Origin of the sequence: Clostridium porci (assembly GCF_009696375.1) — a bacterium.
In the GTDB taxonomy this organism is placed as follows: Bacteria; Bacillota; Clostridia; order Lachnospirales; family Lachnospiraceae; genus Enterocloster; species Enterocloster porci.
The window spans coordinates 1-115,343 of sequence record NZ_VUMD01000006.1; the positions used below are offsets into that span (position 1 = coordinate 1).

Sequence of the window (115,343 nt, forward strand, 5' to 3'; positions counted from 1 at the left end):
CGGAATCCAGTTTCCGGAGATCCACGTTGTAGGTGGTCTGCCAGTCTTCGCTGTGCTTGTAGCGGTGTACTTCCAGAGCGATGGAACCTTCGCCGCCTTCACCGCCGCCTCCGCCACCACCGCCGCCAGGTCCACCGCCAACGATAATGGTAGGTTCTTTCTGCATGGCACAGAACATGGTCTGGAAGCCACCGTGCTGTAAAGTTCCATCTGGACCGATGGTACAGAAGTCAAACTCGTAAAGAACGGGTTGTGAAAGATCAGTTAAAAATCCAGGGTTATCGAATTTGAATTTCAATCCATCTTTATTTAGATCGATCCCAGCTGAGCCCTTGAAAACAATGGTGCCATATCCGGTTGCTGGATCATACTGGGATGATTCCGTTGACCAGCCAGGTGATTCCGTAATGGATATTTTTGAATAGTAATTATCCCATACACTCTGCAGGTTATAACAGTTAATTTTTACGATATACTTACTTGGATCGTTCGGATCCACTTCTGCAGACATGTGGTTTGCCTGGATACCGGCTGCGTTATTTTGAATCGCATTATACATGACAAGTGCCGCATCCCATGCGTCATTAAAGAATTTTTCCCTGTTTGCTAAAACTTCAGATGCGATTTGGGGATGAAGCTGAGTTACCTTTCCTTCCCATTCGTATGGATCCAAATGGTATTCATACTGCATGGCGTTACAATATGCCTGATAAGCAGCAGCTCTATCCATAGTAGTGATTCTTGCACCAAGGCCCATTCGTCCTTCGATTGCTAGTAATACAGACTGAGCCATAATGTCTAAGTATGTAGTGGAATATTCACTTTTCAAGTCACTGGTTGACTGCTTTCCCGGAGCAATGGTTGCAGCTGCCGCCAGACAAAAGGTAAATTTTTTCATAGTTTCCATTTGACTTCCATAATCCATGCTTTCATTACCTTTGAATTCCATATATTTATCTAACGTCAGACGATTTCCAACCATGGCCTCCGCTCCCTGCCCTGGCTGACCAGTATGGTTTGCTACGCAGTACACATACATTCCATTCATGTCCTTCCATTCACCAGTTCCACCTGTAAAATATGTTTTTCTTGGCCATCCGAACGCAGTACCGTCTGATGTTGGGATATCGGTCCAGTAAAGATGGAGTCCGGTCCATTCGTGGGATTTGTCACAGGATTCCAAGGCATAGGCGGTTGCCATGTAATGAAGAACGGTTGGGATGCACAACGACATTGCCAGAAAAGCTGCTAGAATCCGCCTGGTCTTTCGCTTTAATTTCATAAATTTCCTCCTTTTCGCAAAAAATGTAATTAGCTATCAGGTTAATTATGGGAAATTTATAGAGAAAATTGGTTTTCATTAAATTTGGATGTGTATATAATTTCTTTACAAAAAAAAAGACGAAGTGCTAATGATCACACTTCGTCACGCAGTATCAATTTAGTTAATGAAGGTTGGACTATCTGGATAGATATACCAATTTCCATCAGATCCTGCAGTTAACAGGATCTCGAAATGATGTTTGTCAACATTTCCCCATGCCATACGGTAAGAACCACCAGGAAGACCAAAAATCTCGTCGCTTCTTCCAGTTGAAGCCATCACTTGACGTTTGGCGGAATAACTTTCATATCCGCAGTTATCATAAAAAGCATCTAACTCAATTCCTGTAGCCGGAATATTGTTAAAAATTGTACCAGCAGGTCCATAAAATGAACTTACCCAATTTTCTCTTGTATCTGTCTCTACTCGTAAGACTGCACTATTATAATCGACATTATAGGTAGGCCCCCAGGTTCCCTGTCCAATTTCTGTTTTGTTCGGCAGCCGGTCTACTCCTCCTGCTCCCATCATCCCCATAATTTCCGGATTTACCACAATCTGCTCAATACTCTTCCCATCCATGACCGGATTTCCTGTATTTGTCTGCGTAGTAGTCTGAGCGGCCAGCACCTCGTCCCCAAGGTCGAGTGCCGCCGGTCTGGTCTGCACCACTCCGTCCTGCACCCAAGCACCGTCCGCATTTACCGTGTAGCCGTCCACAGCGGTATTGGTTGCCAGATAGCCATTTTGATCAAAATAGTAGCTCTCTGCAGTTCCGTCACCGTTCCCGTCAATCCATTTCCACTCGTTTGTCGGATAGCTTCTGTCCGTTCTCTGCCACCACCAGCCGGTTTCATTCTGCTGCCAGGATCCCATTGCCGCGAATGTAGTCATGCTCATCATCATACTCATTGCTGCTGCCGCAGCCGCTACTAAAAATCTCTTTTTCATAATAAAAATCTCCTTTATCTAATTTTTGAATCTGACTACATTGTACCGCAGAAATCAAGTTCCTGCAAACCGAAAAGTTTGCGGATAAAGAAAAATGGGTTATTTTCATGAAGTTTTTCTTTACATTCCAATATGGAGAGATTCATACAGCGGCTTTATCGCTATTACATGCATAAAACATTTGAGACGATGTTGTTTGCATTATAATTATGCGTTTCCTTGGTTTCTGATTCCGATTCTGTCTTTTCCGTTGATTCCGCTACTTCTTCTCTTTCTTCTTCTTTTTCTTCTTCCGATTCCGTAACGGACTCTTTTGAAGTCAGAAGCTGGGAAGCTGGTGTTTTAGGGAGTAAAACTTCCAGTTCTTTTTTTGCCTCGGATTCGGTTGCCAGATCGCCGTTTAAATCCTCTCCTGTTGTAAGTTCTGTTTCACTTTGCTCTAAAACAGCAGCATTGGAGGACGCTCCGCTTTTTCAGAAAGATATTCGCTGGAATGAATCACGACACGTTCCACTGGAATATCGTCTGTGTGATTACCATGCAGAATATAACCGTCTCTCGCAGCGATTTCTTCTGCGCTGTAATCGTAAGTCAGGCTGATAAAGTCATCATAAAACTGGTCACGGTCTGCAATCAGCTCGTTTTTCGCTGCATCCGAAATACTTTCTTCGGCTGTATGGAAAAATCCACCTTCGGCTGCCAGCTGCTCGCAGTAATCAACCTGCTTCTGCCAGGCTTCTTCAGCAAGCCTGGCAAGCTCCGCGTTCAGTTCATCGCAGTCACAGTCCTCACCCCCCTCATGATTGCATTCATAATATTCGATAATCGGTTTTGGATGTCCGGTGCAATAGCCTTTCGTATAAGTATAATCATAAGTATCAGAATGCGCCTTCGTGGATGTCGGATTCCCGACCGTATTGGTTTCGTACAGATAACCATCTGCTCCCGTTACATTATCATCTCGGTTACAGGCATCCTCATCTTCCCAACGGGTGAACTGAGTGCCGCTATCATTGGCCCAGTTGTACTTGACGCCGATGGTGGAGGCTTCATCTTTTGGGTGATCCAGATAGGTACTTCCCAACTGTGTGCCGGCATCACCCCAGTCTCCTAATGTGTCGTACTCTAAAATGTCCCAGTGGGAACCCTTCAGGGGTTTGCCCGTTTCGGAATCCAGTTTCCGAAGATCTACGTTGTAGGTGGTCTGCCAGTCTTCACTGTGTTTGTAGCGGTGTACTTCCAGGGTGATAGAACCTTCGCCGCCTTCTCCACCACCACCGCCGCCTCCGCCGGGATTGCCTGGGGTAAGGGACATATCTTTCTGCATGGCGCAGAACATGGTCTGAAAACCCATTTTTTGGTCATTTGTTGTAAAGTCCATCTCGTACAGCACTGGCTGAGACAAGTCAGTAAGAAATCCTTGATTGTCAAACTGAATGGTAAAATCAGCTTTTGTAAAATCAGCACCTGCCGGTCCTTCAAAAATAATTTCTGCATTTCCCGTTGTCGCATTATATTCGTTTTTCACGATTCTCCAGCCACCCGGTCCTATGTCTTTTCCACCCAGTTTGATATTTTTATAATAGGATTCCCACACGCTTTGCAAGTTGTAGCATGGCAGTGTAGCGATATACTGATTTGGGTTTGCCGGATTCTGGGTTGCCGCAATACGATTTGCTGCTACACCTGCTTCGGTGTTCTGGATCGCATTGTACATGACAATGGCGGCGTCCCAGCAGTCATTGAAAAATTTTTCTCTTTTTGCTAACAACTTTTCTGTAATCGATGAATTAAGTTGGGTAGTTGTTCCTTCCCATGTTTCAGGTGTTAAATGATATTCATACTGCATAGCGTTACAGTATGCTTTATAAGCAGCGGCTCTATCCATAGTTAAAACCGTTGCTTCATGATCGGCAGTTCTCGACATACGCCCTTCGATTGCCAGTAGTACAGATTGCGCCATAATTTGTAGCTCTGTGGTGGAATACATACTGCGGCAGTCTGAAAGGGATTGTTGCCCTGGAGCTACTGCGGCAGCTGCGGCGAGGCAGAAGGCAAATTTATCCATAGTGTCTTTTTGGTTACCATCATAATTTACGTTTTCATTGCCACTAAAATTCATATAATCGGTAATTGTAAGTGCTTGGCTTACCCACGCCTCCGTTCCCTTTGGTGGCTGACCAGTGTGGTTTGCCACACAGAAGGTGTACCGCCCGTTCATGTCTTTAAACTCACCTGTACCGCCTTCAAAATAAGTCTTGCGTGGCCAGCCAAAACCTTGTCCGTCCGTTGTTGGAATTTCGCTCCACATCAACTTGAGTCCTGTTTTCTTCTCATTTGGATCGTAACGCACTGCGTACGAATCCACAACAAAACGACCGATCACCGGACTGGCAGCCAGTGTGACAACTAACAAAGCGGCCATGGCTCTTTTGTGTTTTCTCATTGACTTTCACTCCTCCGTTTCTTTTTCTTTTAATTATGAAAAAATTACGAAGAAAATTGGTAAAACATAAAAGAAAAAGAAGCTTTCCTGTACGTCGAAAACTTCTTCATTCTGATAATCTTTATTATAAAATATTAGTTCATAAATACCGGACTGTCAGGATAAATATACCACTGACCATCGTTTCCTGCTGTCAGTAAAATTTCAAAATGTCTTTTTCCAGCATTCCCCCATCCCATGCGGTAACTACCGGTAGGAAGCCCGAAAATAGAATCACTTCTTCCAGTTGATGCCATAACATTGCGTGCTGTTGAAACAGACTCATATCCAGTATTGTCGTAAAAAGCATTCAGTTCGATGCCAGTCTCTGGAATGTTATTAAGGAGCACTTTAGCTGGACCATATATTGAGTTCACCCAATTGTCTGTGCCGCTTTCAATTCGTAGAGTTGCGTTATTATACTGAACAGAATATGTTGGTCCCCATGTTCCTTGCTCAATAATCGTTTTATTTGAAAAATAATCCGTACCACCAGCAGCCATAGTATTGACAAGTTCCGGATTAACCACAATCTGCTCTACGCTCTTCCCGTCCATGACTGCACCATCAGTTGCCGTCTGCATCTGAGTCTGTGCAGCCATCACCTCATCACCTAAATCTAACGCAACCGGTCTAGTCTGTACTACACCGTCCACCGTCCAAGCACCGTCCGCATTTACGGAATATCCGTCCACGGCAGTGTTGGTCGCCAGATAGCCGTTGACATCGAAGTAGTAACTCTCTGCAGTGCCATCACCATTCCCATCAATCCATTTCCACTCATTAGCTGGATAGCTGCCGTTGTTACGCTGCCACCACCAACCAGTGTCATTGTTCTGCCAATTTCCAAACGGTGCCGCCAGTGCAGTCATGCTCATCATCATAGTCATTGCTGCCGCAGTAGCCACCATCAAAAATCTCTTTTTCATGCTATCATTCTCCTTTTTTTGATAAATTTTTTTGTCTCTTTTGGATCTGACTACATTGTACCGCAGAAACAGGGTTCTTGCAAACGTTAAATCCTGCGGATAAGGAAATTTGATGTATTTTCATGCTTTTTGTTTTGTATGTGATTATTTACTGTAAATAGAGTCATCTTCTTTACATTCCAACATAGAGAGATTCATACAGGTATTGAGGAGGTACATACTTTACATTCCAACATGGAGAATTTCTTGTTTTTATCCCAAAAAGACTGGTATCACTTTATTTTCTCCTATGTTTATCGGCAGCCTATCCAACAGTACCGTAGCACCTTCACAGATTTCCGTTCCGCGTCCGGCGAATTTAACAGTCACAATTTCGGTCCACTTTCTAATGTTTTTCTTTGTGACTTCGAATTGTTTTGTTAATTTATAGGAGGTGCCAATGGCTGCTGTATCCGATTCTTCCTGCCACTGCTTTTCAAGGGTTTCTGGTATCCATGCGGAAGCCTTTAGTTCGATGGGGTCTTCCAAGCAAGTTTCTGTCAGTTCCGTAATCTGTACTTCACGAATGACCGCTAAATCCTTCATATTCATTGATTGTTAACGTTTGTGCGACCCATGCTTCCGTTCCTTGAGGTGGCTGTCCGGTGTGGTTGGCTACACAGAAAGTATACCGTCCGTTCATGTCCTTGAACTCGCCTGTTCCACCTTCAAAGTAGGTTTTACGTGGCCAACCAAAGTCTTTACCGTTTGACGTGGGGATGTCCGTCCACTGCAACCTCAGCCCCGTGGCTTTCATTGGAGTGTGCAGCTGTGCCTGTGTGTAAACATAATTGTGCGACAGAATGCCTCCTGCCCCAATTGCGACGGCCAGCCCAAGGGCGAGCCATTGTTTCAGTTTTCTTTTTCGCATTGTGTTCCTCCGTTCTTGGTCATCTTTTTTCATAAACAGAATGTTTCGTGTTCTATCCTTACAATTATGAGAAATATTCCAGGAAAATTGGTACGCACGCCTATGTTCACATTGTCATAAATAGCAACTCTAAAACTTTGCATAAAAAAAAGAAACTTTGTTGTATCACAAAGTTTCTTCAAGTCGAATGATTAACCTAAGGTTGCTGCATTGTCAGGATAAATATACCATCGTCCATCAGTTCCAGCGGTTAAGAGAATCGTAACCACTCTTTTCCCTATATCCATACGTGTCATGCGGTATGACCCAGTGGGCAAGCCAAACTCCATATCACTTAAACCAGTGGACGCAACTGCTCGTCGTCCGCCATCACTATTTTTAAAACCAGTGTTTTCATAAAATGCATCCAATTCAATGCCCTGGGCAGGAATGGTCAAAAACTGTCCTGCGGTTCCAGAGTATCCAGTGACCATGGTTTTTCCTGCAATATTCAATGTTTTTCCTTTGTATTCCGTTACAGTTGGAGACAAAGGATGTGATCCCTGTGTGCGATTTGGAAAATATTCCATGCTTCCTTCTGTACGAATCAAGTCCGCGAGTTCTGTATTCAATACGATCGGGGCGATGCTCTTTCCGTCTATCACAGCTCCGTCAGTCACCACGGGACTGCCGGCTGTTTCAGCTGCAAGAATTTCATCCCCAAGATCTGCGGCAACAGTTCGTCTCTGTACCACTCCGTCCTGGACCCAAGCCCCGTCTACATTTACAGTGTAGCCGTCAGATGTGGTTGAATCAGCGACCATGTAGCCGACTGCATCGAAGTAGTAGCATTCGGCTGTGCCGTCCGCATTTCCATCGATCCATACCCAGGAATTTGCCGGGTAGCTTCCGTCCTCACGCTGCCACCACCATCCGTTTTCATTCTGCTGCCAACTTCCAAACGGTGCCGCCATAGCGGTCATCGCCATTGCTGCAGTCATGGCCGCAGCCGCCATCATCGTTACAATTTTCTTCATCTTCATGATTGTTGTTCTCCTTTATGAAAAATTTTCTGTTTTAGAATCTGTCAATATTGTACCGCAGAACCTGCGTTCTTGCAAACCCATTTTCTTGCGGATAACAAAAATTGACTTAATTTGTCTGTTTTTTGTGTCTGCCATGTTTTTGATAAAAAATCAGAGCCATCGTTGGCTTTATAAAACCTCGATGACTCTGCAGACAGGGTAATTATGAGTGGGGGTGTTGTGAGAAACCCACCGCGGGTGCGGGGAATACTGCTCCATAATAACTGGATCACTCGTACCCCAAGGAACACCCCCGCGGGTGCGGGGAAAACAATCACTTTCCTTTGCTAGAAGCCTTATTTTAAGCCATTTCCATTCTAGCGAAAGCGCATTTTCATTTAACTGCCACAGCGCTCATCTGCCACGCTGCACCAGTATTACGTTCCCATGTGGTTCATTGTCATGCACTCTAATTATGGGCGGAATATTTGGATTTTTGGTAAAAGCCAAGTCTAGCATATGCACGCACGCTAAAACCGCCCAGGATTTCTCCCAGGCGGTCTTTCTTTAGTTGTCGTAGTCGATGTCGTCCATCAGGTTCCCTGTGTATCGCACAGCAGACACCTTCTGGTACATGTCGCCATCCACGTAATACTGTGTCTTGTCCGAGTAGACCTCGTAGGCCACTGGCTTACTGCGTGCGTAGCCGTTCGGAGCCTTTAACTCCAAAAGCACGTACACGCCAGCTCCCACAGGCTGCGGAGTGACGATGTATCCGGTGTTCTGGTTTGCGTAAACCTTGTCGGCCGCATTCTCCTCGCCGGCTACCTTCACGTCGTTGTTTGTGGTGTAGACCGTCATCTGGCCGGTGCGGTTACCGAACTGGTCGCCCAGCATGATGCGTTCGCTCTCCACACATACCGGTGTTCCCTTCGGTACAATACCGGTACAGATCTCGCCGATGGCCACACCGGCTGCCGGAATGTCGCTGCTCTTCTGGATCGGGGTAATGTCCCTTGCTCCCATACCCATCAGGTACTCACGGGTTCCGCTGATCTGTGCGTCCTTGAGATAGAACTTCGCATCGCCCGGCTTGAACTGATTCAGGAACATCTCGCGCTCCGTTGCGTCTGCAATCAGCTTTGCGTCTTTTTCAATCTCATCAAAACTCTGGTAGCGGCTTCCTGCGTACAATCCGAAGATCGCATCGTCATGCAGGATGTACTCTCCTGTCTCAGAGTCGGTCTTGTTGATACGAAGGAACGTAGTGTAGAATCCGTCACGCTCATTGACGTCCGCATAGCCGGAGAAGTTCTCGGAGCTGTACTCATGCAGGTCAGCCGGCGCCGTTACCGTCCACGGTACCAGCATGGCGGCGTATTTGTCAGCGTACGCTGTCAGCTCGCCGGTCATGGAAATGACGTCGTCTTTCCACTGCATGCCGGATGGATTGTTGTCGTCCGTGGTGCCGCCCTTAAACATCACGTTGTCCGCCAGACCTCTGTCCTCGGAGATGCCTGCGTAGAAGTAGCGATTCTCAATGGCGGTGCCATTGTAGGTGGATCCGTTTGCTGTGCCGACGCCGTTGGTCTTGTCGGCTCCCATGTAGCCTGCCGCATCATTGCCGCCTTCCTCAGCCGGTGTTGTCTCGGCTCCGTCCTTGCCACGGTGTTCCGTGTTGTAGGTGTCTTTCAGAGGATCGAATTCTTCCTGGGCCTGTTTCCAGCCGGCGTAGGCAAATCCATCAGAGATGCCGTTGCTATAGCGGTTTTCTGTGCTGTTGATCAGGTCAACGTCCAGACCGTACTTGTAAACTTCGAAGTCTCCGTCGTAACCATGGGCACGAATGACGTACTGTCTTTCGTCCTGGCCGGCATTTGGAGCCTCGTCGGACCACTCCTCTCCGAAACGAATGAGGTAGTTCTCGGCCTTTGCCTGATCCTCCGTGGTCATCTTTGGATCGTAGTTGTAATGCGTATCGTAGTTGTCGGTGGTGTCGTTTGACTGGGTATCGTCATACACACTCGGAAGTACGACTTCCTTCGGTTTTTCGATGGTGTAGCTGCGGTTATCCCAATCATTCACAGCATCGTCACGACGCATCGGCTGCTGTTCCACAACCACGTACACGCCGTATGGCAGGTACGCAGATACGTTGTAGGTTTTCTCAGCGTCGTCCAAGTCCACAGAAAGTGTGGTGTAGTCCTGATCGGCGCCGCCGTTTGCTGCACTGTCCCACTCCACGCTGTAGATGGTGTCTAAGTCGTAGAAGTAGAACGGCTTTAAGTAGTTGTAGGTCTTGGCGATTGCGTTGAACAGGGCCTCGTCGTAGATGGCTTCGTCATAAACGATCTCACCATCGGCGTTCTTTGCAATGTCCTCGCCCACGCCATTGTTCTTCATGAGCTTGGCAGCCTCCTGCTCCAAGTACCACTTGGTAGCAAACTGTCTGACTGCGTCGGATGCCTCGGCGTTTGCTTTTGCAAACTCAGAGGTACTCATGGAAGTCTCCGTGTTCTCGCCGTTGTGTTCGGCCGGGTACTTCTCGTAATCACTGCGGTCACCGAAGACGTTCTCACGGATCCATCGGAACGGCTTAAAGGACGTGTCCCTGTCGCCGCCGGCCGTGTTGTCCTTGTCGGCTCCGTCGATGTTCTCCATGGTGTGGTCCGGATCTGCGTCATCACGCTGATACTTCTCATAGAAGGTCTCAAACCAGTACTGGCCCGGGTAGTTCTTCATGGAAGTTCCAGTGAAACTGGAGTGCATGTCGTCATCCCAGATGTCCAGGTTGGCCGCATGGATTGCATCGAAGAACTTCTCGTAGTTGTAAAGCTCCACCTCACGGGTAGCCCCAGCGCCGTCCTCCATGGTCTTCTGGGTGGTCTCCAGCAGACGCACGTATTCGGTGTTTGGCTGGTCGTTCAGCTTGTCTGACTGTGCCACATCCTCATTGGTGCCGGAATAGCTGTACAGTGCGTCACTGCTGCGGATCGCAAGTCCGGACGCATCGCCGTTGTTTCCGCTGCCGCCCACTCTCTCAGAGGTGGAATAACCGATCTTTTCGGCAACCTCGTTGGTCTGGTTAGTTCCAGGAGTCAGGTATGTGGACCATACGTTGTTGGCTCTCTGGGACGTAGTGTCGGAGTCAGTGTTATGTTCTACTTTGGTGTAGATCTTCTGGACGTTGGCAGACTGCAGTGTGCCGTCGTCGGCCACGCGGTCCTTTTCCGGCCAGTCCACGCTCTTACCCTCGTAGGCATCCTGGTACTTCCAGGTGAAGGTGTCGTAGTTGCCGTCGCCGTTGGTGTCGGAATACTGCGGCGTCATGACGTTGCCGTTTCGGTCAAGCCATACAATCTCGCCGTCCGGATTGCGGTACAGACGCTCCAGGTTGGACTTTAAGTATGCCTTAAATCTAAACTCCGGCACGTCCTTTGCGGACTGGTCTTTGACGCCACCATTCAGCAGCTGCGTCAGCCAGTCGAGAACGCCACCCTTGTCGCCGCTGGCCTCCTTGTTCTCAGCATGGACTGCGGAATAGGTGTCATGTGCGTAGCGGATCGTCTTTGTTTCTTCGGTGGTCCGTGCCGTCTGACAGTAACCACAGGCACTGCTGCCGTCTGTGTTCTCAAATCCACAGTTTAGGCAGTACCAGACTACCTTTGGTTCCGGAAGCGTCTGAATGTCCTTGGCTACCTTGATCTTCTGACGGATCGGACGCTCCTGCACCTTGGTCGGTGCATTGATTGTGCCGGCATCCTGAGTTGTGATGGCGGAACCTGGGTAAGCCAGCTGCACGTCTTCAATGTAACTTCCGGCTTTCTGCGGTGCAATGTAGTAACTGATGATTGCATTATTTTTCGCATAGACTGCGTTTGCAATGCCGTTTGTGCTTTCTTCTGTATAACGAATACGGAGCTCATGTTCTCCATTTTCAAAATGAATCGTATAAGTACCGGTAGATGCGTCATAGCGAACCAGTGATGAATCTACTGGTGTTTCTACTGCAAATTCTTCCAGGACAGTCACTATTTCGGTAAATTCCTGAATTTCTTCGTGGGTAGCCGGTGTACCATCATCGTTATACATCTGCTCTCCATCTGCATATGTCCAGTATGTTTTTCCTGGGTTGTCAGTAAAGGTAATCTGAGACAGATCTTCATATTTCGTCAATTCCGTTTTACTTGGAATCTGGTCATTGATGATAAATCTTCCATTTTGCATCGGCAGTGTTGCTGCATCATATTTTGCATACAGTACACTTGCTGCACCATCTACAGTTACATCTTTCTTCACCCAGACGATCTGGTTTGTCATGTCATACAGACATTCCGGTTTACTTGGGTGAGCATACTGCACAATGTATGCTGATGCAGTTTCTGCAGTAATGCGTACAGCTCTGAATGCGGCAAATTCGGTCAAACGATTCGTACAGTTGATAAAGTCAGTCTGTTCTGAACCAGTCTTTGGTACTAAGATCCATGGATCATTCGGGCCTGGAACGGTAAACCTTTTCTTTTCCAATGCGTGATTGTACTTTTCCATAAAGGAATTGCCAGTCGCTGCATTATAATCATCTGCGGACGGAAGGAAATATGCTGTGGTTTTTTGTGGTGCATAAAGTTTATCGCCAGATTCCCAAACAGTATTTCGAATTGGCAATCTTGTGCCATCCGGCAATGTGTATTCTGTCTGGCCTTTGGACACTTCCACATTTTTGCCATTTAAGATTACCATTTGGTCTTTTTGTGCAATCGTTGGTACGACTACAGGCCTTTTTACAGTAATCTCTTTTTCTACTTCTCGTGTTTCTTTTTTTACCGTAAAGAACTCTGCAATATCCTTAAATGACGTTAAGTTCTTCAAGGAAACATCAAAGCCATTTTGGGTATCGACGCCGGAAATCTTAATATCGTTATAGGAAGTGATCTGATCTCCACTTCCCTCCTGTACGATATTCATCTTTCCAATGGCTACGGAACCATCGACCGTCAAATCGCCGCCAGTTGCAAAAGCCTCTCTGTTGGTAAGAGTCATGTCTTTACCATATACAGAAAGTTCATAACCTTCTGAACGTGAAAGCTCTTTGATGTAGTAGTTAGCTGCGTGTTTTCCCGAAACGATAAGTGGTCTTCCGATCCAGCAATTTCCATTGTTATCTTCATTGTTGGAAATCGGATAGGTGATACCGTCATTCTGTCCGACGCCCTTATTAAGGCCCTGATTACTGGAATGCTTCTCGTAATGGTCGCCAACGTGTTTGTCATCGCCATTCTCCGAGTCGGTTAATGTCACTTTGGAAGAACCTGAAACATTCCAGCCAACAAATTTCTCGTTATCCTTTACTGCTACATCTGCTTTTACCTGTTCGGTGTGCAGGTTTCCAGGTCCGTCCCAGGCAGCATCTGTGCGTTTTATGATTTTGCCCTGCTCGTAATCATACGTCATACCAGGTGCTTCCGTAATGGTCATAAAGGACGCATCGCCATTTCGGTCTGTGGTTGTGACGGCAATCAGGTCACCGGCTTTATATACAATACCGGTGTCTTTCTCATTTTCTGCAGTTTGTTCTGAGTCTGGATGCATGATGTCTGTCATTGCAAATAGTCCGTACATTGCACCTTCCAGGGTACCGTCGCCGTTTTCTCTACTGTAGGTATCAAAGTCAGTTTTATTGTTGTTAAGATCCAGATCTCGCTTGTTAAAATGGATCTCTCCTTCGGTACGGTGATCGTAAACGATGAATGTCCAGCACTCAATATCGCTCTTACCCTGTGATTTTGCTGTGACATCAGAGTTTTCAAAGTTTATGGCGCCAATATACTCTACGCCCTCTGTCTTTGGAGGTTCGCTGTCAGTGCGTGCGTTGCCGCCCTCTTTTTCTTCTTTTGCAAGACCGAACAGAGACTTCACTTTCTGGATAAACCGGTCAAAAGCGGAAGGACGTTCGTTCACATCGTCATCTGTGATGGCATCGGATTTGGTTGCCAGATTATCTTCTGCATCAATCTCATAATCCATATCCGGATCATCGATGACATCATTTGCATTTGACTCTGTCGCTTTCTTAGATGATTCTGGTTTTGATGGAACAATGCTGTCTTCATCCTCGACTTTGCTACCACCCTCATCTTCTGCAAAGATGTCCACGTCAAGAACTTCCTTTTTTGTATTCTTTTTAGCAGTATTTGCTTTTTCTCTTCCGGAAGAGGAAACAGAAATGGTTGTCACTTCTTTCGGAACTACAGCTTTTTCAGCTTCAGACATCGTTGCTTCTACATCCTTTTCTTCCGCTTCTGCTTTTGAAGGAAGCTCGGTGTCACTTTCCGATACGACTGCTGTGCGGCTATTTCCTCCGGCAATTTCATCCAGATACTCGCTGGAATGAACGACTACGCGTTCTACCGGAATGTCATCGGTGTGTGTTCCATGCAGACTATAACCGTTTCTGGCAGCGATTTCCTTTGCGCTGTACTCGTATGTCAGACTGATAAAGTCATTGTAGAATTCATCACGATCAGATTCCATTTTCTGCTTTGCACTTTCGGAGATTGCCTCTTCTGCGGTATGGAAGAAGCCGCCTTCGGATGCCAGGGTTTCACAGTAATCTACCTGCTCCTGCCATGCCTCTTCGGCCAACGCATCCAATTCTGCGTTCAGTTCTTCACAGTCACAATCATCTTCCGGCTCATGTGTGCATTCATAATATTCCACGATCGGCTTCGGGTGACCGGTACAATAGCCTTTTGTATAGGTGTACTGATAACTATCGGAATGCGCCTTATCTCTTGTGATGGCGCCGACGGTATTTGTTTCATACAGGTATCCGTCTTCTCCAGTAATCTGATTGTCCTGAATACATGGATCTTGTTCTGCATCATCCCATCGCGTAAACTGTGTGCCATCATCATTGGCCCAGTTATATTTTGTTCCAATCGTACTTGCTTCGCTCTCCGGATGGTCCAAATAGGTATCGCCGAGCTGCGTTCCGACACGGTTGTACTCTCCTAAGGTGTCGTATTCCAATACATCCCATCTGGAATCCTTTAACGGTTTTCCGGTTTCAGAATCCAGTTTGATTAAATCAACGTTATAGGTTGTCCGCCAGTTTTCAGAGTGTTTGTAGCGATGAATCTCCAGAGTGACTTTTCCTTCTCCTGGGGGTACGGGGTTGTCTGAAGGGCCGGTTGAAACATGAATATCTGGCTCTTTCTGCATCGCACAGAACATGGTCTGATAACCACCTTTTTTGGCTTCCGTTATAAAGTCGAATTCATAAAGAAGCGGCTGTGAAAGATCTGTTAAGTACAATGGGTCGTTAAACTTAAAACTCAGCGTACTGAGATCTGTATCTGCAGCTCCCTGGAAGATAATCGTTGCAATACCTGTGGCTTCATCATAAGAGGAAGACTCCATTCTCCACCCAGGTCCGCCTGTGCAGTAGATTTTGGAGTAATACCGCTCATAGACGTCTTTGTTTCCGAAGCAGTCTGCGGTTACGATAATCTTCGTCGGGTCATTTGGATCTACCTGAGCTGACATTGACATGGTGTCGCCGCCGTTTTGCATGGCGTTATACAGAACTGTTGCAGCTGCCCAGACGTCATCGAAGAACTTGCTTCTGCGGTCAAGAACCTGCTGGCGGATTGTTGGCTCCAGCTGCAGGGTCTCACCTTCGTTTGGGTTTCCTGACGGCACAGTCCATGGTTCAATATAGAACTCTCGGTCCATGGCGGTAAAGTATGCCTTCTTTGACGCTTCTTTATTTCTGATGTCAAGGATCATTGCTTCTTTCTCCGGAAGCATCGACATACGTCCCTCAATCGCCAAATGTATGGACTGGGACAGGATATAGTCCACCGTTGTGGAGATTTTATCCCTCAGAGCTGAGTCAGTCTGCTTTCCCGGTGCGACGGTTGCGGCCGCAGCAAGGCAGAAGGTGAACTGTTTTAACGGGTCCTCATTTTCTTTCGGAAATCCCATTGGATACTGCGCATTTGCAGTTCCGCTAAAACTTTGCCATTCTGATAACCGCAGATCCTGTGTCAAATACGCTTCGCTTCCCATATCCGGCTGCCCAGAGTGGTTAGCTACGCAATACACGTACCAATTATCCATATCCTTGAATTCACTGTTCCCGCCATCAAAGTAGGTTTTACGTGGCCAACCAAAATCTTTACCGTTTGATGTTGGAATGTCCGTCCACTGCAGCCTCAATCCCGTGGCTTTCATAGGGGCGTACGGTTGGGCTTTCGTATCTATGTACGTGTGCGTCAATATGCCGCCTGTGCCGACCACAACAGCCATCGCAAGCGCCATCGCTCGTTTTTTCCAGTGTTTTTTCATCTTCTTTTCTGGCCTCCTTGTTTTTGAATTGCGAAAATCGTTTGTTTTTACAATTATGGACAGAAAAATCAAAGAATTGGTTAAGACACAAAAAAGCAAGGTCTAATGCAACCTTGCTTTCGTTTTCAATGTTACCTTAATGTAACCACACTTTGCTATTCGGGTAGATATACCACTGTCCATCATTACCCGCTGTTAAAAGAATATCGAAATTACAGTATTTGTCTACGCTTCCACAAGCTAGCCGATAACTTCCGGTCGGCAACTGGAACACCATATCTGTACTTCCGGAACTCGCAATAACACGTCGCTGCCATGCGTGGCTTTCATAACCACAGTTGTCATAAAATGCATTTAACTCAATGCCAGCTTTCGGAAAGTTGTTGAAAATCTGGTCAGCTGTACCGAGATAATCCTGCACCCAATACTGTCCATCCACCATTCCACCATGAATTAGGATAGGCTGATTTTTGTATTCATATTTGTACTGGAACGCAGCATGATTTTCCAGATTTGTTTTGTTTGGGAACAAATCAATGGCTCCTGCTTTGCCAAGCGTATTCACAAGATTCATGTTTATTGTCATCTGCTCCACGCTCTTTCCATCCATTACAACGCCTTCTGCAGCTGGTGCCGTCACACCACCAGCCATAGCAGTTTCATATCCGCCTAAGTCGGCATTCACAGCTTTCGCCTGAACTACACCGTTTGCTACCCAAGCTCCGTCTGTGTTTACAGTGTAGCCATCAGATGTGATTGAATCGGCGACCATGTAGCCGGATGCATCGAAGTAGTAGCACTCGGCCACGCCGTCTGCGTTTCCGTCGATCCACACCCAGGAATTTGCCGGGTAGCTTCCGTCCTCACGCTGCCACCACCATCCGTTTTCATTCTGCTGCCAACTTCCAAACGGTGCCGCCATAGCGGTCATCGCCATTGCTGCAGTCATGGCCGCAGCCGCCATCATCGTTACAATTTTCTTCATCTTCATGATTGTTGTTCTCCTTTATGAAAAATTTTCTGTTTTAGAATCTGTCAATATTGTACCGCAGAACCTGCGTTCTTGCAAACCCATTTTCTTGCGGATAACAAAAATTGACTTAATTTGTCTGTTTTTTGTGTCTGCCATGTTTTTGATAAAAAATCAGAGCCATCGTTGGCTTTATAAAACCTCGATGACTCTGCAGACAGGGTAATTATGAGTGGGGGTGTTGTGAGAAACCCACCGCGGGTGCGGGGAATACTGCTCCATGATAACTGGATCACTCGTACCCCAAGGAACACCCCCGCGGGTGCGGGGAATACAATCACTTTCCTTTGCTAGAAGCCTTATTTTAAGCCATTTCCATTCTGGAGAATACCCATTTTCATTTAACTGCTTCAACATACTTCTCGTACTATTTCTACCCAGAATTACCATCCCATGTAGACCACACTGTCTATTCTAATTATGGACTCAATTCTTAGATTTTTGGTAAGGCTTTTATCTAAATTCAAAAGAGCCATGAAGGATTTATCCATCACAGCTCAATCATTCTAAATTTTATTCAAATACAATCTTAAGTCCCTGTTCTTCTACATGATGTTGATAAAACTTCTCCAATTCCTCTTGCATCAACGCGTTTGCTCCGCCGCCAGCACTTGGGTGTCCGACAATTGTATGAATTTTTCGAACGTCTTTTGCGTAATATACTGCAATTTTGAGTAAGGCTGTGGCGTATCCCTTTTTTCTATATGCATCTTTTGTATGTAATCCTTTGATGCGTATTTTTTCTGCAATCCTTCCATTATACTCTGTTGTAATTTGGATACGAGACAACCACTCTACTTCATTATTGATGGAAATAAACAGAGTATCACATTGATCTTCCAGTCGAATATCGTACTGTGGAAAGTTCTCCTGAATATATTTTTGCAATTTATCAAAATAGCATTCGTGCTCCAATTTGTTACTCCTTATCTTTTCTATGTATTGTCCTATGATTGTATTTCTCTATAATCATTTCAAGCGCTCATCTTTCCCTTTCGTGCCAAATGATTCCTATTTCTTTTGTGCTTGCAGTTGTTCGGAATATTCCTTTTGCAATGTTGAATTCAGGCTGTCTAATAATTCTTCGTGTCCTTGAAAGACATTCAGTGCATCAGACATATATACAACTTCTCCAAAGTTTGGTTCGTAAGATTGTTTCGCAAATATTGCTAAAACCTTTTTTGTTGATGTTGCGTTGAGCGAATTACTCGCCTTTCTCATACTCCGAGCTTTATGAGCATCTGATGCGAAAGCAACACACATATTTAAAAGAGGATTTTTAATTGCAACGGGAAAAGTATAGGTATGTGTTTCTAATTCATTCAGTAACACTGTTTTCTCAGTATCAGAAGACAAAAGATCATACAATCTCTCTACATCCTGACCTTTACGTTTTAATGTTTGCCATTCATATTTTTGCATAGTCTCAATGTTCCCTTTATCTAAAGTACCATTGACACAATTATTATAAAATTCTTCATCGCCTAAATTACTATATAGCCCTGTCAGATGTTTGAAGTCTGCACTAAAGAAACGTACATCTTCCGTAGTATGATCTTCGCAAATAACTCGAAATACCTTGTTTGATAAGCGAGTTTTAAAATTTTGAGCCCCGCTAATCGCAAGCGTTCGTAATCTTTCTTTGTGATTATCTGATAATGTATATGGTGTAGCCATCATTGTCCTCTTTGACATTCATGTATTAGAAAAGCGGGAAACCTAACGTTTCCCGCTCCTGCAGTTTCCTGTTGGTTGTCAACCTCACACACCCTATAGGTGTGTAAATACGGATCTAGGTTTGAAGACTCCCAGCTGTCTACGACATTCCTGCTTGTCGCCAGCCTCGTACACTCTATAAGTGTACAATTTCGGACCTGGAGTTTTACCGGCTTCCAGTTGCCCACAACTTAAGATGCTGCAACATCACAAGCATTACTGTTTGTATAATTAGTATATGCGTTTTTATAAAAATTGTCAATGCTTCTATCGCATTTTTATATATGTATACAGGCGAAACATCCCGCAGGTGCGGGAATATAAGCAATCACCTGTGATGATAAGGTCAACAGAAGGAACCCCCCCGGATGCGGGGAAAACTACAATGGCGGTTTGGGAATTACAAAGAATCGTAGGATCACCCCGCGGATACGGGGAAACCGGTGCGTTTCTGCATCCACCTCGGAAAACAGAGGATCGCCCCCGCTTACGCAGGAAAAACCGGACCCATACTCGAATCGGTACATCGCCGCCAGGATCACCCCGCTCATGCGGGGAATACCTCTGCGAGGCTTGGCAGGCTTAAAGCCCCAGGGAACACCCCCGTGGGTGCGGGGAATACACTTAAAAAACTCTGATTTTAAGCCATTTCTAATTTGCAAAAAGCCCATTTTCATTTAACTGCAAATCTACTGTTTCCGATTGAAATGGGGATTGACAACAACGGTGTTCGACTTACGCCACAAACGTTCCCTTCTTCCTCATGGCTCTTTTCTGCTTGTCGTTGATCTGCTCGAATCGCAGTTTGTAGTAATACAGCTCGTCACGATCCGCCGGCGGCAGGGAGTAATGCAAAAAGTCAATCGGGAACTCATAGAGGTCTCTGGCTGCACTGTTTAACTTATAGTTGCTCAGTACCTTTCTGCCTTCCGTGCTGGCAAACAGATCATACACCTCATGAATGTTCTTAAACGGCCCGATCATCTGCAGCATTCTCTGGAAGCAGATGCCAGCTCGATATGCACCCTTCTCCTCTGTGAAAAAGCCCTTTTTGAATCGCTTGATCTCCTTGTCAAGCACACGATCATAGTAGGTCTCGATTGCCTGCTTTTCATTGTAGGAATATCGGTCCGGGAACAGGCGATGTACCAGGTACTGCATATTGTCCATGGGATCCAGCTCTACGGGGAAACGAATTCTCTGCTTTACGATACCGTCGAGCCTCATTCGCTTTAACTCGTGTGCATTTAAGTTGTAACGGAACTGCTCCGGCTCCCAGCCGCGGTAATAAGTAAACGCGTAACGCACCAATTTGAGTACGATCTCTTCATCAGCCGGATTGTACTCTTTCTTGCCGTTCACCGTTGACTCAAACAGTTCCTTGCCGCAAGTGGCCTTATTTCCCATCAAGACATCATCATACAGAGCGAAAACGCTATCCATTCTTCTTTCCTCCATTTTTCTTCTTTGCCGGCGGAAACGTTGGTTCTACCTTTTCAATCGTTACCTCGGTCCGTGGATTTTCTTTATCATAATAAACTCGGCTGCCATCCGTCGATACAATGACCCTGCAGTGATCCTCTGTCAACAGTCCATGGGTAACCAGGACGTCATGTAGGGCTTCATTGAGATTGGTCAGATCTACAATTCGTAAGGTATCGACGTAATACAGTGCTTTGACATTGACAGGATCATCAATCTGCAGAGGTTTGATAAAAATTCCACAGTCTTTTGCGTATTGTAAATATTGCGGTGAAGGAGATACGAATGGTACCTTTTTATTCGCCCCTGTTTCTGTCGCCTTGTTCCTGTAAAAAATTTGCTGGTGATTTTTCTTCGTGTAGGGTTTTATGGGGATCATCACATGGACGGCCCCATCTTTTTCAACGTGTGTTCCGACTTTCATCTCCAATGGACTCACCCCTTTCTCGACTCACCCCCGCTTATGCGGGGAATACAGGTGCCATCCGCACCGGTCACAAATTACCTGCCATCCGTAAATTTCAACTCTTCATTGACCTGCTGTTTTACCGTAATCAGGCGGGAAGCAGCATCATATGTAGCTTTCATGATACCGGCAAAATGCTGAAAGATTTCTTCTCTTGAAAGGGCATCTTCGCATTCCTTTTTATCCGCACCCTCTCGCTTTAACTGGCGTTTTCGCAGTTTTGCAATCATGGCCATGGTGGACAGATAGGAATATTCCGAAGCGCTCTGGCTTAACAGCTGTCCGATGACCTGCATATCCTCAACCGTTTCTACCGTTGGCGGGATTTTTAATTGACATCGTGCCTGAACAAGATAGATCAGTTCCTCTGGCGGTGTCACAAGAATCTGTGCAATCGTTAAATCTTCAATTTTCGGTTCCTGTTCCATATTTGTACTCCTTTTAGAAAAACGGAAGCAGCTCAAACAAAATGAGTCTGGATTCCGGATTTAACCATGTTGCAATGCCGACAAAGACCAGGAATGTAATGAGGCAGGACAAAAGTCCGCGCAGGATGGCGATCAAATAGTCTTTTGCTCCTTTTTCCTTGACGTAAAAATCATCATCGGCAATACCGGCCTGTTCCTTTAGGTCTTCCTGCTTTTGCTGTCTTTTCTCTTCTTCTTCGACCTTTTCCATCAGGCTTTTGTTAAACTTCCCCATTGCCTTCCCCTCCTTGAATGATACGGACTGCATTGTCCATCACAGTCATAAAACAGTCATGAGCCAGGTACACGGTATCTGCATCCTGCTTTCCGGTTGCAAGTGTGAACGGATCCGGAGAAAACGGCATAAAAGCGGTCATAGAAGCCTTATCCTGCATCAGTGCCAGAATGTCCTTTTCATCTTTTCCCGGAATGAAATTAAACACGTAAATGGCTTTCCTAAGCGCCTCGTCTTTTAACGCAAGCTCGGTGTGGAAAATCTCATTGGGCTTCATGCCGGAAACCAGGACATTGGCTCCGCAGTTTAAGAATTCCTTTTTATCAAATGCTTTTGCCGTGATACTGCCATAATCGCAGATCAGATAGTTATAATGTGTTCCGCCCTCCACCAGCTCCGGCAGTCTTGATTTTGAGTACATGTCGATGCCATTGTATGTGATCTTGCCTGGCAGTTTGTCCTTTACACAGTCTGCATAAAGTGACGTGCAGCCCCAGATGTAATCCTGAGCATTTGCTTCCACGTAGGCCGCTTCATAGCCCATCTGTTTTAACCAGTTGACCAGCGACAATGCTACGGTCGTGGTTCCGATACGCGGCATGACACCGGCAATATGTATAATTCCGTCCATGATGTTCTCCTTATCACATTTTTATTTGTTCGCGGGACTTTTGTCCTCGTATTCCATTAGCCAGTTTTCCATATACTTCTGGAATTCCGTTGTTGTAGTTGGCTTGATTCTTTGATAGAACTCTTTCACTTTATTCATGTCGCTGTCGCACACTGGAAGAGTATGTTCAATCAATGTGCGTACATCTTTTTCCGTTACCATCTCGTTTTCTGTGTTTGTGTATTCCGATGGAAAAAGCGGAAATTGATCCAATATAGTATCTGCTTGATGACGAACAAACCGTTTGCACGACATACCTAGCGGCATCTGTGGGAGACGCATCAATTTTGTTACATAAAAGAGTGCTACGCTTGGTTGCGAATTACACCCACAGGATCGTAATTCATTTACTGTGCGAGGCAAGATCTGGATATGTCTCACATCGTTTACCGTTTTATATACATCTTTTATCATGTCACATATAGTGATGCAGAGTATTACACCAAGAAGTTCGAGGAGGAGTCCAAGCGTGGAGTATATAACGATCTCTATGGTTGGCCACCGATCAAAACGTTTCAAAAAATAAAAATTGAGATACAGTAATATGATACCGCCGATGATTTCCATGATTGTATAGATTGTTTCTGAATACAGCTCATAGAACGTTTTAAGAAAACTGCGTTTTTTCATTTGAGATTTATTCCTTTCCTTTTGAATTGTATGTTTTAAGCCAATGATCCATATACTGCTGAAACGTTTCCGTTGTAGTCGGCTTAATGATTTGATAAAATTTTTCACATGGGCCTTCGTTTGGCATTTGAGATTTATCATCCCATGATTCTTCCATCCAGCTAAGAAAACGCCGAGAAACTCCACCGGTTTTAATTTCATCCCATAGCATTGCATTCGCTGGATACAGAAATGAAAATTCAAGACATAGAGCGTCAATTTGTGTGCGCATCCATTGACGGCATTTTCGGCTAACACATTTACGCTTAGAAATCATCGATTTTGTTGCATAAAAGAGTGCCACCGTCTGCCATGAATTGCAGCCCAAAGCTCGCAGTTCTTCTGCCGTTCTTGGCAATTTAGAAAGATATCGAATCACCATAATCGATTGACATATATGGATGCCCGTAGTCAAAAATTTACCGATAGTAAAAACCAAAGAAGTGTTAGTAACAAATTGGCTTGTTCAGAGAATGGATCAATATAATGAAACTCCTGCACTGTAACGCGCATAAAGATAATGGCTACTATCCAGTACAAAACAATAGGGAGAATAAATGTAGTGTTATCTGGATATATCTCATTCCATGTTTGTCGAAATCCATGCGTTGTCATCGCTATTCTCCTTTCATTTATCTGTGTTCGGTGCTACATTTTTCACAACCGTTCTTCTTCCCTCTTCAATAATAAAAGTTCTCATATCCGGCTGTGCAAATGCCTTTTCGAGGAATGTTGGATGGACAGTGTTTACATGCTTCGTAGAATTTAAGCGCCGGTTGTCTGGTGGTGCTTCGTCCCATACTATGCACTCCCTTCGTTTTTCTACTATTATATGGAAAGCGCTTTCTGGCATCAAAATTCAAATGTTGCGGATATGAAAAATGTGTCTTTTTTAGAAGCAATTTCAAATAAAAGAAAAAGAGCCTCTTGCACAGAAGCTCTTTTGTTGGGATGGGTGTGTTACTTCTCTTACATGAGTGACTGACGCTGCAGGTTTGCCGTCCACTCGGAGTATGCTGACTGGTTCAGAATATTGTCTCCTGCCCTCATCAAACATACCGGTGTGCCGTCTTTCCTGCGCAGCCCAGCAAAGTCCTGAGAAACAGGATCTTTTCTGAGGATTGTCATAAGTGCTTTTCGCATACAGCCTACGATTCCTGGTTTGTCATGTCCAAACTGCGAATAGTAGTGCCGTGCTGCTAAAATGTCATTGCTTGTGTAGTACATCATCATTTCCCTCCTGAATAAAACGTTTTTTCACATCTATATCATCAGGAGTACCCATAAGTGCCCCTGTTGTTTTCACAGGGACACGTCCCAAAATATGTTCTCAAATGCCTCTAAGGACATAGAAGAATTATGGGTTGTGATACCGCATATTTCGTATAAAAGCGTTCGTTATGAGATTCGGCCCAGCAGCCAATCCTTTAATCCGCAGTTTCTTCGGCTTCTGGTGGCCGCCGCCAAATATGCGTCCAGTACCTCCGGCACCGCAATCAGTCTGACTTTCTTTTTTGCTCTTGTGATTGCTGTGTAAAGCAGTTCTCTGGATGCCATCATGGCGCTTTCTGATGGCAGCAAAATTAACACCTCGTCCGCTTCTGCTCCCTGGGATTTATGGAAGGTGAGTGCATAGGCAAGCGTCATACCATCCGTGTTACCGACGGACAAATGCAGCGTTTTGTCCGAAAACACAATGGTAAAGCTGCCGTAATTGATCTGCGTGATCTGACCAACATCTCCATTCATATAGCCACACTCATAGTTGTTCCGGTTCATGATCGCCAGATCTCCCTCGTGGAACTTTCTGCCGTCGATGAAGAATCCCGGATCCTGGAATGCAAACTTTTCCTGCACGATGTTATTGACTGCCCATGTGCCAGCCTGTCCTTTTTTGATCGGAATGAGGATCTGCGGAAGTTTCTCCGTACTGAGTTTCTTAACCGCCTGCAAGATCGCATTATCATTCTCCACATACTGTACTTCAAAATCATCTCCGTTTTCCGGCCTCTGCCCGTTTAACACTCCCAGTGCATTTGTCACAATGCGGCTTCCTGCTTTCTGGCGAATGGTTTCCGTCAGGCGGTACACCGTGAAGCATTCGCTTTCCACCAGATCCCGCAATACCTGACCAGGACCGACGCTCGGAATCTGGTTGTAATCCCCGGCCAACAAAAGCGTTGTGCCACTGACCACTGCCTTTAAGAAAATAGATAACAGTTCCGTATCTGCCATGCTCAATTCATCTACGATAATGAGTTTGTATGGAAGCGCGTCTGCTTCAGTGCCATGGTTGTACCATTTCAGGTTCATGCTTTTGTGCATAGTCATGGCCTTATGGCGGCTGATCTCGCTCATACGAGAGGCCGCTCTTCCGGTCGGGGCACACAATAGCACCGCTTCTCCCGGATATTGGTCCAAATATGCCTGAATGATTCCGTTGATCGTTGTGGTTTTACCAGTTCCAGGATCACCGATTAAAAAGGCAACGCCGCCGTCCCTTAAAATACCAAAGGACTCTCTCTGTTCCTTGTTATAGGAGATGCCGTACCGTTTCTCCATTTTCCGGATTGCAGATTCAATGTCCGCAATGCTGGATTTGCCGGACTGTGCGATGCGTGTCATGTTCTTGGCAATGGTTCTTTCGTGCAGGTACATATCAAACGGCGCAACGTATGTCGTATTTTCGACACGGTACAACTTAATATGTTTGGAGTCATAAAGCAGCAACTCGATAAGGTCAATCGGCAGTGCCTGTGCATGACATCCCTTGGCATACGCATACCCGGAGACCGCCTTCAAAAACGCCGGCAGTTCCATGCGGGTATCCCCTCGGTTCTTCATTCGTTTCGTCACTGCATCAATCAGTGCATGGATTCTGCGAAAATCCCATGGATCCACACCGTATCTCGCGGCAATTTTATCGCAAGGCTCAAACGGGGCGTCATGACGTAAGAGAATATATGGATTCTCCTCGATTTTGCTCATCGTGCCGCCGTCTTCCATATAAGAGGCGATAGCCACATAGGGCACTTCATGAGCAGATAAAAAAAGGAAGAGTTCGTTTTCTTCTGCATCTTCCCTTAAAAAATTCCTGACCGCCTTGCCGCGCTCCTCTCCGACTCCGGGAATGGACAAAAGCTGCGTGAGCAAATCCTTCTCTCCTGCCTTTGCAAAAATGTCCGGACCAAGCAACTTCACAATCTCTGCAGCAATCGCTTCTGAAATACCGCTTACCTTTGCTGACAGGATCTTTACAGACTCTTCGGCACTTCCGGAGGTTCTTCGAATCTTTCCGAAGCGGAAAACGCCGACAGAGTCATAGTCTCCATCTAACAGATATTTTTTCTTTTCTGAGACAGTGGAGACGGCGCCCATAGCAGTAAACTTCTCCTGCGTTGCCAGATCAAGCAGCTGCAGCGTTACAATGCCGGTCTTTTTATCTCTGTTTTCAATACTTACACAAATTCCTGTAATCGTCATGGCAAACCTCCTGATTCATTACTTTCAGTGTAGAAGAATCTCCGTTTTGGAACAAATTTGATTCCTTACGGATATGAAAATTCCTGCTTTTTGACATAAAAAATTCCCCGCATACACGAGGGATTCCAATGTTTTACAGCTTCATGCCAGGCCCCTGATTGAACATGGCATCCTCATCCGCCTGCACGCCGTATTTGGATGCACCCTCCAGGGCTCCGTTTGCTTCCACCTTTCGGCCGTCCGGTGCCTTGCCGGTCGTCTGCAGTGTTCCATCGGCGCCAAAGTAATAATCCTTGCCGCCCCAGCTTGCATAGTTGTTTGTCACCATCCAACCGTCTGCGTCAAAGAAATACCAGTTCCCGTTCTCATTTAACCAGTTGGTCTGAATATAGGAAGCATCCTGGTTTCTGTACCAGTATTTGCCGTTTTCTGCCTGCTGCCAGCCAAGGTTTTTATATTCCAGATGGCTGTTTCCAGGCTCGCGCAGATCCCTTCATAGATTCGCTCATACTTCACTTCAAATGCTGCCTTGTTTGCGGCCGCCATTTCTTCGGAGACCTCAATGCTTCCGCCGCTTACCCACTCACCGGTCTTTCCGTCCTGGCCTACCGGGCGTACCTCGTAGCTATAAGATCCCGCCTTCTGCATAAACGGTCTGCAGTCATAGCGGATGCCGCCGGTCTCCACGCGCTTTAATTTGTCGTCGCTGTCCCGGAGTGCAATCTTATAGGAAGCTGCACCAATGGCCGGATCCCACTGGGCCATCCCGTTCTCTCCCCAACGTGCTTCCTGAATCTCTCCTAAAAATACATCGAGTCGCATCAGTTTCACGGTAACGATGAGGGTGGAGCCGTTGTCTTTTCTGGAAGCCTTCACAAATTCGGCTCCGGCGCCGTTTAAGTGGATCTTATTGGACTTGGTGATATTAAAGTAGTAATCGTCATCCGCAGAAAGCTCCACGACATAGGTCTGCATATCACCCTCATACAGACTTTCGTTCTTCTCGTCTCCGGAATAATACTCCGATGCCAGAGAAACACTGCCGGCGTCGTAGTTGTCACCCTTCACTTTAATCTCAATGTCCGGAATACCGTCCTCATCAAAGCTCTCGGCATCAAAGGAAACCGATACGCTGTTGATTGCCTTTGCCGCCTGTGCAGATAATGGCATTGCACACATCATTGCTGCAGTCATACACAGTAACCATTTCTTTTTCATCATTCGCTCCTCCAATTCTCCTGCTCATGCAGGACTTGATTAATTTTAATGTCACAGCAATTATGCACAGGTTCTTGACAATATCAGTTTCAATGAAAAAAGAGGCCTTCGCAGTGAAAGCCTCTTATCGTCAGGAATTATTTTTTTGTAATGCGGCGGCAGATAGACCATACAGTATTCTTTGGTTTCGTCACACCACTGCCAACCGAGTTTCTGATAAAATTTACCAATTTCATCAAAAAGCAAAGTTAAAAAGATTGGTAACTCCTCCTGCGGATCCTCCAATGTTCTTGCGATTGACACCAACATCGTTCCGAGCCCCTGGCCCTGATAGTCATCCTGGATAAACACATCGCCAAGAAGCAAAGATTTTCCGCTCCAATGCTCATGTTTTTCGATCATATCCGGGCAGTCATCCGCCCCTCCAATTGTACAGTACCCGATTAAGTGCTCCCCTAAAAAGACACCATAGGCGTAACTTGCTTCGTTCGGATTAATCACATCTGGATCCATCATGTCAGCTACACAAAATGTGGATTCTTCGTCCATCGCTGTGACCTGTTCCATGTCTGTACCAAGTAACACACGAACGGTCGGGATCTCCACCTTGGCTCCAAGGTATTTCTCCCTCACTGCCTCCACCTGCCTGTTATAGCACGGGATACACTCAAAGCACGTCTTTTCATCGAACGTAATGTCGGTGATGTGGCCATATTCATCTGTGTAAATGCCACCTCTGGTAGCACCCGGTACGCGAAATGCATAAACATGGCCAGGTTTTCCATCAGCTTCCATGCGATCACCGCAATCGTACAGGTAGGTTGGGTGTCGCTCTACAAAGTCTTCATCTTCCAGGCGATAGGCGTCCATGTCTTTGGTCAGTTCAGAACGCAATCGTTTGTCTGCGCCAACGAAATATCGCATGTCAGGAACAAAAATTACTCTTTCCACTTTTTCCATTCTTTTTCTCTCCTTATCCTTTGTACGGCTGCATCATTGCACCGTAGTTTTCTTCAGTCTTTTCTAAAAGCTCCTGCAGTGCCAGGTAACGCTCGCTTGTGGGCTCCAGTCCATTTTGCATTCCGATAATATGGGACAAAATGCTGTCTCTGGCATATGCCGCTCCTTGATTGAACTCACTTTGCATCTCTTCCCTCCTTTGTGCCTTTAAGAAAGGTGGGTAGAAACTGATACAAAATCATTGATTTCCTTCCTTTCTCATTGACTATGTTATTTCAGAGTAATTATGGATTTCGATAAAAGAAAAAGAGCTACCCTTTCGGATAACTCTTTCGTGGAAAGTCTGGTCCTTACATCTGATCCTTAACAGTCTTTCCGAACTTAAACTTCGGTACGCGGGACGCCTGGATTTCCATAGGCTCTCCGATCCTCGGGTTTTTGCCGGTGCGTGCTGGCTTGTCCTTCACCTCAAATGTTCCGAAGCCCAACCAGCTGGATCTTTTCACCCTGCTTTAAGGTTTCGGTAACTGTATCGGTCAGGGCATTCAGAACGGCCTCGGCGTCCTTCTTGCTGACATCAGCCTTGCTTGCTAACTGTTCGATCAACTCTTTCTTGTTCATTGGTTCTGTTTCCTTTCGATTTTTCGTCGTGTAGACTTTATTGTTTACGTGCCTATTATATGAAAAAGATTGTCTGAACACAAGCGTTAGAATGTTGCGGATATGAGAAAAAGCACTATTTTTAGTAAATACCTTGCATCATATGCAAATCTGATCATTTTCTGTCTTTCTTTAACCGCTCCTCTGTCTCAACGACCTGCCGGTAGAATTCCCCTAAGTCTGCCAGCATCCCGCAGTTTTCCATGCCTGTGTTGAACTGGGTCACGAACCTGCGGCACCGCATCCTTTCAAACCACCCACCGGTGCAGTAGGCAATTCCCCTTACGTTGTGCCCACAAAGCCAGCGGACCAGGTCACTCACTCGGAAACCGTCATTGTTTTGCAAAAATATCTTTAGCTGCTCCGGCATGCCTGGTACTTCATATAAAAACCCAAGGGACCAGCCCTTTGTTGGATGGTTAAACATCATGTACATACCTGCTCCTCCGTTTCTGCCAGTATACCATATTTGTCACGGAAAGAACACTGCCCAGTGTTCACCACTGCAACAAATCTATATAAATTTACTGGCTTTTACAATTTCCGCTCGTTTCACATCTAATTTCACTGCTTCATGTGTAATTTCGCCGCAGCTTTCCACTCACCCCCTATTTCATAAACGGTGTAATATCGCTTTTGGAGGCATATTTTAACCCTCGCCGTTTCGGATATGTAAAATTTTCTGACAGACTTTCAAACCGCCGTTAAGGTGTATCAGGACGAAAAATATTGACTGAAAATTCCCTCTGTTTTCGCAATACTGATTCACACATGAAACGAGAGGTCAGTTTCCCAAAAAGCCATTTATATTCACACATGAAACGGGGCTTTGACAAAATCTTGTCAATTAAATTCACACCGTTAACGAGACCGTCCCGTTTTTGCAGCCAGCGTTTGGCCCCCTAACCAAATGCAACCGCTGGGGTTCGTTGATTTTCTCAGAGTGTTCGCATACAATAAAAATATGGCAGACATAAGAAAATGTCAGTGCCACAGATGCTCGGAAGGGCATCGCGCCCACACCGGGGAGACACGGTGGGTCCGGTCGGGGACCATAAGCGCCGACACCTTAAAACAAAAGGGGCAGCGTTTGCTGTCCCTTTTCACTTGTGTTTGTGCCCTCGTTTCAGATGTAATTTAAACGAAAACGCCGTGTGCTCTCCGCTCCGTTAAGTGTGCAATCAGGATTGCAGATTGCAAAAACAGGTATTTTTGAACCGCTCGTTTCGGATCTAATCTGTCGTTAAGGATACGAATATAAATTAACAGATGTATTTAATTTGACAATCTGGGAACCAAAATTTCCTTAGTCGTTCGGGTTGGTGGTCATCAAATCGTATAATTTTGAGTTGCGTGGGAAGTGGTTGATAAACGGCACGATCGCCCGTCCCGTATAGATCAGGCCCTGTCCGGAATCCGCATTCTTAATATAATCCAGCTGTGCTTCTGAAATATGCAGCATTGCTCCAATTTCTCTTCGGTCATCCGAAGACTGATTGAGCATCAGGATAAAAGGAGAGTTGTTGATCAGGGCACGGGACTCACGGTTCGTCAAAAGGTCCTCTACGTTCTGGGTGATTCCTGTTGGGATTCCGCCGTACTTTCGGAACTGCTTCCACATATACATGAGCATTCTGGCCGATAACTCCGACTGTGTCAGCACGTACAACTCATCAATGTAAATCCAGGTACGTTTTCCTCTGGTTAAATTGGTGATGGTACGGTTCCAGATATCGTTTAGGCAAATCTGCATACCCATCTCCTGCATACCGGTCTTAATGTCACGAATATCATAGACAACAAAGCGATTATTGGTATCCACGTTTGTTTTGTATGAAAAGGTATCATAAGATCCGATACAATATTTCTCCAGTGCCACTCGCAAATACTCTGCCTCTGGTTCCGGCTGCCGGCTTAACAGGTTATAGAAATCCTTAAACGTCGGACAAGCTGCCCTGTCACAAGTAACAGAGCTTCCGCTCTGCTTTAAGGCATCCATATGCTCCAGATACGGCTCGTAAAGCATACGGACGCATCGGTCAATGACGGATGTTTGAATTGGGTTTAATCCCATGTGGCCTCCAATGGCACTGGCACAAATGGAGCAGATCTGGTCAGATTTTATCGTGACCGGATCATCGCCGCCCTTTTTGTCTGTTGTAATATCCAGGTCAAATGGATTGATATGGGTATCAGAGCCGGGCGCAATACGGATAACCTGTCCACCCAGCGATTCACATAAGGGACGATACTCGGTCTGCGGGTCTACAACCAGAATTTCATTTTCCTCATTCGACAAGAAGACCTGCGTCATCTCTTGCTTTGCGGAAAAGGATTTTCCGGAACCCGACATTCCAAGTATAAGTCCGTTTGAGTTCTGTCCCCGAAGTCTGTTGATCATGATCAGATTTCTACTTGTGGCGTTGACTCCGTAGTAGATGCCTCCCGGCTGCACAAGTTCTTGAGACTCAAACGGGATAAAAAGGGCGGCGGACTCCGTATTCATCAGACGATTCGCCCAAATTCTGTTGTTACCTAATGGCAGACAGGATGCAAACCCTCTCTCCTGCTGGGAGTTCAGCTTCAGAAGCGTACACAGGTGTTTCTCCGCATTGTTCTGAGCAATCTTTGTGTATTTGTCAAGGTCATCCATGTCATCTGCAAAGATGGTCATGATCACGGTCATCAGAATGGTTTTCTGATCTCGTACCGTAATGTCGTCATAAGCCTTGTCCGCATCTCTTTTTGCCTGAGTCAGATCCGGTGAAACCATATCCGGTGTCAAACCACTCTTCGCTGCTCTCTTTGCTGCCTCCGCCATATTTCGGTTGATCTCAAGCATCTGGTTACGCACCAGCTTAATACCTTCATCCTGCCTCATCGGTGCAAAATGTACGCTGGTAATTGCATTACACGGAATATCCGCAATGTCTGCCAATACCTCAGCGGAAAGCTGTGTCGGAAGATTTTTGATATACAGGGCTCTTGCGTATTTGTCACCCACGCGGAAGCTGTCGCTCTTCTGGAAGGATAAGGAACTTGGTCCGATAATATCCTTTGTGGTAAGGCCCAGATAATGCATCCACTCTAAGCTGAAGGTACGCGATTCCATGCCGTCAATGTTCATTTTCTTAAAGAACGGCATATCCGTATCCTGATTGTAGATGTTATATAAAAGCTCTAACCGCTCCTGCAGTGTCATTGGGATCGTGGAGACAGAGTTGATTTTCTTCAAATAGGCCGATACCTCTCTATCCACACGAGCAAAGGTTCCGTTTGCCAGCTCGATATTGTCCGCTTTTACTGTGACAACCAAATATTTCTCCTGTACAATGTTGTTCTGGCCTTCGCTGATCTTGGACATCAGCACTCCATTCATATCTTTACGAAGATGGTTGTAGTCATCCTCTCTTTCTACAAGCAATGTATCTTCTGCAAACTGTTCCCTGTCAATGCTGCGGTTGAAGATTACAAACTGCGGGCGTACATCGGGAGAAAAATAGTTTAACAGGTCTCCGTAAGCGAAGTACATCTCCTCCTGAGCCTCCTGAGTTGCCGTACGGAAATTGGCATCCGTCAGCTTATAACACTTAGTAAACAGGCCCGTCTCTGGTTCAATAATACCGTTTACATACACCGTCTTATAAGGAATAGACTGCTGCACGGTCTTTGGTACCTCAATCGCTTTGATTCTGGCCGCTTTGGATTTGGATTTCTTTGCCAACTTTCCGGATTTCTTCTGTGGTTCATGCTTTTTTTCCAATTTTATGGAGCCGACGTCACCGGAGAAATCCTGAATCTGTTTCTCAATATCCACGCCATGTTTTTTCGACACGGGTGTTTTTCCGATCTCTGTTACATCTGCATTGGACTGTAGGATCTTTTTTCTTCCAAACATAATAACAAGTTCTCCTTTCGAAATGATTTGCTACAATTATGAAAAAAAGTTGCATGAATGTCGCAAAAAAGCGGAGCATTTCGCTCCGCTTCTTGATTATTGGATCCCCTTCATATCTGGATTGGCTTCCAGATACTTTTTGAGTCTCTTTTGGTTTGCTTTCGTTTTCTGTTTCATCTGTTTGACGGAGTATTCCGTGTCGTCTCCATCGAAATACTCATATGTGATCCGGTTCTGCTGTGCCAGGTTTTGGAAGGTGTTCTCCGTGGCGTATGGCCGGTCGGCCGGCGCCAGAACCTTTGTTGTCACGACATCCTTAAAATACACCCATGCTGGCATACCATAGAAATCCACCAACCCACACATCAGGATTGGGGCATCAATGAGCGCAACGCATGCTACCACCGCATCATCGGTTAACCCGAGAGGTTTGATGAGTTTTGCCACCAGCAGGCCCAGTACGGCTGCCGGCACAATGGAAAAGAATTGCCGTTTGGTAAACGGTCCGATAAACTTTGCTTCGATATTTCGAATGTCTCTTGGTACTGGTTGGATAATCATTGTGTTCCTCCTTTAATGCACACCGATGATGTCGTTTGCGACTGATCTCGATTTTGCAAACATTCCGATCATGGTTAGATTGATCGCTGTATTGGTAATCGGGTCAAACGTATTCACGGATTTCTTTATGATGTTGATCACAAAAATAATCATAAAAATGACGGCGCCCTGCATGGAACATGCAAAGAGCTTCTTTAACCACATCCATCCATTACTTCTAAAGCGTTCGCTGTACAAATCCGCGATGGCGATCGGTGTAAAGATATAACGAATGCCGATTTCCGCTGCTACCGCATAAATCACTAACGAAGAAGCTAACTGAATGATGCCACTTCCAAAAAAGCCTACGAAAGAACCAAATACATTGGAAAAAGATGCAGCAATACCGGCTCCAACATTTCCTATTCCGGTTGTGATATTGGAAATCCAGGAGAGTCCCTCTGGATTTTCTTCTGCGACCTCAGCCAGGCTTTGCCAAAGCGCATTGGTTACCTGCTGCACACGGATACTTTCAATTCCTTCTGTTCCAATGCCTAATACCTGTTCTACCACAAGGGTACCAAGGCGGATGACTAAAAGTGCAAAGAACTTAAAGTTCATAATGAACCAGACACCAAGAAGCAGTTTCAAAAATTCTCTTTGTAAGGCCTCTGTACTCATTTGCCGATCTGAAATCATGGTAAGCATTGTAGCTCCTCCAAAAACGATTGTCAGTGCAATCGCAATGCCTTGAATCCAGGACGTAAACGATGTGGCATCGTCAAAACCTTTCAACATCTCCATGATGACACCCTGATCTTTTTCCTTCAAATCTTTGGTGTTATTCCAGGTCAAAATGTTGACTTTGACCGTGGCATCGTTTAGTTCATCCGTTTCCACATTTTCTGATTCGATTGGATTTCCAAGTGAGTCATATTTGGTCATGCTCCCCATTTCTACGCCGGATTGTTCAGCGATCTTTCGGAATCTGCTTTTCCATGCCGTTTTCATGACGTTGATATTGTTACTATACTCTGTAAACAACTTGGCGCCAATTTCATCTATGATTTCATAGCCTCCGCGGATCGTGGTTTTTTCCAAAATGTCGGCGTCCTCTAAAGCTGTTTTGATATCGAGATAAAATTTGGCATTGTCTTCATTACCAAGTTTGGTTTGGTCACCCGCTACCTGATCGATAATGCCCTTGTAATTTTCAATATTTTTTTCAAGTTTGTCGTCTGCTGCAAAGGCAATCGTAGGGATGCATAACGAAAGCAGCATACAAAAAAGACACAAATATGCCCCAAATTTCTTTTTGATTTTCATTGGTTCCTCCTTTATTTGATCCCAATCACGCCTATTTCTGACAAAAGCCATGGTAACCCTAAAAGGCAGCCGCCAAAAATCAACTTTACCATCGCCTGATTGATTTCATCTGCATTTCCATCTTTTTTGGCAATCAGATACCCATGAATGCCCCAAATCAACACCACGGCACCAACCAGTCTTAAGAGATAGAATATGATCCATAACAAGGTTCCCTCAACGGTGGTTCCGGTCATTCGGTTAAAATCATCCACGCTAATATTAGGTGTAATTTTCAAACCGGCAAATGCGGTCATACATGATGTGAATGCAGTGATGCTGCCAGCGGCCAACTGGATCCATGGTAAGTGTTTGATCTTCTGCATAATATCCTCCATTCTTGAAACCAAAGGCCGACGCCCGCTATAGGCACCGGCCCCTGGGCCTTTGTGGCAAAGATTTTTGAATGCTTGTCTCACATTTAGATAATGCCAAGTTCGGTCAGGATAAATGGCATTGCGATCAAAGCACCGCCGGAAACCAGCTTACCAATCGCACCATTCATGGATTCTGCCTCACCATCTTTTCTTGCGGTCAGATAACCGTAAATACCCCAGATCAGCATGGAAATTCCCATCAGACGGCTTGCCCAGAATGCCAGCGCCAAAATGATTCCCTCTGGGTTGAAGTCAGAGGTATCCTTGATCTGATACTTATTCGGATCCAATCCGCTGATAGCGAATGCATTCATCTGGTACATGGCATAGGTGCCAAAGACAGCTGCTGCATTCATGAGGTTCTTCACACTCTTCTTTGCCTTGCAAATCCTCTTCTTCGGAGAAATGCTTACTGCGTTGTTCTTGTACATTGGTTTTTCCTCCTTGCGTTTTTTCAAAACAGCATGCATTTCACAATCTGTTTCGTTGACACAATTATGGAATTGTTTTTCTTCAACAACGCGAAAATAGAACGTTGGCATATCAAAAAATGGAGTTTATCTTTCATTCTTCATTTATGTCAAAGCAAACATGAAGAATCATACCGCAACCTTCTGGTTCTGGCATGGCTTTCGCTTCTTTACTTTTTTTCTTTTTGGGATTTATTCGATGAACTTTTTTTGAAATGATTATCTTATAAGAAACTTAATGATCTGTAATCTGTGTACATTGAGTCAGTGTATTCTGCAGCAGCGCATAAACTGCTTCCTGTTCTTCTGTAAGTGTAAGGTTCGGGTTTGATTCCAGGATCCATATCATAAACTCATAGTTTTCGATTGGATTTGCAATGATAATCTTTGCATCTTCCATGGTTGGAAACCACCCGCTGATTGGATGTCCGTTGTCCATGATACGTTCTAACATGGCATCAAACTTCTCAGACGATATTCTTTTTACTGCGTCTTCCATAGCTGTTTTTTCCTATCAGGTACTCACCAAGGTCTACCTCCTTTCTCTGCTCTTTCGCAGGTTTTACACCTAAATTATGAGTGCATTCCGTGATTTATTGGTTTTCATAGATGTGATTGCCACTGCTGCGATTGTCCCGGTTTTTAGCCTCAAAGTCATGATTTTCTGCGGATATGAAAAAACGAACTTTTTTCAATCAGCAGCTTCTTTTCGGGATTTTACACCCCAAAACGCAAAAATACAGCAGGCTATGATGCCTGCTGTATGAGAATGTTGACGAGTTCGTCCACGTTTTCTGCGTGTCTGGCCAAAAATTTGTATGACGGAAGTGCGTGTTCGATCCGTTTTGCAAATCCAGCCACACCATAAGGGTTTTTGCGGATAAATTCATCCGGATCCTTGTGAGGCTTAAAATCCAGGACCTTGACAATCAATCCCGCCTTTTCCAAAACCGCAATCGACTTTTTTGCCGCATAAATGCCGGCGCCGTCGCTGTCCATGGAAAGATAGACCTCTTTGTAATCTGCGGCAATCAGTTTTGCGTGCTCCTCTGTCAGTGCTGTTCCAAGCACGGCCGCACAGTCTGTGAATCCCGCACTGTGTACGGCGATATAGTCCATATATCCTTCACAGATAATAAGCCCACGCTTACGGCTCGTTGCCTCGTATGGATACCCGTACAGACAGTTGCGTTTACTGAACAATGTGCTTTCTGCGGAGTTGATGTACTTTGGTTTGGAATCATCCATCACTCTTCCGCCAAAGGCAATCACATCACCCTCTCGGTCCATTATCGGAAACATCACACGATTCCGGAAGAAATCGTATGGAGATCCATTCTGACTGATCTTGAACAGTCCGGAGCGCATCAGATCTTCTTTCGGATATTGCCTGATCAGCATATTGTAGAGGTTCGCAAATGCATCCGGTGCGTATCCAAGGCCATATTCCGCCATGTCATTTTTGCTAATGCCTCGTTTCAGCAGATACTGCCTGCCGACATTGTCTGCACGTGTCAGCTGTTCATAATAGTAATAGGCAGCTTCTTCGTAAATCTGTGTCAGCACGGGATCCTTCTGTTTTGCTTCTATCGGCACGGATACCTCTTTCATCCGAATCATAAAATCCCTTCTCGTTCCACCGGTGCCACATCCGTAACAGAAAAAAGTGCCAATTTTGTTATCCGTAGAAAATGTTGCCGTCTCTCCATGGCAGAACGGGCATTTGCCAAGATGCTTTCCGGATACCGTATCATAATACAGCTTCGTGTATTTGGAAGCGATCTCCGACATTGGTTTGTATGACTGGTGCATACTCGACTTCTCCTTTCTCCATTTCTTCTTCACTTTTCAGCTTAATTATGGAAGTCGAACACAGACAATGAGAAACGCTGCCGGCACATTCCTTTTTTAGATACCAAAAACCCTCCCGGTTTCCCGGGAGGGCCAAAGGCTTAGCCTGTCAGTGGCTTTGGGGTTTCACTCACTGCATTACTGCTGAGGTCTCAGATCTTTTGTGATCACGTGTCCGTTTTCAACCCACTGTCCCTTTTCGTTGACAGCGAATCCGTCCGGAGTTGTGGTGCTCTTATAGAGGCGTCCACGGCGTCCGTCAGACAGTTCCTGGAAGTAATAGCACTCCGCAAATCCGTCGCCGTTGTCATCGATCCACTTCCAGCCAGTGTACATGTGGCCGTAAGTGTTGTCGTGTACGTTGTGCAGATAGAAGGTATCTCCGTTCTTATCTGTATACCAGCCAACGGTCATCGCAGAATCTGCTCCGAAATGGAACCAGTCAAACAGAGGCTGTCCCTTCTTCGGATCTGCGTACGGGTTCTGAACAGCTGCCCACTCATCGGTAAAGGTGCGTCCGTTGGTGTAGAACCACTGATCCATGGCATTCTTCGTCCAAGTACCGCCCTTAATGACGTAATTTGGCAGGTTCGTTACCATATGGGAAGTAGATCCGCCCGGAGTAAATCCGCTGGAAGAACTTCCACCGCCACCGCCGGAAGAAGAACCGCCGCCGCCACCTCCGCCGGAGCTGTAGGTGTTATCGACGAACTTGATGTTCAGCTTCACATTACACTGATCCGCCATGCGGCCGTCCTCAGATGCTGCGGTAATCACAATACCCTTGGAAGAGATGTAACGCTGACCGTCGCGGTCGATGAACTTGTGCTTCAGTGCTTCCTGGATGAATGCATGGGCATTCTTAGAGAATGTGCTTCCCTGTGCCTGAACAAGATTTCCCTTGGAATCCTTGACCATCGGCAGTACCAGAGACAGCTTACCGTTCTGGTCAACGCTCAGAAGACCATTGTCTCCGGAAGAATATACAACTTTCTTCTCGTCCGGATTTACGGAATTCAGTACCGCAGATACCTTACCAGTTGTTGCACCGGTAACTGCATAGGTCGGGTTGGATCTGTTTCCGCTTGCAGTGATGACTACGTCCAGAGTCTGGGCGTTTTTGTCCATCTCTACATTCTCGTACTGGAAGTTTACGGTTACGTTGGTGCTGTCCTTAATGGACTTGGTGTCGTTGGTTACATTGATTGCAACCTTTTTCTGGCCAGAGAATCGATGCTGTGCAATGATCTCTTTCTGCCAGTCTGCATCAATCACAGGCTGAATATTTCCGGCCTCATCGACCTTGACAATACCTGCATCATCAGATGCCCAGAACGGATTGTTGTTAAGGCCCGGCTCAACGAAGATTTTTGCATTCAGCTTACGCAGGTCGTTGCCGCTCCACTTTGCAGACGGGTTATTCGTGCGGGAAGTCTGAGTCAGTACAAGGTTATAAACCTCCTCAGTCTTGTCCACGATTGCCTTATCATAGCGGAAGTTGACAGTCACCAGACAGGTATCTGCGGTTGCACCGGTTGTCGGATGCTTTGCAGTAACGGTTACGGTCTTTGTACCGCTGTGAGTATTCTCGTCGAATGACTGTGCCTTGTCAATGATATCCTTCATCCAGGTCTCTTTGTTGACATAGACACGTCCGTCCTGGTCTACCGTTACGATAGACGGATCAGAGGACTCCCATACAGGTGTGACATTGTTACCGCTCTCGTCAGAGATCTGTGCCTTTAACTGAATATAAGCGTCTCCGCTCCAGTGGGACTTCTCACTGTTGGTTCTGGAGTCGTGTGTGTAAACCACATCAAAGGTCTCCTCGTGGGAATCCAGTACAGCCTTGTCGTAACGGAAATTGATGGTTACCTTGTAGCTGTCGGATGTGGTCTTTCCGTCCATTTCCTTCTTTGCAGTTACGATACCGCTTACGGCACCCTTGGTCTGTCCGGAAGAAATTAACGCCTCCCAGTTACCCTTGATCGGTACCAGGTATCCGTTCGCATCTACCTTACAGTAATCCTTGATGTCGCCGCTCAGCTCGTAAACAGCGTCATTCTCCTGAACACCCTGGCTGGAATAGGTTGTATTCTCCAGCTTCACAATACCGTAGGACCACTTTCTGGTACCCGGATTGTTTACGCTGTAGTTACCCTGGGTAGCCACAACATCCATGGTGATCTGACGATCTTTTACCTTCGCCTTGTCAACGTCGTAGGTGTCTTCCGGTGTCGCGGATACAATCACATCCGGGGATGCCTCGTAGCCTTCCGGAAGCTCTGTGATGGTATTTGCGGTCATATCTGTTCCATCATAACGGAAGTTGACTGCTACCGGGATCTCTATGGTTGCCGTACCGTTATTGGTCTGGGCTTTTACCACAACCTGCTCGCTGCCGGTATTGCCGCTCTTACGGTTCTTCACGATGTCCTTGATCCACTGAGCATCGGTATTGACGGTCACAAACTTATCGGTTGTAATGGATCTGCCGAGAGAATCGCGGAGTCTGATGACATCCTTGTTGCCCTCTACGGTAAAGATCGGAGCCTCAGAAGTACCCGTGCTGGTTGCGCTGATCTTCTGCGCATCGATACCGTCCCAGGTTTCCTTCGCCTGCACATCGGTATCTGCAAGGCTGCTTGCTACATCCTTCGTGAGAACGACATCGAACTTCACCGGCTCCTCAGTGCCCGGAGACATGGTCTCTGCCTTAAAGGTGATGCTGATATCCTCAAAGTCTTCCAGCTTACCGTTCTCTGTTCTTGCAATCGCACGCACCTTCACAGTCGTTCCGTCCAGCTTGTGCTCTGCAATCAAGCTCTGTACCCACGGAGAATATCCGAGGTTTTCAGACTCTGCACTGTTGTTGTATCCGCGGACGGTGATCTGACCAGTCTGGGAATCGATATAAAGAATGTCGTTTACATCGAGATCCGGGAAATCTGGGTGGTTTCCGAGAGACCAAACAACACCATTTTTGTACGGATAGTGTACAGAGTTATTATACACCGGACTTACCGTTGCACTTAACGTGTCACCGACACCGTTTTCCAGCTTCGTGGTCGCTGCATCGTCCATCGTAATGGTTCTTGCAGTGATCTCGGACTGATTGTCGCCGGCAAATTTGTATGCGATGTTGTAGTTGTGGATATTGCCCTTATCATTGATCTCAATCTTGGTAGGCTGGATCTCCGTCTGATCCTCGGTGTGGAAGTTGATGGTTACCTTACAGGTATCGGTAGCGCTGTTGTTAGTCTTATCCGCTGCAGTGACTTTCACATACTTGGTGTAGGTTTCAACATCAGCCGGAACCTGAAGCATCTGCTTCGTGTAGTCCCTATCCTGGTCTACTACCCAACCCTTGATGGTTGCGTTCGTGCATTCTGTATCGGTAACACCTTCCAGATTGATGATGGCATTACGATATGCCTTATCGCCAGTTCCACTTCTCTTTACAGAGATGGTGCCATCGGTATCGGTATTATGGTCTGCCGGTACATCGACTGGACGGTCATCCTGCAGATTTCCGCGATCTTCGGAAAGATACCAGTGTACCTGATCGTTTGAGAAGTAGTCCGGGTTAAAGGTCGCCGTCAGACTTGCGCCCATCGCTCCCTGGTCTCCACCCTTTACCGTATATTTTACGGTCGGATTGGTACGGTCTCCGGACAGGGTACGAACCACATCATAGGTGATCTCGTTTCTGTTAAGAGCGGCCTTCTTGACTGCTACTTCGGTCTTATCCTTGATGTGCAGACGCACCTTGATGTCAGCGTAGCCGATTGGCGGGTTGTCCTTATCGGTTGCATCCTCACGCGTTGCCTTTGCAGAAATCATGGAATGGAAGTATTTCGGAGTGACGGAAGTCAGGCTGTCTTTGTAGCCGCCCTGCTTCTGACGCTCTTCCTCTTCCTTTACATACTGCATCAGAGCGTTGTCACTGTCCTTAGACACGTCTAACATAAAGGAAGCACTCTGGCCGGCCTCTAAGTTGTCAGAGACAGTCAGATTCTTCAAGATATTGTTCCGCTCATCCTGGATCGCCCACTGTAAGTTGAATTTCTGGTTGTCAATTCCGTTGACCTTAGAGCCTAACAGGAAAGCATCCGCTTTTTCTGTCTCTTGGCCCTTATCATCCACAGTCATAATCAGGACATTTTCCCACTTCTTGCCGCTCTTGTCCGTCAGAATCTGAGCGTTAGCGTTCTGGGCCGGGTCACTGTCATATGCAGTTACCTTATAGGTTACGGTCGGATTCTCACGGTTTCCGGTACGCTCCTGCACCAAATCAAAGACGATCTGAGTCGGATCGATTTCAACGCCTTCAGACACAGCCTTGTATTTTGCTCCGAGAGTCACATCAGATGTCGGCATCTCAAAGGAGAAACCATTACCGATTTTCAGAGCTGCGGTTTCGATGTCCTCCGAGAACACGTTAAACAGATCTTTTTCATGGTACTTGTAGTACGGGTTCTGCGGCTGATCATTGTCCATCTGGAAGTACACGTTACCGTTCTTGCACGGCTTAAAGGTCACGTAAACCACATCGCCCGGGGCGAAAGCTCCGATATTATCTGCAGTCACGTGCGGCTTATGGGTGCCGTCGATAAAGGCAGTTACATCTGCCGCCTTAATACTATCCACCATCGGAGTCTCGATTGCCAACATATAGCCGCGAGTCGGACGACCGCTATGGTTTGCGGTAAAGTGGTTGATGGTCTCGACGTTCTTTGCGTCATCATCATTGCGAATGACCTTGATGCCGTCCTCTAACTCCTTGTAGAAATACTCGTCGGAATGATCGACATTATTTCCGGAAATCAGAGTGAAATACACATCATCAGCATGCCAATAGCCGATATGAGCATCGGTGTCAAACTGGCCATCATCCTCAATTCTGGATCCGCAAATGCCAGTATCCGCCTTCTCCTTGCTGTCCGTAAACAGGTAACCGATATTAGCATCTTCGCCATAGGAGAAACTTGCACCACGCACTCTGGTTCCGATAAATGCTGCGGAGTAATGATTGGTGGAATTTGGTGTCATGGCATCGCCATTAAATCTGGCTACCTTGACATTTCCTCCGCCAAATCCACCTAAGATACCGCCGACCGCAAAGTCATTGCTGGAACCAATCTCGCCCTGCTTTACTTCACTGTTGTAAATATCAGAATCAAGGATCACACCTGCAACACCGCCGACATAAGCGTTGTTTCCGTAGATATGGCCGCCACTTCCATCATAAGTTTTCACTGTGGTGTCAATGATGGATGTGTTTTCCGCAAGACCAACGATACCGCCGACACAAGCGTGTCCATCCAGAAAATCATTGCTGTCAACTGTTTCTACCGTATAGGCTGCTACGCCGTCAGCCACACAGTCTTCGATTACTGTGGTGCGGGCGTTGCTGTCACCTGTGCTGTCATCGTGGGCATAACCCACCAGACCACCGACGTATCCGGTGCCCTTTACATAACCCATTACGGTACATTTCTTAATGGTTGCGCCCTGAACCTCTCCGGCGAGAATACCAGCATAGTGATTGCCGTCAAGGGTATTCTGTTTGGTGTCGATGTTCAGTCCGGTTACGGTTGCGCCTTCGCCGATGATACCAAAGAATCCAACCGCTTCCTGCTCAGAAATCTTCTGTGCCAGACCTGCATCAATATTCAGGGTACTGTTTGCCTTGAATCCGAGATTGATGATATGTACACCTTCCTCGGCAGCCATGTGACCACGGAACGCGGAGGATACTCCGCCGTCATTGCACGGGAATCCAATCGGGATCCAAGAACCCTGCAGGTCATAAGTACCTTTCTTGATTAAGTAATAGGTGTCTTCATTCTTTGTGGACGTGGTTTTTGCAATTTCCGCAGCCACTGCACGCAGATCCTGTACGGAATCAATCACATACGGATGTTCTTTCGTACCAGTACCTGTGCTGAATACGTTGCCGTTCTGTCCGTAATTCGCCGGCCACAGATCGCCTAACGCAGACAGAGGCATTGCCTCGCTCTGTCTCATTTCGTTAAAGGCAAGCAGGAACTGCATCACATCTTCCACCGTTGCGTTTTTGATCCACTGCAGGATCACATCGTTTTTGTAACCGACAACATTGTCGTCCTCATCCATGGAAATCGCATGCTTGCGGAACCATTCCATGAAATCAGAATCAGTATCCATGCTAAATGCCGGATAACTGTCGTCAGCCACGTCTGCTGCGATTGTCTCATGCCACTCCTGCAGCTTTTCAAGCAGCATCTCCTGCTCCGCATCGGTCAGCTCAACGGTTGCGTCAGCGTCCTCGCCGCAAATCTCAGCCACAAGTCCATCAAACCACTTCCAGAACGCAGAGGTACCAAAGGTCGGGTACTTCTTTTTCTGTGGCTCGGATGCAGTAGCTTCCTCTTCCTCGTCGATGACGACGTCCTTGATTTCCTCATCGGTTACCGGCAGGTCCTGGTTATCATCCTCATTCTTATCCGGTACAGATGGTGTTGCTTTGTCTGCATCCTTCATATCACCGGAAGAGATCTCTGTGAGTTCCTCCGCAAAGACCGGAATTGCCGGTGCGATAGACGGTGCTACCATAGATGCACTCAATGCTGCAATCGTGGCACGGTTAAGTGTCTTTTTCTTCTTTCTCATTTTTTCAATGCTCCTTTCTGAAACTTAAAGCCTGACAGTCTAAGCACTTCTTTTGTGCTGTTTTAATTATGCAAAGATTTTTGAAAAATAGTTTTTTCAGTTGGGAACCAAAATCACCACTCTTTGCGACGAGTTAATTATGGAACGAATTTTGCAAAAACCAGAAAAATAGGAGCCAGCGTGAAAATGCCAGCTCCTATTGTGCGTTTATGAACCGCTCTGCTCTACGACATACATCGGACGGATACCAGTATTACTTACCTGATTTCCTTCTGTTGCCTTGACAGATTTTGGTTCAATCGCTCCCGTACGCAGGTTTACGGTGTAAACCATGTCGTCTGTTCCATGCACCGGTGTTCTTAACCAGTAGGAAGCACGGTAATTGTTGATGATTTCTGATGCATTGTTCTTGTCTGAACCATGAAACTTCCAAAGATAATCTTTCATGGCCAGTGCCTCTTCCAGTGACGGGATAAAGAAGTTACTGTACATCACCTGCGGTGTGCTTCGTGTGTACTTCGTAAAGTCTCTCACATCCACGGTCTGGTAAGCGCCGTTTTTGGACTTTCCGGTGTACTCATTTGCAATACCAATGTTGGTCATCACCAGATTTCCTGTTTTGGACTTATAATCATTCAACCACTGATTGATGGTAGAATCCTTGTAGTTATTGTTCTTTCCAAAGAATCGAGTGGACTGCGTCTCGTCCGCTTCATCAAAGCCCAGGCCCTCATTGGATGGGATCACGGTATCACAGACAAACAGCGCCATGCTCTTATCGGTATTAGATTTATCCTGGTAGTTCGCGTTTACGCAGCGGAACAGGTACAGCTTATCACCGACTTCTCGTACCTGCATATCGCCTACCTTCCAAACACCATCCTGGATTCCTTCTCCGATTTCTGAACGGTTTAACAGAATCGTTGGGTGAATGTTGTAATTGGAAGCATCTTCCTTGGAAACGGTACTGCCATCGGTTAAGATCACGTGATCCATTTCATTGGACTTTGTCAGATATGTGCCTGCTGGGAATCGGTACTGGTTTTCCGCCGCTGCCCTGTACTGATCATACTCTTCTTTGGTCAGCATGGAAACTGCATCTCCCTCAATCGGCTGCAGGCCGGAACTTACACTTAATCCATCTGCAAAACGATCATCAAGGAACATTCTGACGGAAGAAGACAGATAATCTGCTTCTGCGGAATCGGTGTAGGTACCATAAATCTCAGAGCCAATGCCATCCTTTGATACATATAACATCTTGCCGCTTCCCTGGTAATCGGTATCCACACAGACAAAGTCGTAGGTCTTTACGCCAATGGATACATCTTTCGGATTCCATGTAACGGAAATAGTGTCGCCCAGCGTCTGGGATAAACGCTCCTGGCATTCATCACAGAAGGAATCGTAGTTTTCATCGACATGGCCAACAGCCGGCTTGTAGACGATATGTTCCTTGCCGCACTTCTCGCAGCGTACGGTCACTTCGGCTGATACCAGGCAGTTTCCATAGACATCCTCCACAATTTCCCAGACGTGTGTGCAGCTTGCCTGATCCCACTTGCGGTAGTAGCTTACGCGGGATACCGTATAAGACACGCCGTTTAACTCAAAACGGTCCACCACTTCGTTACTGTAGCCCGCCAGGTTGTTTCGATACAGAGTGTCGCTGACCTCAGCTCTTGCGGTGTCATAATCTCTTCCGATCATATAAAGGTCATGTCTGTCCCTGTCATATGTATAGGAAGCGAACTCATTGAGAATTCGGTTAAAATCCGCATTGCTTTCGACAATGAACTGCTCTTTTTCGTTTTCATAAACCTGGTGATAGGCAATGTCTCTGCGATTGCCGTTTAAGGTCAGGTTGTCAAGCACCACATCTTTCGGGGATTCTTCATCTGCTTCCCAGCGATTTCCCTCTGCGTCATAGAAGACATTCGGGTAATACACTCTGAAATCAATGGAAGAGTTACCCTTCTTAAAGGCAACGCTGCCCTTATATGGTGCAAACAGATCGTTCCCTTCCTCATCTACTGCATGGATTTCATATCCCTGTTTCAGATATCCAGTAGAGGTACCTCCGTTTGGTCTTTCGTACTGCGTCACAACCACTTTGCCATTTTGGTCGAGTGTAAAATCTCCCAGGTTTTCTTCTGGGATATGCCAACCCGGCATATCTTTTGCCTCAATCTGAATGGTGCTGTCTTTGTGTGCCATACCCATGACCAATCCGATGTCATTCCAGGAGTTTTTCTCACGGTATGCTACATAATAGTTGTACGGAGTTGTGCCATAGAACCCGTCTTTCTTCTCCTGTGCCTTATTCTTCCAAGACTCCAGCTTTTCTTCCGACGGTTCTCCGGTCACATACTGAATGATGATCTGTTTGTAAACCGTACGGTTCATATCCTCAATATAAGGAGACTTCTCTACCGCTCGATAGGTCACTCCGTCTGCCTCAATGACATTCGGGTAATCGATATAAAGGCGATCGCCCTTGACGGAGAAGCCACTCACATTCGGTAACAGCGGTGTTCCGTTGCTGTCTACGAATACGGCCAGCCAAGCACAGCCGTCATACAGTCCGGTATGGTCATTTTTATCCGGCGGTGTTCCGCCCTTTCTCTCCAAAATCACGTCAACGATATTGTCGCCGTCTTTCTGAATGGCATAAGAGTTATCCGCCGGATTGGCAAATCCATACTGATAGAACGTGTTTCTGAACGGAATCTTCTCTCCTACTTTTCCAAAACCAGTCATGATTCCAAGAGTACCTTCGGTGTCCTTCGCAAGATAGCGGATGGAATACGGACAAGTCAGGTCCTCTGCTTCCGGCGCATCTTTTACCTTTTTGTAGTAAATGGTAAACTGATTTCGCTCCACGTCTTTGATTCGGAAGGTTCTCGGACTTTCATCAATCGCCTCATAGATATTTCCTTCCTGGTCCGTCAGTTCCTTATGAAAATAAATCGGAAGCAGTTCTCCCACCGTCCAGGTACCGACAAGGTCGCCGCTTAACACGTTGCTTTCATTCCCTTTTTCTCGGAATCGTACCGTGAAGTTTGCTTCCTTTTCTACATCCGGGATCTCACGGATCTCTCTAAAGTAGAGTTTGACATAGTTGTTGGCCGGCACATCGGAAATGATACCGTCTTCTGGAATGCCATCGACACGCTCAAATCCATCCGGACAAATGTCACTGAGATCCAGTGTGTCGCCCACATTTCCATAAAGCGTCATACGTTCAATCTCGTCTCCGCTTACGATGTCCATGCAAAGCACGGCAAAGGACATATCCTTGATGCGTTCATAGACAATCGTGAAGGCATTGTTTCCGGTTTTGGAAACGGTGAACGTATTATCACTGACACGCTCATAACCGTCCAATTCGATCTCCGGAGTAATGATCACATCTTCATCTCCGACGGACACGGTTCCTTCCATTACTTTTAAGACCGTGTCGTCTTCATCGACGCAGGTAACCGTGTATGGCACCGATACGATGTCTTCCTCTTCCTTGGTGCTTACCAGATAAACCGTGAATACTTCCTTGTCTTTCGTTAAGGTAAAGCTATAATCGCCTGCATATTCATAATCTTCAAAGACCATGTCCGGTACGATTTCATCGTCCTCTTTTCCGCTTCCCTTTTCGGTCGCAAGCGGTTCGTTGGTATCGCGGTCGATATAACGGATCGTATACTGCCAAAGCTCTTTCTCCGGTTCAGAATCTGTTGCCTCTTCATCGGTATCGTCTTTGGTATATAAGACCTCGACCACTTTTTTGTCGGTGTCAAGGACAAAGTCGTCTACGCCGATCTCATCTGCGGTGTAACCCTCAAATTCTTTCTGCGGAATGGCTACCACGCTGTCCTTTTTAGCAGTGCCGTTGATTTCTGCAAGAACGGTGTCATCATCTGCCACGTATCGGATCTTATAGGAATACTCCTGTACTTTTTCTGTAAAATACAGCGTTTTTTCCAGGTTGTCCTCGGTCAGGATAAAGGAATACTCATTTCCGGCCACTTCCTGATAACCAGAGAGCGGTTTTACCGTTACGGTTGTACCTTTTTCACCGGTGCCCGTAATGGTTTTTAAGATCTCGCCGGTCTCTTGATTGATGTACGTTACCGTATAAGAAAAGACTTCTTTCTCATCCGGTTTTTCCTCCGGCTTCTCTTCTGCTTCCTTTTGATACCTTACCACAAAGGTCATGTTGTTTTTGGTCAGTTTTTGTGAACCGTCCTGCCCGCTTACATACTGGAACCCTGCGAATTCTTTTCTGGCGATTGTTACAAACGAATTCTTTCGCGCTTCTCCGGACGTGGAAGCCAGGACATTTCCTGCCTCATCGACATACTGTACTGTATACGCGTAATAGACCTTCTGGGAAGAGCTGCTGCCGCCGCCACCGCCGCCTGAACTACCGCCACCGCCGGAGTTTCCGCCGCTTCCACCACCCGGAGAGCTGTTTTTGTGGCCTGCAAATGGACCACTCGGGCCAACTGCCGTATTGGTTTTCGTCTGAATACCCTTTCCCTGTACAAAGACAGGTACGCCATTTTCCAGCCACTGTCCATCTGCGTTGACCGTAAAGCCGTCCGGGGTTACGGTGTTTGCATACATTTTTCCATCCGGTCCGAACAGGTAGCAATATCCGTCGATCCACTGCCAGCCATTGGCTGCCATGCTGCCAAAGGTTCCGTCATGCACGGGGTTAAAAAAGTACCATACATTGTCAATGTACTTCCAGCCGTAGGTCATGACGCCCTGCTCATCTAAGTAGTACCACTTACCGTCTGCCGGATCCAAAAACCAACCGTTCTGCAAAAAGGTCCCGTCGTCATTCTGATAACGCCACACTTCTGCAGAAGAATTAACCCAGCTTCCGCCAAACGCTGTCACGCACTGACTGGCTACCAAAACAGCAATCAGCGGTTTTGCTAACTTCTTCTTTATACGCATGTTGTATTTCCTCCTCTCGTTGATATGCCAATTATGGAATGATTTCTCTAAAAAAACAGTTTTGTGTTATACGTGTACCCAGATTTCCATCAAAAATGTTTTGACCAGAATGACAAACGCATGCTGAAGATCCGGGTGAATCAGGGTAATGGCGCCGGTCAATGCCAGAAATGCACAAAGAATGTTCTTTGCCCATTCCAGGATCATCAAGAACACCTGTACCGGCCGTCTTTCCACTTTGACTTCTGTTTTTCTTTCCTCTTCAAATTGCTCTCTGAGGCTCATGCCGGTTTTTTCCAGTTCTTCGTTTGCTTCCTGCCGCATTAACCTCGGTGTGAATTTTGTTCCTGCCATCTTATGACTCCTTTCGAATAATCGTATCTTTTAATTTACCAATGACAAACAGGCGCCCGTCTTTCCTGGTGTATTCGCAGGTTGCCAACGTTAACAGACGATCTCCCCATGCAAATTCATCCATGAAAACGCCTTGATGGTTCGCAATATAATTCTGCAGGTTTTCCATCTCCTCTTTGGTGTACGGGATAAGATTTTTGATCAGGTCCTGATCTGCCGCAGAGGCTAAAAATACCGCACACACGTCATAACATTCGATGCGGTCATCCGTAATGTAGCGGATCTCTTTGTGTTCCTCTCTGTATGCCGCATCCATATAATGCCTGAGGGTACCAAACATTTTCCCAGATTTCATGTTATGTCCGTAAAGCACAGTGTTTGCTCCGTTTTCATAGCAGGCATTATCCATATAGATACTGCCATAAATCGAACGCTTTTTATCAAAGCCTCGCCGGATATAATAATCTGCCTCTTCGGATTTCATGACCGGATAAGAAACAATGGTGCCTGGAATTTCAACGAATCCGACGACGTCTGCATTTTCGGTTTTTAAGCCATTGATATCCATAAAACTTTCCATTTCAAGTTCTGTTTGGCTGTTCAGGGAAACCGCCGGTTCATGAACTGTGTATTCCGCAGCGATTTCTGCCACTTGTTTGAGTTTTGTATTTTCTGAGTGGTACTGAAAGATCCGGCCTCCGATGCACAAAACCGGAATGAGCACCATGGCCGCAAATATTGCGGATATGAAATTTTTCATTATTTTCATCTTTTACTCCCTAATCACCATATAGGTGGTCTTACTATTGACTCTGACATCTTAATTATGTTTGTCTTTTTACCAAAATAGGATTTTTTGCAATGCAAAAGAGGGAGCTGTTTGCTCCCTCCATGGATTAGTCATTATCGTCCAAAAATTCTGATGCAAAGTCTGACATCATGTCTTCATTGGAAATCGTACGATCCATCGGAACCGTCGCTTTCATTACCCTGCCGGTTGCACTGGCCTGTCTGTCTTTTGGCTTTGCACTGGATACCGATACGATGCCGCCGCGGACACTCTTAATTGTTGCACCGTTTTTAAGCTCTGCTTCGCGGTCAAAGGACATATCCGTAACTCGGTCTGCCAGCTGCTTCGCAATCTCCTTCTCTTCCTCTGGCGTCATCTTTTTGGTCGAAGGAATGAGCGATCCGGCTACATATGGCTTTGCCTCCGGACGCATGGAAGCCGCTCCACGTTTAATTGCATTGTCCTGCTGCACTCTTCTTTTCTTTTCCAGTTTTTGCAGATCCTCTGACTTTGCGTTGCAGTAATCAAAGACATAAAGCCCGAGGCCTTCACCGAGGTCACCCAGGAATTTGGCATTCGGATGCTCTGGAGTGATGTATTTCTCATCATAAAACGGCTGTTCACCCTTGATGACAATAATACAGTAGCCCTTTTTCAAACGTCTGATTTCGTCAACCGTCAGAAGTTCACGCTTCGTCCACTTAAATGACCTGGAGTCAGATCCGCCCTTACCGCTTCTGGAGTGAGAACTATCTCTGACACGAATGGTTTGACTACCCAGCTTCTTTGAAAGGTCTTCCATGGACGACAACTCGTTACCGCCAAGATACACCATGGTATCACAGGCGCCCATCAATGTTTCCCAGTCATCTTTATAAAGGGTTTTGATCTGACCAACTGCCTGGATAAAGATCATACAGGCAAGTCCATATTTTCTCATGGTTGTCAGTTTTACCTGGAAGTCAGGAATCACACCGATGTTCGCGAACTCATCCAGGATGAAATGCACGTCATGCTTCAGTCTCAATCCTTCGCAGTCTGTGGCCGCATGGTAATACAAGGTATCAAACATCTGAGAATACAGCATATTGACCAAGAACGCATACGGGTTATTACCCTGTGGCACGATAATATACGTGATGATTTTCTTATCACCAATGGTTCGTAAATCCATGTCGTCAGAGGACGTCAGGTTTTCAACAGTGTTGATATTGAACGGTGCCAGTCGCACGGCCGCAGTAATAAGAATGGACTGTGCTGTTTTTTCAGAAGCCTGCTTAAAAATGTCGTACTGTTTGATACAGATATCATTTTCATCATACCGACGTACCTCATCGAAAATCTCATCCAACTGAGATTTTGCTTTCTGGGGATCGGCTTTTGCCTGTCGTAACAGTTTGGAAACCATTGCGAAGTTCTGCATTTCCTTTTTCTGATACCGGATCAGATAGAAAATGATTGCCTCCAATAAGGCTGTCTCCGCCTTTTCCCAGAACGGGTCTCCGCCGCCCTTATTTTGCCCTTCCGTATTTTTGATCAAACAGGTGATCAGCGTCAGTACGTCTTCCTCCCCTCGCAGATAGCAAAATGGATTGTAACAATGGGAATGTGCCATGTCTGTTAGGTTAAACACACGAATGTCATATCCCTGATCTTCAAAGAACTTTCCCGTTGTTGCAAGCAGCTCGCCAGAAGGATCGGTCACCACGTACGAACAATATGCGTTGAGCAGGTTCGGTCGTACAATGTTGTAGGATTTACCGGAACCAGGACCACCAATGATCATCGCATTGTTATTTAAGTTCGTACGTCTGGTATTCATGGTCAGCTGACAGTGTTTGGAATAGATGATGTTTTCATCTCCATCCGCATACGGCTTTCCATAGGGGGCGTTAAACTTTCGGTTGAACATCTGGATCGTTTTCGGCGTTTGCCACGCTGCGGTACCACTCTGTTCGCCGTCTTTGTAGTGACGGTTCATAATTCTTTTGTCAAAAGCTACCCAGACTGCTAACGCTGCCAAAATACCCATCGTACCAAAGGTTTCCCAAAACTCTTGACCAAAATACAGTGCAAAAGGCTCCTCTCCAATACGACTTAAGACCAGAAAAAATGCCTCAAACATCAGCATTTCTGGATTGTCTACCTGGTACCTCGCACTTCTGGCACAAAGGTACATAAGGAGCAAGATACCTGCGATGCCCATGATGATTTGCAATCGTTTCTCTTTGGCATTTCGTTTTGTGTCGATAAAACCATTTGCCATACTTTCATGCTCTCCTTTCATTTTTTCTGAGCGAATTATGGGAAGAATGAGTGGAAAAGACGCAAAAAGAAAACTCATCCCAGGACGGAATGAGTTTGCTTCTTACAATCCTTTCATCTGTGTGAATGGCCAATAGCGGAACAACGCCTTTCCGGCAATATTGTCCTCATACACAATTTTATGTTCCCAGTACCGGGCGTCATAGGAATCGTTTCGGTTATCTCCCATAACGAAGTAGCCTTCCTCCGGCAGTGTGATGGAAAAATCCTCTTCTGGAATCATCGGTTCTTTTAAGTAGGCTTCTGTCAGCTGCATACCGTTGACGGATACCACACCATTTTCAATGGTTACCGTTTCTCCTGGTAATCCGATCACTCTTTTTATGAGGTAAAAATCTCCGCCATCTGGGTCCTTAAAAATCACAATATCTCCGCGATCAAACTCACGAAGAAACCGTACGCCAAATACTCTGTCTCCGGTCATGATGGTGTTTTCCATGGAGCCTGACGGAATATATGCGTTAATAAAAACGAAATTCATTAAAAATATCATTACCAAAATGGTGATGATAACATCCTTACATGATTTTAGTGCTTTTACCATGATATTTGAAAAGCCCCGACGGTACCATATCGTCAGGGCTTATACTCCTTTCTCTGGTATCAATTTATCTCTCTTGATCCATATCATCTGACTTATCGTATTCCTGATCGCTCAGTTCCATCTGGATACGATTGTCTTTTTCAATGTCCTGAATAAGTTCCTGAGGACTTACTTCCTGCAGCGTATAGTCAATCATCTTTGCTTCTCTTACGCTGTCTTCGATCTCATTGATGACCGCCATTTTGACGGTCTGGTCTTCCGCCGCCAAATCCTGGAATGTCGGTGTGTTAAATGCCTGTTCAATCATAGACATTCTGGCAATCTGATCTTCCATCACGCGGTAACCTAAGGTTTGCAGGCAGAACTCTTTGATAAAATCAGCGCCGTTTAAATCCGACAAATCAATGCTGCGTTCTCCGATGTAACCACTGATTGCTCTGCGGTTTGCTGACTGATCTCCATAGAGATCGTTAAGCAGTTCTCCTTCCCCTTCACGCAATGCCTTATTGATTGCGTTTCCGAAGCGGTGTTCATCATCTTTCATGCGGCTGATAGCTCCCATGTCTTTTAAGGATTCATCGTTCGCATAACGGAAATTGATCTGTTCTACCATTTCCCGTTTATAACGCTCCACTTTATCCTGTAAGCCAAGTTCTTTTTCATAAGGCTTGCTGTGCTGGATATCCTGGGCAATCTTTTCTTTGATGACTTCCGGTTTTCTTTCGGAGTCGATTTCCACGGTACCATATCCCTTTAAGATGTTATACACACGACTCTCCCAGCCTTGACTCATACGGCTGATCTGCTCCTCGTGTTTACCGATACCATAGTAGATACCATTGGAGTCCGTGCGAATGTAATGACTTGGCTCATCTTTGTCATAGATACGGCAAACTGTATGCGTATCCCCTACCATGGAAAGTGCTTTTTCCATGATGCTTTCCCGTTCTTTGCTGATGCCCATCATATATCTTCTGGTCTCTGCGGAACAGATCAGGGTTGCCTTCTTTACTGCCTCATGTGCCAGTTCGCTGTCGGTTTTTGCGACATACATTCTTAAATTTCCATAACCATCCGGTACTATGCAGTATCGGAAATTGATGTCTCCCATGCGTTCCAGATATGCGACCTTTTCTTCCTCAACGCTCAGACAGGCAATCGGAATATTTCTGCTTTGGCAGTCCGCTGCAAACTCTTTCGCATCTGTCTGTCGAATGGTTTCCAGCGAGTTCAAACGGTCAATGATATTCTGGGCCTTCTCTTTGTCAATGCGTTCCACTGCAAAGTAGCAGACATTCATCAGTTTTCCATCGCTTCTCTTTATCGTATCTTCGTACTGCACACGATTGATCTTCGCATTTCTGAATTCCGTAATGAGCTTGTCTTTCATAAATGCCCCGCAATACGCAATCAGGCCGCAGTTACGGATCAGGGCTTGTTCATCCACTCTGCCACTGGCGTCTTTGGAACGCTCTACAAAATCGCTGCCTCCCACTCTTTCGAGCTGGTCGTCATAGGAAATATTGGAATAGTTGATGGATTCCCGATCGATCGCATTGTTTACAATGTCCAAAAGCACTTTCAGCGTGCCGGCCATATATGTACTGACGTGATTCATTTCAGCCATTTCTTTTTACCTCCTCTTATTTTTTCGTTCCAATTATGGATTGCGGATACCAATTATTAGAAAAAAGCAGGATACACCCATTTTGCAAAATATTTTTATCCGCAAATCTTTTCATACTCTTGAAATTTTTGAAAAAACAGCATTTTTCCATATCCGCAAGGTTTTCCTTGCGAAAAAAGCAACCCATAATTATAATAGAAGAAAAAGCATATCCGCAACATTTTGACATAGACAAATAAAGGAGAACATTATGACAATGCATGAATATTTCGCAGAACGTGGTTTTGAAAACGTTTCTAAATTAAAACAGTATGATGCTTACGATAAACCGATCCCGATTGGATATACCAAGGGCTGCACCAGACATCTGGTAAAGGCCCTCAGCAAGCCAGAGGTAAAAATGCAGCCGGAGTTTGGGCACATCTATGCCCTTCCCCAGTACGAAGCGTTAGTCAGAGGCTGCGTGGAAACTTACCAGGCCATCTTAGCACATGACCTTTTATACAGTGTGTTTGAAAATGATGCACCGGCACTGTTAGAGGGAGCGGATCTGGATCATATTTCGCCTGAGTTGGCACATGAGATCTTAACCCGTTTTTATCCATCGGATTACCACTGGCTTCATGACCGGGAGGGTGCAATTCCGGCAGAATCCGGTTATGTCACTCCCGTGCAGCATTCATCTTACATGGATGGGTTACTACACGATGCAGAGTATAGAAAAGAAGCCTTTGGTATCAATTGTGCCGAATCTATGACCGATGATTCGGCGGAATATACGACCGAAGCTACCACTGAAGATGCTGAGCGTGTCGATGAGTATGCTTCACCTATTGATGCAGATGACGATGAAGCGTGGATGTAAATAAGTGCAATAAAAAAGTCGGGGCGACAATGCGTCCCGGCTTTTTTCATGTGTTGGGATTACTGAAGCACAGATACGTTTCTGGCTACAGTACGGCCGGCCTCATCCTGGCCTACCTCAAACTCTACCTGCTCGTCCTGGCGGAGCTTCTTGAAGCCCTCCTCCTGCAGGATGCTGGAAAAATGAACAAAATAGTCATTGCCATCCTCTCCGGTAATAAAACCGAATCCCTTACGGGCATCAAACCACTTTACTATTCCTTTCATTGTTGTGTTACTCCTTTCAAATGTAAAAATGTTACGGTCTCTTCCGTACAAAATAATTATGGAATGAATTTTGAAAAAATTGGTTTTTTACGCTGCTTTATTCGATAATATTCTCATTTACGATTTCCCGGTAAAGGTCCGGATATTCGGATAACAGCTTTTTTACGTCCTTCTCTTCCATAACCATCAGTTCATCGGCCCGTCCCATCATGACTGTCATGGAAAAATATTTTTTGCCTGGTGTCACATAGTAATATATCTTTCTTCTGCCTTTATCCATTGTCTTATCCAACGCCAGATACATTTTGGCTGTCTTAGTATCATACAGAATATCATTACGGATTGCCTGATAAACAGGGATATGACTGCTCAAATAGTGTTCCTCTTTGTGTTCCTTCTTCCGCTTCTTTGGTACGAAACAGCAATACCACAGTGGATACCATACACTGTGTTCTAACATCCAGTCCATCCATTCATTTGTCACCCTGCGTTTACCATTCTTCGTTTCAAACATGACAGGTTTCTGCACACACTCTGCCGCATCTGGATTTTCAGCTGGCGTGCTTGTTTCCTTTACAGGCTCCGGTGCAGCCTCTGGTTCCTTCTCGTCCTTTTCTTTTCCCTTTTCTGTAGACTCCGATGGCTGATCCGTTTTTGAATCTTCTTTCGATTTCTCCGCTTCTTTTACTTCTGCTGTCTTTGTCTCAGACTTAGGTTCTGTCGTTACTTCTGGACCTTCGATTTCTTTGGGTTCTTCGGAGTGTTCCTCTGCCTCTGGTTGTTCTGCTGTATCATCGACGATGACGATCTCTGCAGAATCTTCGATTTCCCGCGGCCTACTCTTAAAATACTCACATACCTTCGTCCAGAAAGAACGTTTCCCTCTGATTGGGTCTTCGTGCTCCGGATCGGAATCGTTTTTTGGCTCGATGTCTTCTTCTCCAATGATTGCGATTCCCACTTGGTCCTCCGTCACTTCCTCCGGAGGCGTGTCGTTCTCCCAGAATTGCACCATACAGGTACCGAGTTTTTCATATCCGCAGCAGCCGCAGTGGTACATCAGTGCTTTTGCATGGTAATCAAATGGCCCGCAGGTAAACACCCGCATTTCTTCGTCAGCGGTCATCGGATGGCCACAAATTTCGCAAACCATATCCTCCCGTTTTTCTGTCAATGTTATTCCCTCCTTTATGCTCTACTCACAAAAAAGGCAGCGGGCATTGCCCGCCGCCCCAGTGAATACGCGGTTAGTCGATTTTCACAAGCTCGTAACCTGTGCCGTCTGACTTTTTCTGCACTCTCCATCTGACATCATTGTCATCACGAATCGTACCGGAAGTCTTGATCTTACCGTACTCATTTACGACATAAGACTTACCACCGACAACGACAACTTCCCAATCACCGCTGGCAGATTCCACCAGTTCGCCGTCTCGGTACAGGTAGTTATTCTTGACACCGGTGAAGTCAGATCCCTTTGTACCGATTGCACCGCTGGTGTTAAAGTACATGGTCTGTCCTTCGTAATCATACAGGTCATCATACTCTACCGTTACACGACCGGTCTTCATGGCGCCGTCTTCCGGAGCACCGAAGTAATAGAGTGTACCGTCGGAACCCTTTACGATTCCGTACTGCATGGTACCAACCTCGTCAAAACAATAATATTTATTGTTGATCTTGGCGATTCCAAGAGTATCGGAAATCTTCGTGGTTCTGTAATCTGCCGTATACGGGCGGCCAGACTTTAAGAAATACCAGCCTTCCGGGTGCTCCACGCTTGCCTCAAAGGAATCCTCGCCATCGTGGTAGATCCAGCCGTCCATACGGTCTCCGTTTCCGAGACGGTAGTATTTGCAGATGGTCTCATCATCCACAAACTCTACCCAGCCGTCACACATCAGGCCGTTGTCATTGAACACGTAGTATTCATTGCCGATCTTCTTTTCCTGACTTTTTAAGATTTTACCCTTTGTGTCGGTGTAGTACCAACCCGGCTCGTAATCATTGTCGCCACCGTCCAGAATGTAATGCCAGCCCGGCTTGTAAAGTTCGTTGCCTTCACCGAAGTAATAGGTATTGCCGTCATCTCCGTCGTTCCAGCCGGTGTCCATGTGATAGTCGGTAAAGTGATACTTTACGCCATCAATGGTCAGGTAACCACTTTCCTTTGCTTTACCATTGGAAGTAAAGTAATACCAGTATGTCTCATCGTCGTACTCGTCCTGCAGCTCTTTCCAGCAGTCCTTCACGCGTTTTCCGGTGCTGTCTACATAATAAAGGCCGCTTCCGGTATCGATGAGTGCATTGGTTACCATGACGCCGTCGTCACCCAGATAGAACATATCGTTCCCGGATGATCTCCATGCGTCAGTCACATATTCCCCGTTACTATCTGTGTAGTACCAGGTATTGCCGTTCTTTACCCAGCCGGCTGCAAATGCAGGCACCGCCATAGACAAAGACATAGCTGCTACTGTCATCATCAATATCTTTTGTTTCATAAAAATAATCTCCTCTCGTTTCATTTGCGGACCTTTTGATCCGCTTTATCGTGATTACATGTTAATTATGGGATGATATTTACTCTGTTTTTGCAAAAACGGATCCTAAGCGGTATTATTGGGTATACTCCCGCAGCTTCCTGCTCCGCTTCGGATTCCTAAGTTTTCGCAATGCTTTCACCTCAATCTGTCGGATGCGCTCTCTGGTGACGCCGTAGATCGCCCCCACTTCTTCCAGTGTTTTTGGCCGGTCGCCTCCAAGACCAAAACGATGGGAAATAACCTCGCTCTCTCGCTGGTTTAAGCAATCCGCCATCGTATCGCGCAAATCTTCTGCCAGGGCGTTCTGCATGGCTCTGTCTTCCGGTGTTTCGCTGTCCGCGGCAATGACATCACCCAATACGGTGTCCTGATCTTCACCGATTGGCGTATCCAGCGATACCATAGACTGTGTCAAAGCACGTAAATGCAAGATCTTTGCCATGGTAAAGCCGGTTTCTTTCATGATCACTTCCATTTCGTCTGTGTCTGGCATTTGTGCGGCTGCACGCTCGGCCTTTTTGACACTCTGCATATCTTCCAGCAAATGAACCGGAATACGAATGGTACGGCCCTGATCCATGATTGCTCTCTGAATCGACTGCTTAATCCACCATGTTGCATATGTAGTAAAACGCCAGCCAAGATCCGGATCGTATTTGTCCGCGGCTTTCATCAGACCAATAAATCCTTCCTGTACAATGTCGTCATACAGAAGTCCTTTGCCCTGGAAACGATTTGCAATCGACAGAACGTATCTCATGTTGTGTTCGATTAACTTGTTTTTGGCTTCCTTAGCTTCCTCTTCGGAGCCATATTTTGCTGCCATACCGTATTCAAGTTCTTTCTCTTTGCTTAAAAGCGGGATGTGCGTAATATACCCTTGATAGAAGTCGGTTGGTACAACGCCTTCCATGACCGTCTCCTGGTCATCCGTTTCTTCTGTGTTATCCTCTATATCCTGATCAAAAAAAGAGTCCATGACCTCGTCATTCAGCTCTGGCTCTCTTAAGAAATCGTCTCGTTTCTTCTTTTTATCCATATTCTCTAATCCTCAACTTTCTATGCTGCCTTAATTATGGATTCCTCGATACTCTCTTTGGTTCTTTCCCTCTTATTGTATTGATTTTTACGTCTTTTTACAAAATTTGAATGTTGCGGATATGAAAAAATATCTTATTACACCCCAAAACAAGGGAGGATCTGTATTTGACAACATGCATTTTTCTGTTTCACATTTTGTATGGAGGGTATCGTGTTTTTGTCTGATACAATTATGAGGAGTTCATACGCAAAAAATGCAAAAAGAGAGTTCTGCAATAGAACTCTCTTAAAGGATGATTGTTTTCCTGTTCACTTTGGGCTTATTCTGGATACGTGAGCCATACTTCGACGCCGGCAAAGAAGTATCTGCCGTTCTCCTGCTCCAACTCCTGATCTCCCAAAATCTTTGCAAAATGCTCTTTGAACCTTTCCAGTTCACCGCTTTCTTCCCACTCCGCGTACAGATCGCTTTCGATTAAGAATGTGGCGGAAGACTGTCCATTCGGCTCATCGATCCGCACGACATCCATATAGAATCCCGCAAATCTCTGAAGCAGGCTCTCCATATCTTCCTTCGTAATACCCTCTTCTCCAGGATACTGGATTCCGCAGACTCTTGCTGTTTCTTTTTCGTTTTTTTCTGTGTTCATCTTTTATCTCCTTTACAGTACCAATGCCAACAACTTTGGAATGAAGTCTTCCAAGGTCTCTTCTGAAAGCAGCTCCGGCCGCTTCACAACGTCAACGGTCTCATAGTTGTCACTGCAACAATCTTCGTCTTGCTTCTGTCCGATTATGTCCGTGACGGTTCCGTCTTCGACCAGAATCGTATGACACTGTCTTCCATCGCTGATATAGGCCAGAACACGACCGTATTCCAGATTTTTATAGTCCTGTCTTAACGCTTCGTATTCCTGGTCATCCTGCAGATGTAGTGTAATGTTAATCATACTCTCCCTCCTTATAGAGTTTCCCCTTATGTTTTGGATCTTTGTACCTCTGATCCGTATGCACTCGGGTTCCGGTATTCATTCCGGCAATCGGACCGCGTTTCTTCTGATTGTACTCTTTTAACGCTTTCTTTCCGCCCTTTTTCAGCAAACTGATTTTTAAGTTTTTATCCATCAAACTTCCTCCTCATCTTAGACAGCGCAACTGGCTTCCATGGCGTTCTGGACACAACTTTTCAACAGACCTCGAATGGCAGGGTTTCGGAATTCCAGCCAATGAACAATTTCCAAACTGTTTTTCGATGGCTTTCCTGTGTCTGCGAAATATTCGTTTCTGTATGTGTCTACCGGTACTCCATAGACGTTACGCATCCGAGTATATGCATGATGCAGCACGCTATTGTGCAAGGCATTCGGGATACCTTCCAATACATCTTCGCGGAACGCCTGAACGCTGCGTGGATTTACTCGATAAACCGGATCTTTTTCTCCGCGTTTTAACTTCAGAGACATCCCCAGATTCTTCTCTTCTATTTTTTCCGTCTTTTCCGGCAGGTGAACCACCTGTTTTCCTGTTAAGACATCTTTGCGTTTCTGATTCTCCGCCATCATTTTCTGGATTGCGGACATGGAATCAGCAATTCGACTTAATGCGGCTGCCTGTTCCTTCATGATTTCCATCTGATACAGCATGATCTTTCCCATTTGAGTCAGTGCGTCCTCGTTGACCGTACTCTTTGTGCTGGACGGTGTCTCCTTCTTTTCTGGCTCTGCCGTTTTTCCTGGATACAGGGCTTCCTTCACTTCTTCCTTGTGAAAAACACATTTGACAATCAGGAAGTAGTGTTTCTGTGCGCTTTCCGGTAAACGCATTCCGATTTGCTCGCATCCTTTTTCGGTATACATTCGAATTCCCAGGTTTGGATTCCCAAAAATCTTCACTCCCATTGCCTGAGCCTCTTCCTCGCTGAGTTTGACTGTTTCAGAAGCCGGAATCAGTCGGCTGAAATTTTTGAAGTACGGAGCACAGGAAGGACATAATGTTTTAAGCTGTGAAACTGAAATCACTTTTCCAGCTGTTGTATGCTGGCAAGGCTCCGTTTCTTTGCACAGTTCAAAAATCTCCTTTGTTACATCCTGGACCGTTATGTTTCTGACTTTTTCTTTCTTGTTCCCCTTTTGCATGCTTTTGTCTCCTTCACTCTATGACTTTTTATGTTTCATGTCAATTATGGATATCGAAAGAAAAAGAAGCCGCAAAATGCAGCTCCTTTTTGAAATGAAAACGATACTTCAATTACATGCAGACGCTTTCGCAAAATCGCTCTGCGTCACTTCCCAGCATGCATACGCCAAAATAAAGTTCTCTCGGTGTGGTTGTTTCGACGATCTGATAGGAACGTGGCTTTTTGAGAACGCACCAGCTATGCTGTCTCCAGACGCCGTCATCCGACATGGCATACCCGGTTGCAACGCCGAAGATGCCAGCATTGTAATAACGATTTGCCTGCCACAGATATGCAGAATTTTGGTGGCAACGACTTGCCTCGCCCCGCTTCATCCGCACCTTTTTCTGGACTACCCAGATCTGTCCATATTCCATGAGATGATCAAGGTCCGGATCCTGTATCGGCAGACAAGCCTCTTCTCCGCCGATGGCCAACAGGGTGTCACGCAGCTTTAACATAGGCACTGCACGCGGCTCCAGTTCCCCTGTATAACCGGTGCCCCACCAGACTCCGTTCATCCACCGCTTCCAGTCTTCCTTGATTAGTCGGCAGTTTTCATGATACTGGACACCCTTTGACTTTTTTAAGAATGCCACCAGATCCTTTTTTGAGCGCACAGGCGTTTTCCCCATGCCCATCTGCATCATGGCCTCTCTCAGGGTATCATGCATGGTTCTGCTCCTTTATCTCATCATACTCACAGACACAGATCTCAATGTCGGTCTCTCCGAAGACCTTTTTCAGAATCAGTTCCACATCTTCCCACTCACATCGGTCTCGGCCGCAGCCGATCTTGGAGATGGCCAGTTTCTGTTCGCCATGTTTCATCATCTCCTGACAAACCACTTCCAGGGACTGCTGCATATTCTCTAAGTATCTCTGCGTAGTAATGCCGCGGCCTGCGTGCATCCATACCATTTTCTTGGTGAACATGTTGTAAATGACCTTTCCATTATGTACAACACGATACGGCCGCAGGCTGCCATTGCGGGTCTGATACTGCAATCGCTCTTCCTGTGAACCTGCATGGGCTGTCATCGCCTTCTGCACGCCGGATACATAGGCTTTACACATTTCCTTTAATCCTGGGAACAGCTTTCGGTAGGCAATCACCACGCCGCTTCCCATCACGCAGTCCTCAGAAATACACTGAGCCTGCACATACTCCGAGTACTTTTTTGTCACGTCCCCATATTCAAAGAATAACTTCATTCTTTTTCCTCCTACCGTTGATTAAATTTGTTCAGACTAAGATTCATTGATGTCATGCTATCTATTTCTTCCCAACGATTCTGAAAGGCATGCGGGAATTGTTCCGGCGCCTTCCCTTTTAACTGCTCGATGATCGAAAGCATGGCTGGTACTGTCATCTCTTGCGTGTAGTTTAATTCCGGATGATCTGGAAACAACAGATTTCTTGCAAAGAATCTGCCATCCTCCTCCATACGAATCTGCAGTGTGGTCACGTCATTGTCTACCTTGACGCAATGGTCCGGATCCATATACAGATACTGCAAAAGCGTTTGAATATTTTCGAACGCAAACAAGGTCTCTTTGGTACGCATCTCGTTTCCTCCCTGCATTTACATGACGATGTTATTGTAGTCTGCGCGGTACACTCTTGCGTCCAGACCAAACACTCTTTCTGACATCGTGCCGGGCTCTAACTTGGTTTCCTCGTTTTCAAACTGCCACATTCTTGCATCGATCAAATCGATCTCATGCAGAAGCATTGCTTCCTTCATCGCCGGTACTACCGGAGAACTATACTCCAGCTTTCCGTGGTGAGCCAAAATACAATGCTTGAGCATGCGAATGTTTTCCATGGTATCCGGATCGAAACCACATGAGACTGCTGCCTTATTGATCATCTCAATTCCCATGACCAGGTGGCCATACAGAGCGCAGTCCGGAGTTACGGAAATGGCGCCAACTTCGCTCATTTCATACTCCTTGATTTTTGCCAGATCATGAAGGATCACGGCCGCAAACAAAATGTCGTTATTGACCGGATATACCTTCGCCAATGCCTGGGCAGACTGAAGCATACGGTAGGTGTGATACAAAAGGCCCTTAAAGTAGTTATGGTGCATGCCGGAAGCAGCTGTCCAAGTTAGGAACTTTTCCAGATTATCATCGATGAGCTTTTTGGTCAGCTTTTTGATAACCGGATCCTTCATTGCTGCAATGGTCTGGAAGATCAGTTCCTCCGCCTCTTTCGTCTCAATCGGAGCGTGCGGCAGCAAATCTGCAATGGCAGCGTTGCTCGGTGTCCACTGCTTGAGTAAATAAGACTCCTGTTCGTTATAGATGCTTTTTTCAATTACGGCATCTAAAACTTCACCTGCCTGAAACGGCAGATTGTCCGGATTTTCCCACATTCTGGCTTCGATGGTCTGTGTGCCATCGCCAAGCGTTAAGAGGGCATACACCTTTTTATTTTTCGCTTCCTTTGCTTCCACTTTCATCACTGCAACTAACACATTGTTGTTACCTAAAATCATTTCGTTAAACTTCATATGTTTTTCCTTTCTTCACTCTATTTTTTACGAATTCTTCATTGATTACGCCTATTGTGCTTGTTCAACCGACGGTCGGGCCGGTATCAGACGCGGAAGCATACACTTCATACGTTTCATAAACCATTTCAGCCCTGCCTGTGGGTATTTGCAATACTCGCGCGTCAATACGTGTTTGAAGAAATCGCATCCTCTGTCGGAATACATATACATCCATTCCTCCGGCCGCTGCATCCCCAGAAGGATTGCGTTTTCAAACGCATCCTGAGGATGTTCGCGGATTTTTAAGGCTCCAAAAACCGAATTGTGGTTTGGTGCCTGGTATTTGATTGTTTTCATCCAATTTCCTCCGTTTTCTTATTATATTTCATAAAAATTATGGATATGGATTGCCACGCATTACGCGTATCATGAAAGGAGCAGTCTACGCTTCTCACCAAAAAAAGAAGTGCCACAATATGCAGCACCTCTTTGGATTCTATAAGCATGTATTTTTATTATTCAATTTCGAAAAAATCCGACACTTTTCTGTGACCAATCTCTTCCGTGATGGTTGGGAAATGTACCGTGAATCCCTGTTTGGCCAGAATTTCCGCTGCCATATCTGCAATTGGTCCAAGATATGCCATATCCCATGGAAGGTCTGTGTCTTTTGTCAGAGCCCGGCAATATTCCAGTGTCTTCTCATACACTTCATCGACTCTTTCTACCTGCGTCTGAGACAACTCTGCGTCAGCTTCCACGTACAATACGCTGTCAGGATCACACTGGTTTTCCTTACAGAATGCTTCCCAGCACTCCTTAAGTTCTGCAGCTGGGTTGTTCTTCACATCGAACTGTGTCTCATCTTCGTTACCTTCTGCATTCAGAAAGCCAATATTGTAGCAGGAATGCGGTGTTAAATTTTTTGTCATAGTTTCTAATCTCATATCGTTCTCCTTAAATCTCTCCAAGTTCCATGGCTTCTACCGGGAAGCCAAAACCCTCATGCGCTTTCTTTAAGATTTCAGCATCATCCACACCGTCCATTACACCTAAAAACAATTTTGGCCAGCCATTGATTGCCAATTCGATGTCGCTTATCTGCCACCACAGTTCACCTGGCTCGTATTTATCATAATCCACATCTCCGTTTTCATCCAAGGGAATTGGATTATCATCCGAATCATGGAAGCGCATGATCTCCAAATTTTTGACATACTTCCATTTTAAAAATACGATTTTCTTGATCTGCTTTTGCATATTCTTTACTCCTTCTTTGCCACAACAGAACGCAGTATCCTGCCGTCAAACATATATACATTGTCGGAAAGACGATCCTCCGGGCTCACCACCTCGCGATTAGCCTCCTGTACAATGTTCAGCCATGCTTCAGCATTAAGCCCATATGTTTGCACGTTCAATGGCGCAACCAATACTTCGTGTACCGAAGACGGCAGCACATAAAAACCATCATGAAACTGTTCATACACTGTTTTTAAGGCTTCTGGACACCCGATCAGTGCGGTGCCACTTACGCCAGATTTTGTTGTTAATACAGAAAATATCGTATCGACCAGTGATGGGCAAGGCATCATTTCTTCCAGCTTCATGAAGACCATTTCCTTCATCATGTTCTGCTCTGCAATCTGAAATGCTTCTGTGACATCCAAATTCATTGTTTTACAAATGTCTTCCGTCACATGCAAATGCACCACTGTGTCATCCGTTTGCTGCTCCCGGCAGGTCATAAACAAAGCCAAATCTTCCATACGTTTGTGCGGAATCCGGTCTAGCCATTCTTTCTGAGATTCATACTCGACTACCCGTAGGGACAAATTCTGTGGTTTCATCATTTCATGAAATAGTATCATATGTTTATCCTTTCTCAAATTGTGATGTACCCGTTGCTTTTCCATTAAAGCTCAATGTTTAATACCTCTTTGAGTGCGTCCCCGTAGGAGAAGTCCTCGTCACAGTCGTACTCTTCCACGTTCTTCTGATAGAACGTCCACAGCCTGTCCATTAAGCCTTCATCGGTAAGAAGCGCTTCCTTTTTGATTCCAGCAGCTTCAAACACTGCGTCATCCGTTTCCCTGATGCGGTCCTTTAATTCATCCAAGTAATACCTCTTTAAAAGCATTTACTCCTCCTTTGGCGCTTTCACTGGTGCATACTTCTGTACGACTTGATCCTTGAAAAACAAGCCGCCGTATGCAAAGCCACCTTTTACTCTTTTTGCAACGATTGGTTCCGAAAGTTGTTCGGTTAAGATCCAGTAAAACTGATCCCCTGTACATGGTTTTCCATCTTTCATCGGAATCCATCTAGGACCAATGTCATATCGCGTCACAATGTCAAGAAGTGCATGCCTGCAATCCTCACTCATCTGGTCAGACGCTTCCATTACAGTGTCAAAGACCAGTTGCTTAAAGGTCTCTGGGAACACACGCATGGTCTCGCTCTTCCTTGTCTTACTCATTTGTCCTCCTTTTCACCTGCATCTGCAGTTTTCGTATTACGCGACTGCCCAAACACCCTCTGCCACATGTCTAAAGCATGTGTTCTTCTGCAAAGTCTGGCGGATCTTTTCTCTCCAGTGCTGGTTTGATGCACATTTCTTATGCCCGTCTACTCTTTGATAGATTTCTTTTAAGGCAAGCGGCTTGTGTGCTTCTTCCAGAATCGCCGCAACCAGGTCTCTCCAGGTGCCGGACACACAGTCTCTGACATCCATCTCTGTCTTCCGCGTCATTGCCACCGGAATAATCATTGCGGCGTCCTTTCTGACTACCATGACATATTCGTGGCTGATTGGGACAAAGTTCATGTTGGAATAGCTGCGGGAATCAGACACACAGTTGTGTTCCATCTTAATGATGATCTGCTCCAAAGTTCCCGGCTTTGCAATATCACAAAGCATGGAATAGAGTTTGCCTTTCTGTTTCCAATCACCCATCAAAACAAACATGCGGCCGCCCTTTTCCAAAGCAGAAAACTGCTTTAACATACAGTAGTTCATCTTTTTGACAAAATCATCCCAATCCTTTGCTCTCGATAAGTCATTGACTCTCGGATCAAAACCGTACTGGTTAATGATGTCCTGCGCCTTATACATCTTGTCGCTGTAAATAATCATGCCACCGTAAGGTGGATGCCAGAAGATGTTTTCTGCTCTTTCCGGAATATCCATGGTCATCATGTCAAACCCACGGTTCAAATCCAGAAATGTACCAGGAATCTGCTTGGCCCTGCAAACATCTTCTGTCGTTCCTCCTCCGACCATGTAATCGGATAAAAAGACTGGATTTTATACTGGGCAATCAGATCCTAGATCAGTCTGCCTGAACAGTTGCCACGGTAACGGTTGTTGCCGTATTGGCCGCGTTCTGGGTAACTTACTACACTTTTCATTTATGCTCTCTCCTCTCATATACCTTTTATTTACTTCATGTCAATTATGCTTTTGGATCCTTCACGAAAAAAAGCCCGTTCATTTCTGAACGAGCTTTTGAGGAGCCTTTCTATCTGGTGTTTTCGTACGATGGACGATCAAGCAGCTCATAGCCGGCTGCAGCTAATTCTTCGCCGGACAATGAAATTTCCGGGTTATTCGGGTCTGCCCAAGCCAATGTTTTTTCTTCGCATACCGGGCATACATCTGTGTTGATGTCCACAAGCATCAGGCGGCCGCAATTCATATACTGCACAAAATCGCCTACTTCCAGAGACTGATTTTGTGATGTAGTGGCATCTAAGACCGGAGTCTTCTGCTCTTCTGTCTCGCTGTTTACCTCCTGATTGTGATTTAATTTTGTCTCCAGTAAGTTCACAAATGCCTGGATGCCATTCTCACTCAGCATGGTCTCAACATCGTCACTGGAGCAATTCTCCACTGTGAACATGTACACAGCAAGAATGCAGTTCTTTTTTGACAGCCAGTATGCTGTTTTGTGGTTAAAGGCATTTTTAATTGGTGTTGCCACATAGTCCCCGTGAATGACCTGTTTACATTCTCTCATTTTTGGTTTCCTCCTACTCAACTATGTCTATGTATTCCGCTATAATTATGCTTTTCCATCGTCTGTTTTAATGGAGGCAGTATAGTGTGTATTTGTAGAAAAATGACTATTTCTTCTATCCGCAATTTTTTATCCACTAAAAAAAGAGCCCGAAGGCTCTTTTTCTTGAGGGTATTTGGTTATCCAATCCATGTTTTTCTTGCCAATCTTTTGTGTCTTGCTTCCGCCTTTTCCCATGCTTTCTTTAACCGAATATCTGTCCAAAGATCTTCCGGAGATTTGCCAAGATACCGCAAAACCTCCTCTTTGTCGCCAGTGTAAAAATATTCAACATCGCACATGGTCTTATACACAAGGTCTGCAAGTTTTCTGTCATTTTTCATGAACAGGGAGCGTTCTTTATTATGCCGGTCCAACATACCTAAGAACTTTTCGCTGTCGGATTTTTTAATCACGCCGCCTCCATAAACAGATACGCATTCGTGAAGGCTTTCCGCACCGATTGGCTTTAGACATTCTTTGATTTCCTCATCTGTTTTCTGACCAAAATACCGAATTAACGGAATATTCAAGGATGGCTCCCCTCCACTGAAAGTCACGGCGCCGATGCTGTCGCAGTGTTCCAGAATCTGGTCTACTACTTCCGTAGACATATCCATATTCTGTGCATCACCACGCAGGCAATGTTCGCACGCCATATTACAACGTCTGGTTACTTCTAAGATTAAATCCTGAACATACATGGTTCTTTTCCTCCATTAAGCGGTTATCGCCAGTTCTTTTGTGTGCTGTCCCTTGCCGAATGCTTCGTCGGCCAGTTCCATGAGCGGATCATTGGTGGCAGGATAATAGCCATAACAAGAATCACTTTCCTCCCATTCTCCATTTTCATCCAATGTCTCCACAATATAACCATACACCTCGCCGGTCAGATACTGATCATACATGTGTACCTCGGCCTTCAGAGTATCTTTTGCAAAGCTCTCCAGAGTTTCTTCTCCAGTAGGCATGATACCGGTTTCTTTCACTTTCTCAAGCGTCGTCCAAATCATACCGACATAACTGGTATCCCATGGATCCGAATTTCTTACGGTACTGATCGTGACTCCGCTGTGGTCATAGATATACAGCGGTGACGCAATGATCTTTCCCTGAGACAGCATGACGATCTCTTTTAAGGAGATTTCCTCCAAAATATCGTCATCCAGGATCTCTTTGTCCTGGTCCTCCAAAAGAAGTTCCTCTGTATTGTCATTCAGCTTTCGATAAAGCTGCCACAGACATTCTTCTCGCTGGTAGATCAACCGGATATGCTTTGCGTCCTTCTGGGCATACTGATGCAGTGTTTCCATCGTAATGCCGGCGCTCTGCATCATATCTTTTTTAAGTCCTCTAAGGTACGATACCCAGGTTCATCGCTGTAACCAGCATAACGTCCAAAACAGGACATGGTGCCAATATACCCATCAAGGTCAGCGCGTGGGTTACATGGATAGGTATCCATCTCTACATGCAAGCGTCTTACACAATTATTGCTTACGCAATATCTGTATTCATTCATGGTGTTTCCCTCTCTTTCCTCGTATGTCTTTATTTTTCAAGGAAATTATGGGATTGGATTTCCTTACACAAAAAGCTGCCGGGATTTCCGACAGCTCTTCGCTTTGATAGGCTTAAAAGATATGGTCCAAAACTTACATCTCATCTACAACATCCATGGCTACCGAAACGGCCGTGTCTGCGTTATCGGTTCCTTCCGGAATACCGGAAACGGTGACATTCTTCGTTACCTTGGCGTCATAGGTGTTGGCTCTCATGACCTCCGTCAGATCCAGTCCAGTGGTTTCTTTCATGGATTCAATGGTTTTCGCTAACACAGCCGGTACATATCCGCCCATGGATGCGACACCACCATTTCCGTTACCGGAGTCGATGATGGTTACCTTACCGATGGCGGAAAGCGGCTCTGCGATTGCCTTTGCCATTTCAGGCAGTTTCTCTACAATCATCTCCATCATAGCAGCCTGGCCATACTTCTTCATAGCCTCAGCCTTTTTCTCCATTGCTTCCGCCTCTGCAATACCGGTTGCCTGGATCGCTTCTGCCTGTGCCTTACCTTCTGCGGCAATACCGGCAGCCTTCTGCTCCATCGCATAACGCTCTGCCTCTGCAAGTGCTCTCGTCGCCTTTGCTTCCTGCTCCTGCTCATAGCGTTTTGCTTCCGCTTCCTTCTGACGCTTGGTTAATTCCGCCTCGGCGGCCTGTGCGATTGCATAGCGCTCGGCATCGGCTTTCTTATTGATCTCTGCTTCCAGTCTCTGCTGCTCAACAGCTACCTGCTGACGGTTCAGTTCTGCGTCACGCTCTGCCTTTGCAATCTGTGCATTTACAGTACGGATCTGAATTTCCTTTTCCTGCTCCTGCGCCTGAATATGGTACGCAGCATCTGCCTCTGCCTTCTTGGTATCAGAAACAATCTTTAACTCTGCTTTCTGAATTTCCAGCTCATTGTTCTTTCGAGCCATCTCGGTTTCAGCCAGCACTCTGGCATCATTGGCTTCCTTCTCAGCCTGAGCAACTGCAATCGCTACGTCACGATCCGCCTGCGCTTTCGCAATGGAAGCACTCTTCTGAATCTGGGACATGTTATCCTGACCAAGCGCGACAATAAGTCCCTTCTCGTCATCGATTTTCTGGATATTACAGGAAATGATTTCAATTCCAAGGTTGTTCATATCAACCTGGGCCTTTTCCTGCACCTGATCACCAAACTGTTTCCGGTCTGTACACAGTTCCTGCAATTTCTGGGTGCCGATAATCTCTCGCATATTACCCTGTAAAGAATCGGTCAATGCCTGACAAATCTCAGGCTCTGTCATATTCAGGAAGTTTCGCATAGCCAGTTTGATGCCCTCTTCGTCTGTACGAACACGCACCTTTGCAATCGCATCAATATCAACGCCGATGAAATCCTGTGTGGGAATGTAACCGTTGGTTTTAATGTCGATTGAGATCTGTTTTAACAAAAGTTCATCTTTTCGTTCCAAATACGGAATTTTGATGCCCGCTTGTCCAATAAGGATCTTTGGATTTTTTGTGAGGCCGGAAATGATGAAAGCCATGTCGGTAGGTGCTTTGACGTAGCCGCTGGCTAAAATCGCCACCACTGCGATTACCACTAAAGCAATCAGGATTTTGGGAAGTAACTGCATGATCATAATGATCCTCCTTTTCTTCTGCGTCAGCAGAAATGCGTTTTTATTGTTGAGTTAATTATGAAAAGGTTTTTCAAATTATTGGTTTTTCGTTAAGCATCAGTGTCCCATTCATCATTTTCTGATGCGTCCCCATACAGTTCCCGTACACCCACTCGTTTTTGCTGCCTTTGTTCCTCTACTTTGTCAGATAGCAGTTTCCACACTTCTTCCGGTTTTCGAACATTTTGGTTCAGAAAGTTCCCCATGGACATATCGCTACTGGATACCAAAATGGTTCCAATCCCAAAGACACGCTGCAGGAATGTGCATTTCACACTCACATCTTTGATGCGATACAAACGGATCTCATCATTGGTTACCGTCAAGAATCCTCTTTTTACAAAAAGTTTTTCATTCTCCAGACGATAATGCGTAAATGTCCATGGAAGACCACACCACAGTCTTTTTCTGTCTTGCCAGAGAATCTCTTTTTCTTCTGTATTCATTTTTTCTCTCCTTTCTTATTGAACCATCGCCAGATTTGGGCGTCCTACCATGACAACCGAGCTTAATGACACAGGCCTTGTAGCCACCTTCTGTTTGCTGTACGAAGCCTCGATCTGTCTTCCATCGCCGACATACATGGACACATGGGAGATATTGCGGTATCGTCCATTCTTTTTATAGGAATAAAAAATCAGGTCTCCAGGTTCCCATGCACTAACGCTGATTTCACTGCCGTCTGCCGCCAGCCCTCTTGCCATTTCCGCTGCCGTTGTAGCTCCTCCATGGGACAGATCAAGGCCGGCATCTTTGTAGCTGTAGTAAATTAAAGAGGAGCAATCATATGCTTTTCCACTGTCCCTGCGTTCCATGGAATATGGATAACCCAGCTTTGACATTGCAAAATCGATTGCCTCCTCCGAGGTGTCATTCGCTGCTGTACCGTCAGCATTTAAGAGCACTGTTTCTGTGGTCCATTCTGCTGTTTCATATTCCTGCGCAAATGCCGTGCCGGCCGACAGGGTGGCAAACAGTGCTGCAATGATTAACATTTTTCGTTTCATCGTTGGTTCTCCTTTTCATGTTTTCTTGGTCTAATTATGACAAAATTGTTACAAATATTGGTTTTTGCCTCTGTCAGTAAAAAGAAAGATCCTTGCATCTGTAGCTTTTGCACAAAAAAAAGACGCCGCTTTCGACGGCATCTTTTTGTATTAAACCTTATTTCTTTGTCTGTAATGAACACAGGATTTACAGGTTTCTGCGGTGTGCTTTTTGTATGGACACTTAATCTCCTTATTGTACACACAGCGGTTCTTGATCTTCTTGGTCATTAGAAAGGCCAGGATTCCAGCCAGAAGCACCATGAATAAAGCAGACGCAACCGGGTGTTCCTGCACCGCTTCTACGATTGCCTCGTAGGTTGCCGTGATGAATCCCACGATTTTTTCCAGAAAACTCTGTTCCTCTACAACGGCGGCGCCGCTTTCCTTTTCATAGGTGGCAGTCACCGCCATCGTGTAGATGACACTCTCCTCTGCCGGGATGTCTTCCTGGTAAACGTAGCTCCAGCTTTTACCAACGATTGCTGGCATGCTGACTTCTCCGCTATAGGTTGCTTCAATATCACGTACGCGTTTGCTGCCTGTACCACGGGCATTTCGCATCACGGTACCATCTGCGCCGGTATAGGCCTCTCCATCCCAGTTAATGCTGCTGACCTTATAAGACTCCGGATCCAATTTTAGATACGCCAGAAAATCATCTGCGTACGGCGTCAGATCTTCGGTTTTCGGAATTTCCTTTCCATTCAACACAAATACATCCGCATCATAGCCGCTGATCGTGATCGGGAAGGAAAACTCATCCTTCCACTGCTCACTTAAAGTTTTAGTGTCTTTCAAATCCAGGACCGCTTTTACAGTTTGCTTGGTATCAACGTCTTCAAATTCGGTTTCTTTTTTGTCCGGAATCTGCACGCCAGCCTCAACGCCCTTATAGGTCATCTTGACTTCCTTATATTCCGTGCGTTCTTCCGCTTCCTTTTCGTTTAACGTCTTCGACACCAACACATAGGATCGTCCATCTTCACCGATCATGGAATCTGCCGGCTCATACTCCGACTCATCCCCGGTAAATACCTCGCTGTTATAAGAAAGTGTGGATGGTACCACATCCTCTTTGTTGACCAGAGAGACATTTTTGGTTGCAGACAGCACATACGTTTCACCATGGACTGTGATCGTTTCCGGCAGATACTCTTTGGCATCACCGTTCTGATCATAGGTTTCATAAGTCAGCTTTTTATCAAAGCTGCCCGCTCCCGGTTCCACATCGTCGGTTTTGACTGTGACTTCCTTAAGGCCTCTTTGGGTTTCTGCAGCTGTTTCTGTCACTTCAGTCTGGCTGCTTTCTGTTTCTTCCTGTGCCACTGATGTTTCCTGGGATACGTCAGGCAGATTCGCTGACGCAAAGGCCGGACCGGCCTGGCACCCTAAAATAAGGGCGCCAGCCAGGAGAATGGCTACGGTTTTTCTCTTACGCATTTTCTTCTCCTTTCTTTTTCCGGCGTACGACTGCCAATCCCACAAGTCCGCAAGTCATAAGACCTGCAAGCATCAGGAACGGGAAGAAGTCTCCGGTCTTTGACGGGTTTGCAAATGGATGCCAGTTACCGTCGCGGTCAAACCAGCCCTTGCCGTAAGCATCAGATCCATTGTCGTACTTAGCATCAATGAAGCCTTTCTTGCCAGGATCCGGATCTCTCGGCTTATCCGGCGGGGTTTCTTTCTTGTGGTTATAGAAGGTTGTTTCACCCTCTACGCCACCCTTCTTCACGGTAAAGGTGATATATCCATCAGACAGCTCATATACGTTCGGCACCTTGGTCTCCCGTACAGCGTAATGTCCGTACTGGTCAGGCTTAAAGGTAATGAGCCCATAGGAATCTGTCGTACCGGTATACACAACCTTGCCCTCTTCGTTTGCAATCTCAAAACGCACACCCTCAACCGGCTCTCCGGTATCGTAATCTGCCTTTTTGATGATAACCTCTGGCGGGGTCTCGTAGTTTGCCACATTCTCAGACAGATGTGAGGTCTTATTGATCACAAACTCATACAGGGTTTCGTCAAGCTCATAACCATCCGGCGCCTTGGTCTCCCGATAAGAATACTTACCAGGTGTTGTGAATGTTACATAAGCCTTACCATTCTGATCTGTGACAACTTTCTTGTACACATTGCCCTTTTCGTCATAAATCGTGAATTCAGCACCCGGCAGTCCCTTCATAGTCATACCGTCATACTTGTTGAATTCAATGGACGGCGGCTCTGGTGTACTTCCGCCACCACCTCCACCCGGCTTTTTGTCTTCCATCACAACAACGAGCAAGGTGTCTGGCTTTGTCATTGACATGGTAAATTCCACATCCGCGGCCTTAAGGTAGCCAGCCGGCGGTGTGATCTCGTGGAAGAGGTAGGTTTCGCCCGCTTCCAGTTTTCCGGTTAAGATAATCTCGCCATTCAGCTCAAATTCTGGAACAATGACTGCCTTGTCGGACTTTCGTAAGATTGAGAACTTACCACCGCTCAGCTTTTCATCCGTTCCCTTCTTAACCTTCACGAGTTTTACTTCTGTCTGCTCATCGGTCATCTTCACTGTCTGTACTTTTTCAGTATTTTCTACAGTAAAGCGAACCGGTTCTGCTTTGTAGTAACCTGCCGGAGCCTCTTCCTCATACAAGGTATAAGTCTTGCCGGCGACGAGTTTGCCAGTGATGTTTCTGGCCTTGCCGTCAGTTACCCAGGCATCCATCACATCTCCATTTTCAGCACGTACCACCAGTTTTGCTCCGATGACTGCTTTGTCGTTTTCATCTACCTTGATGATCTCCATCTTGGTCGGTGCGTTCTTCATCGCAGCCTTAATCGGTGTCTTCTGGTTCAAATACGGAATCTTAAAGGAAACGCTGTTGCCAGTCACATAGCCATCCGGGGCTTCAAGCTCCTTTAACAGATAGCTCTGTCCGGAAATCAACTGGCCAGTGATGTTTACGCCGTTCGGATCTGCTGCAAAGATCAGTTCCTTACCTCTTTCAAAGAGTTCGGATTCCATGATCGCTTTCACAGCGGTTCCATCCGGGTTGACGATCTGATAGCGTCCGCCAGACAGCGGGTTGCCATCCATGTCAGTCTTGACAAAGAGTAACTTGGTTGGTGCATCTTTCATGCGAACCACATTGTTCGTTACCGAAATGCTCTTTGCTACACCCTCAGCATGAATTTCGCCGTTTTCATCCACGGCATTGCCGTTTTCGTCAATGGTGATCTTCTTGCCGTCGTTTGTATAAGTGCCGTCCGGATGCGCCACGATTGTGGTCGGGTAGCCGTCCTTGTCATAAAGGATCGTCTCACCTGCATTGTTGATGTAATGTGCTTCGGTAATTGTACCGTCTGCACCGATGGTAAACTCGATGTCCTCAGAGTAGCCGTAACCCTCCGGCGCCAGCTCCTCGTGATAACGATAGGTTGTATTGGTGTTTAATGCACCCTCGAAGACCTTGTTCTCTGTTCCGGATACCCATTTTGCAATGTGTTTCGTGGAACCATCTGGCAGTACCTCTAAGAGTTCACAATTTGCACCAACAACTTCCTCTCCTGCAAAGTCTTCCTTGGTAAAGGAAATCTTTGTCGGGGTATCTTTCATTGGTACCTGTACCGGATGTTTCTGGTTCAGATACGGGATATGGAATGTTTCATCTGCTCCAACAATATGACCAGTCGGAGCTTCTAACTCACGCAGGATAAAATCTTCTCCTGCCTTTAACTGGCCCGTGATATTGGTGCCAGCCAGTTCGGCAGCAAACATGATGCGCTCGCCCGCAGCAATGTTGCCGGTATGCTCTGTGGACGGGATATTGGTATCACGCACTGCGCGTACTTCTTTTCCGTCCGCTGTCAGGATCTGGAACTTACCGCCGGAAAGAACCTTGCCGTTCAGATCCGTTTTCTGGATAAACGCATCAGTTGGTGCATCTTTCATGCGGAACGTGTTATCCTCGATCACCAGCTCTTTCATTACGCCCTCAGCGTGAATCTCGCCGTTTTCGTCCACAGCATTGCCGTTTTCGTCAATGGTGATCTTCTTGCCGTCGTTTGTATAGGTGCCGTCCGGATGCGCCACGATTGTGGTCGGGTAGCCGTCCTTATCATAAAGGATCGTCTCACCTGCATCGCTGATGTAGTGCGCTTCGGTAATTGTACCGTCTGCACCGATAGTAAACTCGATGTCCTCAGAGTAGCCGTAACCCTCCGGTGCCAGCTCCTCGTGATAACGATAGGTTGTCTCGATTTCCCACTGTCCGTCAAAGGACTTCGGTACATCCGTTGATACCCATCTTCCAAGGCTTTCTGTGGTTCCATCTGGATTTACTTTCAGAAGCTCACAGGTAGCTCCAAACACTTCCTTGCCAGCGAAGTCTTCCTTCGTAAACTGGTAATCCGGAATGCGTTTGTTGGACACGATTGCCTCAATGGATTCTCCATAGTGACCAACGGTAAACTTCACATCTTCCTCTGCCTTTGTATATCCAGGCGGAGGTGTAACCTCGTGCAGATAGTAGGTCTTATCGGCCTGTAATACCGTCTGCCATTCTTTCCAGTCAAATCCGATGCCGAATCCGTTTTCATCGGTATCCGTGATTTCGAGGACGACGTTGCCGTCTTCATCGAGTACCTGGAAGGTACCGCCCGGTAAGATATGGGCCGGATCATCTACGCTGTTCTTTAACAACCAGATAATCGGATATTCCGTCTCATTTGGTCCCGGCGGATTCTCCTCTGGCTCTTCGTCCGGTGTCTGTACTGGGGTATTCGCGTCATCTTCCTTGTCTGGAATTTCCGGGAACTCCTCAACACCGCCTTCAGTGCCGTCCGGTTTTTCCGCTTTTACACTGTGTGTACGAGCCACATTTAAGTAACCGTTTCCGTCGTCCGGTGATGTAAATGCCAGTCTTTCCGGTGCATTTTCACTGACTCTTGCCGTATATGTTACCACAACTTCATTGCCAGGCTCCACGCGAACACGAGCGGTCTTGTAACCGATACCCATGCCGTCGCCGGAAATATCCTCACCGTCAATCTTGGTGATTTTCAGGTCTTCAAAGTAGCTGCGGATGCCGTAATCAAACTCATCCGATACATACATTTTCAGAGCCATGTCTCCGGTATTGCGGATGCGAACTTCGTAAGTGACTGTATCTCCACGCTTAAATCCGTAACGATCCTCGTTCTCTTTTTCCGGAGCCGGAGTCGGTCTGGATTTTGACATGGTATATCGCGGTGTGTCCTCTTCCGGCTTCTGGACCGGAGTATTTGCATCGTCTTCCTTATCTTCCAGGTTCGGATGATCGTGAATTTCGACTTCTGTCTTTTCGTCACCCTTACCATCTCCGTCATGGTCTTCTCCACTGTACTCATAGTATTTTCCGACCACGTCATAGGTTCTGGCGGTATTGACATAGCCCTTGCCGTCATCCGGTGCGGAATCGGATAAGTTTTCCGGTGCTGTTTCTAAGACTTCTGCCTCATATGTGACAACCGCATAGCCACCCTGTTCAATGGTAATATTTGCCACAGAACCGTTGATGCTGTGGGTTGTACCCATCTTGCTGCTCAGGCGGTCGTTGGCACGTGCATAGTATTTGACTGCCACAACAAGCGGCTGGCTGAAATAGGACTCATTTTCAAATGCGTCGCTGACATTCATGGTCAGTCTCGTGCTTCCGGTATTGGTAATGGTCACATCGTAGGTCACAATGTCGCCTGCGAAGAAACCATATTTACCAGTCTCGCCCTTTTCCGGAGCTTCCGTGACACGTTCCTTTTCCATTTCATAATTCGGCTCTTTACCCTCTGGGTCTGGAGTCGGATCCGGCAATTCATCCGGTGGAACCTCTACGATAATGCGTCGGTTCTGCATCTCAACTACCTGCTCTTTTCCATCGCTGTTTACCACAAACTCGATGTCATAGCTGTAATAGTAGCCGTCAACCGTTCTGGACTCTCTTAAGGTATAAGTAGCACCAGGAATGAGTTTTCCGTCAAAGCGGAACTCGCCGGTTTCGTCTGTTACCCATTCTGCAACCTTGTCAGCCGGGTCATACTCTGCATAAGGCTCTTTCTTCGGACACTTATAAAGTTCCAAAGTAGCACCTGCAAGGCTGGTGCCTGTCTTCTGGTCGGTTTTTCTAAACACAACCTTGGTCGGAGCATCTTTCATACGGATCACGTTTCCAGTTACCGGAATCTGCTCTTTTACACCCTTTGCATGAATATTGCCCTCTGCATCTACAGCATTGCCGTTTTTGTCAATCGTAATGGTAACACCATTGTCGGTATAGGTGCCGTCCTGGTGCTTCACGATTGTGGTTGTAAATCCATCTGCGTCATAGAGAATGGTCTCTCTGTTTTTATTGACATAATGCGCGTCTGTGACCTTGCCGTCCTCATCCAGGGTAAACTGAATGTCTTCGCTGACTAAGTAACCATCCGGTGCCTTGACCTCATGGTAAAGGTATGTGGTATCACCCGTCAGTTTTCCGGCCAACTCATGCGGTTTTGTACCGGATACCCAGGATTCAATAGTTGTAGTTGTGCCGTTTGAATTGATCTTCTTCAGTTCAAGGGACGCACCTGGCACTTCCTTGCCGCCAAAATCCTCTTTGGTAAAGGAAATGGCTGTCGGCTTATCCTGCATGATAACCTTGTCTACCACGCCGTCTTCCGATACGGTAAAGATAACGTCTGCGGAATAACCATAACCCTCAGGCGCCAGTTCCTCGTGATAACGATAGGTCTTTCCTGCTTCCAGAACGCCAACAAACTTTCTCGGCTCCTTGGTAGATACCCACTCCATCTTATTGCCGAGAGCATCTGTTAAGACGTTTCCTCTCTCGTCCATCAGCTGGCAGAGTGCCCCTTCCACTTCTTCGGAGGTTGCCCAGTCTGTTTTTGTAAACCAAACCTCGGTCGGTTTGTTGAACATCGTAATGTCTTTGATTTCACATTTCTCACCGAACGCAAAACCAAATTTGTTTAACACAAGCTCGGAGTCATCGGTAAAGTTCAGATGCTCAGTCAGAACATAGTCCGTGTTTTTCTCAAAGGGCGTGCGTTCGCTGTTTTCATTACGTGTATTGGTAAACAGCACGTTGGATACGGCGGTGTTGGATGTCTTTCCGTCCGGCTTGGTGTTGCTGACCACAAACTGATAGTCTTCCGGTACGACCTGGACCACACTGTACTTGGTGTTATACGGCAGGTCATGGATCACAACAAAGTCATTTCCGTAAAGTGTGACTGTAAACTCCGTTTCTTTCTCAGTGGCTGCGAATCGGCCGCTGTTGCTGGCGTTCTTTGTCACATAGCCATAGATGCCCGTAAGCGGTGCTCCGCTTTCATCTGTCAGCTTGATCTTAAAGACAAAAGCGGCGTTTTTGTTATCCAGATGTGTGCCTTCCACCGCACTGGACACCACAAGTTTTGAACTATCTTCAAATGAGCCGCTTCCCTGGTTGACTGCAATCGGATTGATATACTGATACATACGATCTCCGATGTTTACCTGCTGATCAATATAACCAGCTTTTCCTGTTACGGTCGCAATCACGGTATAGGTGCCGGATTCTTCTGTTGTGGTTGCACGGAAGTTTCCATCCTCGTCTTTTTCAAAGCCCTTTGTACTGAAATAGTTCAGATGCTTATCCGCGAACAGAACAATCTCCTGTCCTGCTCCTGTATAAGAAATCTCATACTGGATACGGTCTTTTTTCTGAACCGCAGCGTGGTTTGCACCTACTTTTTTCACAACCGTCAGGCTATTTGGATCTGACACAAGCGGATTAGCTACTGTGTAGCTTCCATTGTTATCCGGCGTAAAGTGTAAGATAGCCTTGTCGTTGGAGTCTGTGATGTCCACGGTTAAATCTCTGACTGCATGGTGCAGATCCAGGACCATTTCTCCATTATACAGCTTTCCAATGAATGTTGTGGTACTTAAGCGATCCACATTTCCGTCTGAATACTGCACGTATTCATTCATGCGATAGGTGTGTCCGTCCGTGATGTTTTTGGAGGTCAGAGTCACAGTACCATCTTCCAACATGCCGATGTTTTCGATTGCACCCTCTACGTCCAGATCCTCTAAGGTAATGGTGGAGGCCTCTACCTTTCTGGTTGTAAATGTGACGCTTTCAACTGCATCCGTGCTGTCGGTCTTAAATTCGATGTTGATGACTTCTTTATCATCATACCAAATCTTATCGATGGAACGACCGGTACTGGATACACGGAAGAAAATATCGTCAGCCTTGGTGTATCCGGCCGGGACTCTCTCTTCTCGCAGGACATATGCCTGTCCGGCGGTCAGTCCGGAAATGCTGTGAGTCCTTTCGTTTTTCTTTACTTCCCAGGTCCAGGTATCGTTAAGAGAAACGCCGTTGCTCTTCCATGTCCCGTCTTCCTGTACGGCTTCGTATACCTTTAACACAGTGCCAGGTACGGCTCCGCCATTTTGGAAGTCTTTCTTGGAGATGGTTAATTCAGATGGCTCATTGGTAACGGTTAATACGCCATTTTTGATGCTGGCGTCTTTTGGATTTACCATAATGGTAACATGACCGCTTCCATTCTGAGCTGCAGTGAATTCATGTACGGTCGGGTCTAGCTGATATCCAGCCGGAGCACTTGTCTCTTCGATGGTAAAGGTATATGGCTCAATCTGTCCCCCTGCGGTAAAACGACCAAGATCCTTTACGTTTAAGGTGCCATAACCATCATTTCCTGTGATGATGGTACCAACCTCGACTCCACCAAGCGTCTTGTTCTTAATGGAGAAGATTGCTCCGGAAAGCGGTGCGTGCTCATCCGTTGCCGTGATCTTATGTACCTTAACTTCCAGAATCTGCGGCATATTGATCACTGTCATGCCGGTCAGCTGATCTGCAGTTGTCAGGTCTGTGACCTGAATCTCTTCTGGCTCAATTGGTGCATAATAGGCAGGAACCTTGGTCTCTGTCAGATAGTAGAATCCGTTCTGCAGATTGAACACCGTATGCGGCTTGTAATCGCCGATCTGATCTTCTCTGATCTTTTCAGCGCGGAAGTCCGCTTCGGTGTATTTGCCATCATTGCCGGACACAAAACGATCTGCCAAAGTCACACCAGCCGGTACATTGCCGTTCGCAAACGCTTCCTTATAGTTCGCGACCGGTGTGCTGCTGTAGTACAAGGATAACTCTGCTCCCGGAATGACTGCAGCTTTTGCAATATCCGGATCGGTCACTGCTGTGTTATCTTTGTTTCCGGCATAGAACACATTGTCTTTCTGTGCCAGCTTTGCAACAACTAGCTGTTTTTTCTTATTCTCAAGTGTGTAACGCTGCACGTCGCCGTGTTTGTCTACTGTGATACGCTTGTCCTCTGCTGCCACAAATCCCTCCGGCACACGAGTCTCCTTTAAGATATAATCCTTTTCCGGGATATAGTCGAATCGGTGTCTGCCGTCAATGGTATCGTAGCTGACCATTCTTGCATATTCGCCGGAATAATCATTGCGGTAGTTAAATCCAAAGGATACGCCATATGCCTGGCGTCCTGCGTGGTTGGTTTCGTTCATCGGATAGATGCTAATGTGCATCTTGGATCCGTTGCTCACGTTCCAGATCTGGTCAGAGAGCGTTCTCGATGCAGCCTCATCCTTGGTCGCTGTCATCGTAATGGTGTAAGTGAAGGAGTTTTCTTCCGGATTTCTTCCGTCGTATGCTTCCTTGAAGCCTTCCGGCGCCTGATCCGGTGCTGTGTTTTTATAGCAGGTCACGCGGGATCCGTCAGATAAAATCCATACTTCGTTGTCTTCTGTGGAGCCAGATGCCATTACTGCTTCACGCAGTACCTTCCAGGACATCTGATTAAAATCTGTTTTGCCATTCTTCACCTGTTCGGTGAATGCTTCAACGAAACTGGTCGGTCTTTCTTCTCTTCCAAACAAACCTGTGAATTTCTGCCACAGTGTTTTTGTCTGCTTGTCAGCGATCTCATTGGTGTAATCGGAAATATCATCGGTATTCCAAGATGCCACCAATGCACCGTTTGCGTCTGTCAGAGACAGTTCCGCTCTATAAGCGTTCGGAAGATGTTTCTTGTTTTCTCCGTCTTTATAGTATTTCTCAATTTCGAGTTTGGTGTGGTCATCCGCCATGGCAAAGAAATGTACGGAATCAGATTCAGTAATGGTAATGTTCTTGTCAGGCATCTGTACCATTCCTGCCGGTGTTTTTTCCTCGGAAATCACATAGTTTCCAGCCGGAATACCCTCTAAGAACAGCGGAACATCTGAGGAGAATGTGATGTAATACACACCGTTTTCCTGCTGCTTTTCGATACCGCTGTGGGCAGTAACTTTCACCCAGTCGCTAAAAGCACTCTTAGTCTTTTCGTCCCTTCCTCTTAAAGCCATGGTCGCTCCTTTGACATGAACAAAGGAATACTGACCTTTGGTTTCTTTGACGGTCACATTCTGACCGTTACTGTTCTTTTGCAGTACGCCATCAATATAGAGGTTCTTATCATAGGACTCCGTTGCGTCTACTTTGACAAACTCTGCCTTGATGGTGGTATCAGTCATTTCCGCATACTGTACATTCGTATGCTCGTTCATGGTTACTCCAACCGGCAATGCTTTTACAAAGCCGTCCGGCGCCTGAAGCTCTTCCATAATATAATGACCGGCATTGACACGTTTTAACATATCTGCCTGGCCGCCGGATGTCGTATGATCGGAATAGACATCGTTACCGGTCTTTCCGTCTGCACTGATCGTATTGTTTCCGTCGGCGGTATTGCCTACGGTATCCACGTTCTGCACATCAAGCGGATCATTTGGTGTGTTTTCACCAGTCGTCCAGATATTCTCAATCAGGAATGCGTCGCCCAGACGACGATACAGAATATTGTCTGTGGAATGAATGTCACCAGAACCATGTCTAAACTCACCGCCATTTGCATCAAAAGTCACGGTAAGAGTCTTTGTAGTTCCAGTGGCTTCCTGCTCAGAATACCACTGATTTCTCTCATCATCCGGCATACCGCTGCCGTTTTTGTTCTGCCACTCAGCCTTTGCGACCAGTCCATTTGCTTCCAAACGGTCCGGTTCTACCAGCCAGCCGCCAAACACATAGCCCGGGCGTACCGGAGTCGGAACGGTGTTTTTGCCATTTACAATGTAGTTGCCATTCAGGTCTACCATGACCTTGACTTCCAGCTTGCTGCCGTACTGGTAATGCGTGCTCTGATCAAACGGATCATCCTTGTCTCCATTATAGAGTGTGTCGTGATCATTGATGGTGTACGCGTTTTCGTTATCATCGTCTAAGGAATCCTTATAGACATAGCCGAGATACTCATCCCCGTCATAGTCAAAACGATCCTCACCCTTTACATACGTTTCATCAGACTGTCTGTAGTACACCGGATGACCGTATTGATCAAGCACCGGATTCATTTTCTTTTCAAAGCGATTGGACTCGCTGTCATAGGTTCCGGTTGTGTGCTCGTTGGCAGTATATGCGTTAAAGGTTGCCACACGTGTGGTCATAATCTTCTGAAAGGTTCTGGAACCTTTCTCATTTCCTGCGCTGGCTCCGGAACCGTCATAAAAGACATTTACTGGCCACACAAAAATCTTGGCGTCCTTTGTGGAATCCGTGTCGTTTCCGCCATGGATGTTGTCATGGCCCTCTTTCGGCTCGATTGCCTCTTCGATATAGGCAATACCTGTCTGCGGATCCACCATGGAGTCTCTGTTTCCATCCTTATCCAGATGGTAGATGACGGTATCTTTTCCGACCTTAATTCTCTTTTCATGTTCGTTATAACGAATCTTAGAGAAGTCGCCGCCGACAAATTCATATACCGGAGTGCTGGAATTTGACGGGAATGCAAAGATTGAGAAATCTCTCTCATTCCACTGGGTAATGTCAACCACATTCCCTTCCTTATCAAATCCGTACACGATTTTTCCTTTGTTCGGACGCTCTGCCCCAAAGACATCGTCTACTTTTTTGCCGTCTTCATAGACGTCATTGGTTGTAATTTCCAGGTCGTCCATGCTGTAGAACAAGATCGGGGTATCGCCACGCTGTACGGTCTGAGCGATCCAAACACCATCGCCGGCATCGTTGATTTCATCCTGATAGTCATAGTTGTGATTAATCACATTGCCCTGACCATCCATTTCTACCTTTGAACCGTCATTTTTCTGCAGCACATACATGACCTTGTTGCCTGCATAACCCTTCTGAACATATGCGCTGGCCACGTTATTGGATCCATCCATACGCTCAATGGTTACGCCGCGGAAACGCTCGTCCTCTCCATAATCCTCCCCATCATTTGTGATGGAGGGATCGCGGAAAATCTCAACCGCATCATAAAGTGCCATTTTGGCACCTGCAACGTATCGGTTTACATCTTCTGCAGTTTCCAGCTTTCTGGTTACATAGGCGTATCCCTCAAAAACGCCGTTGGCATTATAAAGGATCTGGATCTCTTCATCCAGATTCTGCGCCTGACGGTTTAACAGATACTCCAGGGTGCCTTTTAGCCAGCCGTATCCCAGATAAACGCCGTTATTTCCATACGCAAGCTCGACCTTGTCTGCTCCGTATTTCTGCAACAGCTCGGTTGCCGTGCCATTGACACGTCCGGAAATCTGATAGGTAATCGTGTTTTCCTGCGTGGCATCAGTGGCATCTGGAGCAATACCTTCGTGTCCGCCCTGTTCGGTTTTTACCTTCGATACCTGAAGTCTGAGCGGGGTATCATTGATGTACGTTCCTTCCGTGCGAATCTCGTCCTGCGGTTTGTTTCCATTGGGAATCGTCCCGTCCGGATTCATTGGCGGGTTTGGCCCCACTGCGTATGCGGTCATGGCACCAGCGGTATTACTCAGCAGCATGGCCGCTGAAAGCACAGAACAAATCATTCGCTTTGCCTTCGTTTTCAAAAGCATAATTGGCTCCTCCTTTGCTTTTTTCAGTGGAACTGCTGCAGGTGTGACCCTGCAGCCATCTCATTTGCAGAAATTATGGGGCTATTTTTTTCGAAATAGGTTTTTCTTCCTTTTTTCGCCTTCCTACTATGAGATTTAATTTTCGATCCGCGAAATATCTGTTTTTTGATGATCGCGATATTGAAACAATGACATTAGTCTATTGCAAAACCCTTCAAATGGCCAAAAACAAACTTTGCGGATATGAAAAAATATGGTTTGTTAAAATGATTGCCTGGTTATACGAACCGGAAAGCAGAATTCTCGATATTGGTAGCGTCGTACATATTCAGATACATGGCATATAGATCAAAAGCCAGCCATGCACTGATTGGATCGGAGTCTAAGACCGTCGGATCCAAGTATCGCCATACCTCTTTTTCCCGATCCCACGCTTTGATCCAAACATGAAGCTGGGATTTATCCGCTGACAAATGGCCGGTGATATACTCCGCTGGAATGCCTGCCGCTTCCAGTGCTTCCTTGGCCAAGCGGGCATAATGATAACAAACACCTTTCCCTGCCTGCAAGGCTTCCGTCATATTGGCGCTCTGATAAGCACTGTCATACTCAAACGTTCCGGATACCAGTTCCATCGCCGCTCTGATTTTTTCCTCCTCAGTCACTTTCATCGAAATCTGTGTTGCCAATGAAGCGATGGTATCATGGTAGATGGGATTTTCCTGTGATGCCGCCGGCAGAAAATTTGCCTTCGGAATAACAACCTTTCCATGATCGGTATCCTGGCGCCAAATTTCCAAACCTTGTCTATCGCAGATTTCCAGCTGATGCCAGATCGTAAAAAGCGCAGCTTCTGTCTCGTTATCAAAAACAAGATTGCCACCCTCAGGTGTGGCTTCAAAAATCGGACGATACTTCTCTCCAATATAGGACAGGGAATTGATCTGACGCCCTTCCTCATCATAGATAAACTGATCATCTGCAGCACCATTTGCGAACAGATTGCCGCTTCCATCTGCTAAAAAGATGTCTCCGTGGTCATTGATCACATAATACCCCATGGTTTCCTCTGCTGCTTTTTCATACTTGCCGTTCACAATATCTGTTACCAGGCCGGTATTTCGGCTTTTTGCCGCCGTTTCCGTCATCGTGGGCATTTCGATTTTTGTAGCATCCTGCAATGCAAATGGGTGAACGGAACATGCCGCAAATAAGATTGCTGCGGCTACAATAGAACGCTGTTTTCTCATGTCTTTCCTCTCCTTTTTCAAAACTAGAAGAATTATGCACGAATCCAGAGTGTCTTTGGCAAAATCCCATGACTCTATCTGAGCTTCTTACACACAAAAAAGAGCCGCCGAAGCGACTCTCTTTTTATCATGCCGATACCTGGGTATCATATACCTCCAGGTTGTTTACAGACACCTCATACGTGGTCTCTGATTTACGTTTGATCAAACGGCTCTGAATGCGGCCGTTGACCTTGACCTGTGTGTTTACCGGAAGCTGCGCGACAAGCGCTGCATTCTGATTCCATGCCATACACGGAATCACATCCGGATGCTTGCTGTCACGCGGAACGGATAAAGGAAACTGCGTCAGCTGTCTGGTCTGACGCTCCTTAAATTTTGGCTCCTTATAGATTGAACCAAACAGGCACACATCGTTTACGTCTGCCGTCTCTTCCTTTGCCGACATACAGTTCTGCACCAACACTGCCATACCCATATGGGACTTTTCATTCTTCTGAATGTTATAGCAGCGTACGGTGCCAACGACATCGACACGTGTCATCTGCTCCATCTCCGTCTTTACCTTCTCCGAAATCGTCAGAGGGATATAATCTTTGGCTCCGCTCTTTCTCTTGGTTACGATCGTAACCGTATAAAAACGCTGGCCAAACACCGCATGACTAAATGCGATAGGTCCCTCCAATGTTCCGATTAGATGGGCCTTATTCATGTAGCCAATAAATCTCATCTTGTTTCTTCTCCTTACTCATTTGCTGCTTTTTTCTGGTAAATGTCGTATGTTCTACGACCTTTGCTGGCAACGTATGCCTCTTCCGTGAAGATATCCCAAACACAAGTCTTCTCGGAATACTTGCCGCGGCCGACTTTCTTAAAGTCCATAAACTCGCAATAGCCGGAACGTACGGTCCAGTCCATAAAGGAAATGATGCTTTCAAAGCCATTTTTCTCCTTCGGAATTGCACGGAAGACTCCAAGGATGCGATTGATGTCATCGTAATCCTCTGCTGACCAGAACTCTACGTTCTGAAGCGTGATCTTCGGGCCATTCTTTCTAACTCTCATGCGAGAGTTCGGATGGAAATTCTTTGACATGGCATCGTCGATAAACTCTCTTAGAGTAATCGGCTGATCGATCATGTCCTTATAATTGCGGGTTACATAACCCCACTTGCTGTACAAGCGGGTCTTGGACATACCGTGGCTTCTGCCATTTCTCGGACGGAAGCTAAAGTAGCAATTCGTCGGCGTATACGGTTTTGTGATGTCCAAACGATTCAGGTACGGTCCCATTTCACCCTTTTCAATCTGTTTCTGAACCCATGCACAGAAATCACGATAGTTCCATTTCTCCGGATCCAGTTCTCTCAAACTTACCAGAGTCTTGTACTTGTTCTGTACATTAAATTTAAACGGAACGGCCATCTCGATAACGCTCTGGATAAACGGGTCTTCCTCAACCTGCTCCTTGGCCTTGTTGCTTAAGCGACAGTTCTCCGGGCCAATCGGCTGTGTTTTGTCGATAGCGTCAATCTTGTTGCCCTTCTGTGTCTGCATAGTCTGCAGAACCCATGTAAAGAATTTGTCCGGATTTTCTCTCCACTCTTCTACCATGCGATCCGCATAGCGCTGATGCAGCATGGACGGGAAGCAGCTGAAACGATCCAGAATCTGTTTGGTCATTCCTGTATCCGGGATCGGCGCGATGGTCATTAACGGCACCGATGGCTTCTGTTTCAGTTCTGCCTTACGGGCTCTCTTTTCCTCTTCGGTGCCTACGCACTCAATCAAAAATGTCAGATACGCTTCGGTGTTGTTGGTATCAATCCCTCTTAAAGAGGCAATGTATAACGGGTCTACACCGTATCTTTTGCAATACTTTTTCTCAAAAGTATCCATATCAAACTTGACTGCGTTGTTCTTATTCTGTCTGTTATCTTTCATGATTCGTTCTCCTGTTTCTGGTGTGAATTTCATTCTTTATGCAGTTGTAAGTTCTATTCAGTTGTAATAACGATGCGTATCACATTTGTGATTGTGGCGTATTTCCTCCTTTATTTTTTGAATTTTTGCACACATCGTTCGTTGGCATGATGTTGTTTCTCATAATGCCTTTATCTTTCGTTGTAATGATGGGTTGGGATATCATGCGGTAAAATAAAAAAGACATCTGCGGTAATCGCAGACATCCTTTTGCTACAGGATGATGACAGGTACTGCTACCTGTGTTTGTTTGTTGCAGGCAATGCCGATTTCGGCTGCCTCGATTGCAACATTACACTCTTCTGATGCCCAGATACATTTCTCTAAAGCATCGATAGCCTCTTCGGTATAATCCGGCATCAGCTCTTTTAATTGCTCAAAAAACTTTGCGCCTGACTGAATGTGTGGCAAATACTCGTTGACGAAGCTAACATCATATCCACCAAGGGCCGAGAAATCAGTAGAAAAAATGTTATCCGCAAGGTTTCGTTTGCCGGCAAATCCAAATTGATCACCATGCTCCATGAGAAACTTTGCCTTTGTGTGCATAGCTGCTTCCTGCCATTCCGGAAGCATTTGCTTTAACAACAGACCATTCTCTCCGCGCTCCCACCAAGAAGGGACTTCTGATGGAATGGTGAAGGAAAGGGACGGAATGCAGAGTTGATAGGGCAACCACTCATTGACACGTTCCCTAAGACAGCGGTCAGCCGCACAAACAGGTTGTCGTTTTCTTTTCTGCAAGTCGCTGTCTGTGATGGGAAACAATCGGTACAGATTGATGAAACGGGGATCCTGTGGTGCATAGCACAAATTTTCTACAGTTTTTGGTGTAATAATATAGTCGTCGAAACCGGAAGCAAAATGAGACAACAATGCTGCTGTATGCTGATACCGATGCATACGGCCAAACAGGTGGCGTGGCAAATGATGCAGGGATAGAATGCAATCGTCCAAATTTATTCGATAATTTGGAATTGCCCTTTGGTTCATCCATTGCGTCAATGCCACCATCTGCATATTGTGATCCTTCGTTTTGTCGAATGCCGGTTTTAATCCTTCTGGGAGAAGTGTTGGATTGATCACCTCCCAGGATGTAACAATGATATCCGCCGGATTACTCAGTATGGTCATTTCCATGACCGGTTCATCATGATACAACATTCGAAGGTTCATCCGCGTTCCTCCAGATCCTCGTGTCCAAATGACCACATTTTTTCTTTTTCCGCCAGCATTTGATAGCCTTTATCTACATCCATGCATGCAATTTCATACTGCTTCTCAGGAATTCCAAACACTTCATAGGTATCTGCCACCACGGCTTTTAAATAGTTTGGATCCGGAAGATTGCACGGCAGCTTCTGCACAAGCTCCAGTTGCTTTTCTCGCTGCTGAATGAACGGTTTCATCTCCCCTGTGTCCATTACATTCGGACTATAATTCCAACCAAGGCATGAACCGGAATCAAATAAAGGCGCAAAACGTACCGGTTCCAATGTGGTTGCATTGCGAATGAATCCAAAGTTCTTTTCATGTCGATCAGTGTTATGCAGAATATGGTCAAACACGATCATTTTATCCAGATCCTGCTGGTATCCCATTTGGCTGAATTGATGATACAACTCTCTTCCAAAACTACGGGTTTCGTTTGCAATCTGTAACCCGTTCACAAAGTCATGTTCGCCATCCTCGATAAAACAGTGAGAGCCGCAGATCATTTGCTGCGTTCCCTCCACTTGCACTGGAAAATAGTTAACATGGTCAATATCCATACTCGCAGCAATTTTCCCGGCGACCACTTCATTCGCACTCAAAAGATTTTTACCATGAGCATTGATGCCAAGCTCTCCAAATTTTAGCAATGTTGGGATTGAATCAATCGTGATCCATCCTTTCTGCAGTACACCGTCCGTTGTGTAATCCGGTGAATTAAACTGAATGACTGGTATCTCTTTTTCAAACACTGCCACATCAGCAAAATCCGTTGCAAACCCATTTTTATGAAAATTAACATCTTCCCACGTCAATGGTGTACGCTCGTCCTTAAACCAATAGGTATCTGTTAGGCTGACACGCATGCTTTTCAATTTTGCATCTGATATTCCTCCTGGTAGAGCTTTGAGAATGCGATTTATATTTTGACGTTCGGATGGTATCGAACGCATTCGTTCCCAATTTTGCAAGGATAACATCATGGTCGCCTGATGTTTTGAAATTCCAACCGGCATATGTTTCTCGTTTACGATGGACCGAATGCCTATAAAATGCTCACCCGCCATTTGCAACTGTGCAACTTTTTGACCCATGTGCATTAAATACATCGTTATCCCTCCTCCACTGCTTCGATTGGCTTGTATGTTTTTGCCCCCATATCATACCAATATGCATTCATCCAGTCCGTGTTATATGGCATCATGTGATATTCGCTCGGCTTCAATCGGTTATAAGCAAGAAAACATTCCTTTTCATCATCCGCCGGTTCCTGACTGATCGTAAACAAAATGGATTCTACTTTTCTGCCATTTTTCTTTTCCTGCCATTCCACATGGATGTCGGTCATGGCATTGATGGCTTCAATGGCTGGCAGCAGATGCTTGCTTTTCAGCTTTTTATATTCATAGGACTCATTTTGCGTAATGAGTTTTGCCAGTTCTGTCACTTTATAACTGAATGTCTGCATTTTCTGGTATCTGCAGAAAAACGGATAAAGCAGAACGCCTGCTGTCGTGTCCAGACGATTCAAATATTTCAGTCGTACAACCGTGAAGTTTTCTTTGAGATCCTGTCCAAAGTGATCCACCAACACATTGCTAAACTGTGCCTTGATGGTATCCTCGTTAAAATCCGCTTCCACATATTGCAGCAGTGCGTATGCCATGTACTTGTTTGCTTCCGCGTCATGGATCTGCAGTGGTTTTGCCATAATGTCCTTTAAGGCCTGACAGATATATTTGGCGCGGTGTGAAAAGTTCCGGTGCTCGTCCGGCTGATACCCGAGTGCATTGGTCATTTCTGTTACGGACAGCGATACCGTGTCAAACACCCCTGGAGTCATTACATTGCATTTCCAGATCAGGTACATGAGTGCTTTATAAGAGATCGGGCCAAGCAGCGAGCCAGTGGCATAGCAAAGTCCGAATTTTGCTACATCATTTGCTTCGAACAGTTTATACTCTTTTTCTGTGTGATTTGTGGATTTCGTGTTTTTGGATGTTGAATGTCTGGACATAAAATTTTCCTCCGTAGTTCTTATGCAGCAATTATGTGACGCTTTTGGTGAATATTTGTATTTTAGTATGATGCGGCCGCCGTTCACAAAAATTGTATGCTGCGGATATGAAATTGCCGTCGATTTTCAAAAAGCGGTCATCGAATCAACAACAGCTTGCTGTTTGTTCTGTGTCATGGGATGATACTGCTCTGATGAAACTATACCGTTCTAAGATGTGATAACCTCAAACAACACTCTCTGTTTCCATCGGGATTTTGACTTTGAGATAACTGTACTGGCTACCACACAGATTATGGTTGGTTACTCCCAGTTCTCACAAATAACCTGCGGTAATTTTTTTCACACAGATTACTGCCGCTCTGAACTCTTTTTCTTATTTTTTGATGCGGCACTTTTTGCAAAAAAAGTTTCGCACTTTATATATACTGTTTATAAATACTGTTTACAGTGAATTTTTGAAAGTGCAAAAAAGCCTGTAACCATGCGGGTTTGAGGGCTGTCAAAAAATTGCGAACGGTCCCCATTTTGACGCCAACGGTCCCCATTTTAACGCCAACGGTCCCCATTTTGACGCCAAAACACCATTTATGGCTGTTTATTTTATGGCCAAAAACGGACCAAAACAGCTCTTATTTCTTCCGTTATTATCCTCAAAATATTGTCTTTTCTCATATCCGCAAACTCTTGCCTTCGTTAGTGATTTTTTGCGGATAAGGAAATCTTATGTTTTTGCAAGAAAAAAGAGCCTCTGATTTAGAAGCTCTTTTGTGTGTGATTGATCATTGCCAACAGCAAAATCATGTACACCTGCGTCATTGGAACGGAAATGTTGACTACCGAAACAACTGTGTAAACAAAGACCGCCACTGCAGCTGGTATAACCACAGGGTTCCCCATTCTATGTTTCAGTGCCAGTACGCAGCTTCCAAAAATGAAACCGTAATATGCCACAAAACCAAGGACACCTGTTGTAAATAAATACTGCAGCCCTTCATTATGCGGGGAATCAAAGATCTGCCCAGTGATGGCTTTCATCTCATCGTATCGCAATTCCCTTATAATCAGTCCAAAGGTTTCTGGGCCCGTGCCAATCGTCATATTTTTCAGCGAACCTTTCATAAACTCTTCGATTGCAGCTCGCCAAATATAGCCTCTGTGGCTGCCCCAGGAATCGGAAAATTGTAAAAATGGACCAATCGGACTGTTGGTCAGCAAAGGATGCTCTCGAAACAGAATCAGGGCCAATATCCCTGTGCTTATGCCAAGGATGAGTATAAAAGCCCACCATGTCTTTACCTTGTATGTTTCTTTTTTCTTTGCTAAGATAGCGGTTACCATTACCCATAATACCCCGAACAGACAGAGTGCCATCATGACGAAATTGTTGTTGCACAGCTTTAATAAAATCCCGTCACTTGCGTTGATATATGGATTCTCCGTGATCTCTGACAAATAGGCGGACATCGCCATGGCACAGAGGAACCCTGCACACAAATGGGAATACCGATGGACATCTCTTCCACTGTTCCATGTAAAAAATGGAACGATGACAAAAAAGGCTAAAATGGCCAATGCGGCATTGTCGGACCGGCCGGTGATCAGGGCAACACATAAAAGAAAAAAGGACACCAGATACCAGGGATTTCGTAACCGCACGCTGGCCTCTGTTTGGTTTCCTTTTGGCTCCATCATATAAAGCGATCCGGCAATCGCCATGAAGATGCTCATGGCTGCCGTGTAGGTATTGATGTTTCCGTATGAGGAGACAAAGATCCCTCGCTGCTCTTCTTTGATGAACTCATGCCAACAAAATGGATCCAGACCAAGGTAATTGGCAATTCCCCAGAGCGCTGAAGCGACTCCGCCGGCCAAAAACACATAGATCAATCTCATGTCCGGTTTCCAATAACGACTGACGCATACATAGGTAATGCCATATAAAAGCCACATACATAATCCTTGGTAGCGGCCGGCGCCTCCCCAAAACGCTTGAACGGGGTATTCGGAGCAAATCGTAGACAGTGCCATGATGCATAGGAAGCACAACAATCCACGATCCGCCATCGTCAGACGCGGCATTTTTAGTTTTTGGTCCGCTTTGAGTACCTGAAGGAGTGTGCAGGGTCCACCGCCCTCCTGGATACATTCCCATAGCAATGTCGTGAGCAATTTCACATAAATGGCTCCCATAAAAAGTGTCATGAAAGCAGTTGCCACCACAAAAAAGAGCGTCCGATCTCTTAAAATCCGGAAATATTGATCGGTTGCAAAAAATGGGAATACGAACACAATGACCGCAAGATACCATGAGGTGATTGCGGAAATTTTCGTGTTTGCGGAAACATAGAGGAGATCTCTGGCTTCCTTAGTAAAACACCTGGGGGTTCTGTTCATCACGATTCCACCTTTCGCATTTCCTCGGTACCATCGATGCTGTTACCCACAATCGTGAGACTGCAGCTGCCATCCTGATGAAACCAGGAGTCAAGAGGCCTGTATTTTTCTTTGTCGATACAATCTTCTTTCCCCACATATAATCCGTACCATCCACTGTCATGCCAGACAATTTCTACCAGAGCATTTTCTGCTTCTGATTTGCACAAATCGTGTTCGAAAATCCTTTTGTGCTTCGTGTCCTGTCTTCCGGTGTACTGACAAAGCGTCTCCGGGACAATATCCATTTTGTAGTGCGGCATCGGAAGGCCCCAGTCACAGCATCCGGAAAACAAGAGGTAATGATGCCCATTTTTCTTTCTCTCCGCTTCGCTTGCGATGCAAAGGAGTGTGTCCTGGCAAAACCAATAATAGCCGGTCTGCCACCCTTCTCCATCTCTGCCCTTCGCTTTGTATAATGCTCGATCTGCTGTCTCCATGCTCCCGCTCCTTTCTCTGTTTGGTTTTTCTCGTGCAGAAATTAAGGACTTCAGCGCAGCTACTTTTTGCTGCAGTTGAACTTTTCGTTCTTTCGTTTCTTTTTCCTGTTCGTCTTCCTCAATTTCCAGTACACTAAAAGCGGCCCAATCGTCCAGATCCCTTTCGATATCGTCTGCAATCTCTTTTGCAAAGTTCGCAATGCATTCTTTTGCAAAATATGGTGTGTTTTTTGACAGAGAAATGAAATTTGGAATATCGCTGTTTGTTGCGGTGTCGAAGAAAAAGAAATCCTCTCCAACTTCTGCAAATCCAACATCCCATCCTTCTGCATCCATGACAACATTCAAGGAGCATTTGTTATTTGGTGAGAAATATTCCAAAAGAGCATCCAGCAAAATCACGGGTACGTCACTGATGTCACTCGCACGTCCCAAGTGTCTTCCATTGCTCTCAAAATGTGTCCAACCATGCTGTGGTTTTGTTAACATTTTTGCACTTCCTTTCCGTTATACACTTGAGCATGCAACGATTTCTGCACCGCTTCTCATCAGAAGTCTGGTCTGCGGTGTTCCGTATTTGAGACGTTCAAATGCACGAAGCAACACGCTCATCCATAGCATCTCTGCTTCAATGCGATATTCCATTTCGTTTTTATTGTTATCCATCGTAATTTCCTCCAATTCGATTTCTTACCCACATTCTACCAATGCGACGCCGGCAGCTCAATTTTCGAAATTTGCGGATATGAAAAATATCGGTTTTTCCGCACAGAAAAAGAGCCCGAATGTTCGGACTCCTTTTATGATGTTTATCGCAGAAAGCTATTTGCGCTATGGGCACACAATGCCGCAGTCATCCCAACCAAATGGTTGAGCGCCTGCCGTGCCTCTTTCTTATTTTTCTCTTTGTTCCTTCTTAATTCCTCTTTGATTTCATCCCACTGTTCCTTGGGATATTGTCCGATGGTTTTGTACCACCAGATCCAGTTATACATATATTGGTTTTTATGCCGATACTTATATACTTTCCAAAATGCCATACAAACCGCTCCTTTGATTAAGGTTTCGGATCTTCACTCAGAAACCCGTTGTCCAACAATGTTTTTTCGAAATCCTGAGATAGCTTAAGCCAATCAACCTGCTCTCGTGCGGGACCCATAGTGAGATTGATGAAATTTCCATCGCGCTTCCAGAGCCAGGAGTCTAAGTCAAGGGCCTGATAGATCTGATCGTACACTGCCGTTTTTCTGATGTACTCTACATCTGGGGTTTCGTCAGAATCATTGTTGTCTTGAACCATCCGTTTGGTTAACTCTTCTTCTGCCACCGCCTGAATCTCTTCACAGATGCGCTCAAAGAGCCCAATGCCGGCCCATGTTGTGTACTCATAATCACGATCAGTGCTATTTTGAAAATACACGGAAACGGGTTTTCGCTCCAGTGGCGGCATCTCAATGCCAACGATGCCAAGGAGACCATACTGCTCCCAATAGAGAAATTCTACCTGGAAGAGCTGCTTTAACCAAAATCGATCTGCCTCTTTCCATGGGCTTTTTCTGTACTGATTGACCGTTACATCCTGCATGCAAAAATTCCTAACGGGCGGTGCATACATGCAGTTCTCCTCGATCACCTGCTGTTTGTTTTTGAAATGTTCGTTGACGATTTCTGTACAAACGGCCATGACCTCATCCTGTGGTACTTCCAAAAACGATATTGTAAATGCGTAGCTCATACGCCCTCCTTTTACAACAGAAACCCTTCTTTTACTTCTCCGCTATCCTTCATGCAGGAAAATACGACGCTTTCCAGGTCATAGGCTTCATTTTCTACCGGCGTCTCTTCCAATTCCTCCTCGGACATTTCCGGCACCGTGGTCTCAGAAACAACGGCATACGTGCTTTCTGTACCTTGCTTTACATATTCCAGAGCTTCCTGGATTGCCTGCTCTTTGGATGACTTGTAATACTGATTTTCATCGAAGAAACCATGTTTTTTATCATAGGCGGTTGCATACGCACCGTATTCTTCGCTCTCTTTTGACAGCAATACACCAACATCAACCAGATATGCTTGCATCTTTCAAATCCTCCTTCATCTTCGTTTCAAAACCTTCGATATCTTCCATAGTCAGCCATTCTGGTTTCTCTCCTTCTTTGAAGTGAGTCCAAATAGCCTTCATGTACAGAATCTGGGCATCTGGGTTTCCAGCCCACAAATACTTGTTATGCCGGCCGCCAAATGACAGATAGTACGCACAATCCTGACGCATACGATCAAGCAGCTGATACAGAAACGTGTTGTCATGCGTTTCCAGCAATGTATGAATTTCCTCGCTGATCGTTGCATTATCTTTGACTGCGCAGTGCTTTTCATCGCAACCGGTATTCTTCAAACAACACAGCGGACCATACGGTGTGTCAGACACATGGATACAATCGTTCATATTTTTCCTCCTTTGGGCGGGGCAAAAACCCCGCCCTGTCAGTTAATTCCCAAGCACAAGGTTCTTGAATTCCACTTCGCTTACGATTGGGACTCCAAGTTCTTTGGCTTTCTTGTTCTTTGATGAGTCGCTAAAGACATCGTTATTGACGAGATACGAAGTCTTTTTGCTGACAGAACCAGCAACCTTACCGCCATTTGCTTCCACAAACGCGATGAACTCATCACGGTTTTTGAATGTTTCCAAGGTACCGGTAATGACAACCGTCTTTCCCGCTAAAACATCCGAGATGTTTTCAGTCTGTGTAAACTCCATGAGAGCCACAAGGTCTGCGAAATCTTCCATAAAGTGGTGATTCTGCTTCCATTCGTACACAGAGGCCACAATGACTTCGCCCACGTCTTCTGCTCCTCGAAATACGTCTTCTCCGAATTTGAGCTTTTCGATAAAGCCGTTCATGGTTCCTCCGCAAAACCGCATGATCTTTTTGGATACATCGCGGCCCACGTTTGGAATACTCATGGCATACAAAAATCGCCATGGTTCTACGTGTTTGGAGTTTTCGATGGACTTTAACAGGTTGTCTGTGGATTTCTTTCCAAATCCTTCCATCGCTTCCATTTCCGCCTGATGCTCATGCAGCCGGTACAGATCGGAAAGTCGTGAAAGCCATCCCTTGTCGATGAATTTTTTCAGCGTCTCATCCGACAGACCTACAATGTTCATGGCGTCTCGGCACACAAATCGTTGGAATCGCCCCAGCTGTTTTGCAGGACATGCTGCATTTGGGCAATGCAGTGTCTTTACTTCTCTTCCGGACCTTTCGCTTACATGCACCGTGGTCGCTGAACCACAGACCGGGCAGGTTTCCGGGACCGGTATCGGCCCACTCTGCGTCAGATTCTTCGCAATCTGCGGAATGATCATGTTCGCCTTGTAGACGGTCACAGTATCGCCTTTGCCAAGTTTTAAGTTCTCCATATAGGAAACATTAAACAACGAAGCGCGGCTTACATTGGTACCGTCAATTTCTACCGGCTGAAAGACTGCTACCGGGTTAATCAAGCCACTTCTTGATGCCTGCCATTCCACATCTTCCAACGTGGTTTCAAATTCCTCGTCCTGCCACTTAAATGCCATGGATCCACGCGGAAACTTCCCGGTCGAGCCGAGGCTGTCCGCATATACGCTGTCATTGTAAGTGAGTACCAGGCCATCACTTGGAAATGCATTGTCTGCGACTTTTTCTTCCATTTCACGGACAGCATTTTCAAGTCCAACCGGAGTGACCAGACGATGTTCCACCACCTTAAAGCCCCATGCGGCCAGCTGTTTCAACTGCTGTGTCACATATTTTGGCATTCCTTCCATCTCCACGCACTGAAATACAATGGCTTCAATGGTGCGTTTGTCTTCTCCATTGATGCGTCGTACTGTGCCGGCGGCCAGGTTGCGTGGGGTTTTGTAGTGTTCCTCATCTTCTCCCATGTTGTCCAGAATCCGGTTAAATTCCTGATAAGTCATAATGGCCTCTGCACGCACGATGAGTTTCCCTTTATATGGGATCTCAGCCGGCAGTCCAACAAAATTGACTGCATTATCAGTCACATCTTCGCCGATGATTCCGTTGCCTCTTGTGACTGCCTGGACCATACGTCCATTCTGGTAGCTAACCACAATCGTGAGACCATCCATTTTCCAGGAAAGGACACCGACATTCTGCCCAAGCCATGCGAGCAATTCATTGACGTCCTTCGTCTTATCCAAGGACAGTGCCGGTTTTTCGTGTGTGACCCGCTTGCGGTTTCCGGATACTTTTGCTCCCACAGTGAGACCAAGCTCACTGTCTGATGTGCCATATTTCTGTTGTAACGCATGCAGTTCCGCTTCCAGGGCATCATATTCCTTGTCTGACATGATTGATTCTCCATCATTGTAGTAGGCATCTTTTGCCTCTTGAATGATTGCCGCCAATTCTTTCATACGTTTTTCCATCATGTTTCCTCCTAAGATTACTTTATGTGTTTCACAGCAATTATGGAGTGCGATCATCGAGTTGTACGTTGGTACCCTGTTATATCGTTTTTGTTATATCATGAAAACAATTCTGTTTTTATTATCCGCAGTTTTCTGTTTTTGTCTTCGCACACCTATATTGTTATACTTGATATATCACTATCACTTCTTTATTTCATTTCTACTTCTATTGCATTTCTGTTTTATATTTTACGGAACCGTCAACTTGTCTACACGAAAGGGGTGCGTGTTGTGACTATTTTATTACCTGAAATGGATCTGAATCGCATGGAATTAAGAAAACACTGTATGGTAACTACTATTTTTACTCCAAAAATGCTTGCATTATTTGATGTGTTTCGTTGTTCCGGTGAGCGTGATGCAAACATGCTTCGCTGTTCTGAAAATTTAATAACCGTTTGTAATGATTGTCTTTCGCAGTCCAACGTCAATGCTGCCAGCATTTCCAGCTTACCTGTATTTGTATTTCATCGCACTGCGCAGTTATATGCTCTTAAAGATGCTGTACTCTTGTCGGCGAGTATTCAAGAAAAGACTCTGTTATGGAAGTTATCTTTGGCAGAAGCATACCAGGAATATTTGCATCATGCTTCAGAAAAGATTCTTTCTTTTAACGGCATCCGCCAAGTCCCACATCAGGCGGAAGTAGCCATTTTGACTGATGCGCAAATCATCAATGAACTTTTTGATTATGCTGATGAGATTGAAGCATGGCTGGATGTAGAATTCGCAGAAGAATATGATGATTACCTCGAACAACCTGAATTTGATGATGTGGTTCGCATTTTGGCAGAACTTCATATTTTAATTTCCTATCTTGAAGATTAACAGCTGCATTCTCGTGACTTTGAAAATAGCAGGGACCTAAGCCCCTGCTATTATTTTTCCATTTTTTCTGCTATGATCGCCCTTTCCGTATGAAGGATCCAGGCTTCCTCTGTGAGTTCCACTGGTAGTTTTGCTGTTTGGAGAAACTCCGCCGGATATTGTGTTTTTGCTTTACCGGCAATAATTGACAATAGGCGAATCACCGGCAAAGATAATTTCAGGCACTCTCCTGCATGTAAAAATTCTGTGTCTGATAACGTCCGTTTCCCATATAGCTCTGCCAGTTGTTCATCTGTGCATATCACATACTGACGCTTTCGCTTTAAGATCTGGTACGCTTCTTCCAATAGCTCTGCAAGTTTGCATAGCGTGACCTGAGCATTGATTGTCAACAGCGCTCTGACATCTTTGATCAGCGGTTCAGGAATTAAAAGTTGTTTCGATTCGCGAGATGGATCGCATAAGAACAAGTTGTCCTCTTTTCCTGTGATGATATTTTCAGGTATCTGACAAAACTCTTTTGTTTGCAGCGGAATGCTTCGCATAAAATGTATATACGCCAACAAAATTGCTGCCTCTGAAAAGGCATTCTCGCTTTCCAAAACTTCTAATTCCTTTTCCAAACGAAACATGGATTGATAATGAATGCGTAACAATCCAAGATTTGGGAAGAGTCTCCTTTCCATGTATTCCACAAGCCTGTCTATGATCGCAGCATGCTGATACGGTTTAAAAATCAGAAAGAAATCCATAAGTTCCGGACACATTCTTGGCTGCATCAGTGTTTCATCCTGAAAAATCCCTTCTGGATGATTGCCAAAATATGTCAAACGCAGCACCTTTTTGGTTCTAATCAGAATGTCCTCCAGTTCTCTCGTGCCGTATTTTTCCATGCTAAGGATCGCAAACAGACGCATATCTTCCTGAAGTTGTTTCGACTCTTTTTGTCCAGCGTAACGCTCACATTCTTTGTTCGTAAAATCAAAGCTCACCCATGCAACCCGTTTTTCTCCTAAAATCTTCCATTTCTTGTCATGCCATTGGCAATGTCCAATATACCCTTTCTTTTGGTAGCGTGTAAATTTTGCTCTGAGTTCCTTTTCCGATACTCCATCTAAAATTCTGGAATGATCGTCCGGCCAAATCACCCGTAAATTTTTGTAAAAATTGTACTCTTCCATCGCATTGTCCTCCGATGTTTGTGCATTGCATAGGTTCAAAAGAGAAAAATGGACTGTAGTTTTTCTCCACAATCCATTTACTTTATTATACAAAATTTAGGGGTAAAAGGCAACAATTTTTCTGCGGATATGAAAAAACGCAATAAAACACGCCGGATTCACATGAGAATCCGACGTTTATTTTATCACCTCTTTGGAGCATCCAATTACTCTTCCAATGACAAATCACCCTGTATATCACGTTCCTGCATAATATTTTCCTCTAATGGGTAAAAGGAAAACAACTCTGCATTGGTGCCAATCGCTCGTACCATTTCCAAAAACACACGTTTTGCTTCGTCCTCATCACAATATTTGGCAACTGCAAAAGAGGTGCCGCGGTTATCAATTTCCTGATAAGCACGTACAACAAAAAGCTGCCCCTTTGTTGCAGGGTGTTCTCTTTTCCACTCCTGGGTTTCGTCTACCAGAGAGATTCTTATAAAATCCTCTGTTTTGATGGTATGTTCACCACTCTGATCCAATACATACATCTCTATTCCTCCTCTGTCATCGGCACTGTTTCTGTGCTGGATACGTTTCCTGGTTCGGTTTCGACCACCTCCACTCCCGGTCCAATTTCCATATTAGAGGGAGTTTCCTTCTCCGCAAACGCTTCCGTCTGCTTGTCATTGACCTGATATTCCGGGCCGTAATGCTCGGGGCGTTCTTCGGCGATAACCGCTTCTGTGTTTTCTGAAATCTGCTCTGAGGTTGATTCCGGCACTACATTCGCTGCTTCTGTTTCAAAAGCGCTTGCTTCGATTACCAGGGTTTCCTCTGTGCTTTCTTCTGGAAGCGATGGGGCTTCTGTTGTTTCTTCCTTTGTTTCTTCCTTCGTTTCTTCCTTCGTTTCCTTTTCAATTATGGAATTTGACGGTGTCTGTTTGATGGTTTTCTCACCTTTGCCAGAGTTCTTTTCGCTTTTCTTTTGCACGGCAGCGCCAATCTGCCTCACCTGCTTCGATGGCTGATAATCCTCCGAATTATATAAAAACATATGCAATGCGGATACATTGGCTGCCAGATCGTCCGGGAACACATAAGACGCTCCTTCTACAGTCTTTACAAATCGCTCTGATGGAAATCCAGTCGTTACGGCAATATGAAGTTTTGTAATGTTTTTCGCAATCGCATACAGATCCTCCGTTTCGATGGAAGATGCCACCTGCGGCAGAATCGTCACAATCAGCTGATTAAGTGTTGCAAAATCGGCCTTGATCGCTTTTTGAAGAACCAGATTTAAGACCTTTTGCTGTCGTTCTGCACGTTTGAAATCGTCATCCATCAGGCGTAGTCTGCAATATGCCACCGCCTGCACGCCATCCAGATGGTTTGGTCCTGCTTTCTTTAAGTGTACCGACGGAATGCCGGTAGATTCTACGGTTTCCGTAATAAAGCTGTTCAGATAGAGAAATTCTGCATCTGTCACTTCCAGGTCCACGCCGCCCAAAATGTTGATGGCATCGGCGACGCTTTTCCAGTTGACCGCCACATAATCGTCAATTTTCAGATCCAGATTTTCATTGAGCATGGCGACGGCCTGCTTAGGGCCACCTGCAGCATACGCGGCATTTGCCTTCTTGTGCGTGTTCTTTCCGGTTTTTAAGCAGGTATCCCTGTAGACGCTGGCTAATTTGATCGCTCCTGTTTTACCATCTAAGGTCATCAGCATGATTACGTCGGAATTACCAGTCTTGAGCGATTTATTGTTTCTGGAATCTAAGCCAAAGGCTGCCACAGTCCAGTTATCCCGCAGTTTTACGATGGTCTCCTCTGACAAGTTCTCATTTGTCATATCTTTAATCTCTTCCCGGTCAATCGGCTGTACCAGGTCGATTGTTTGATCCACAGTCTTTTTTAAATGCGTAATACCAAATCCCGTTATGGTTGCCGCTACGCCAAGCATCACAACCATAACGCAACACATCCGTTTCCAATTTCGCTTTTTACGAGACATGTTGATTTCCTCCTTTTTTTGTTAAAGAATATCGCAGGGTGCATCCTTTTGCATGAAAGGAGTCCCTGCGGATATGGAAAAAGTGCATTTTTTACAGTAAACTTACCAGCCAGGTAGTCATGGCATCCGCCAGGGCAACAAAGGTACCCATACCGGCCATAGCAACGATCACTGTTGTTGTGTTTTTGAGGACCTTATCCCTGCTTGGCATCGTCAGGCCTAATCCTTTCCACGGATTTTTTAAGGCGGTCCTTGTAGATTCGGTGTTCTTTCTCATGTTTTTTCTCCTTATACGGCAATGCGGTTGCCAGCTAACAAAAATGTTCTTGCTTTCTTCATGCGCAGCGACAAATTAGATTCGATCTTTTTCTTTTCCTCTAACACAACATTCACACAGATAAAGCATGATGTCCCGGCAATGGAAAGTGTACCAAGCCCACTTACGCTGCACACACAGTACATGAACAAAATAATTCCTGTCATGATCGTATTTCCAAGAAGTGCTACTCTGGTACTGATGTTGCGGATACGCTCTTCCGTTGGTTTACCAGGTCTTAAACCAGGGATGACCGCTCCGGATTTCTTTAAGTTCTCCGCAATCTCGGTTGCATTAAAGCCAATCTCCAGATAGAAATAGGTGAATGCGGTTGTCAAAAGCGCATATACAATTGCTCCGACGGAATACAGTGGCATCGCCGGATCAAACCACGCAGAGGTATTCATCGTACGAATGATGTGACCAGCCACTCCGCTTTGCAGAGTTGGTACAAACTGTGCAATCAAAATCGGCATACTCATAATGGATCCAGCAAAAATCACTGGCATTACAGAACAAGTCATTAACGGAATTGGGAAGGTACTTTTTGCAGATCCAGTCAATTTTCTTGTCTGTACAACCGGAAGCTGTTTTAAGGTACCGGAACATACGACGCATGCCGCAATTACGCCAAGGATGATCAGTGCAAAGGCAATGATTTTCGTTGCCTGAACAACTGCCGGCCCACTCACGGTGAATACTTCGTAAATACTGCGAATATCGGACGGAATCGAGGCCACGATATTACAGAACAAAATCATGGAAATACCGCTTCCGAGTTCCAGCTTGTCTAAAAACTCGCCGAGGAAAATGATAAATACGCCACCCGCTGTCCAGATAAGCGTTGCTCCAAGGACGGTCACAGGATTATAAGGGGTCAGTAGGCCCTGGGAACCCAAGCCAATCGCCATGCCGGCCGCCTGTAAAAGCGCCAGTGCCACGCCGGTGGCCTGAGTGATCTTTTTGTATTTATCCATACCGGTCTTTCCGTCTTTACGCATTTCGTCCAATGTCGGAGACACTACGGTCATCAACTGAATGATAATGGATGCTGTGATATACGGGCTGACAGACAAAGCAAAAAATGACATCTGCAGCATGGATCCGCCAGTGATCGCATTCAGGAACCCAAGTCCCTCTACATCAAGCAACGCCTGAATGTATTCTCGGTTAACGAATGGAAGCGGAATATTGGATCCGATTCTCACAATCGCCAAAGCTGCCAGAATAATGGTTACCTTCATCCATAAACTCAGCTCATTAAGTCTCGTCGTCATTGTTTTGTAACTGTACTGCATTTTGTTTCTCCCTTCTTACTTGCTGCATCTTACTTGCACGCAGCCTCATTTCTTCTCTTTGTTCTTCGGTCATATTTCTTTCCACAATGGCGCCGCGGAATGACGATGCTAACTTTTTGTGTGTCTGATAGCATTTTCCAACGATTTCACCATCTCTGGATCTTTGGATTTCTACTAATTTCCAATCCGGGCAGTTTGGGTTTTTCACCAGCTTATCCAGTCTGGTCATCACTGTAGTATCTGATGTATAGATGTGGGCAATATCCGAATCCCTGTAAAAGGAAATCGTAGTTTCCTGTTCATATAAGGCAACTGACATGATTTTTCCTCCTTCATATCTTTTCTTAATTATGAAAGGGAAGTCCGAAAAATTGGTTTTGCAAAAGCCGCCCCTTTTCCGGAAGCGGCTTGTCATCTCACTGGATTACGCCGGAATATCGGCGACTTCGATGCACACATACGGGTCGGTTGGTCGGTTCTTTACCTTGTAAACATCCTGGTCAGCAAGTTTGCTTTCGTTTAACCACTCGTTCTTGGTCTTCACTTGGACCTTGCCTTCCTTTGTGTACACCTGGATTTTCTTACGTCCGTTCAAAATGGACAATACGTCGTAAAATTTCATTTTACTTCCTCCTCTTTTTCTTTGACTGTCCTTTGATGTATTTATTGTAGGCGATTTGTGAACTTCCCTCAAACTATGAAGTTTGCGGATATGAAAAAGCACTCCTTATTGCACAAAACTTGGTGTAGCTTCGCTTGGCGTTGCTGTTTCTTCTTTTTCATACAGAACTCTGGTTGCTGCGGGCACCGTCGTAATCTGTGTGGTGAATGGGTTTCCATTCCACTCTACCCCTCCGCCGTATGAAATGGTGGAATCGATGGTCACATATCCGTAAAGCAGGTCCAGAGCTATCTGCGGTTCTGCGTGCCGATACCTTGCACTGGTACCTTTCTTTTTGCTCCCCACCTTTTGGGCCGCAAGCGTTGTATTTCGTACTTCGTAAATTTTTCGGATCATGGCCTCATCTGACATCTCTGGGGACATGGCTGCGATAAACTTATCTGCCTGAGCTCCGCAATTGACATTGACGGACAAAAAAGCGGCTTGTACCGCAATCGGTCGTGCATTCAGATCAAATCCTGCGTTATTCATTTGTTTCTGAAACGAATCCCAGTACCGTATACGCACGAACTCCAATTGATCCGTCATACAGGTTTCATAATCCACATCCATGGCAGACAAAAATGCTTTGCCGATGTTTGTGTTGTTTCTGAGACGTTCGTCCCCATTTTCATACTGCAGGTATTTTTCAAATCCTGGCCACAGATCCGGATGTTTTTTATAAGCAAAACGCATGAAATCTACCAGATCATAGCGATAGTCAAATTGGCAGGCGCCGTATGCTCTTCCACTATCTCCGCTGATTGGTGCATTCGCATTGGACATCCCACTGGTTTCTCCGGCAATGGATAACATGAAAAATTCTGCTGGCATCCCTGCAATTTCCAATCCGCTGATCTGACCTGTCCCTGCACTTCTATCCTTGTTCCAGGAAAATCCGTCTCCCGCCTGTTTCTGTCCGAATTCATCGACATACTTACCGGTTTCATCCACGTAATAGCCGTCGGGCGTCACATAGTCAGACATCATTTTTCCGGTCGCATCAAAGAAATACCAGTCCGTGGTGTCTGGGATTTGGAGCCAACCGGTGACACACTTACCATTCAAAAGGTAGTAAGATATGTCTTTGTCTGTAATCCATCCTTCTTTGCTTCTGCCTTCCTGATCAAAAAAGTAAGTCTTTCCGCCTTCATCCTGAAGCCAACCAGTTGTTCGTTTTCCTTCTTTATCAAAATGATAGAGGTTCCCTTCTTTTACCAGAAACGTATTTTTTAATTTCTGTCCATGATCCAGATAATACCAGTCATCACCTTCCTGTGTAAAACCAGTATCAAACGGTTTTGATGGTACCTTATTTGGCGTGGCCACCTTCTCCTGTTTCTTCATTTCTGTTTTTTTGGTATCCGCAACTTTTTCCGGCTCGGATGCAGTCGCTTCCACTGTTTGATTGGCATATGGTACTTGGGCCATGATTGGCACACCGCCTAATGCCAACGCAAACATGAGTGCAGAAAGCGTTGCTGTACGTTTACGTTGTAGCATTTGAAGCTCCTTTATCGTTTAGTTCTTTGCTTAATTATGGAAGCATTTTCCAAGACATTGGATTTTCTGCACAAAAAGAAGACCCTCCATAAGGAAGGTCTGTCTTCTGTGTTCTGTACATTGTACTGTCAGTGGTTAACCCCACCACTCACCGTTTGAATTAACCTGATAGCCGTCCGGCGTCATGGTATCATGCAGCATGGCTCCCTCTGGATATCCGGCTACATTGCCGGGATTCAGATAGTACCAGGCACTGCCCGGTGCGGTACGGATCCATCCGGTCATCATTGCGCCGAACGGGCCGCTGTTTCCGGAAGCATTGGTATTTAAGTAATACCAGAAGTCGCCGACTTTCTGCCAGCCAGTCAACATTCTCGCTTCTGCATCAAACAGATACCAGCCACTTGCAGTGTGCAGCCAGCTATTGGTAACGGCATAGTTTCGGTTCTCCGGATTAAAATAATACCAGTTTCCGTTGATCAACTGCCAGCCAGTTACATACTGCTCGCCGTCATAAAAACGCTTATGCTCACCGGATCCCTGAAATTCGCCATAAGCCGTAGAATCCGCATCCAGGGACACGCCCTCTTCGTCAAAGTGGACCCACTCAGACTCCATGATATAACGTGTCTTTCCCTGCGGAGCCGTAGCACGAATGGATACGGTAATCACCTCGTCGTCTGTTGCGTACTCAGAAATATCTACGCTGGTCTCAGTTTTGCCCTCTAAACGCAGTGTTTTATAGTATCTGTCGTCTTTTTCGAGTCTGACTTCGTAACCGCCGGCATACGGAACCTTTTCCCATGCTACCGTATAATCATCCTCATAGTGGATGTCTTCCGGTGTCTGCAGAGTCACCTTCGGAATATAGTTGATGCGAACACGCAGCGTTTTGCTGGACGTTCTTGTCACGCCAGCCTCCTCACCATTGGAGATCCAGGCAGACGTATTTTTGTCAAATGTCTTCTCTTTAGATTCCAATTCCACCGTCAGGGTGACCTTTTTACCTGGTGTCCAGTTCTCATAGTCCGAGGACCAATCGTAACCTGTCAACTCATACTGAGAGTTATTGACGGTTGGCACTGCCTCCCATACCACTCCCGGATCCGTTCGTACCTCATCGATACGAATCGATACCCCCGTAATCTTTGCATCTGCTGAGAACGCCGTCATGGAAAATACCAGTACGAACAGGCAAGACAATGCCGTTAAAAGTTTTGTTTTCATAGAACACAACCTCCTCATAATTTCTTTATTTTTGATTCCTTAAAATTATGGGAGAGGAAATCGGATAGGGGAGATTTTAACCTCCCCTTCCACACCACGTAGCGTACCGTTCGGTACTACGCGGTTCAATAGTTTACTCGGACTTTCAGATAGTGGGCAGTCATATCGGGATAACCAAGTCTGTCCACTATGATTCTTTTGGTGAGTGCCGAGTTGAGCATTCCCGCCGCTCTCCACACTCCCTTTCGGCAGTTCGCCATCTCATGCACCTTCCACTCTGGTAAATGTAACGCCCGCAACATTTTATATCTTGTGCGTACCTTCTTCCATTGTTTCCAGTACACCGCTCGGATTCTGTGGCGCAGCCACTCATCCGTCTGTTCCATCAGGCTTTTCATGTCTGCATATCGATAATAGTTAATCCATCCCCTTGCATAGCTTCGGAGTTTTTCTTCCCTCTCCTGATTGCTCCATTTGTTCCCTCTGGTTGTCAGCTCCCGTATCCGGTTCTTCATTTTTGCCACCGACTTCGGGTGTATCCTCATGCGGCATTTCCCTTTATGCCGGTAAAAGCCGTAGCCCAGGTATTTTATCTTGCTGACGTGGCTCACTGTCGTTTTCTGAAGATTGACTTTCAGAAACAGTTTTCCTGTGATGAATGGCACAATGTTTTCCATCGTCCTCTCTGCGCTTTTCCTGCTTTTGCACAGAATCAGGCAGTCATCCGCATACCTCACATACTTGTGTCCCCTGCGCTCCAGTTCCTTGTCCAACTCATTCAGCATGACATTTCCACACAAGGGACTTAACGGGCCTCCCTGCGGCACGCCCTCGGTCGTTGCGTGAAATCCTCCGTCCTCCATTACTCCGGCTTTCAGGTACTTGTGTATCAGCGAGATTACCCTCCCGTCCTTCACCGTCCTCGACAGCACCTCTATCAGCTTGCTGTGGTTCACCGTGTCAAAGTAGGATTGTAAATCCATGCTGACCACGTAGACATATCCTTCGTTGATATATTTCCTACATCTTTCCAGTGCGTCATGCGCCCCTCTGCCGGGACGGAATCCGAAGCTGTTGTCAGAAAACTGTTCTTCATATAAGGGAGTCAGTTCCTGTGCGATTGCCTGTTGGATTACCCTGTCTACCACTGTGGATATCCCCAGTTTCCTTGTTTTTCCTTTCTCCTCTTTGGGTATTTCTACCCTTCGGACTGGGTTTGGCTTGTATTTGCCTTCCCTCACCTGCTCGACCAATTCGGACTGGTGTTCTCTCAGGTAGGGTAGAAGTTCATCCACCTGCATTCCGTCAATCCCACCAACGCCTTTGTTCGTTTTGACCTTCTTATAGGCGGCATTTAGATTGTCGCTTCTAAGAATCGTATCTAGCAGGTTGTCCGTCCGAAAGTCCGTGTTGGTGTCGGGGTTCCCGGTAATCCTTTCATGGGCGTACTCTCCTGTTTCCCTTCCCTGTTCCGCAGGTATCTCTCGCAGGTAGTCCTCAATATGAAGTTGTCTGTACTTAATTCCATGTCCGGTTTCCATTTGGTAACGACACCTCCTACTGTTCAGTCCTTCCCGGTGCGTTTGCGACCGCCCGGTACTATGACCTCTGCTGACTTCTCACGGCAAGCTTTACTCCGTGACAGCGAATGTTTTATCGCCACTTTCACGTCCGTGAGACCTCCCCGGGTACTCACACGTTCTTTCCCACTTATACCTGCCCCGTTTACTGCTGGCGTTCCGTGCAGTTATTGGACTTTAGTTTGTTAGGCAACCTCATCCACGCTTCACAGCCTATCCGGACAACTTTTACAGGCCAGTGGTTTGCCTCCGGCTTCCTTCAGACCCCACCTCACGATGACGCCCTTGCCATTGGCTGCACCCTTCCCACTGCCGGGCGGGTCAGGGACTTTCACCCGTTAGAACGTGCGCCCGCCGGGCGCACCTATAAAGACTCCCGTCCAAAACAGAACGGGAGTCATGAAATGTATTATTTAAACTGCTTTCTCATATGCTGTTCGAATACCTTCACCGCACCTTTGCGGTTTCCTTCAATGGTTTTGTTTAAGCGTTTTAACACCAGGCGTTCTCCTTCCTTTTTATCAAAAATATCCTCCGGATGGCACACCATTGTTGCAACCACTTTATCGGGACAATGGAATCTTCGCTTTTCCATCAACCACTGCGGGCAAACCCATGGGTATTTCTTCAGAATGGCATCGATACCGTCGAATCGATGTCCGTACTGGAAGGCCGTCATCATTCCATTCTGCTCTTCATCCGGTTCTTTGACAGTGATGACAGTTTTTGTGAACCAGCCTAAAATACCCCTCTCTTCAACGTACTCAACAAAGGCTTCGTACTGTTCATCATCCATATCACGCACATCGTTAAGTACCTTCTGCTGCATCTCGTATTCCTCTTCGCAGGTTTTTGCACGCAGCACACGCATATATTTGCGGAATGCCTCTTCACTCATTTCTCTGACTACCTCGCACTCCTGAAGCAGCAACTCGATATTTTCCTGGTTTTTCTTTGCTTTTGCCATTTGGTCTGTTTCCTTTCCTGATTGAATTTTATTGTGTTGTGATATGATGATTGTATGATATCGACGTGATTCTCTCCAATTTCAAACCCTGCGGATATGGAAAATGGCCGTTTATTTTGAATTTATGAAATGAAAAAATCCGCACAGTTCATCTGAACGATACGGATTCTCTTTTCTTATTGATTTTGAATTTTTTCATACAACGTCTGTCCATATTCGCCGGCCAGTGCGGTACATATCTTAGCACGCTCTGCAATGATGGGAGGCATCACATGCGCTTTGGCGTCTGCCGCTTCTAAGAGCATCAGTTTTTGGAATGAGTGAAAGGATTTCCACTTTACGTCCATTGACTGCCTCAGCAGTTTTTGCAGTTTTCAGTAGCTCACACAATTCCCGCAGCTTCATATCGTCTCCTTCCTGTGCTTGTGCATTATGTGGCGGCCGTCAATTGTTTTACATACTGTGCGGTCCTTTTTCTGATCTCCTCTTTTTCATCCGGATCTGCATTTTCGAGATCATGTCCTCGTTTGCTTTCGTGCAACACATCTAAGACAATTTCTTCCTTTAAGGTATCCAGCAAAATTTCCGGGGTATGCATGATTTCCGTCCCTCTGATCTCTTTTGCACGATCCAAATGCAAAATCACATACCCCCATTTACTTTGGACCACATCCACGCATGGATTTTCGTGTATATATTGATGAAAGGCATTCAGCACATCTTCAAACGTCATATCAGTCCCTCCTATGTTTTGTCACCAATATACTACACAATCACCCATGCGTCTACTCTCATTCTTTACACAGCTTGTTCACGATCTAAGATTTCCTGGAACTCCTGTCCTATAATCGATTCGTGTTCCAGCAGGTGTTCGGTCAGTTTGTGGTGCAAAGTGCTATTCTGTTTTAAGATTGCCACCGCCTTATCATATGCCGTTTCCAACAGATCTGCAATTTGCTGGTCCGCCAAATACATCGTCTGAGGCGAACAGGTATATGTGGTCTCAGCCCGCAAATACATATTCTGCATCTTTGCAATGGTAGTAAGATCCTGGCCAAATCCAAATCTCGTCACCATATCCCTGGCGATTCCTGTGGCTTTCTCTAAATCATTCGCATCTCCGGTTGTAATTTCATTGAAGAATACCTCTTCTGCCGCTCGTCCAGCAAGCAGTACCGCCATTTCGTTTTCCAGTTCTGCTTTTGACCGAAGATACGTCTCCTCCGTCGGCGCCTGCATGACAAAACCGAGGGCACCCATGGTTCTTGGTACAATCGAGATTTTTTGAACCGGCTTACTGCCCGTCAGTTTTACGGCTGCCAGAGCGTGCCCGATCTCATGGCAGGCCACGATCTTCTTTTCTTTTTCATTCAAAAGTCTGGTCTTTTTCTCTTTTCCAACCAGTACGCTTTCAATGCTGGCAATCAGATCTTTTTGCGAAACGAACAGGCGGCCATCTTTTACTGCTGCAATGGCGGCCTCGTTCATAATACCGGCCAAATCAGCGCCGGATACGCCTGCAGTCTGTAAAGCCAGTTCTTTTAAGTTGACAGTCTCGTCGAATTTCAGTCCACGTGAATGAACGGCCAAAATCGCTTCTCGGCCCATCACATCCGGTAATTCCACGACAATGCGTCGGTCAAAGCGTCCTGGTCTTAAAATAGCTGGATCCAATGACTCTGGCCGATTTGTGGCGCCAAGCACAACAATGCCGGCGTCCGTGGCAAAGCCGTCCATCTCCGTCAGCAGCTGGTTTAAGGTTTGTTCTCGTTCTGAGTTACCGCTTGAGGTGCGTGCTCCCGCAATCGCATCGATCTCATCAATGAAAATGATACAGGGCGCATCTTTTTTGGCAGCTTCAAAGAGTGATCGCACCCTGGAGGCCCCCATACCAACAAACATCTCAACGAAATCGGAGCCTGACATGGAGTAAAATGGTACCTCTGCTTCTCCGGCCACTGCTTTTGCCAGTAGGGTTTTACCCGTACCAGGCGGGCCAACGAGCAATGCACCCTTGGGAAGTTTTGCTCCTACTGCAGCGTATTTTTCCTTGTTCTGCAGGAAATCCACAATCTCTAACAGGGAGTCTTTTGCCTCATCCTGTCCTGCCACATCTGCGAATTTGACGGTCGCCTTTTCTTTATCAAACTTTTTGATTTTATTGGATTTGCCCAGTACGCCGCCGCGGTGCATCATGCGGTACAGGTAATAAATCATAAATGCTGTCAACGTAAGATTCGCCACCATGCCGATCTGTTTCATCGTGTCTCCGGCGCTACTGCTTGTGATATCGACATTTCCGGCAAGCAGCCTTTCTGTGAGCTTCTCGTCTTCCACGCGGTCTACAAAGTAGAGCATTCCGTCCTTTGTTTCTCCGGTAATGGCACTCTCACTGATTTCCGCCGTTTTGATCTTCTCATCGGCAACGTGCTGCATAAATTCTGTATAGCTATAGGTACAGCTCATATCCATATATCGCTGACGCATCACTTTTACAGATAACTGCATCATCACAATGACCAATGCAATGCAAATGCAAAAGATCATGATGTCGCCTCTTGGACGCTTTGGTGTATTAGGGGTGTTTGGTGTCTGATCGACCATGGAAGTCCTCCTCATTTGTATTTTCTTTTGATTGTATCGTTTTTCTTTCATGATCCGCAAAAACCAAAGATTGCGGATATGGAAAATTTGAGTTTTTCATAAAAAATACTCCGGTGTTACCCGGAGTATTGCTGGAATGTATTATCGGTTCCTTGCCTTTTCTTTGACATACTGTTTGATCGTCTGAAGTGCCTTCGCACATTCATACTCTGCTTCTGACAGTTCTCTTTCTGATACGACCTGATAGGAAGGAGAACCGTGATAGCTCTTATCTTCCAGTCGGACCAGTTTGGCTGCTGTCTTTTTCTCTGGGTCGGCTGCGATCAATTTACTGTAACTATCATGATCTGAAACTACAACGCCGAAAAAGCCAAGTTCCTTTGCTAAAGCCTCTAAAAGTTCCTTGTCGGTTGCCTCAATTTCGACTCTCGCAGTTAATGTTCCGTTAATTTTTGCCATTTTTTTCCTCCTTAAAAATCTGCACCTTACACCAAACCAGGGACAACACCTATGGTTTCGTTTGCAAACTGCAGCAGTTTATTCTTTACAATCGATTTTATAAAACTTGCAATCGCGTACGTCACGCCATTGCCAAGCTGTTGCTGTTTGTCATTCAGGCTTCCGAAGAAGCGAAACTTTTTGGATAGCCCCATCAGAGCGGCCACCTCTGATACGCTTAAAATACGGTTCCCTTCCGGCGGCATCATATTGACTTTTCTCCAGTTTACAATGGTTGGGGCTGGTTCGTCCCATGCCAAGCGGCGATAGGTATCGCTATGCCGGTCCAGATCCCGCATTTCCGGAATATCTTTGTAGTTGTGCCCCGGGCGTACGAAGCTCATTTTTCGCACGGTATCGGCGCCGGGTTTTGTGATGTCTCCTGCATTAAACCAGGTATCATCCACTCGGATCAGTGCTTCCTTCGCCGTACGTGTGTGACTCAGTTCCAAATCTGGAATGACGATTTTTCCGATTCTGCTTCCAAGGAGAATCATACGTTTCCGTTTGGTAAAACCGCCCACGGCCAGGTCCGATACAATCTGATACGTGATCTGATATTCCGGCAGACCGGTTAACACACGCTCCAGGTATTTGCCCTGCTCCTTTGTCAGAAACTGTGGGACATTTTCAATCACGAAAATATATGGACGTTTTGCTTTTACAATACGCACATAGTCATCTACCAGGCTTCGCTTTGCTTCTGCTTCTGCTGAGGCCAGGTTATGTCTGTTCGCATTGGAGTACCCCTGGCAGCACGGCCCTCCTATGATCAAGTCCGGCGTTTTGCAGTTTAACATATCGGGCTCTACATCCCGCATATCCATGCAAAGAATGTGATCGCCAATATTGTTGCGATAGGTTTCACAAGCGGCCTTATCAAAGTCTACGGCAGCTCGAATCTCAAAATCCGGATCTCTAAAAAATGGATAATCCAAAAGACCGGCTCCGGAAAACAGGCTGATCACGTCAAAGACGTATGAAATATCCTGTCTGACTTTTGGAGAAAAGAGTCCTGCGGCCTCCAACATCTTATACATGACCGGCGACTGTGCCGTGAATAATTCCTTGTCCAGCGTAATGGTCGGAACATCCTCTTTTTTATCAAGCAGCTGACACAGTTCCACTTCCGAGAGGTTCTCGTTGATTTGCACTGAGGGCTTCATTGCTGCAACAACAATGTGCCCTTTTTCAAAGGAAACCTCCAGATATGCGGCATCTTCAATAAAATCCCGGACGTCTTTTGCTCGTAAATCCACCAACGGTTTCTGATTTGGGCCTTTTTTGCTGACGATATGATTGCCGCCTGCGTCCGGAAGGATCAATACCTCGTTGGCAGCCACATCAATGACATAGCGATATTTGGACCCTACTGTAAAGGTTTCATTGGCTGTAAAGGAAAATGTCA

The 115,343-nt window shown here is 45.8% G+C and carries 101 protein-coding genes (1 of these 101 running past the window's edge); 2 read left to right on the forward strand and 99 right to left on the reverse strand.

Annotation, left to right across the window (positions count from 1 at the left end; genetic code table 11):
- From FYJ39_RS07760 to FYJ39_RS07960, 42 genes are all read right to left on the reverse strand, one after another.
- Positions 1 to 1,282: hypothetical protein (locus FYJ39_RS07760; protein WP_154471906.1), on the reverse strand; the 1,282-nt coding region annotated here is incomplete at its 3' end.
- Positions 1,283 to 1,441: 159 nt separating this feature from the next.
- Complete coding sequence (locus FYJ39_RS07765; protein ID WP_154471907.1) at positions 1,442 to 2,275, reverse strand: hypothetical protein; 834 nt, start codon at positions 2,273 to 2,275, stop codon at positions 1,442 to 1,444.
- A 439-nt stretch (positions 2,276 to 2,714) separates the two neighbouring features.
- Positions 2,715 to 4,721: a hypothetical protein gene (locus FYJ39_RS07770; RefSeq protein ID WP_154471908.1), complete on the reverse strand. Its 2,007-nt coding sequence runs from the start codon at positions 4,719 to 4,721 to the stop codon at positions 2,715 to 2,717.
- A gap of 134 nt (positions 4,722 to 4,855) precedes the next feature.
- Positions 4,856 to 5,689: a hypothetical protein gene (locus FYJ39_RS07775; RefSeq protein WP_154471909.1), complete on the reverse strand. Its 834-nt coding sequence runs from the start codon at positions 5,687 to 5,689 to the stop codon at positions 4,856 to 4,858.
- Positions 5,690 to 5,941: 252 nt separating this feature from the next.
- Positions 5,942 to 6,274, reverse strand: a complete 333-nt coding sequence (locus FYJ39_RS07780; protein WP_154471910.1) for a hypothetical protein — start codon at positions 6,272 to 6,274, stop codon at positions 5,942 to 5,944.
- Positions 6,249 to 6,599, reverse strand: a complete 351-nt coding sequence (locus tag FYJ39_RS07785; RefSeq protein WP_154471911.1) for a hypothetical protein — start codon at positions 6,597 to 6,599, stop codon at positions 6,249 to 6,251. The genes FYJ39_RS07780 and FYJ39_RS07785 overlap by 26 nt, the downstream gene beginning before the upstream one ends.
- A 191-nt stretch (positions 6,600 to 6,790) precedes the next feature.
- Entirely contained in the window at positions 6,791 to 7,621 is an 831-nt protein-coding gene (locus tag FYJ39_RS07790) for a hypothetical protein (protein ID WP_154471912.1), read from the reverse strand.
- A gap of 549 nt (positions 7,622 to 8,170) precedes the next feature.
- A complete protein-coding gene (locus FYJ39_RS07795; RefSeq protein WP_154471913.1) occupies positions 8,171 to 15,952 on the reverse strand; it encodes a hypothetical protein in 7,782 nt (2,593 codons plus the stop codon).
- 136 nt (positions 15,953 to 16,088) lie between these two features.
- Positions 16,089 to 16,943, reverse strand: coding sequence for a hypothetical protein (locus FYJ39_RS07800; protein ID WP_154471914.1), 855 nt, complete (start codon positions 16,941 to 16,943; stop codon positions 16,089 to 16,091).
- A 552-nt stretch (positions 16,944 to 17,495) separates the two neighbouring features.
- Positions 17,496 to 17,897, reverse strand: a complete 402-nt coding sequence (locus FYJ39_RS07805; RefSeq protein ID WP_154471915.1) for a GNAT family N-acetyltransferase — start codon at positions 17,895 to 17,897, stop codon at positions 17,496 to 17,498.
- 96 nt (positions 17,898 to 17,993) lie between these two features.
- The gene (locus FYJ39_RS07810; protein ID WP_154471916.1) at positions 17,994 to 18,662 is read right to left on the reverse strand and encodes a PBECR4 domain-containing protein; all 669 of its coding nucleotides are present in this window, start codon (positions 18,660 to 18,662) and stop codon (positions 17,994 to 17,996) included.
- Between the two features lie 416 nt (positions 18,663 to 19,078).
- Positions 19,079 to 19,249, reverse strand: a complete 171-nt coding sequence (locus FYJ39_RS07815; protein ID WP_154471917.1) for a hypothetical protein — start codon at positions 19,247 to 19,249, stop codon at positions 19,079 to 19,081.
- A gap of 184 nt (positions 19,250 to 19,433) precedes the next feature.
- A complete protein-coding gene (locus FYJ39_RS07820) occupies positions 19,434 to 20,141 on the reverse strand; it encodes a hypothetical protein (RefSeq protein WP_154471918.1) in 708 nt (235 codons plus the stop codon).
- Positions 20,134 to 20,604, reverse strand: coding sequence for a RusA family crossover junction endodeoxyribonuclease (locus FYJ39_RS07825; protein ID WP_154471919.1), 471 nt, complete (start codon positions 20,602 to 20,604; stop codon positions 20,134 to 20,136). Before FYJ39_RS07825 ends, FYJ39_RS07820 begins: the two co-directional genes overlap by 8 nt.
- 77 nt (positions 20,605 to 20,681) lie before the next feature.
- Complete coding sequence (locus FYJ39_RS07830) at positions 20,682 to 21,074, reverse strand: hypothetical protein (RefSeq protein ID WP_154471920.1); 393 nt, start codon at positions 21,072 to 21,074, stop codon at positions 20,682 to 20,684.
- Between the two features lie 13 nt (positions 21,075 to 21,087).
- Complete coding sequence (locus FYJ39_RS07835; protein WP_154471921.1) at positions 21,088 to 21,348, reverse strand: hypothetical protein; 261 nt, start codon at positions 21,346 to 21,348, stop codon at positions 21,088 to 21,090.
- The gene (locus tag FYJ39_RS07840; protein ID WP_154471922.1) at positions 21,335 to 21,979 is read right to left on the reverse strand and encodes a hypothetical protein; all 645 of its coding nucleotides are present in this window, start codon (positions 21,977 to 21,979) and stop codon (positions 21,335 to 21,337) included. Before FYJ39_RS07840 ends, FYJ39_RS07835 begins: the two co-directional genes overlap by 14 nt.
- A 21-nt stretch (positions 21,980 to 22,000) precedes the next feature.
- Positions 22,001 to 22,648, reverse strand: coding sequence for a hypothetical protein (locus FYJ39_RS07845; RefSeq protein ID WP_154471923.1), 648 nt, complete (start codon positions 22,646 to 22,648; stop codon positions 22,001 to 22,003).
- A gap of 7 nt (positions 22,649 to 22,655) precedes the next feature.
- Complete coding sequence (locus tag FYJ39_RS07850) at positions 22,656 to 23,069, reverse strand: hypothetical protein (RefSeq protein WP_154471924.1); 414 nt, start codon at positions 23,067 to 23,069, stop codon at positions 22,656 to 22,658.
- 587 nt (positions 23,070 to 23,656) lie between these two features.
- A complete protein-coding gene (locus tag FYJ39_RS07855) occupies positions 23,657 to 23,920 on the reverse strand; it encodes a hypothetical protein (RefSeq protein ID WP_154471925.1) in 264 nt (87 codons plus the stop codon).
- A 165-nt stretch (positions 23,921 to 24,085) separates the two neighbouring features.
- Positions 24,086 to 26,170: an AAA family ATPase gene (locus tag FYJ39_RS07860; RefSeq protein WP_154471926.1), complete on the reverse strand. Its 2,085-nt coding sequence runs from the start codon at positions 26,168 to 26,170 to the stop codon at positions 24,086 to 24,088.
- Between the two features lie 133 nt (positions 26,171 to 26,303).
- The gene (locus FYJ39_RS20865) at positions 26,304 to 26,498 is read right to left on the reverse strand and encodes a hypothetical protein (RefSeq protein ID WP_235919773.1); all 195 of its coding nucleotides are present in this window, start codon (positions 26,496 to 26,498) and stop codon (positions 26,304 to 26,306) included.
- A 41-nt stretch (positions 26,499 to 26,539) separates the two neighbouring features.
- Positions 26,540 to 27,391, reverse strand: coding sequence for a hypothetical protein (locus FYJ39_RS07870; RefSeq protein ID WP_154471927.1), 852 nt, complete (start codon positions 27,389 to 27,391; stop codon positions 26,540 to 26,542).
- Positions 27,392 to 27,448: 57 nt separating this feature from the next.
- Positions 27,449 to 28,348, reverse strand: a complete 900-nt coding sequence (locus FYJ39_RS07875; protein WP_154471928.1) for a GNAT family N-acetyltransferase — start codon at positions 28,346 to 28,348, stop codon at positions 27,449 to 27,451.
- Between the two features lie 13 nt (positions 28,349 to 28,361).
- Positions 28,362 to 28,535, reverse strand: coding sequence for a hypothetical protein (locus FYJ39_RS07880; protein ID WP_154471929.1), 174 nt, complete (start codon positions 28,533 to 28,535; stop codon positions 28,362 to 28,364).
- A 163-nt stretch (positions 28,536 to 28,698) separates the two neighbouring features.
- A complete protein-coding gene (locus FYJ39_RS21490; protein WP_407923834.1) occupies positions 28,699 to 28,815 on the reverse strand; it encodes an HU family DNA-binding protein in 117 nt (38 codons plus the stop codon).
- A 1-nt stretch (position 28,816) separates the two neighbouring features.
- A complete protein-coding gene (locus tag FYJ39_RS21495) occupies positions 28,817 to 28,969 on the reverse strand; it encodes an HU family DNA-binding protein (RefSeq protein WP_407923835.1) in 153 nt (50 codons plus the stop codon).
- 154 nt (positions 28,970 to 29,123) lie between these two features.
- Positions 29,124 to 29,444, reverse strand: a complete 321-nt coding sequence (locus tag FYJ39_RS07890) for a hypothetical protein (protein WP_154471930.1) — start codon at positions 29,442 to 29,444, stop codon at positions 29,124 to 29,126.
- A gap of 870 nt (positions 29,445 to 30,314) precedes the next feature.
- Positions 30,315 to 32,906 (reverse strand): VirB4-like conjugal transfer ATPase, CD1110 family, encoded by a 2,592-nt coding sequence (locus tag FYJ39_RS07895; RefSeq protein WP_154471931.1) that lies wholly within the window; start codon positions 32,904 to 32,906, stop codon positions 30,315 to 30,317.
- A gap of 96 nt (positions 32,907 to 33,002) precedes the next feature.
- A complete protein-coding gene (locus FYJ39_RS07900; protein WP_154471932.1) occupies positions 33,003 to 33,467 on the reverse strand; it encodes a PrgI family protein in 465 nt (154 codons plus the stop codon).
- Between the two features lie 12 nt (positions 33,468 to 33,479).
- Positions 33,480 to 34,772 carry a hypothetical protein gene (locus FYJ39_RS07905; RefSeq protein ID WP_154471933.1) on the reverse strand — a complete coding sequence of 431 codons (1,293 nt, stop codon included), beginning with the start codon at positions 34,770 to 34,772 and terminating at the stop codon, positions 33,480 to 33,482.
- An 11-nt stretch (positions 34,773 to 34,783) separates the two neighbouring features.
- Complete coding sequence (locus FYJ39_RS07910; protein ID WP_154471934.1) at positions 34,784 to 35,137, reverse strand: hypothetical protein; 354 nt, start codon at positions 35,135 to 35,137, stop codon at positions 34,784 to 34,786.
- 95 nt (positions 35,138 to 35,232) lie between these two features.
- Entirely contained in the window at positions 35,233 to 35,619 is a 387-nt protein-coding gene (locus FYJ39_RS07915) for a hypothetical protein (protein WP_154471935.1), read from the reverse strand.
- A 274-nt stretch (positions 35,620 to 35,893) separates the two neighbouring features.
- Positions 35,894 to 36,157 carry a hypothetical protein gene (locus FYJ39_RS07920; RefSeq protein WP_154471936.1) on the reverse strand — a complete coding sequence of 88 codons (264 nt, stop codon included), beginning with the start codon at positions 36,155 to 36,157 and terminating at the stop codon, positions 35,894 to 35,896.
- 248 nt (positions 36,158 to 36,405) lie between these two features.
- On the reverse strand, positions 36,406 to 37,470 hold the full coding sequence (locus FYJ39_RS07925; RefSeq protein ID WP_154471937.1) for a DNA primase: 1,065 nt from the start codon (positions 37,468 to 37,470) through the stop codon (positions 36,406 to 36,408).
- A 177-nt stretch (positions 37,471 to 37,647) separates the two neighbouring features.
- Complete coding sequence (locus tag FYJ39_RS07930; RefSeq protein ID WP_154471938.1) at positions 37,648 to 44,163, reverse strand: hypothetical protein; 6,516 nt, start codon at positions 44,161 to 44,163, stop codon at positions 37,648 to 37,650.
- A 207-nt stretch (positions 44,164 to 44,370) separates the two neighbouring features.
- Positions 44,371 to 49,125: a DUF6273 domain-containing protein gene (locus FYJ39_RS07935; protein ID WP_154471939.1), complete on the reverse strand. Its 4,755-nt coding sequence runs from the start codon at positions 49,123 to 49,125 to the stop codon at positions 44,371 to 44,373.
- Between the two features lie 66 nt (positions 49,126 to 49,191).
- Positions 49,192 to 49,479 carry a hypothetical protein gene (locus tag FYJ39_RS07940; RefSeq protein WP_154471940.1) on the reverse strand — a complete coding sequence of 96 codons (288 nt, stop codon included), beginning with the start codon at positions 49,477 to 49,479 and terminating at the stop codon, positions 49,192 to 49,194.
- 1 nt (position 49,480) lies between these two features.
- Positions 49,481 to 50,248: a class B sortase gene (locus tag FYJ39_RS07945; protein ID WP_154471941.1), complete on the reverse strand. Its 768-nt coding sequence runs from the start codon at positions 50,246 to 50,248 to the stop codon at positions 49,481 to 49,483.
- A gap of 127 nt (positions 50,249 to 50,375) precedes the next feature.
- Entirely contained in the window at positions 50,376 to 52,535 is a 2,160-nt protein-coding gene (locus FYJ39_RS07950; RefSeq protein WP_195840396.1) for a VirD4-like conjugal transfer protein, CD1115 family, read from the reverse strand.
- A gap of 102 nt (positions 52,536 to 52,637) precedes the next feature.
- The gene (gene lepB / locus FYJ39_RS07955; protein ID WP_154471943.1) at positions 52,638 to 53,138 is read right to left on the reverse strand and encodes a signal peptidase I; all 501 of its coding nucleotides are present in this window, start codon (positions 53,136 to 53,138) and stop codon (positions 52,638 to 52,640) included.
- A gap of 64 nt (positions 53,139 to 53,202) precedes the next feature.
- A complete protein-coding gene (locus FYJ39_RS07960; protein WP_154471944.1) occupies positions 53,203 to 54,765 on the reverse strand; it encodes a hypothetical protein in 1,563 nt (520 codons plus the stop codon).
- 250 nt (positions 54,766 to 55,015) lie between these two features.
- On the opposite strand from FYJ39_RS07960, the gene FYJ39_RS07965 reads away from it, so the two are divergent.
- Entirely contained in the window at positions 55,016 to 55,630 is a 615-nt protein-coding gene (locus FYJ39_RS07965) for a hypothetical protein (RefSeq protein ID WP_154471945.1), read from the forward strand.
- Positions 55,631 to 55,689: 59 nt separating this feature from the next.
- Here FYJ39_RS07965 and FYJ39_RS07970 read toward each other — a convergent pair whose 3' ends face one another.
- The 41 genes from FYJ39_RS07970 to ligA all read right to left on the reverse strand — a co-directional run bounded on the left by FYJ39_RS07970 (position 55,690) and on the right by ligA (position 99,234).
- Positions 55,690 to 55,896 carry a cold-shock protein gene (locus tag FYJ39_RS07970; protein ID WP_154471946.1) on the reverse strand — a complete coding sequence of 69 codons (207 nt, stop codon included), beginning with the start codon at positions 55,894 to 55,896 and terminating at the stop codon, positions 55,690 to 55,692.
- 97 nt (positions 55,897 to 55,993) lie between these two features.
- Positions 55,994 to 57,070: a hypothetical protein gene (locus FYJ39_RS07975; RefSeq protein ID WP_154471947.1), complete on the reverse strand. Its 1,077-nt coding sequence runs from the start codon at positions 57,068 to 57,070 to the stop codon at positions 55,994 to 55,996.
- A gap of 73 nt (positions 57,071 to 57,143) precedes the next feature.
- Positions 57,144 to 58,400 (reverse strand): hypothetical protein, encoded by a 1,257-nt coding sequence (locus tag FYJ39_RS07980; RefSeq protein WP_154471948.1) that lies wholly within the window; start codon positions 58,398 to 58,400, stop codon positions 57,144 to 57,146.
- 115 nt (positions 58,401 to 58,515) lie between these two features.
- On the reverse strand, positions 58,516 to 59,481 hold the full coding sequence (locus FYJ39_RS07985; RefSeq protein ID WP_154471949.1) for a sigma-70 family RNA polymerase sigma factor: 966 nt from the start codon (positions 59,479 to 59,481) through the stop codon (positions 58,516 to 58,518).
- Positions 59,482 to 59,803: 322 nt separating this feature from the next.
- Positions 59,804 to 60,133: a hypothetical protein gene (locus FYJ39_RS07990; protein ID WP_154471950.1), complete on the reverse strand. Its 330-nt coding sequence runs from the start codon at positions 60,131 to 60,133 to the stop codon at positions 59,804 to 59,806.
- 12 nt (positions 60,134 to 60,145) lie between these two features.
- Positions 60,146 to 60,433 carry a hypothetical protein gene (locus FYJ39_RS07995; protein WP_154471951.1) on the reverse strand — a complete coding sequence of 96 codons (288 nt, stop codon included), beginning with the start codon at positions 60,431 to 60,433 and terminating at the stop codon, positions 60,146 to 60,148.
- On the reverse strand, positions 60,426 to 60,608 hold the full coding sequence (locus FYJ39_RS08000) for a hypothetical protein (protein WP_154471952.1): 183 nt from the start codon (positions 60,606 to 60,608) through the stop codon (positions 60,426 to 60,428). The genes FYJ39_RS07995 and FYJ39_RS08000 overlap by 8 nt, the downstream gene beginning before the upstream one ends.
- Positions 60,609 to 60,625: 17 nt before the next feature.
- A complete protein-coding gene (locus FYJ39_RS08005) occupies positions 60,626 to 61,618 on the reverse strand; it encodes a hypothetical protein (RefSeq protein ID WP_154471953.1) in 993 nt (330 codons plus the stop codon).
- A gap of 112 nt (positions 61,619 to 61,730) precedes the next feature.
- A complete protein-coding gene (locus tag FYJ39_RS08010; protein ID WP_154471954.1) occupies positions 61,731 to 62,333 on the reverse strand; it encodes a hypothetical protein in 603 nt (200 codons plus the stop codon).
- Entirely contained in the window at positions 62,326 to 62,874 is a 549-nt protein-coding gene (locus tag FYJ39_RS08015) for a macro domain-containing protein (RefSeq protein WP_154471955.1), read from the reverse strand. The genes FYJ39_RS08010 and FYJ39_RS08015 overlap by 8 nt, the downstream gene beginning before the upstream one ends.
- 11 nt (positions 62,875 to 62,885) lie before the next feature.
- Positions 62,886 to 63,227, reverse strand: coding sequence for a hypothetical protein (locus FYJ39_RS08020; protein ID WP_154471956.1), 342 nt, complete (start codon positions 63,225 to 63,227; stop codon positions 62,886 to 62,888).
- A gap of 18 nt (positions 63,228 to 63,245) precedes the next feature.
- The gene (locus tag FYJ39_RS08025; protein ID WP_154471957.1) at positions 63,246 to 64,181 is read right to left on the reverse strand and encodes a 3'-5' exoribonuclease YhaM family protein; all 936 of its coding nucleotides are present in this window, start codon (positions 64,179 to 64,181) and stop codon (positions 63,246 to 63,248) included.
- A gap of 51 nt (positions 64,182 to 64,232) precedes the next feature.
- Positions 64,233 to 64,520: a hypothetical protein gene (locus FYJ39_RS08030; protein WP_154471958.1), complete on the reverse strand. Its 288-nt coding sequence runs from the start codon at positions 64,518 to 64,520 to the stop codon at positions 64,233 to 64,235.
- Positions 64,521 to 64,678: 158 nt separating this feature from the next.
- The gene (locus tag FYJ39_RS08035) at positions 64,679 to 65,110 is read right to left on the reverse strand and encodes a hypothetical protein (RefSeq protein ID WP_154471959.1); all 432 of its coding nucleotides are present in this window, start codon (positions 65,108 to 65,110) and stop codon (positions 64,679 to 64,681) included.
- A 10-nt stretch (positions 65,111 to 65,120) separates the two neighbouring features.
- Entirely contained in the window at positions 65,121 to 65,423 is a 303-nt protein-coding gene (locus FYJ39_RS08040; RefSeq protein ID WP_154471960.1) for a hypothetical protein, read from the reverse strand.
- A gap of 5 nt (positions 65,424 to 65,428) precedes the next feature.
- The gene (locus FYJ39_RS08045) at positions 65,429 to 66,034 is read right to left on the reverse strand and encodes a DUF5688 family protein (protein WP_154471961.1); all 606 of its coding nucleotides are present in this window, start codon (positions 66,032 to 66,034) and stop codon (positions 65,429 to 65,431) included.
- A gap of 44 nt (positions 66,035 to 66,078) precedes the next feature.
- The gene (locus tag FYJ39_RS08050) at positions 66,079 to 66,303 is read right to left on the reverse strand and encodes a hypothetical protein (protein ID WP_154471962.1); all 225 of its coding nucleotides are present in this window, start codon (positions 66,301 to 66,303) and stop codon (positions 66,079 to 66,081) included.
- Positions 66,304 to 66,642: a hypothetical protein gene (locus tag FYJ39_RS08055; RefSeq protein WP_154471963.1), complete on the reverse strand. Its 339-nt coding sequence runs from the start codon at positions 66,640 to 66,642 to the stop codon at positions 66,304 to 66,306.
- Positions 66,643 to 66,678: 36 nt separating this feature from the next.
- A complete protein-coding gene (locus FYJ39_RS08060; protein WP_235919774.1) occupies positions 66,679 to 67,446 on the reverse strand; it encodes a DNA methyltransferase in 768 nt (255 codons plus the stop codon).
- A gap of 238 nt (positions 67,447 to 67,684) precedes the next feature.
- Positions 67,685 to 68,182: a hypothetical protein gene (locus FYJ39_RS08065; RefSeq protein ID WP_154471964.1), complete on the reverse strand. Its 498-nt coding sequence runs from the start codon at positions 68,180 to 68,182 to the stop codon at positions 67,685 to 67,687.
- A 179-nt stretch (positions 68,183 to 68,361) separates the two neighbouring features.
- The gene (locus tag FYJ39_RS08070) at positions 68,362 to 68,925 is read right to left on the reverse strand and encodes a DUF7659 family protein (RefSeq protein WP_154471965.1); all 564 of its coding nucleotides are present in this window, start codon (positions 68,923 to 68,925) and stop codon (positions 68,362 to 68,364) included.
- Positions 68,926 to 68,940: 15 nt separating this feature from the next.
- Positions 68,941 to 69,558: a hypothetical protein gene (locus FYJ39_RS08075; RefSeq protein WP_154471966.1), complete on the reverse strand. Its 618-nt coding sequence runs from the start codon at positions 69,556 to 69,558 to the stop codon at positions 68,941 to 68,943.
- A gap of 318 nt (positions 69,559 to 69,876) precedes the next feature.
- A complete protein-coding gene (locus FYJ39_RS08080) occupies positions 69,877 to 71,400 on the reverse strand; it encodes a flotillin family protein (protein WP_154471967.1) in 1,524 nt (507 codons plus the stop codon).
- Positions 71,401 to 71,489: 89 nt separating this feature from the next.
- Entirely contained in the window at positions 71,490 to 71,885 is a 396-nt protein-coding gene (locus FYJ39_RS08085; RefSeq protein WP_154471968.1) for a PH domain-containing protein, read from the reverse strand.
- 15 nt (positions 71,886 to 71,900) lie between these two features.
- Positions 71,901 to 72,446 carry a C40 family peptidase gene (locus FYJ39_RS08090; protein ID WP_154471969.1) on the reverse strand — a complete coding sequence of 182 codons (546 nt, stop codon included), beginning with the start codon at positions 72,444 to 72,446 and terminating at the stop codon, positions 71,901 to 71,903.
- Between the two features lie 150 nt (positions 72,447 to 72,596).
- Positions 72,597 to 73,928 (reverse strand): hypothetical protein, encoded by a 1,332-nt coding sequence (locus FYJ39_RS08095; RefSeq protein WP_154471970.1) that lies wholly within the window; start codon positions 73,926 to 73,928, stop codon positions 72,597 to 72,599.
- Positions 73,921 to 85,452, reverse strand: a complete 11,532-nt coding sequence (locus FYJ39_RS08100) for an MSCRAMM family protein (RefSeq protein ID WP_154471971.1) — start codon at positions 85,450 to 85,452, stop codon at positions 73,921 to 73,923. Before FYJ39_RS08100 ends, FYJ39_RS08095 begins: the two co-directional genes overlap by 8 nt.
- 278 nt (positions 85,453 to 85,730) lie before the next feature.
- A complete protein-coding gene (locus FYJ39_RS08105) occupies positions 85,731 to 86,702 on the reverse strand; it encodes a transglutaminase-like domain-containing protein (protein WP_154471972.1) in 972 nt (323 codons plus the stop codon).
- A 127-nt stretch (positions 86,703 to 86,829) separates the two neighbouring features.
- Positions 86,830 to 87,432: a single-stranded DNA-binding protein gene (locus FYJ39_RS08110; protein WP_154471973.1), complete on the reverse strand. Its 603-nt coding sequence runs from the start codon at positions 87,430 to 87,432 to the stop codon at positions 86,830 to 86,832.
- 14 nt (positions 87,433 to 87,446) lie between these two features.
- On the reverse strand, positions 87,447 to 88,646 hold the full coding sequence (locus FYJ39_RS08115; protein WP_154471974.1) for a hypothetical protein: 1,200 nt from the start codon (positions 88,644 to 88,646) through the stop codon (positions 87,447 to 87,449).
- A gap of 252 nt (positions 88,647 to 88,898) precedes the next feature.
- Positions 88,899 to 89,861, reverse strand: coding sequence for a hypothetical protein (locus FYJ39_RS08120; protein WP_154471975.1), 963 nt, complete (start codon positions 89,859 to 89,861; stop codon positions 88,899 to 88,901).
- The gene (locus FYJ39_RS08125) at positions 89,858 to 91,006 is read right to left on the reverse strand and encodes a hypothetical protein (protein WP_154471976.1); all 1,149 of its coding nucleotides are present in this window, start codon (positions 91,004 to 91,006) and stop codon (positions 89,858 to 89,860) included. Before FYJ39_RS08125 ends, FYJ39_RS08120 begins: the two co-directional genes overlap by 4 nt.
- A 2-nt stretch (positions 91,007 to 91,008) precedes the next feature.
- Positions 91,009 to 91,914 carry a replication initiation protein gene (locus FYJ39_RS08130; RefSeq protein ID WP_154471977.1) on the reverse strand — a complete coding sequence of 302 codons (906 nt, stop codon included), beginning with the start codon at positions 91,912 to 91,914 and terminating at the stop codon, positions 91,009 to 91,011.
- Between the two features lie 756 nt (positions 91,915 to 92,670).
- Complete coding sequence (locus FYJ39_RS08135) at positions 92,671 to 94,311, reverse strand: O-antigen ligase family protein (protein ID WP_154471978.1); 1,641 nt, start codon at positions 94,309 to 94,311, stop codon at positions 92,671 to 92,673.
- A complete protein-coding gene (locus FYJ39_RS08140; protein WP_154471979.1) occupies positions 94,311 to 95,279 on the reverse strand; it encodes a YopX family protein in 969 nt (322 codons plus the stop codon). Before FYJ39_RS08140 ends, FYJ39_RS08135 begins: the two co-directional genes overlap by 1 nt.
- An 18-nt stretch (positions 95,280 to 95,297) precedes the next feature.
- Entirely contained in the window at positions 95,298 to 95,456 is a 159-nt protein-coding gene (locus tag FYJ39_RS08145; protein WP_154471980.1) for a hypothetical protein, read from the reverse strand.
- A 143-nt stretch (positions 95,457 to 95,599) separates the two neighbouring features.
- Positions 95,600 to 95,830: a hypothetical protein gene (locus tag FYJ39_RS08150; RefSeq protein ID WP_154471981.1), complete on the reverse strand. Its 231-nt coding sequence runs from the start codon at positions 95,828 to 95,830 to the stop codon at positions 95,600 to 95,602.
- A 17-nt stretch (positions 95,831 to 95,847) separates the two neighbouring features.
- Positions 95,848 to 96,525: a hypothetical protein gene (locus FYJ39_RS08155; RefSeq protein WP_154471982.1), complete on the reverse strand. Its 678-nt coding sequence runs from the start codon at positions 96,523 to 96,525 to the stop codon at positions 95,848 to 95,850.
- Between the two features lie 11 nt (positions 96,526 to 96,536).
- A complete protein-coding gene (locus tag FYJ39_RS08160) occupies positions 96,537 to 96,869 on the reverse strand; it encodes a hypothetical protein (RefSeq protein WP_154471983.1) in 333 nt (110 codons plus the stop codon).
- The gene (locus tag FYJ39_RS08165) at positions 96,850 to 97,236 is read right to left on the reverse strand and encodes an LPD11 domain-containing protein (protein WP_195840398.1); all 387 of its coding nucleotides are present in this window, start codon (positions 97,234 to 97,236) and stop codon (positions 96,850 to 96,852) included. Before FYJ39_RS08165 ends, FYJ39_RS08160 begins: the two co-directional genes overlap by 20 nt.
- A gap of 42 nt (positions 97,237 to 97,278) precedes the next feature.
- Complete coding sequence (ligA, locus tag FYJ39_RS08170) at positions 97,279 to 99,234, reverse strand: NAD-dependent DNA ligase LigA (protein ID WP_195840399.1); 1,956 nt, start codon at positions 99,232 to 99,234, stop codon at positions 97,279 to 97,281.
- Between the two features lie 270 nt (positions 99,235 to 99,504).
- Between ligA and FYJ39_RS08175 the strand changes: the two genes are divergently transcribed.
- Positions 99,505 to 100,101 (forward strand): hypothetical protein, encoded by a 597-nt coding sequence (locus tag FYJ39_RS08175; RefSeq protein WP_154471985.1) that lies wholly within the window; start codon positions 99,505 to 99,507, stop codon positions 100,099 to 100,101.
- Positions 100,102 to 100,151: 50 nt separating this feature from the next.
- Here FYJ39_RS08175 and FYJ39_RS08180 read toward each other — a convergent pair whose 3' ends face one another.
- The 16 genes from FYJ39_RS08180 to FYJ39_RS08255 all read right to left on the reverse strand — a co-directional run.
- Entirely contained in the window at positions 100,152 to 101,282 is a 1,131-nt protein-coding gene (locus tag FYJ39_RS08180; RefSeq protein ID WP_154471986.1) for a hypothetical protein, read from the reverse strand.
- Between the two features lie 206 nt (positions 101,283 to 101,488).
- A complete protein-coding gene (locus FYJ39_RS08185; RefSeq protein ID WP_154471987.1) occupies positions 101,489 to 101,815 on the reverse strand; it encodes a hypothetical protein in 327 nt (108 codons plus the stop codon).
- A gap of 2 nt (positions 101,816 to 101,817) precedes the next feature.
- Complete coding sequence (locus FYJ39_RS08190) at positions 101,818 to 103,281, reverse strand: LCP family protein (RefSeq protein WP_154471988.1); 1,464 nt, start codon at positions 103,279 to 103,281, stop codon at positions 101,818 to 101,820.
- A 91-nt stretch (positions 103,282 to 103,372) separates the two neighbouring features.
- Positions 103,373 to 103,558: a preprotein translocase subunit SecE gene (gene secE, locus FYJ39_RS08195; protein WP_154471989.1), complete on the reverse strand. Its 186-nt coding sequence runs from the start codon at positions 103,556 to 103,558 to the stop codon at positions 103,373 to 103,375.
- An 11-nt stretch (positions 103,559 to 103,569) separates the two neighbouring features.
- On the reverse strand, positions 103,570 to 104,895 hold the full coding sequence (secY, locus tag FYJ39_RS08200; RefSeq protein WP_154471990.1) for a preprotein translocase subunit SecY: 1,326 nt from the start codon (positions 104,893 to 104,895) through the stop codon (positions 103,570 to 103,572).
- The gene (locus FYJ39_RS08205) at positions 104,858 to 105,214 is read right to left on the reverse strand and encodes a hypothetical protein (RefSeq protein ID WP_154471991.1); all 357 of its coding nucleotides are present in this window, start codon (positions 105,212 to 105,214) and stop codon (positions 104,858 to 104,860) included. The genes secY and FYJ39_RS08205 overlap by 38 nt, the downstream gene beginning before the upstream one ends.
- 105 nt (positions 105,215 to 105,319) lie before the next feature.
- A complete protein-coding gene (locus FYJ39_RS08210; protein ID WP_154471992.1) occupies positions 105,320 to 105,517 on the reverse strand; it encodes a hypothetical protein in 198 nt (65 codons plus the stop codon).
- Between the two features lie 105 nt (positions 105,518 to 105,622).
- Positions 105,623 to 107,059, reverse strand: a complete 1,437-nt coding sequence (locus tag FYJ39_RS08215) for an N-acetylmuramoyl-L-alanine amidase family protein (protein WP_154471993.1) — start codon at positions 107,057 to 107,059, stop codon at positions 105,623 to 105,625.
- 135 nt (positions 107,060 to 107,194) lie between these two features.
- On the reverse strand, positions 107,195 to 108,286 hold the full coding sequence (locus FYJ39_RS21385) for a hypothetical protein (RefSeq protein ID WP_195840400.1): 1,092 nt from the start codon (positions 108,284 to 108,286) through the stop codon (positions 107,195 to 107,197).
- Positions 108,287 to 108,411: 125 nt separating this feature from the next.
- Positions 108,412 to 109,827 (reverse strand): group II intron reverse transcriptase/maturase, encoded by a 1,416-nt coding sequence (gene ltrA, locus FYJ39_RS08225; RefSeq protein ID WP_154471995.1) that lies wholly within the window; start codon positions 109,825 to 109,827, stop codon positions 108,412 to 108,414.
- A gap of 448 nt (positions 109,828 to 110,275) precedes the next feature.
- A complete protein-coding gene (locus tag FYJ39_RS08230; protein WP_154471996.1) occupies positions 110,276 to 110,833 on the reverse strand; it encodes a hypothetical protein in 558 nt (185 codons plus the stop codon).
- 176 nt (positions 110,834 to 111,009) lie between these two features.
- Complete coding sequence (locus tag FYJ39_RS08235) at positions 111,010 to 111,180, reverse strand: hypothetical protein (RefSeq protein ID WP_154471997.1); 171 nt, start codon at positions 111,178 to 111,180, stop codon at positions 111,010 to 111,012.
- Between the two features lie 83 nt (positions 111,181 to 111,263).
- Positions 111,264 to 111,566 carry a hypothetical protein gene (locus FYJ39_RS08240; protein WP_154471998.1) on the reverse strand — a complete coding sequence of 101 codons (303 nt, stop codon included), beginning with the start codon at positions 111,564 to 111,566 and terminating at the stop codon, positions 111,264 to 111,266.
- A gap of 65 nt (positions 111,567 to 111,631) precedes the next feature.
- Positions 111,632 to 113,437: an ATP-dependent zinc metalloprotease FtsH gene (ftsH, locus tag FYJ39_RS08245; RefSeq protein ID WP_235919775.1), complete on the reverse strand. Its 1,806-nt coding sequence runs from the start codon at positions 113,435 to 113,437 to the stop codon at positions 111,632 to 111,634.
- Positions 113,438 to 113,578: 141 nt separating this feature from the next.
- Positions 113,579 to 113,896 (reverse strand): hypothetical protein, encoded by a 318-nt coding sequence (locus tag FYJ39_RS08250; protein ID WP_154471999.1) that lies wholly within the window; start codon positions 113,894 to 113,896, stop codon positions 113,579 to 113,581.
- Positions 113,897 to 113,922: 26 nt separating this feature from the next.
- Positions 113,923 to 115,343: the 3' portion of a DNA cytosine methyltransferase gene (locus FYJ39_RS08255; protein ID WP_154472000.1), read on the reverse strand. It continues 28 nt past the right edge of the window; only the last 1,421 of its 1,449 coding nucleotides appear in the window; its start codon lies off the right edge, out of view; the stop codon is at positions 113,923 to 113,925.

Coding starts and splice junctions, on each gene's coding strand:
- FYJ39_RS08030 (WP_154471958.1), bottom strand. CDS start 64,520: ATGAAAACAATCAAATACCAGGCACCAAACCACAATTCGGTTTTTGGA.
- FYJ39_RS08045 (WP_154471961.1), bottom strand. CDS start 66,034: ATGATACTATTTCATGAAATGATGAAACCACAGAATTTGTCCCTACGG.
- FYJ39_RS08025 (WP_154471957.1), bottom strand. CDS start 64,181: ATGAAGTTTAACGAAATGATTTTAGGTAACAACAATGTGTTAGTTGCA.
- FYJ39_RS20865 (WP_235919773.1), bottom strand. CDS start 26,498: ATGGTGACAAACAACTATGCAAGCTGGGGCGGCAAGGATTATTACTTT.
- FYJ39_RS08150 (WP_154471981.1), bottom strand. CDS start 95,830: ATGGCATTTTGGAAAGTATATAAGTATCGGCATAAAAACCAATATATG.
- FYJ39_RS07920 (WP_154471936.1), bottom strand. CDS start 36,157: ATGGAAGACGCAGTAAAAAGAATATCGTCTGAGAAGTTTGATGCCATG.
- ligA (WP_195840399.1), bottom strand. CDS start 99,234: ATGATGGAAAAACGTATGAAAGAATTGGCGGCAATCATTCAAGAGGCA.
- FYJ39_RS08235 (WP_154471997.1), bottom strand. CDS start 111,180: ATGGACGTAAAGTGGAAATCCTTTCACTCATTCCAAAAACTGATGCTC.
- secE (WP_154471989.1), bottom strand. CDS start 103,558: ATGAGAAAGAACACCGAATCTACAAGGACCGCCTTAAAAAATCCGTGG.
- FYJ39_RS08135 (WP_154471978.1), bottom strand. CDS start 94,311: ATGAACAGAACCCCCAGGTGTTTTACTAAGGAAGCCAGAGATCTCCTC.
- FYJ39_RS07930 (WP_154471938.1), bottom strand. CDS start 44,163: ATGAGAAAGAAGAAAAAGACACTTAACCGTGCCACGATTGCAGCATTG.
- FYJ39_RS07935 (WP_154471939.1), bottom strand. CDS start 49,125: ATGCGTATAAAGAAGAAGTTAGCAAAACCGCTGATTGCTGTTTTGGTA.
- FYJ39_RS08110 (WP_154471973.1), bottom strand. CDS start 87,432: ATGAGATTTATTGGCTACATGAATAAGGCCCATCTAATCGGAACATTG.
- FYJ39_RS07785 (WP_154471911.1), bottom strand. CDS start 6,599: ATGCGAAAAAGAAAACTGAAACAATGGCTCGCCCTTGGGCTGGCCGTC.
- FYJ39_RS07815 (WP_154471917.1), bottom strand. CDS start 19,249: ATGAGCGGGGTGATCCTGGCGGCGATGTACCGATTCGAGTATGGGTCC.
- FYJ39_RS21385 (WP_195840400.1), bottom strand. CDS start 108,286: ATGAAAACAAAACTTTTAACGGCATTGTCTTGCCTGTTCGTACTGGTA.
- FYJ39_RS08185 (WP_154471987.1), bottom strand. CDS start 101,815: ATGTATGTATTGGATCAGAGTGGTGAACATACCATCAAAACAGAGGAT.
- FYJ39_RS08215 (WP_154471993.1), bottom strand. CDS start 107,059: ATGCTACAACGTAAACGTACAGCAACGCTTTCTGCACTCATGTTTGCG.
- FYJ39_RS07800 (WP_154471914.1), bottom strand. CDS start 16,943: ATGAAGATGAAGAAAATTGTAACGATGATGGCGGCTGCGGCCATGACT.
- FYJ39_RS07945 (WP_154471941.1), bottom strand. CDS start 50,248: ATGAAAATAATGAAAAATTTCATATCCGCAATATTTGCGGCCATGGTG.
- FYJ39_RS08105 (WP_154471972.1), bottom strand. CDS start 86,702: ATGAGAAAACAGCGTTCTATTGTAGCCGCAGCAATCTTATTTGCGGCA.
- FYJ39_RS07980 (WP_154471948.1), bottom strand. CDS start 58,400: ATGAAACAAAAGATATTGATGATGACAGTAGCAGCTATGTCTTTGTCT.
- FYJ39_RS07835 (WP_154471921.1), bottom strand. CDS start 21,348: ATGGGGAAGTTTAACAAAAGCCTGATGGAAAAGGTCGAAGAAGAAGAG.
- FYJ39_RS08160 (WP_154471983.1), bottom strand. CDS start 96,869: ATGCAAGCATATCTGGTTGATGTTGGTGTATTGCTGTCAAAAGAGAGC.
- FYJ39_RS08130 (WP_154471977.1), bottom strand. CDS start 91,914: ATGTCCAGACATTCAACATCCAAAAACACGAAATCCACAAATCACACA.
- FYJ39_RS08080 (WP_154471967.1), bottom strand. CDS start 71,400: ATGATCATGCAGTTACTTCCCAAAATCCTGATTGCTTTAGTGGTAATC.
- FYJ39_RS08070 (WP_154471965.1), bottom strand. CDS start 68,925: ATGTATGTTCAGGATTTAATCTTAGAAGTAACCAGACGTTGTAATATG.
- FYJ39_RS07825 (WP_154471919.1), bottom strand. CDS start 20,604: ATGAAAGTCGGAACACACGTTGAAAAAGATGGGGCCGTCCATGTGATG.
- FYJ39_RS08165 (WP_195840398.1), bottom strand. CDS start 97,236: ATGAACGATTGTATCCATGTGTCTGACACACCGTATGGTCCGCTGTGT.
- FYJ39_RS07950 (WP_195840396.1), bottom strand. CDS start 52,535: ATGGCAAATGGTTTTATCGACACAAAACGAAATGCCAAAGAGAAACGA.
- FYJ39_RS07990 (WP_154471950.1), bottom strand. CDS start 60,133: ATGAACACAGAAAAAAACGAAAAAGAAACAGCAAGAGTCTGCGGAATC.
- FYJ39_RS08065 (WP_154471964.1), bottom strand. CDS start 68,182: ATGAGAGAATGTAAACAGGTCATTCACGGGGACTATGTGGCAACACCA.
- FYJ39_RS08125 (WP_154471976.1), bottom strand. CDS start 91,006: ATGTATTTAATGCACATGGGTCAAAAAGTTGCACAGTTGCAAATGGCG.
- FYJ39_RS07870 (WP_154471927.1), bottom strand. CDS start 27,391: ATGATGAAAAAGAAATGGTTACTGTGTATGACTGCAGCAATGATGTGT.
- FYJ39_RS08250 (WP_154471999.1), bottom strand. CDS start 113,896: ATGGCAAAAATTAACGGAACATTAACTGCGAGAGTCGAAATTGAGGCA.
- FYJ39_RS07765 (WP_154471907.1), bottom strand. CDS start 2,275: ATGAAAAAGAGATTTTTAGTAGCGGCTGCGGCAGCAGCAATGAGTATG.
- FYJ39_RS08180 (WP_154471986.1), bottom strand. CDS start 101,282: ATGGAAGAGTACAATTTTTACAAAAATTTACGGGTGATTTGGCCGGAC.
- FYJ39_RS07960 (WP_154471944.1), bottom strand. CDS start 54,765: ATGGCTGAAATGAATCACGTCAGTACATATATGGCCGGCACGCTGAAA.
- FYJ39_RS08005 (WP_154471953.1), bottom strand. CDS start 61,618: ATGCAAAAGGGGAACAAGAAAGAAAAAGTCAGAAACATAACGGTCCAG.
- FYJ39_RS08060 (WP_235919774.1), bottom strand. CDS start 67,446: ATGGTCGGAGGAGGAACGACAGAAGATGTTTGCAGGGCCAAGCAGATT.
- FYJ39_RS08040 (WP_154471960.1), bottom strand. CDS start 65,423: ATGCAAAAGCAGATCAAGAAAATCGTATTTTTAAAATGGAAGTATGTC.
- FYJ39_RS07995 (WP_154471951.1), bottom strand. CDS start 60,433: ATGATTAACATTACACTACATCTGCAGGATGACCAGGAATACGAAGCG.
- FYJ39_RS21495 (WP_407923835.1), bottom strand. CDS start 28,969: ATGAACAAGAAAGAGTTGATCGAACAGTTAGCAAGCAAGGCTGATGTC.
- FYJ39_RS07770 (WP_154471908.1), bottom strand. CDS start 4,721: ATGAGAAAACACAAAAGAGCCATGGCCGCTTTGTTAGTTGTCACACTG.
- FYJ39_RS08240 (WP_154471998.1), bottom strand. CDS start 111,566: ATGACGTTTGAAGATGTGCTGAATGCCTTTCATCAATATATACACGAA.
- FYJ39_RS07855 (WP_154471925.1), bottom strand. CDS start 23,920: ATGATGATGTACTACACAAGCAATGACATTTTAGCAGCACGGCACTAC.
- FYJ39_RS07845 (WP_154471923.1), bottom strand. CDS start 22,648: ATGAAAAAACGCAGTTTTCTTAAAACGTTCTATGAGCTGTATTCAGAA.
- FYJ39_RS07830 (WP_154471920.1), bottom strand. CDS start 21,074: ATGGAACAGGAACCGAAAATTGAAGATTTAACGATTGCACAGATTCTT.
- FYJ39_RS07880 (WP_154471929.1), bottom strand. CDS start 28,535: ATGCAAAGTGAGTTCAATCAAGGAGCGGCATATGCCAGAGACAGCATT.
- FYJ39_RS08090 (WP_154471969.1), bottom strand. CDS start 72,446: ATGAAACGAAAAATGTTAATCATTGCAGCACTGTTTGCCACCCTGTCG.
- FYJ39_RS08155 (WP_154471982.1), bottom strand. CDS start 96,525: ATGAGCTACGCATTTACAATATCGTTTTTGGAAGTACCACAGGATGAG.
- FYJ39_RS08085 (WP_154471968.1), bottom strand. CDS start 71,885: ATGAATACAGAAGAAAAAGAGATTCTCTGGCAAGACAGAAAAAGACTG.
- FYJ39_RS08210 (WP_154471992.1), bottom strand. CDS start 105,517: ATGAAATTTTACGACGTATTGTCCATTTTGAACGGACGTAAGAAAATC.
- FYJ39_RS07895 (WP_154471931.1), bottom strand. CDS start 32,906: ATGTTTGGAAGAAAAAAGATCCTACAGTCCAATGCAGATGTAACAGAG.
- FYJ39_RS07900 (WP_154471932.1), bottom strand. CDS start 33,467: ATGATTATCCAACCAGTACCAAGAGACATTCGAAATATCGAAGCAAAG.
- FYJ39_RS07860 (WP_154471926.1), bottom strand. CDS start 26,170: ATGACGATTACAGGAATTTGTGTAAGTATTGAAAACAGAGATAAAAAG.
- FYJ39_RS07790 (WP_154471912.1), bottom strand. CDS start 7,621: ATGAAGATGAAGAAAATTGTAACGATGATGGCGGCTGCGGCCATGACT.
- FYJ39_RS07810 (WP_154471916.1), bottom strand. CDS start 18,662: ATGATGGCTACACCATATACATTATCAGATAATCACAAAGAAAGATTA.
- ftsH (WP_235919775.1), bottom strand. CDS start 113,437: ATGGTCGATCAGACACCAAACACCCCTAATACACCAAAGCGTCCAAGA.
- FYJ39_RS07850 (WP_154471924.1), bottom strand. CDS start 23,069: ATGGTGATTCGATATCTTTCTAAATTGCCAAGAACGGCAGAAGAACTG.
- lepB (WP_154471943.1), bottom strand. CDS start 53,138: ATGGTAAAAGCACTAAAATCATGTAAGGATGTTATCATCACCATTTTG.
- FYJ39_RS08095 (WP_154471970.1), bottom strand. CDS start 73,928: ATGCGTAAGAGAAAAACCGTAGCCATTCTCCTGGCTGGCGCCCTTATT.
- FYJ39_RS07925 (WP_154471937.1), bottom strand. CDS start 37,470: ATGCACCAGTCATACAAACCAATGTCGGAGATCGCTTCCAAATACACG.
- FYJ39_RS07820 (WP_154471918.1), bottom strand. CDS start 20,141: ATGGATAGCGTTTTCGCTCTGTATGATGATGTCTTGATGGGAAATAAG.
- FYJ39_RS07780 (WP_154471910.1), bottom strand. CDS start 6,274: ATGAAGGATTTAGCGGTCATTCGTGAAGTACAGATTACGGAACTGACA.
- FYJ39_RS08190 (WP_154471988.1), bottom strand. CDS start 103,281: ATGTCTCGTAAAAAGCGAAATTGGAAACGGATGTGTTGCGTTATGGTT.
- FYJ39_RS07890 (WP_154471930.1), bottom strand. CDS start 29,444: ATGTACATGATGTTTAACCATCCAACAAAGGGCTGGTCCCTTGGGTTT.
- FYJ39_RS08000 (WP_154471952.1), bottom strand. CDS start 60,608: ATGGATAAAAACTTAAAAATCAGTTTGCTGAAAAAGGGCGGAAAGAAA.
- FYJ39_RS08015 (WP_154471955.1), bottom strand. CDS start 62,874: ATGAAGTTATTCTTTGAATATGGGGACGTGACAAAAAAGTACTCGGAG.
- FYJ39_RS08145 (WP_154471980.1), bottom strand. CDS start 95,456: ATGGATAACAATAAAAACGAAATGGAATATCGCATTGAAGCAGAGATG.
- FYJ39_RS08075 (WP_154471966.1), bottom strand. CDS start 69,558: ATGATGCAGAGCGCCGGCATTACGATGGAAACACTGCATCAGTATGCC.
- FYJ39_RS07915 (WP_154471935.1), bottom strand. CDS start 35,619: ATGTACAAGAACAACGCAGTAAGCATTTCTCCGAAGAAGAGGATTTGC.
- FYJ39_RS08115 (WP_154471974.1), bottom strand. CDS start 88,646: ATGAAAGATAACAGACAGAATAAGAACAACGCAGTCAAGTTTGATATG.
- FYJ39_RS08035 (WP_154471959.1), bottom strand. CDS start 65,110: ATGAGATTAGAAACTATGACAAAAAATTTAACACCGCATTCCTGCTAC.
- FYJ39_RS07910 (WP_154471934.1), bottom strand. CDS start 35,137: ATGCAGAAGATCAAACACTTACCATGGATCCAGTTGGCCGCTGGCAGC.
- FYJ39_RS07775 (WP_154471909.1), bottom strand. CDS start 5,689: ATGAAAAAGAGATTTTTGATGGTGGCTACTGCGGCAGCAATGACTATG.
- FYJ39_RS08010 (WP_154471954.1), bottom strand. CDS start 62,333: ATGCATGATACCCTGAGAGAGGCCATGATGCAGATGGGCATGGGGAAA.
- FYJ39_RS08050 (WP_154471962.1), bottom strand. CDS start 66,303: ATGCTTTTAAAGAGGTATTACTTGGATGAATTAAAGGACCGCATCAGG.
- FYJ39_RS08100 (WP_154471971.1), bottom strand. CDS start 85,452: ATGCTTTTGAAAACGAAGGCAAAGCGAATGATTTGTTCTGTGCTTTCA.
- FYJ39_RS08230 (WP_154471996.1), bottom strand. CDS start 110,833: ATGGCAAAAGCAAAGAAAAACCAGGAAAATATCGAGTTGCTGCTTCAG.
- FYJ39_RS08120 (WP_154471975.1), bottom strand. CDS start 89,861: ATGAACCTTCGAATGTTGTATCATGATGAACCGGTCATGGAAATGACC.
- FYJ39_RS07795 (WP_154471913.1), bottom strand. CDS start 15,952: ATGAAAAAACACTGGAAAAAACGAGCGATGGCGCTTGCGATGGCTGTT.
- FYJ39_RS08055 (WP_154471963.1), bottom strand. CDS start 66,642: ATGAGTAAGACAAGGAAGAGCGAGACCATGCGTGTGTTCCCAGAGACC.
- FYJ39_RS07840 (WP_154471922.1), bottom strand. CDS start 21,979: ATGGACGGAATTATACATATTGCCGGTGTCATGCCGCGTATCGGAACC.
- FYJ39_RS07940 (WP_154471940.1), bottom strand. CDS start 49,479: ATGGCAGGAACAAAATTCACACCGAGGTTAATGCGGCAGGAAGCAAAC.
- FYJ39_RS08020 (WP_154471956.1), bottom strand. CDS start 63,227: ATGCGTACCAAAGAGACCTTGTTTGCGTTCGAAAATATTCAAACGCTT.
- FYJ39_RS07985 (WP_154471949.1), bottom strand. CDS start 59,481: ATGGATAAAAAGAAGAAACGAGACGATTTCTTAAGAGAGCCAGAGCTG.
- ltrA (WP_154471995.1), bottom strand. CDS start 109,827: ATGGAAACCGGACATGGAATTAAGTACAGACAACTTCATATTGAGGAC.
- FYJ39_RS07970 (WP_154471946.1), bottom strand. CDS start 55,896: ATGAAAGGAATAGTAAAGTGGTTTGATGCCCGTAAGGGATTCGGTTTT.
- FYJ39_RS08140 (WP_154471979.1), bottom strand. CDS start 95,279: ATGTTAACAAAACCACAGCATGGTTGGACACATTTTGAGAGCAATGGA.
- FYJ39_RS07875 (WP_154471928.1), bottom strand. CDS start 28,348: ATGGAAAAAGTGGAAAGAGTAATTTTTGTTCCTGACATGCGATATTTC.
- FYJ39_RS07965 (WP_154471945.1), top strand. CDS start 55,016: ATGACAATGCATGAATATTTCGCAGAACGTGGTTTTGAAAACGTTTCT.
- FYJ39_RS07905 (WP_154471933.1), bottom strand. CDS start 34,772: ATGAAAATCAAAAAGAAATTTGGGGCATATTTGTGTCTTTTTTGTATG.
- FYJ39_RS08205 (WP_154471991.1), bottom strand. CDS start 105,214: ATGTCAGTTGCCTTATATGAACAGGAAACTACGATTTCCTTTTACAGG.
- secY (WP_154471990.1), bottom strand. CDS start 104,895: ATGCAGTACAGTTACAAAACAATGACGACGAGACTTAATGAGCTGAGT.